At 33.3% G+C, this 115,343-nt stretch carries 118 protein-coding genes (2 of these 118 only partly in view); 41 read left to right on the top strand and 77 right to left on the bottom strand.

The window, feature by feature from the left end:
• Positions 1-1,066, top strand: the 3' portion of a protein-coding gene (locus LQ675_RS04680; protein WP_048541570.1) for a hypothetical protein. Its footprint begins 104 nt before the window's first position; 1,066 of the gene's 1,170 nt are visible here — the last part of the coding sequence; its start codon lies off the left edge, out of view; it ends in the stop codon at positions 1,064-1,066.
• Positions 1,067-1,083: 17 nt separating this feature from the next.
• Positions 1,084-2,301: a metal-dependent hydrolase family protein gene (locus LQ675_RS04685; protein WP_152291865.1), complete on the top strand. Its 1,218-nt coding sequence runs from the start codon at positions 1,084-1,086 to the stop codon at positions 2,299-2,301.
• 82 nt (positions 2,302-2,383) lie between these two features.
• Here LQ675_RS04685 and LQ675_RS04690 read toward each other — a convergent pair whose 3' ends face one another.
• Genes LQ675_RS04690 through gabT form a run of 3 tightly spaced genes read right to left on the bottom strand, consistent with a single transcriptional unit; the run spans position 2,384 to position 6,435 of the window.
• Positions 2,384-3,763, bottom strand: a complete 1,380-nt coding sequence (locus LQ675_RS04690) for an NAD-dependent succinate-semialdehyde dehydrogenase (protein ID WP_152291866.1) — start codon at positions 3,761-3,763, stop codon at positions 2,384-2,386.
• Entirely contained in the window at positions 3,726-5,117 is a 1,392-nt protein-coding gene (locus LQ675_RS04695; RefSeq protein ID WP_152291867.1) for an APC family permease, read from the bottom strand. Before LQ675_RS04695 ends, LQ675_RS04690 begins: the two co-directional genes overlap by 38 nt.
• Positions 5,118-5,148: 31 nt before the next feature.
• Positions 5,149-6,435, bottom strand: coding sequence for a 4-aminobutyrate--2-oxoglutarate transaminase (gene gabT, locus LQ675_RS04700; protein WP_048541564.1), 1,287 nt, complete (start codon positions 6,433-6,435; stop codon positions 5,149-5,151).
• Positions 6,436-6,536: 101 nt separating this feature from the next.
• Here gabT and gabR point away from each other — a divergent pair, with 101 nt between their 5' ends.
• Positions 6,537-7,919: a MocR-like transcriptional regulator GabR gene (gene gabR / locus LQ675_RS04705; RefSeq protein ID WP_239726565.1), complete on the top strand. Its 1,383-nt coding sequence runs from the start codon at positions 6,537-6,539 to the stop codon at positions 7,917-7,919.
• Positions 7,920-8,004: 85 nt separating this feature from the next.
• On the opposite strand, the gene LQ675_RS04710 is transcribed toward gabR, so the two are convergent.
• The 3 genes from LQ675_RS04710 to LQ675_RS04720 all read right to left on the bottom strand — a co-directional run bounded on the left by LQ675_RS04710 (position 8,005) and on the right by LQ675_RS04720 (position 10,563).
• Positions 8,005-9,015: an aldose epimerase family protein gene (locus LQ675_RS04710; RefSeq protein WP_239726564.1), complete on the bottom strand. Its 1,011-nt coding sequence runs from the start codon at positions 9,013-9,015 to the stop codon at positions 8,005-8,007.
• Positions 9,016-9,077: 62 nt separating this feature from the next.
• Positions 9,078-9,665, bottom strand: coding sequence for a signal peptidase I (gene lepB / locus LQ675_RS04715; RefSeq protein WP_048541558.1), 588 nt, complete (start codon positions 9,663-9,665; stop codon positions 9,078-9,080).
• A 22-nt stretch (positions 9,666-9,687) separates the two neighbouring features.
• Positions 9,688-10,563, bottom strand: coding sequence for a helix-turn-helix transcriptional regulator (locus LQ675_RS04720; RefSeq protein WP_239726563.1), 876 nt, complete (start codon positions 10,561-10,563; stop codon positions 9,688-9,690).
• 134 nt (positions 10,564-10,697) lie between these two features.
• Between LQ675_RS04720 and LQ675_RS04725 the strand changes: the two genes are divergently transcribed.
• Complete coding sequence (locus tag LQ675_RS04725) at positions 10,698-10,946, top strand: DUF3923 family protein (RefSeq protein ID WP_048541555.1); 249 nt, start codon at positions 10,698-10,700, stop codon at positions 10,944-10,946.
• 90 nt (positions 10,947-11,036) lie between these two features.
• On the opposite strand, the gene LQ675_RS04730 is transcribed toward LQ675_RS04725, so the two are convergent.
• Together LQ675_RS04730 and LQ675_RS04735 are read right to left on the bottom strand one after the other, a co-directional pair.
• Positions 11,037-11,198 carry a hypothetical protein gene (locus LQ675_RS04730; RefSeq protein ID WP_158259706.1) on the bottom strand — a complete coding sequence of 54 codons (162 nt, stop codon included), beginning with the start codon at positions 11,196-11,198 and terminating at the stop codon, positions 11,037-11,039.
• Between the two features lie 28 nt (positions 11,199-11,226).
• Positions 11,227-11,382, bottom strand: coding sequence for a hypothetical protein (locus LQ675_RS04735; RefSeq protein WP_037590088.1), 156 nt, complete (start codon positions 11,380-11,382; stop codon positions 11,227-11,229).
• Between the two features lie 231 nt (positions 11,383-11,613).
• On the opposite strand from LQ675_RS04735, the gene LQ675_RS04740 reads away from it, so the two are divergent.
• On the top strand, positions 11,614-11,793 hold the full coding sequence (locus LQ675_RS04740; protein WP_048541552.1) for a VraH family peptide resistance protein: 180 nt from the start codon (positions 11,614-11,616) through the stop codon (positions 11,791-11,793).
• Positions 11,794-11,839: 46 nt separating this feature from the next.
• Here the strand turns inward: LQ675_RS04740 and LQ675_RS04745 are convergent, their stop codons facing one another.
• On the bottom strand, positions 11,840-12,448 hold the full coding sequence (locus LQ675_RS04745; protein WP_172965084.1) for a YIP1 family protein: 609 nt from the start codon (positions 12,446-12,448) through the stop codon (positions 11,840-11,842).
• Between the two features lie 902 nt (positions 12,449-13,350).
• Between LQ675_RS04745 and LQ675_RS04750 the strand changes: the two genes are divergently transcribed.
• From LQ675_RS04750 to LQ675_RS04760, 3 genes are read left to right on the top strand one after another with little or no spacing between them, the layout of a single operon-like run.
• Positions 13,351-14,442 carry an efflux RND transporter periplasmic adaptor subunit gene (locus LQ675_RS04750; RefSeq protein WP_239726562.1) on the top strand — a complete coding sequence of 364 codons (1,092 nt, stop codon included), beginning with the start codon at positions 13,351-13,353 and terminating at the stop codon, positions 14,440-14,442.
• Positions 14,439-15,119, top strand: coding sequence for an ABC transporter ATP-binding protein (locus LQ675_RS04755; RefSeq protein ID WP_049319519.1), 681 nt, complete (start codon positions 14,439-14,441; stop codon positions 15,117-15,119). The genes LQ675_RS04750 and LQ675_RS04755 overlap by 4 nt, the downstream gene beginning before the upstream one ends.
• Complete coding sequence (locus tag LQ675_RS04760; protein ID WP_239726561.1) at positions 15,116-16,291, top strand: ABC transporter permease; 1,176 nt, start codon at positions 15,116-15,118, stop codon at positions 16,289-16,291. The genes LQ675_RS04755 and LQ675_RS04760 overlap by 4 nt, the downstream gene beginning before the upstream one ends.
• Before the next feature lie 60 nt (positions 16,292-16,351).
• On the opposite strand, the gene alsE is transcribed toward LQ675_RS04760, so the two are convergent.
• The 10 genes from alsE to LQ675_RS04810 all read right to left on the bottom strand — a co-directional run bounded on the left by alsE (position 16,352) and on the right by LQ675_RS04810 (position 24,585).
• Complete coding sequence (gene alsE / locus LQ675_RS04765; RefSeq protein WP_239726560.1) at positions 16,352-17,035, bottom strand: D-allulose 6-phosphate 3-epimerase; 684 nt, start codon at positions 17,033-17,035, stop codon at positions 16,352-16,354.
• Positions 17,036-17,049: 14 nt separating this feature from the next.
• Positions 17,050-18,150, bottom strand: coding sequence for a PTS fructose transporter subunit IIC (locus tag LQ675_RS04770; RefSeq protein ID WP_152291871.1), 1,101 nt, complete (start codon positions 18,148-18,150; stop codon positions 17,050-17,052).
• A 16-nt stretch (positions 18,151-18,166) separates the two neighbouring features.
• Entirely contained in the window at positions 18,167-18,619 is a 453-nt protein-coding gene (locus tag LQ675_RS04775; protein ID WP_048541537.1) for a PTS sugar transporter subunit IIA, read from the bottom strand.
• A gap of 12 nt (positions 18,620-18,631) precedes the next feature.
• Entirely contained in the window at positions 18,632-18,943 is a 312-nt protein-coding gene (locus LQ675_RS04780; protein WP_239726559.1) for a PTS fructose transporter subunit IIB, read from the bottom strand.
• 15 nt (positions 18,944-18,958) lie between these two features.
• Positions 18,959-19,342, bottom strand: coding sequence for a PTS sugar transporter subunit IIA (locus tag LQ675_RS04785; protein ID WP_239726558.1), 384 nt, complete (start codon positions 19,340-19,342; stop codon positions 18,959-18,961).
• Complete coding sequence (locus tag LQ675_RS04790; RefSeq protein WP_107602315.1) at positions 19,335-20,819, bottom strand: BglG family transcription antiterminator; 1,485 nt, start codon at positions 20,817-20,819, stop codon at positions 19,335-19,337. Before LQ675_RS04790 ends, LQ675_RS04785 begins: the two co-directional genes overlap by 8 nt.
• 241 nt (positions 20,820-21,060) lie before the next feature.
• Complete coding sequence (locus LQ675_RS04795) at positions 21,061-21,894, bottom strand: SDR family oxidoreductase (RefSeq protein ID WP_048541524.1); 834 nt, start codon at positions 21,892-21,894, stop codon at positions 21,061-21,063.
• Positions 21,887-22,969, bottom strand: coding sequence for a mannonate dehydratase (gene uxuA, locus LQ675_RS04800; RefSeq protein ID WP_048541522.1), 1,083 nt, complete (start codon positions 22,967-22,969; stop codon positions 21,887-21,889). Before uxuA ends, LQ675_RS04795 begins: the two co-directional genes overlap by 8 nt.
• 23 nt (positions 22,970-22,992) lie before the next feature.
• Positions 22,993-23,937, bottom strand: coding sequence for a sugar kinase (locus LQ675_RS04805; protein ID WP_239739067.1), 945 nt, complete (start codon positions 23,935-23,937; stop codon positions 22,993-22,995).
• 15 nt (positions 23,938-23,952) lie between these two features.
• Positions 23,953-24,585: a bifunctional 2-keto-4-hydroxyglutarate aldolase/2-keto-3-deoxy-6-phosphogluconate aldolase gene (locus LQ675_RS04810; RefSeq protein ID WP_048541516.1), complete on the bottom strand. Its 633-nt coding sequence runs from the start codon at positions 24,583-24,585 to the stop codon at positions 23,953-23,955.
• A 157-nt stretch (positions 24,586-24,742) separates the two neighbouring features.
• On the opposite strand from LQ675_RS04810, the gene LQ675_RS04815 reads away from it, so the two are divergent.
• Positions 24,743-25,495, top strand: coding sequence for an IclR family transcriptional regulator (locus tag LQ675_RS04815; RefSeq protein ID WP_239726556.1), 753 nt, complete (start codon positions 24,743-24,745; stop codon positions 25,493-25,495).
• A gap of 215 nt (positions 25,496-25,710) precedes the next feature.
• On the opposite strand, the gene LQ675_RS04820 is transcribed toward LQ675_RS04815, so the two are convergent.
• Positions 25,711-26,553: a LysR family transcriptional regulator gene (locus tag LQ675_RS04820; RefSeq protein ID WP_075577640.1), complete on the bottom strand. Its 843-nt coding sequence runs from the start codon at positions 26,551-26,553 to the stop codon at positions 25,711-25,713.
• Positions 26,554-26,650: 97 nt separating this feature from the next.
• Between LQ675_RS04820 and LQ675_RS04825 the strand changes: the two genes are divergently transcribed.
• The 3 genes from LQ675_RS04825 to LQ675_RS04835 all read left to right on the top strand — a co-directional run bounded on the left by LQ675_RS04825 (position 26,651) and on the right by LQ675_RS04835 (position 29,021).
• Positions 26,651-27,637 carry a YeiH family protein gene (locus LQ675_RS04825; RefSeq protein WP_152291873.1) on the top strand — a complete coding sequence of 329 codons (987 nt, stop codon included), beginning with the start codon at positions 26,651-26,653 and terminating at the stop codon, positions 27,635-27,637.
• A gap of 57 nt (positions 27,638-27,694) precedes the next feature.
• A complete protein-coding gene (locus LQ675_RS04830) occupies positions 27,695-28,519 on the top strand; it encodes a trypsin-like serine peptidase (protein ID WP_239726555.1) in 825 nt (274 codons plus the stop codon).
• Positions 28,520-28,604: 85 nt separating this feature from the next.
• The gene (locus LQ675_RS04835) at positions 28,605-29,021 is read left to right on the top strand and encodes a DUF2188 domain-containing protein (protein WP_048541510.1); all 417 of its coding nucleotides are present in this window, start codon (positions 28,605-28,607) and stop codon (positions 29,019-29,021) included.
• A gap of 362 nt (positions 29,022-29,383) precedes the next feature.
• Here LQ675_RS04835 and LQ675_RS04840 read toward each other — a convergent pair whose 3' ends face one another.
• Positions 29,384-31,072 carry a CocE/NonD family hydrolase gene (locus LQ675_RS04840; RefSeq protein WP_239726554.1) on the bottom strand — a complete coding sequence of 563 codons (1,689 nt, stop codon included), beginning with the start codon at positions 31,070-31,072 and terminating at the stop codon, positions 29,384-29,386.
• A 219-nt stretch (positions 31,073-31,291) separates the two neighbouring features.
• On the opposite strand from LQ675_RS04840, the gene LQ675_RS04845 reads away from it, so the two are divergent.
• The gene (locus LQ675_RS04845; protein ID WP_075577637.1) at positions 31,292-31,888 is read left to right on the top strand and encodes a TetR/AcrR family transcriptional regulator; all 597 of its coding nucleotides are present in this window, start codon (positions 31,292-31,294) and stop codon (positions 31,886-31,888) included.
• Positions 31,889-31,910: 22 nt separating this feature from the next.
• Here LQ675_RS04845 and LQ675_RS04850 read toward each other — a convergent pair whose 3' ends face one another.
• The 3 genes from LQ675_RS04850 to LQ675_RS04860 all read right to left on the bottom strand — a co-directional run bounded on the left by LQ675_RS04850 (position 31,911) and on the right by LQ675_RS04860 (position 33,372).
• Entirely contained in the window at positions 31,911-32,288 is a 378-nt protein-coding gene (locus LQ675_RS04850) for a nuclear transport factor 2-like protein (protein ID WP_048541504.1), read from the bottom strand.
• Positions 32,289-32,355: 67 nt separating this feature from the next.
• Entirely contained in the window at positions 32,356-33,135 is a 780-nt protein-coding gene (locus LQ675_RS04855) for a GH25 family lysozyme (RefSeq protein ID WP_049319499.1), read from the bottom strand.
• 33 nt (positions 33,136-33,168) lie between these two features.
• Positions 33,169-33,372, bottom strand: a complete 204-nt coding sequence (locus LQ675_RS04860) for a DUF6440 family protein (RefSeq protein ID WP_048541500.1) — start codon at positions 33,370-33,372, stop codon at positions 33,169-33,171.
• 71 nt (positions 33,373-33,443) lie between these two features.
• On the opposite strand from LQ675_RS04860, the gene LQ675_RS04865 reads away from it, so the two are divergent.
• The gene (locus LQ675_RS04865; protein WP_048541498.1) at positions 33,444-33,758 is read left to right on the top strand and encodes a thioredoxin family protein; all 315 of its coding nucleotides are present in this window, start codon (positions 33,444-33,446) and stop codon (positions 33,756-33,758) included.
• Between the two features lie 2 nt (positions 33,759-33,760).
• Here LQ675_RS04865 and isaB read toward each other — a convergent pair whose 3' ends face one another.
• The 3 genes from isaB to LQ675_RS04880 form a co-directional block, all read right to left on the bottom strand.
• Positions 33,761-34,312 carry an immunodominant staphylococcal antigen IsaB family protein gene (isaB, locus tag LQ675_RS04870; protein WP_048541494.1) on the bottom strand — a complete coding sequence of 184 codons (552 nt, stop codon included), beginning with the start codon at positions 34,310-34,312 and terminating at the stop codon, positions 33,761-33,763.
• Positions 34,313-34,540: 228 nt separating this feature from the next.
• The gene (locus tag LQ675_RS04875; protein WP_141768474.1) at positions 34,541-35,776 is read right to left on the bottom strand and encodes an MFS transporter; all 1,236 of its coding nucleotides are present in this window, start codon (positions 35,774-35,776) and stop codon (positions 34,541-34,543) included.
• A gap of 113 nt (positions 35,777-35,889) precedes the next feature.
• The gene (locus LQ675_RS04880) at positions 35,890-36,222 is read right to left on the bottom strand and encodes a YflT domain-containing protein (RefSeq protein ID WP_048541491.1); all 333 of its coding nucleotides are present in this window, start codon (positions 36,220-36,222) and stop codon (positions 35,890-35,892) included.
• Between the two features lie 148 nt (positions 36,223-36,370).
• Here LQ675_RS04880 and LQ675_RS04885 point away from each other — a divergent pair, with 148 nt between their 5' ends.
• Positions 36,371-37,360: a siderophore ABC transporter substrate-binding protein gene (locus LQ675_RS04885; protein ID WP_239726553.1), complete on the top strand. Its 990-nt coding sequence runs from the start codon at positions 36,371-36,373 to the stop codon at positions 37,358-37,360.
• Between the two features lie 26 nt (positions 37,361-37,386).
• On the opposite strand, the gene LQ675_RS04890 is transcribed toward LQ675_RS04885, so the two are convergent.
• Positions 37,387-38,259, bottom strand: coding sequence for an AraC family transcriptional regulator (locus LQ675_RS04890; RefSeq protein ID WP_239726552.1), 873 nt, complete (start codon positions 38,257-38,259; stop codon positions 37,387-37,389).
• 205 nt (positions 38,260-38,464) lie between these two features.
• Here LQ675_RS04890 and LQ675_RS04895 point away from each other — a divergent pair, with 205 nt between their 5' ends.
• The 12 genes from LQ675_RS04895 to sarA all read left to right on the top strand — a co-directional run bounded on the left by LQ675_RS04895 (position 38,465) and on the right by sarA (position 51,263).
• The gene (locus LQ675_RS04895; protein WP_088592545.1) at positions 38,465-39,040 is read left to right on the top strand and encodes a GNAT family N-acetyltransferase; all 576 of its coding nucleotides are present in this window, start codon (positions 38,465-38,467) and stop codon (positions 39,038-39,040) included.
• 403 nt (positions 39,041-39,443) lie between these two features.
• Positions 39,444-40,751 (top strand): LLM class flavin-dependent oxidoreductase, encoded by a 1,308-nt coding sequence (locus LQ675_RS04900; RefSeq protein ID WP_232157369.1) that lies wholly within the window; start codon positions 39,444-39,446, stop codon positions 40,749-40,751.
• A 9-nt stretch (positions 40,752-40,760) separates the two neighbouring features.
• Positions 40,761-41,330, top strand: coding sequence for a GNAT family N-acetyltransferase (locus LQ675_RS04905; RefSeq protein WP_239726551.1), 570 nt, complete (start codon positions 40,761-40,763; stop codon positions 41,328-41,330).
• Between the two features lie 34 nt (positions 41,331-41,364).
• On the top strand, positions 41,365-41,991 hold the full coding sequence (locus LQ675_RS04910; protein ID WP_048541896.1) for an amino acid ABC transporter permease: 627 nt from the start codon (positions 41,365-41,367) through the stop codon (positions 41,989-41,991).
• A gap of 9 nt (positions 41,992-42,000) precedes the next feature.
• Complete coding sequence (locus LQ675_RS04915; protein ID WP_048541478.1) at positions 42,001-42,759, top strand: amino acid ABC transporter ATP-binding protein; 759 nt, start codon at positions 42,001-42,003, stop codon at positions 42,757-42,759.
• Positions 42,756-44,093, top strand: a complete 1,338-nt coding sequence (locus tag LQ675_RS04920; protein ID WP_048541476.1) for an MmgE/PrpD family protein — start codon at positions 42,756-42,758, stop codon at positions 44,091-44,093. The genes LQ675_RS04915 and LQ675_RS04920 overlap by 4 nt, the downstream gene beginning before the upstream one ends.
• Positions 44,094-44,096: 3 nt before the next feature.
• Positions 44,097-44,870, top strand: a complete 774-nt coding sequence (locus LQ675_RS04925) for a transporter substrate-binding domain-containing protein (protein WP_048541474.1) — start codon at positions 44,097-44,099, stop codon at positions 44,868-44,870.
• Positions 44,871-45,375: 505 nt separating this feature from the next.
• The gene (locus tag LQ675_RS04930) at positions 45,376-46,887 is read left to right on the top strand and encodes a PTS mannitol transporter subunit IIBC (RefSeq protein WP_048541469.1); all 1,512 of its coding nucleotides are present in this window, start codon (positions 45,376-45,378) and stop codon (positions 46,885-46,887) included.
• Positions 46,888-46,911: 24 nt separating this feature from the next.
• A complete protein-coding gene (locus LQ675_RS04935) occupies positions 46,912-48,954 on the top strand; it encodes a BglG family transcription antiterminator (protein ID WP_075577629.1) in 2,043 nt (680 codons plus the stop codon).
• A gap of 6 nt (positions 48,955-48,960) precedes the next feature.
• Positions 48,961-49,395: a PTS mannitol transporter subunit IIA gene (locus LQ675_RS04940; protein WP_025905499.1), complete on the top strand. Its 435-nt coding sequence runs from the start codon at positions 48,961-48,963 to the stop codon at positions 49,393-49,395.
• Positions 49,395-50,513, top strand: a complete 1,119-nt coding sequence (locus LQ675_RS04945) for a mannitol-1-phosphate 5-dehydrogenase (RefSeq protein ID WP_048541464.1) — start codon at positions 49,395-49,397, stop codon at positions 50,511-50,513. The genes LQ675_RS04940 and LQ675_RS04945 overlap by 1 nt, the downstream gene beginning before the upstream one ends.
• 381 nt (positions 50,514-50,894) lie before the next feature.
• On the top strand, positions 50,895-51,263 hold the full coding sequence (gene sarA, locus LQ675_RS04950) for a global transcriptional regulator SarA (protein ID WP_058610929.1): 369 nt from the start codon (positions 50,895-50,897) through the stop codon (positions 51,261-51,263).
• Positions 51,264-51,917: 654 nt separating this feature from the next.
• Here the strand turns inward: sarA and LQ675_RS04955 are convergent.
• The 13 genes from LQ675_RS04955 to LQ675_RS05015 form a co-directional block, all read right to left on the bottom strand.
• Complete coding sequence (locus tag LQ675_RS04955; protein WP_048541461.1) at positions 51,918-52,700, bottom strand: alpha/beta fold hydrolase; 783 nt, start codon at positions 52,698-52,700, stop codon at positions 51,918-51,920.
• Between the two features lie 132 nt (positions 52,701-52,832).
• Positions 52,833-53,549, bottom strand: coding sequence for a hypothetical protein (locus LQ675_RS04960; protein ID WP_119493619.1), 717 nt, complete (start codon positions 53,547-53,549; stop codon positions 52,833-52,835).
• Between the two features lie 94 nt (positions 53,550-53,643).
• Positions 53,644-54,171 (bottom strand): SA0570 family protein, encoded by a 528-nt coding sequence (locus tag LQ675_RS04965; protein WP_048541457.1) that lies wholly within the window; start codon positions 54,169-54,171, stop codon positions 53,644-53,646.
• Positions 54,172-54,295: 124 nt separating this feature from the next.
• The gene (locus tag LQ675_RS04970; protein WP_239726550.1) at positions 54,296-55,075 is read right to left on the bottom strand and encodes an alpha/beta fold hydrolase; all 780 of its coding nucleotides are present in this window, start codon (positions 55,073-55,075) and stop codon (positions 54,296-54,298) included.
• Positions 55,072-55,836 (bottom strand): HAD family hydrolase, encoded by a 765-nt coding sequence (locus tag LQ675_RS04975; RefSeq protein WP_228065162.1) that lies wholly within the window; start codon positions 55,834-55,836, stop codon positions 55,072-55,074. The genes LQ675_RS04970 and LQ675_RS04975 overlap by 4 nt, the downstream gene beginning before the upstream one ends.
• Before the next feature lie 86 nt (positions 55,837-55,922).
• Positions 55,923-56,903 carry a FecCD family ABC transporter permease gene (locus LQ675_RS04980; RefSeq protein WP_239726549.1) on the bottom strand — a complete coding sequence of 327 codons (981 nt, stop codon included), beginning with the start codon at positions 56,901-56,903 and terminating at the stop codon, positions 55,923-55,925.
• Positions 56,896-57,786: an ABC transporter substrate-binding protein gene (locus tag LQ675_RS04985; protein WP_078355028.1), complete on the bottom strand. Its 891-nt coding sequence runs from the start codon at positions 57,784-57,786 to the stop codon at positions 56,896-56,898. Before LQ675_RS04985 ends, LQ675_RS04980 begins: the two co-directional genes overlap by 8 nt.
• Positions 57,787-57,883: 97 nt before the next feature.
• A complete protein-coding gene (gene argS, locus LQ675_RS04990; RefSeq protein WP_058590852.1) occupies positions 57,884-59,542 on the bottom strand; it encodes an arginine--tRNA ligase in 1,659 nt (552 codons plus the stop codon).
• On the bottom strand, positions 59,539-59,955 hold the full coding sequence (locus LQ675_RS04995) for a YwiB family protein (protein WP_058590853.1): 417 nt from the start codon (positions 59,953-59,955) through the stop codon (positions 59,539-59,541). Before LQ675_RS04995 ends, argS begins: the two co-directional genes overlap by 4 nt.
• 205 nt (positions 59,956-60,160) lie before the next feature.
• A complete protein-coding gene (locus LQ675_RS05000; protein WP_239726548.1) occupies positions 60,161-60,673 on the bottom strand; it encodes a YwhD family protein in 513 nt (170 codons plus the stop codon).
• A gap of 68 nt (positions 60,674-60,741) precedes the next feature.
• A complete protein-coding gene (locus LQ675_RS05005) occupies positions 60,742-62,040 on the bottom strand; it encodes an HD domain-containing protein (RefSeq protein WP_119649227.1) in 1,299 nt (432 codons plus the stop codon).
• A 23-nt stretch (positions 62,041-62,063) separates the two neighbouring features.
• Positions 62,064-62,825, bottom strand: coding sequence for a 2-keto-4-pentenoate hydratase (locus tag LQ675_RS05010; RefSeq protein WP_025904912.1), 762 nt, complete (start codon positions 62,823-62,825; stop codon positions 62,064-62,066).
• Between the two features lie 13 nt (positions 62,826-62,838).
• A complete protein-coding gene (locus LQ675_RS05015; RefSeq protein WP_048541439.1) occupies positions 62,839-63,315 on the bottom strand; it encodes a GNAT family N-acetyltransferase in 477 nt (158 codons plus the stop codon).
• 642 nt (positions 63,316-63,957) lie between these two features.
• Here LQ675_RS05015 and LQ675_RS05020 point away from each other — a divergent pair.
• Complete coding sequence (locus LQ675_RS05020) at positions 63,958-64,290, top strand: SDR family NAD(P)-dependent oxidoreductase (protein ID WP_345773157.1); 333 nt, start codon at positions 63,958-63,960, stop codon at positions 64,288-64,290.
• Positions 64,291-64,440: 150 nt separating this feature from the next.
• On the opposite strand, the gene rihB is transcribed toward LQ675_RS05020, so the two are convergent.
• Positions 64,441-65,370: a ribosylpyrimidine nucleosidase gene (gene rihB / locus LQ675_RS05025; RefSeq protein WP_239726546.1), complete on the bottom strand. Its 930-nt coding sequence runs from the start codon at positions 65,368-65,370 to the stop codon at positions 64,441-64,443.
• 102 nt (positions 65,371-65,472) lie between these two features.
• On the opposite strand from rihB, the gene yeiL reads away from it, so the two are divergent.
• Positions 65,473-66,135: a transcriptional regulator YeiL gene (gene yeiL / locus LQ675_RS05030; RefSeq protein WP_239726545.1), complete on the top strand. Its 663-nt coding sequence runs from the start codon at positions 65,473-65,475 to the stop codon at positions 66,133-66,135.
• Positions 66,136-66,195: 60 nt separating this feature from the next.
• Here yeiL and LQ675_RS05035 read toward each other — a convergent pair whose 3' ends face one another.
• The 5 genes from LQ675_RS05035 to LQ675_RS05055 all read right to left on the bottom strand — a co-directional run bounded on the left by LQ675_RS05035 (position 66,196) and on the right by LQ675_RS05055 (position 71,103).
• Entirely contained in the window at positions 66,196-66,531 is a 336-nt protein-coding gene (locus LQ675_RS05035) for a YuzB family protein (protein ID WP_107602151.1), read from the bottom strand.
• A 78-nt stretch (positions 66,532-66,609) separates the two neighbouring features.
• A complete protein-coding gene (locus LQ675_RS05040; protein ID WP_037589955.1) occupies positions 66,610-67,449 on the bottom strand; it encodes a lipoate--protein ligase family protein in 840 nt (279 codons plus the stop codon).
• A 2-nt stretch (positions 67,450-67,451) separates the two neighbouring features.
• Positions 67,452-68,438 (bottom strand): phosphate acetyltransferase, encoded by a 987-nt coding sequence (pta, locus tag LQ675_RS05045; protein WP_048541433.1) that lies wholly within the window; start codon positions 68,436-68,438, stop codon positions 67,452-67,454.
• A gap of 113 nt (positions 68,439-68,551) precedes the next feature.
• Complete coding sequence (locus LQ675_RS05050) at positions 68,552-69,232, bottom strand: hypothetical protein (RefSeq protein ID WP_048541431.1); 681 nt, start codon at positions 69,230-69,232, stop codon at positions 68,552-68,554.
• Between the two features lie 71 nt (positions 69,233-69,303).
• The gene (locus tag LQ675_RS05055; protein ID WP_239726544.1) at positions 69,304-71,103 is read right to left on the bottom strand and encodes a purple acid phosphatase family protein; all 1,800 of its coding nucleotides are present in this window, start codon (positions 71,101-71,103) and stop codon (positions 69,304-69,306) included.
• A gap of 382 nt (positions 71,104-71,485) precedes the next feature.
• On the opposite strand from LQ675_RS05055, the gene LQ675_RS05060 reads away from it, so the two are divergent.
• A complete protein-coding gene (locus tag LQ675_RS05060; protein ID WP_239726543.1) occupies positions 71,486-72,703 on the top strand; it encodes an MFS transporter in 1,218 nt (405 codons plus the stop codon).
• Between the two features lie 52 nt (positions 72,704-72,755).
• Here LQ675_RS05060 and LQ675_RS05065 read toward each other — a convergent pair whose 3' ends face one another.
• The 4 genes from LQ675_RS05065 to LQ675_RS05080 are packed head-to-tail and all read right to left on the bottom strand — an operon-like array spanning position 72,756 to position 75,891.
• Positions 72,756-73,664, bottom strand: a complete 909-nt coding sequence (locus tag LQ675_RS05065) for an ABC transporter substrate-binding protein (RefSeq protein WP_048541420.1) — start codon at positions 73,662-73,664, stop codon at positions 72,756-72,758.
• A 22-nt stretch (positions 73,665-73,686) separates the two neighbouring features.
• On the bottom strand, positions 73,687-74,493 hold the full coding sequence (locus LQ675_RS05070; RefSeq protein WP_025904899.1) for a MetQ/NlpA family ABC transporter substrate-binding protein: 807 nt from the start codon (positions 74,491-74,493) through the stop codon (positions 73,687-73,689).
• 7 nt (positions 74,494-74,500) lie between these two features.
• Positions 74,501-75,172 (bottom strand): metal ABC transporter permease EmtB, encoded by a 672-nt coding sequence (gene emtB / locus LQ675_RS05075; protein ID WP_048541417.1) that lies wholly within the window; start codon positions 75,170-75,172, stop codon positions 74,501-74,503.
• The gene (locus tag LQ675_RS05080) at positions 75,169-75,891 is read right to left on the bottom strand and encodes an ATP-binding cassette domain-containing protein (RefSeq protein ID WP_048541415.1); all 723 of its coding nucleotides are present in this window, start codon (positions 75,889-75,891) and stop codon (positions 75,169-75,171) included. Before LQ675_RS05080 ends, emtB begins: the two co-directional genes overlap by 4 nt.
• Positions 75,892-76,087: 196 nt before the next feature.
• Between LQ675_RS05080 and hemQ the strand changes: the two genes are divergently transcribed.
• The gene (hemQ, locus tag LQ675_RS05085) at positions 76,088-76,837 is read left to right on the top strand and encodes a hydrogen peroxide-dependent heme synthase (protein WP_048541413.1); all 750 of its coding nucleotides are present in this window, start codon (positions 76,088-76,090) and stop codon (positions 76,835-76,837) included.
• Between the two features lie 328 nt (positions 76,838-77,165).
• Here the strand turns inward: hemQ and gltS are convergent, their stop codons facing one another.
• The 5 genes from gltS to LQ675_RS05110 form a co-directional block, all read right to left on the bottom strand.
• Positions 77,166-78,374, bottom strand: a complete 1,209-nt coding sequence (gltS, locus tag LQ675_RS05090) for a sodium/glutamate symporter (RefSeq protein ID WP_025904895.1) — start codon at positions 78,372-78,374, stop codon at positions 77,166-77,168.
• 211 nt (positions 78,375-78,585) lie between these two features.
• Positions 78,586-80,064, bottom strand: coding sequence for an APC family permease (locus tag LQ675_RS05095; RefSeq protein WP_049319463.1), 1,479 nt, complete (start codon positions 80,062-80,064; stop codon positions 78,586-78,588).
• Positions 80,065-80,114: 50 nt separating this feature from the next.
• Complete coding sequence (locus LQ675_RS05100; protein WP_048541408.1) at positions 80,115-80,477, bottom strand: DUF423 domain-containing protein; 363 nt, start codon at positions 80,475-80,477, stop codon at positions 80,115-80,117.
• 20 nt (positions 80,478-80,497) lie between these two features.
• Complete coding sequence (locus LQ675_RS05105; RefSeq protein ID WP_048541406.1) at positions 80,498-80,833, bottom strand: DUF5327 family protein; 336 nt, start codon at positions 80,831-80,833, stop codon at positions 80,498-80,500.
• On the bottom strand, positions 80,833-81,489 hold the full coding sequence (locus tag LQ675_RS05110; protein WP_048541405.1) for a uracil-DNA glycosylase: 657 nt from the start codon (positions 81,487-81,489) through the stop codon (positions 80,833-80,835). The genes LQ675_RS05105 and LQ675_RS05110 overlap by 1 nt, the downstream gene beginning before the upstream one ends.
• Before the next feature lie 114 nt (positions 81,490-81,603).
• Between LQ675_RS05110 and thiD the strand changes: the two genes are divergently transcribed.
• Positions 81,604-82,434: a bifunctional hydroxymethylpyrimidine kinase/phosphomethylpyrimidine kinase gene (gene thiD, locus LQ675_RS05115; protein ID WP_239726542.1), complete on the top strand. Its 831-nt coding sequence runs from the start codon at positions 81,604-81,606 to the stop codon at positions 82,432-82,434.
• Positions 82,435-82,975: 541 nt separating this feature from the next.
• On the opposite strand, the gene LQ675_RS05120 is transcribed toward thiD, so the two are convergent.
• The 4 genes from LQ675_RS05120 to LQ675_RS05135 all read right to left on the bottom strand — a co-directional run bounded on the left by LQ675_RS05120 (position 82,976) and on the right by LQ675_RS05135 (position 86,381).
• Positions 82,976-83,314, bottom strand: coding sequence for a hypothetical protein (locus tag LQ675_RS05120; protein ID WP_229412531.1), 339 nt, complete (start codon positions 83,312-83,314; stop codon positions 82,976-82,978).
• Between the two features lie 104 nt (positions 83,315-83,418).
• The gene (nagB, locus tag LQ675_RS05125; RefSeq protein WP_048541400.1) at positions 83,419-84,159 is read right to left on the bottom strand and encodes a glucosamine-6-phosphate deaminase; all 741 of its coding nucleotides are present in this window, start codon (positions 84,157-84,159) and stop codon (positions 83,419-83,421) included.
• A 2-nt stretch (positions 84,160-84,161) separates the two neighbouring features.
• Entirely contained in the window at positions 84,162-84,830 is a 669-nt protein-coding gene (locus tag LQ675_RS05130; protein WP_048541398.1) for an N-acetylmannosamine-6-phosphate 2-epimerase, read from the bottom strand.
• Between the two features lie 15 nt (positions 84,831-84,845).
• Positions 84,846-86,381 carry a PTS transporter subunit EIIC gene (locus LQ675_RS05135; protein WP_048541395.1) on the bottom strand — a complete coding sequence of 512 codons (1,536 nt, stop codon included), beginning with the start codon at positions 86,379-86,381 and terminating at the stop codon, positions 84,846-84,848.
• 125 nt (positions 86,382-86,506) lie between these two features.
• On the opposite strand from LQ675_RS05135, the gene LQ675_RS05140 reads away from it, so the two are divergent.
• The 4 genes from LQ675_RS05140 to folE2 all read left to right on the top strand — a co-directional run bounded on the left by LQ675_RS05140 (position 86,507) and on the right by folE2 (position 89,328).
• Complete coding sequence (locus LQ675_RS05140) at positions 86,507-87,313, top strand: MurR/RpiR family transcriptional regulator (RefSeq protein ID WP_075577621.1); 807 nt, start codon at positions 86,507-86,509, stop codon at positions 87,311-87,313.
• 77 nt (positions 87,314-87,390) lie between these two features.
• Positions 87,391-87,750, top strand: coding sequence for a YojF family protein (locus tag LQ675_RS05145; protein WP_025904884.1), 360 nt, complete (start codon positions 87,391-87,393; stop codon positions 87,748-87,750).
• A 12-nt stretch (positions 87,751-87,762) separates the two neighbouring features.
• Complete coding sequence (bshB2, locus tag LQ675_RS05150; RefSeq protein WP_037589936.1) at positions 87,763-88,431, top strand: bacillithiol biosynthesis deacetylase BshB2; 669 nt, start codon at positions 87,763-87,765, stop codon at positions 88,429-88,431.
• Positions 88,432-88,449: 18 nt separating this feature from the next.
• Positions 88,450-89,328, top strand: a complete 879-nt coding sequence (folE2, locus tag LQ675_RS05155; RefSeq protein ID WP_048541390.1) for a GTP cyclohydrolase FolE2 — start codon at positions 88,450-88,452, stop codon at positions 89,326-89,328.
• Positions 89,329-89,392: 64 nt separating this feature from the next.
• Here folE2 and LQ675_RS05160 read toward each other — a convergent pair whose 3' ends face one another.
• From LQ675_RS05160 to tadA, 4 genes are all read right to left on the bottom strand, one after another.
• Positions 89,393-89,800 (bottom strand): GNAT family N-acetyltransferase, encoded by a 408-nt coding sequence (locus tag LQ675_RS05160; RefSeq protein ID WP_239726541.1) that lies wholly within the window; start codon positions 89,798-89,800, stop codon positions 89,393-89,395.
• A gap of 472 nt (positions 89,801-90,272) precedes the next feature.
• Positions 90,273-90,851, bottom strand: coding sequence for an NADPH-dependent FMN reductase (locus LQ675_RS05165; RefSeq protein ID WP_048541386.1), 579 nt, complete (start codon positions 90,849-90,851; stop codon positions 90,273-90,275).
• 104 nt (positions 90,852-90,955) lie between these two features.
• A complete protein-coding gene (locus LQ675_RS05170) occupies positions 90,956-91,825 on the bottom strand; it encodes a Cof-type HAD-IIB family hydrolase (RefSeq protein ID WP_048541384.1) in 870 nt (289 codons plus the stop codon).
• A gap of 59 nt (positions 91,826-91,884) precedes the next feature.
• Positions 91,885-92,367: a tRNA adenosine(34) deaminase TadA gene (tadA, locus tag LQ675_RS05175; protein ID WP_255307816.1), complete on the bottom strand. Its 483-nt coding sequence runs from the start codon at positions 92,365-92,367 to the stop codon at positions 91,885-91,887.
• Between the two features lie 68 nt (positions 92,368-92,435).
• Between tadA and LQ675_RS05180 the strand changes: the two genes are divergently transcribed.
• Both LQ675_RS05180 and LQ675_RS05185 read left to right on the top strand, forming a co-directional pair.
• A complete protein-coding gene (locus LQ675_RS05180; RefSeq protein ID WP_239726540.1) occupies positions 92,436-93,050 on the top strand; it encodes a deoxynucleoside kinase in 615 nt (204 codons plus the stop codon).
• A complete protein-coding gene (locus tag LQ675_RS05185) occupies positions 93,040-93,708 on the top strand; it encodes a deoxynucleoside kinase (RefSeq protein ID WP_107610798.1) in 669 nt (222 codons plus the stop codon). Before LQ675_RS05180 ends, LQ675_RS05185 begins: the two co-directional genes overlap by 11 nt.
• 49 nt (positions 93,709-93,757) lie before the next feature.
• Here the strand turns inward: LQ675_RS05185 and LQ675_RS05190 are convergent, their stop codons facing one another.
• From LQ675_RS05190 to LQ675_RS05205, 4 genes are all read right to left on the bottom strand, one after another.
• Positions 93,758-94,468 carry an HAD family hydrolase gene (locus LQ675_RS05190; protein WP_107610799.1) on the bottom strand — a complete coding sequence of 237 codons (711 nt, stop codon included), beginning with the start codon at positions 94,466-94,468 and terminating at the stop codon, positions 93,758-93,760.
• A gap of 70 nt (positions 94,469-94,538) precedes the next feature.
• Positions 94,539-95,633, bottom strand: a complete 1,095-nt coding sequence (locus tag LQ675_RS05195; RefSeq protein WP_048541371.1) for a branched-chain amino acid aminotransferase — start codon at positions 95,631-95,633, stop codon at positions 94,539-94,541.
• 106 nt (positions 95,634-95,739) lie between these two features.
• Positions 95,740-96,702, bottom strand: coding sequence for an L-threonine 3-dehydrogenase (locus LQ675_RS05200; protein ID WP_048541369.1), 963 nt, complete (start codon positions 96,700-96,702; stop codon positions 95,740-95,742).
• A 347-nt stretch (positions 96,703-97,049) separates the two neighbouring features.
• The gene (locus LQ675_RS05205; protein WP_048541367.1) at positions 97,050-98,237 is read right to left on the bottom strand and encodes a glycine C-acetyltransferase; all 1,188 of its coding nucleotides are present in this window, start codon (positions 98,235-98,237) and stop codon (positions 97,050-97,052) included.
• A 153-nt stretch (positions 98,238-98,390) separates the two neighbouring features.
• Here LQ675_RS05205 and LQ675_RS05210 point away from each other — a divergent pair, with 153 nt between their 5' ends.
• From LQ675_RS05210 to LQ675_RS05220, 3 genes are read left to right on the top strand one after another with little or no spacing between them, the layout of a single operon-like run.
• Positions 98,391-99,560 (top strand): amidohydrolase, encoded by a 1,170-nt coding sequence (locus tag LQ675_RS05210; protein WP_058590875.1) that lies wholly within the window; start codon positions 98,391-98,393, stop codon positions 99,558-99,560.
• A gap of 2 nt (positions 99,561-99,562) precedes the next feature.
• The gene (locus LQ675_RS05215; RefSeq protein ID WP_058610903.1) at positions 99,563-100,762 is read left to right on the top strand and encodes an amidohydrolase; all 1,200 of its coding nucleotides are present in this window, start codon (positions 99,563-99,565) and stop codon (positions 100,760-100,762) included.
• The gene (locus LQ675_RS05220; protein WP_048541362.1) at positions 100,746-101,921 is read left to right on the top strand and encodes a M20 metallopeptidase family protein; all 1,176 of its coding nucleotides are present in this window, start codon (positions 100,746-100,748) and stop codon (positions 101,919-101,921) included. The genes LQ675_RS05215 and LQ675_RS05220 overlap by 17 nt, the downstream gene beginning before the upstream one ends.
• A gap of 72 nt (positions 101,922-101,993) precedes the next feature.
• Here the strand turns inward: LQ675_RS05220 and tuf are convergent, their stop codons facing one another.
• From tuf to rplL, 9 genes are all read right to left on the bottom strand, one after another.
• Positions 101,994-103,184, bottom strand: coding sequence for an elongation factor Tu (gene tuf, locus LQ675_RS05225; protein ID WP_048541361.1), 1,191 nt, complete (start codon positions 103,182-103,184; stop codon positions 101,994-101,996).
• Between the two features lie 136 nt (positions 103,185-103,320).
• Positions 103,321-105,402, bottom strand: coding sequence for an elongation factor G (gene fusA / locus LQ675_RS05230; RefSeq protein ID WP_048541359.1), 2,082 nt, complete (start codon positions 105,400-105,402; stop codon positions 103,321-103,323).
• Between the two features lie 142 nt (positions 105,403-105,544).
• The gene (gene rpsG / locus LQ675_RS05235; RefSeq protein WP_025904867.1) at positions 105,545-106,015 is read right to left on the bottom strand and encodes a 30S ribosomal protein S7; all 471 of its coding nucleotides are present in this window, start codon (positions 106,013-106,015) and stop codon (positions 105,545-105,547) included.
• An 85-nt stretch (positions 106,016-106,100) separates the two neighbouring features.
• Positions 106,101-106,523, bottom strand: a complete 423-nt coding sequence (gene rpsL / locus LQ675_RS05240; RefSeq protein WP_025904866.1) for a 30S ribosomal protein S12 — start codon at positions 106,521-106,523, stop codon at positions 106,101-106,103.
• Positions 106,524-106,614: 91 nt separating this feature from the next.
• Positions 106,615-106,869, bottom strand: coding sequence for a ribosomal L7Ae/L30e/S12e/Gadd45 family protein (locus LQ675_RS05245; protein ID WP_048541356.1), 255 nt, complete (start codon positions 106,867-106,869; stop codon positions 106,615-106,617).
• Between the two features lie 135 nt (positions 106,870-107,004).
• Positions 107,005-110,622 carry a DNA-directed RNA polymerase subunit beta' gene (rpoC, locus tag LQ675_RS05250; RefSeq protein ID WP_048541354.1) on the bottom strand — a complete coding sequence of 1,206 codons (3,618 nt, stop codon included), beginning with the start codon at positions 110,620-110,622 and terminating at the stop codon, positions 107,005-107,007.
• 100 nt (positions 110,623-110,722) lie between these two features.
• Complete coding sequence (gene rpoB / locus LQ675_RS05255; RefSeq protein WP_048541353.1) at positions 110,723-114,277, bottom strand: DNA-directed RNA polymerase subunit beta; 3,555 nt, start codon at positions 114,275-114,277, stop codon at positions 110,723-110,725.
• A gap of 206 nt (positions 114,278-114,483) precedes the next feature.
• Positions 114,484-115,092, bottom strand: coding sequence for a class I SAM-dependent methyltransferase (locus LQ675_RS05260; RefSeq protein ID WP_048541351.1), 609 nt, complete (start codon positions 115,090-115,092; stop codon positions 114,484-114,486).
• Positions 115,093-115,174: 82 nt separating this feature from the next.
• A protein-coding gene (gene rplL / locus LQ675_RS05265; RefSeq protein ID WP_153653597.1) for a 50S ribosomal protein L7/L12 crosses the window boundary here: on the bottom strand, positions 115,175-115,343 show its end. It continues 194 nt past the right edge of the window; the window shows 169 of its 363 coding nt (coding positions 195-363); the start codon falls outside the window, past its right edge — the gene reads right to left on this strand; its stop codon occupies positions 115,175-115,177.

Raw genomic sequence — 115,343 nt, forward strand, 5'->3', positions numbered from 1 at the left:
TGCAATGGTAAGTTACTTGCTTTTATCTTGGGCAGGCGTCTTACCTGAAAAGATATTAGATAATGCCATTTTACCTTCACTTGGTGCGCTTATTATTGCACCAGTTATCATGCATATGGGGACAATGATGCCGCTTCATATACTTAAATCACAATGGAAAGCAGTTGTTATATCAATATTAGGTATATTGGGTTCTACAACCTTAATATTAGTCTTCGTTACACTCCTATTTGATTTCCGTACTGCTGCTTCAGGTGTTGGACCTATTGCTGGAGGTATCGTCGCGCTGCTCATCACAGTCGAAAAGCTTCAAGATTTAGGATTAGCCAATCTCATTGTTTTACCCGCTATCGTGCAAGCACTTCAAGGCGTTATTGGTATGCCATTAAGTTCTATCCTTATGAAGCGCTATTCAAAATATTACTTAGCAAATAGACATACAGACAAAAATGTCGCTAATATTTCTAACAAAAATGAACCTAAGAAAGAAACGATATTTAATAAGAATCCGTTACTTCAAAACAATGTTATCAGACTCTTTATTATGTTCTTCTTAGCAAGTATTGCCTTCATGATTGGCGAAGTAACAGGCATTCATTTCACACTCATCAGTTTATTATTTGGTGTTATCGGTTTGAAAATTGGCTTGTTTGAACAAAAAGAACTGGAACGTAATCAATCATTCACAATCATGATGGTTATTATCATTTTAATCGTTATCGGTTCTATGGGCGGCATTAAACCACATGATTTATGGGAATTCTTACCTGCTATTTTATCTATTCTTGTTATAGGTACAATTGGTATTTTAATTGGCGGATTTATCGGTGCTAAATTAATTGGTTGGAAACCAACTAAAGCATTACCTGTTGCTTTAACCGCATTGTATGGTTTTCCAGGTGATTTTATTTTATGTGAAGAAGTCAGTCGATCTGTTACTGATAATGAGGAAGACAGAGAAGATGTATTTAACGAGTTATTAAGCCCGATGATTATTGGTGGGTTTACAACAGTTACAGTTGCATCTGTTATTTTAACATCTATATTAATGAACTTTATTAAGTAATTGAGGAGGACATAGATATGATTATAAAAAACATCAATTTAATAGACGGTACTGGAAAAGGCATTCAACGAGGTGTGGATATAAAAGTTGAAAATCATGTCATTTCTGAAATTGGTAGTAATTTAAATGGCGACAATATAATAGAAGGAAATGGTCAATATCTATTACCAGGTATAATCGATAGTCATGTACATGTTATGTTGGAAATGGAACCTTTAGAAAGAAGATTATCTACACCTTTTTCATATAACTTCTACAAAGCAATTGATCATTTAAAACGAACAGTTGATGCAGGTGTTACAACCGTTCGAGATGCTTTAGGAGCAGATTTAGGTTTAAAAGAAGCTGTGAATGATGGTTTAATACTCGGACCGCGTTTACAAATAAGTGTCAACGCATTAACCATTACAGGTGGTCATGGGGATAGTTATACTAAATCCGGTATACAACTCCCTATTTTGCAAGATGGCTATCCTGGTTTACCGAGTGGTATATGTGATGGTGTGAATGAAGTCCGTAAAAAAGCACGCGAAATGTTAAGAGCTGGTGCTGATGTATTAAAAGTACATGCAACGGGTGGTGTAACAAGTGCAACTGACCATCCAGATTATACGCAATTCTCATTAGAAGAATTAAAAGTCATTGTAGAAGAAGCGCAATTTAGAAATAATCGAAAAGTTATGGCGCATGCTCAAGGGTTGCAAGGTGTTAAACAATGTATAGAAGCAGGCATTCACTCAATTGAACATGGTATATATTTAGATGATGAAGCTGTTCAATTAATGAAAGAAAAAGAAATGTACCTCGTACCTACATTACTCGCACCACTTTCCGTTATAGAGTTCGCTGAAGAATTAGGTATGAGTGAAAATTCTATTAAGAAATCTAAACAAGTCATGCAAGACCATATTGATAGCTTTAAGAAAGCACATCAAGCTGGTGTAAAAATAGCAATGGGTACAGATGCAGGTGTATTCAAACATGGAACTAATTTAAGAGAATTAGAGCTTATGGTTGAACACGGCATGACAGAAATGGAAGCTATTGTTTCGTCTACTAAGACAGCTGCTGAATGTTTAGGTTATGACGACGACTTAGGTACAATTGAAGTCGACAAGAAAGCAGACTTCATTATACTAGATCAAAATCCTTTAGAAGACATCAAAGTATTAAGAGACCCAAATAAAATTAAAGTCGTTTCAATAGATGGCAAAATTGTCAAAGACATTAGATAATATCATAGCATTTAAAGTGTATTCTAGAAATAGATACATATGAGAACCCCCTAAAAGTGGTCACTTTTAGGGGGTTCATTTATTACATATTACCGATTGATAAATATTTAGTTTCTAAATAAGGTTCAATACCTTCGATACCACCTTCACGGCCATATCCACTTTCTTTAAATCCTCCAAATGGCGCATGCGCTGCTGATGGCGCACCATCATTCCAACCTATCACACCGAAATCAAGCTTCTTATAAATATCAAAGCCTGTACGATAGTCATTCGTGAAGAAATAAGCGGCTAAACCATATTCTGTATCATTGGCAACTTTAATAATTTCATCTAAGTCTTCGTATGCCATGACTGCAGCGATTGGTCCGAATGTTTCTTCATGCATCACTTTCATATCAAGATTTGCTTGTCTGATAACGACTGGCTTTAAGAAATTTCCACCTAATTTTAATTGTTCTAATGGTAATGACAATTCTCCACCATGATGTACGGCATCTTCAATTTGGTCAATGACTTTATCTACAGCTTGTTGATTAATGAGTGGACCCATTTCAACACCCTCTTCTAAGCCATTTCCTACATTTAATGCATTTACTTTTTCAGTTAAACGTTCTGTAAAAGCTTGTTCTATATCTTGATGTACATAAATTCTATTTGCACTTATACAAGTTTGTCCTGAATTTCTAAATTTAGTCGCGATTGTTTGATCAACTGCTAGTTCAATATCTGCATCTTTATGAACAATAACTGGTGCTAATCCACCTAATTCCATCGTGACATTTTTAACTGTATTTGCAGAATCTTTTATTAAATGTTTACCTACTGGTGTAGATCCTGTGAATGTTATCTTCTGTATAATTGGACTTTCAGTAAATATTCTACCTGCGTCTTTACCACTTAATACAACATATTGAATGGCATCTTCAGGGATACCCGCTTCATGTGCCAATTCAACCATTCTTATCGTCGTTAGTGGTGTTTCTAAAGCCGGTTTACAAACAATTGTACAACCTGCTGCTAATGCTGGTGCCATTTTTCTCGCAATCATTGCTGCCGGGAAATTCCAAGGAGTAATTGCACCAACAACACCTACTGGGAACGGATCAGTGATAATTTTTTTACCTTTTTGATTAGCAGGTATAGTCTTACCATAAATACGTTTTGCTTCTTCTTGATACCATTGAATGTAACTATTTGCGTAAGCAACTTCGCCTAATGCTTCTTTATAAGGTTTACCGTTCTCTAGAGTAATTAATTCTGCTAATTCTTCTTTATGTTCATCAATTAATTGATACCATTTTAATAAAAGTGATGAACGTTCATGAACGTCTTTTTCACGCCATGATTCATATGCAACTTGTGCTTTATCAATTTGTTGAATTGCTTCTTCTTCAGAAGTATAAGGAATCGTCTTAACGACTTCATTCGTTGCTGGATTGTATACTTTTAGCTGTTTCAAATACTTCATCCCCTTTTGATTTTGTTAAATATAAGACTGCTGCTATGCCATACCATACGAATACGATAATCCATTCATGTGGCCAAATAAGTGATGACGGCATTCCTGGTAAATAGATTGCGATAAACGCAATACTTAAAATTACAGCAATCCAACCAACTACTTTACCACTTTTAATACGATATGGTCTTTCTAAATTAGGTTCACTTTTTCTTAATTTCAAAAATGCACATGCAACTAAGAAGTAACCTAATACAACACCGATCCCACCAGCATCAACAATCCATACTAATGCAGGACGACCTAATAAAGGTGCAATAAATGCTAATACACCAAGGAATATAATACCGTGTGTTGGTGTTTTGTATTTAGGGTGAATGTATGCAAACCACTTAGGAATCATATTATTTTTCGCCATCGCATATAAAATACGACTACCACCGATAATAAATGCATTCCAACTTGTGATAATACCAGCAATTCCACCTAATACGAGTAATATTCCAAATCCACTTGATCCAAATAAATTCACCATTGCATCTGCCGTAGCTAATTCACTTGTACTTAATTGACTTGGTGTTAAACCAGTCGCAACACCAAACACAATTAATAAATAGAAGATAACCGATGCTATAATAGAGATAACTAAAATACCACCTATTTTTTTAGAAGGTGCTTTTACTTCTTCAGCTATTTGTGGAATAACATCGAACCCTACGAATAAGAATGGAATCATGATCAGAACAGACATTGTTCCACCTACACCACCATTAAACAATGGTTTAAGATGTGTAAAGTCACCATTGAACCCTGCACCAAAGAATAATAACAAACCAACGCCTACAATAAATATTGTGAATACAGTCTGCATAACTGCAGCTGGTTTAACGCCAAAGTAGTTTAATGATGTTAATATGACACTACCTAATGAACCGATAAGTACCCAAGTTAAGTAAACATCCCACCCGGCTAAATTCCATAATAAGCCAGAATGTTCAAACGGTATGACATAGTCTATAACAGTTGGTAATGCGACTGCTTCAAATGTAATAACAGATACATAACCAAATAACACTGACCAACCAGATATAAATGCTACACCTGGACTAAATGCTTTCTTAACGAAGACAAATCCGCCACCTGTTTCAGGAATTGCAGAGGCAAGCTCTGCGTATGTTAATCCAATAAAAATTACTAATAATCCACCAATTACAAATGCGATAATACTACCTAGAAATCCTGCTTGTGAAATCCATTCTCCCGAAAGAACAACCCAGCCCCATCCAAGCATGGCGCCAATCGCGAGAAATAATACGTCTGCTATATTCATTGATTTATTAAATTGAGAATTCATAATTATACCCCATTTTTATTAGTCAAATTTCTTAAAGACTAGATTCTAAGATTGATAATCCTTCGTTTAATTCTTGATCTGTAATGACTAACGGTGCTAAAAATCGAATCACATTTCCGTTAATACCAGCTGATAATAATAATAAACCATTTTCATTTGCTGCTTTAACGATTTGTGACGTTTTAACTTTATCAGGTGATTGCGTTTCTGGATCGACAATTTCCATTGCGACCATTGCGCCTAATCTACGAATATCTCCTATAAATGAATGCTCTAATTTAAATGCTTCTAATCTTGATTGAATTGTTGCGCCAAGTTGTTCAGCTTTAGCATTTAAGTTTTCTTCTCCAATAATTTCAATTACTTTTAATGCTGCTTCACATGCAAGTGGATTTCCTGCATATGTACCACCAATTTCGCCTGGATTTGGGCTATCGACAATTTCGCTTCGTCCAACAACACCACTTAATGGGAATCCTGCTGCTAGAGATTTTGATACAGTCATTAAGTCTGGAATAACATCAAAATGCTCAATTGCAAATGTCTTACCAGTACGTGCAAAGCCTGTTTGAATTTCATCTGCAATAAATACGATACCATGTTCTTCACAAATATCTTTTAATGCATGAATAAATTTCTTATCTGGAATGATAAATCCACCTTCACCTTGTACTGGCTCAATCACAACACATGCCACTTCTGAAGGATCCACTGTTGCGATAAAGAAATTCTTCAAATCTTTAATGACTGAATCTATGTATGCCTCATCACTTAATCCTTCAGGTTTATCTGCTAAATAAGGATATGGCGCTTGATATACTTCTGGTGCAAATGGGCCAAACCCCAATTTATAAGGTCTTACTTTACTTGTCATAGACATCGTTAAATTTGTTCTTCCGTGAAAGCCTCTAACAAATGATACAACTTGTTGTCTACCTGTATATTTTCTAGCGATTTTTACAGCGTTTTCTACTGCTTCTGCGCCAGAATTTAGTAATACTGTTTTCTTTTTATGGTCACCTGGTGTAATTTCTGCTAATTTCTCTGCTAATTTAATATAACTTTCATACATAATCACATTGAAACCAGGTAAAATAAATCTTTCAAGCTCGTTTTTTAAATGTTCAGTTATTTTAGGATGTGAATGACCAACGTTTAACGTACCAATTGCTCCTGCAAAGTCAATCCACTCTTTACCGTCTTTATCTGTAACTGTTGCCCCTTTTGCAAAATCAGCAATATGTGTATTACCATTACTGACACCTCTTGCTACATATTCGTTACGTAAAGATTCCAATTGTTCTTGAGTCTTACCCATCAAAATCCCTCCTATTGTTTATTTAGTACATATTAAAAAAAGATTGGTATAATGAAAAGTACCAGTTTTTAATTTTTAATAGTACCAGAGGGGCGAACGATATGACTCAAACTTACAAATATAGAGAAATTTATCTCAAATTAAAACAAGATATACTCTCTCAAAAATATAATAGTCACGAAAAATTACCATCCAAAAGACAACTTTCAATTGATCAAAATGTCAGTATTAACACTGTCAAGAATGCTTATGAACAACTTTTTGCTGAGGGTTATATATACACAAAGGAAAGACAAGGTTACTTTGTTGAGGCATTAAATAAGTTAATCATTCAAGATCAACATATTACGCAACCTTTAAACAATAACCCAACTCAAATTAAATCTTCATATCGTTATTCTTTATCGCATATGACAACAGACATCTCACAATTTCCAATAGACTTATGGTCTAAATATGTGAAAGAAGCTTTTCATCTTTTCAAACATGAAATGTCAGAAATCCCTGTATATAAAGGGCCGCTTGAGCTAAGAAAATCAATCGCTCAATTGATTTCATACAAAAGAGGTGTCGTTTGTTACCCTGAACAAATCATTGTCGGCTCAGGTACAGCGAACTTATTAAGCAGCTTATTCAAAGCATTTTCAAACAATCAAAAAATCGCTATTGAAAATCCTGGATATTCTCGAATGAGAAAGCTATTTATCGGCATGGGACAGGATGTCGTTAATATCCCACTAGACAACAAAGGGTTATCTGTTGAACATGTGAAACAGGCAAAGCCTGATTTTGTCGTGACAACACCTTCACATCAATTTCCAACAGGCACCATTATGCCAATTTCAAGAAGAATTGAATTACTCAACTGGGTAACGGAACATAATAAATATATTATAGAAGACGATTATGATAGTGAATATAAATATGGTACAGATAATATTCCTTCATTATATAGTTTAGATAAGAATGAACGTGTAATATATTTAGGTACATTCGCGAAAACATTAATGCCAAGTTTAAGAATAAGCTATATGGTCTTACCCTATCCACTTTTATATAAATTTGATGCGATAACAGATACATCCATTACAGATTTAAGCTTAATAAATGCTTATGCCCTACATTTATTTATTAAATCCGGAAACTATGAGAAATATATTCGTAAAATGCATCATACTTATACTGAAAAGAGAGAGCTTTTTCTAAAAGTATTAAAAAGATCATTTAAAGAAGACGTCTCGATATACGACATGGAGGCAGGTCTTCATTTTCTAATTAATATTAAGACAGACTTAAGTTATCAAGAGATTGAACAAAAAGCGCATGACCACGGTATAGAATTATATACGATTAGACGTTTCATGGCTGATGAACCTGAAAACACACCATTTAAAACACTTATTATTGGATTTGCGAAAATAAATCGAGATGATATCGAACCTGCTATTTTAAAACTAAAAGACATTATATATGATAGCCATTGATAACTATGACATAAAAAATACTTTCATAACCAACGCTTCTATACAAGGTTGGTTATGAAAGTATGATTGTCTTCTATTATATAAACTATTTTTTATAATTGATTTGATAACTTGTGACACTATTAAATGTGTCGCCATTTCTTAAAATTGATGGTGCTGATTCATTTAATAAATTAATATCATTAGGTAGTGATTGCGTTTCTAATGTAAAGCCACTATGTACATGAATAGAGTCTTTGCGATCATTCCAATTTACATCGTTCAATGTAAATATGACAACTTCATTCTGATTAGTCGTCATTTCAAGTTCCAATTTATCATTCGACACTTTGAAAGTGCCATCTTCTAATTTCACTGGATGATCAATACCATTAAATTGCTTGATTTGTTGTAATCCACTTTCGAATATATCTTTAAAAGTTATACTATCTTTCCCAGTTTCTACATTAATCTTCTCTGTATCGAGAGATTCCACAATTTGATTATCCTTTAGCGGATATAATCGAACGTTATGATGAAGTTGATGGTTTTCAATAGATGCATTTGTTTCATTCAAATTAAAATACACATGATTCATCGGATTCAATAAAGTATCTTCAGTACTCGTTGCTTCATATATAATTGACCACTTCAAATTCGTTAAATCATATTGATGTGTTACAGTCATATTAATATCACCTGGAAAATGATCAACTGAATGTTTCAATTCTACATGATATACAATACGGACAATATCATCTTCATTAACAATGTCATAATCAAACACTTGAGTATGCAACCCATTAGAACCACCATGTAAATTATGCACACCATCATTTTGTTCAATCTGATAGGATTCACCATTTAATACAAACTGACCATTTTCAATTCTGCCACCATATCTTGCAACAGTCGCACCAAAGAAATAAGGATTTTGCTCATAATATTCTATTAAATCATCTCTTTCAGTCGGACCAAGGATAACGGATCTACCATCAATTTTCCAATCGACAATCCGCATACCAAAATTCGTGAATTGAACCTTTGAACGCTCATCATAGATTGTAATCAAATCTATATTCTTCTCTTTATCTAAAGTCTCAATCTCAAATGACATTAGCCTCATCCTATTCTATAAAGTCTACATGCAGTTAATTAAAGTTTAGCATATTGTTCCAATCAATTCTCATTTACATGATCAAACGAATCAGCGTAAAAGTCATATTTCATATTATTCGTTGGTAAAATTCTTATTTTAGCTTTTCCTACAATTTGTTCGTCGGTAATGAGCCCAACATCTTGGCGACTATCGTTACTATTCAAACGATTATCACCGAGGACTAAATATTTACCTTCTGGAATTACTTTTTCACCTTCAGAATTTTTTGTATCTGATACATCAAAGTTTTCCGTTAAATATTCCGTGAATTTATGCTTCTTATTAAAATCTAAATAAGGTTCTGCAACTTTTTCATGATTGATATATAATTGATCATTCTTATAACTGACAGTGTCACCAGGTACACCTATTAACCTCTTAATATAATCCTTTTCTTCATTCGCATGAAAAATAATCACATCACCTCTATCAATCGTACCAAGCGTTTTCGAAATTTTACTAACAATCAAATTGTCTTTATCATTAAACGTAGGATACATAGACTGTCCATGCACCTCATATCTACTAAATAAAAAAGTCGCAATAAGCCACGCCACAACAATAGCAACAACGATAGACGCAACCCATTCCATTAAATTCTTAACCACTATAACCCTCCTCAAACTCATATTAATCTTCAAAACTTAAATTGATTGGTTCATCTAATAAATTTCTCTCCATGGACATATTTGTAGAAGGTATATTTAAATCTACGTTTGTAAATTTAATATTATCAACCCAAACTTTACCAGAGCCATTTAATAAAATGCCCATAGAAATCACTTCACTTTGTTCAGGAATATCTAATACTACAGAGTAAATATTCCAACTATTTGTACCTTTAATTTGTCTATTTGACATATTATCGAATTGCAAAATATCTTCATATTTATCATCTACTCTCATCCACAAGCCAGTAGACTCAATAACTTTATCTGTTTTAATAAATGCTGATAATTTCATTCGTTTATTAAGATACTTCTTAGCATTGAACTGTTGCATCATAGTAGCAAAACCATTATTTCTCTTATTATTTCTTGATTCTAACCTTGCTGAAACTTTACCTTGGTAAACAACTTCATCATCAATACTCATCACATAATCATCTGGATTACTACCACTTAGAAACCAACCTTTAATATCATTTTTCATATTATATTTTCCTCCTTTTATTTTTACATCTTTCATTATTTTTCTGTATTGTCCAGGAGGTAATCCATAATATTTTTTAAATGCTCTAGTAAAAGCTTCTTGAGATTCAAATCGATAATACATAGCTATATCTATAATTTTATGCTTTGAATTTAATAACATTTGAGCTGACTGAGTAATTCTTCTTCTCCTAATATAATTTGTAAATGAAACTCCAGTATATGCTAAGAATATTCTATGGAAATGATATTTTGAAAAGCCAGCAATATTCGTTATATCTTTAGTAGTTATATCTTCTTGTAAATTGTCTTCTATCCAGAATATAGTTTTTTGAATAATATCATCATATTTCAATATGAATCACCGCCTAAATATATGATAACAATTTAAATATATAAAAATTTGATTCATATTGCTAATATACTAAACGAATGATAATGTAATATATAATATTATATTCTATAAATATACTGAAAAGAGGCATTCTCATGAAAGTATCTTGGATATTGTGGTGGATTTTAACAATCATTGAAGTTGGTGCATTTTTAACGTTCTCAATCTTTTTATGGTTTAGAGAAGTCGATGCCACTGGAGCTGTGCAAACAACAGAATTAAAATGGTTCTCTATTGGTATCATGGCAACACTTTTTATCATTCCATTCTTAACACAACTCGTTTGGTTAATCGTCAATATCATCACTTCTAAAAAGTTAAAATCTCAAAATCAAAATGTATAAATATAAAATAACGATACACTCCGTCACATTTCACTTAAATAAGAGATAAAGACATAGCGTGTATCGTCTGTTTTTATTAAAAGAGCCACCCTAATTCATGACCTTTTTTACTACTTTATATGCAGCTATTATAAAGAGAAATATTGAAACTCCCCATAATACAGCAGATAAGTTAGTTAAACTTCCTTCTAAATTTGTTGCGATAATTGGAAGTATACCTGCTATTAATATTAATAAAATAATTTGTTTCATAAAGATTCACCCTTTGGTACATTATTCTTTATTTTGGCCATCCTAAATAAATAGCAAAGATAATAAGAACTGCACCAACAACTATAGATCCTTTATAAATATTATGCTCTTTTCTACGTTTTATACCAACTACTACTATAACTAAACCTAATATAAATGAAAGTAACATTATATAAAAACCCATGTGATATACCTCTTTCGTTGTTAATATTATTTTAAAGACTCAAAAACTTATGATATTCATAATATATTTCTTTATAATATAAATGTAACATTTTATACATAATTATGGTAATCATATATATTAAAGAGATGAAAATGTTATCTGTTTTACCAGTAATTATATGAGATGGTATAATATGAAATGAATAATCTCACATAAATTATAAGAAAGAATATCAATGGAGGGTTAAGCATGAAAGTAAAAGAATTACTTCAGAAAAGTTTCAACGATTTACTTGAGTTAGAATTAACGGGTTATAATATCGCAGTTGTACTAGTTGCGGTTGTTGTCTTAAGCGTTCTCATCACACCTTTATTTGGAATTCCTGTCGGACTTTTAGGTGGCGCGTATTACTTAAAAAATTATAAATAATATTTAAAGCCCGTTTCCTTGAAAACGGGCTTTATTGATCAATTCCTTATATACTTGCTTGAATTAAACCTATTCCAATTACGACAACAAGATAAATCACAGTCCATATTACTGCTGTCTTTCCTTTAAATCTACTTGTTGCATATAATACAACTCCAAATAAATATACTGCTAATAATGTTGATAAATCAAATACATCGAGATAATCATTACTTTGGCTAAATACTGCCAAACTTGAAATAGAGTGTTTAACTGGATCTAAACCTACAATTGCTATAATAGCTATAACGATAAGATTAAAGATTGTTGTAATTAATTTTACAAACGTTGCAGCTGCGAATAAACTTGAAGCTTTTACATCAGATTTCATAATTTTTGAGATAATTAGAAAGATTAGAAACGAAAAAGCAATGCCTATTATTGGTGCTAAAATACCACCTATGTATGCAAATACTGTAGTAAATGTAGACATTTGATTAATTTCAGTTTCACTTAATCCAGCTTCTTTTAAATCAGCTGTAAGATCATTTGTTATTGATGTAATCCATATTGAAGCAACTGATAAAATAATGACCAAAATCATATTTAACAACCACTTAGGTCGTTCTCTATAGTTGTTTAAAGTTGGTGCAAATAATAAATTTGAATGTTTCATCACTATACTCCTTTGCTTTTTGTATAATTTAAGGTTAACATTCATAAAGCATTAATAAAATACTTAATTATATAATTAATATTCTTAAATTTTATAATCGTTATTTAATTTTTGCATAGAATATGATATTCATGTACTTCTTAAGGAACTATGGAAATTAAATATTCATATGATTACTCAACAGAAATAGACAAAATATACCAAATTATGCTATTATGTAAATGAAAAAGGCAACGTGCTGTCACACGTTGCCCATGAGCCCGTTAAAAAGACGGTGGCTTTATTTAATTGGTTAATAATAACCATCGAAACATACCAAAGTTAGCGATGGTTATTTTTTATGGTTATTTTTACTAATTAATACTAAACCAATGATTGAAATAACAATCATCAGTATTTCATAATCAGTCATATTACTCCTTTCTAGGAGTTGAAACCATTATCATAGGCATCACCCCTTTATTTAAGAGATTAGCCACCATCTATCTAACTTGCTCTGTTATATTATACCAAATTCCCATTATTTGTAACATTGTTTCAGTATTATAATAGACAAAATATATGTATTTATTTTATAATATATACATAAAAGGCAACGTGCTGTCACACGTTGCCTATGAGCCCGTTAAAAAGACGGTGGCTAGTTAATTATTTATAAAAAATAACCATTAAACTGTCCAAAGTTAGAGATGGTTATTTTTTTGTACTTTTTTATGGATATTTTTAATTTTACGCTCTATCACTCATGTATGATTCCGCTATTGTTTGTGAATTACATAAAAAACCATGAATAATTAATTACAAATTTAATATTCTTAAATCTCATAAGTATTATTTTTTATTGTTCCTAACTGTGGTAACATTTCCCATGTGAGAATAAAAATATATAGGAGTGGAATAAGTTGAAGCGTAAATTATTTTGGATAATCGGGATTATCGTTATCGTTTTGTTAGTTGTTGTTGCGCTTATTGTAAAACAAACGACAAATGACACAGACGATAAAAATGACGGTTATGATACATATAAAGTTAAAAAGGAATCTCCTTTAAGTATTTCTGGTAAGGCTGCACCTACTAAAATTAAAACTTATAACAATAATGATCAGTTAGGTGAATTTGTGAGTACAGTTGTTGAAGATGGCCAATCTGTTAAACAAGGTGATCAATTGATTAACTATAATGTGAATGATCAAAAGCGCCAAGATTTACAAGATAAAGTAAATGCTGCACAAAACAAAATAGATCAAGACTACCAAAATATTAATCAGCAACCGAACAATAATGATTTACAAAACACTTTATCTAAAGATTTAAATACATTAAATGATGCTAATAAACAGTTATCGCAGTACAATCGTCAAGTAAACGAAAGTATGTATGCTTCATTTGATGGTAAAGTCGAAATGGAAAATGATAATGACGCTAACAGTGGTGAAGCGATTTTAAAATTAGTCGCAAGTGAACCTCAAATCAAAACTTCTGTATCTGAATTTGATATTACTAAAATTAAGGTTGGCGATGCAGTTAATGTAACAGTGAATAGTACTGGCGAAGAAGGTAAAGGGAAAATAACAAAGATTTCTGAATTACCTACAAGTTACGATGATAGTAACCAAAGTGAATCGATGAATACTGCAGATCCAGAAAGTGAAACAACGCAGACATCTAATCCTGTTTCTAATAATCCAAGTGTTGGTAAAGGCAACTCTAAATATCAAGTAACGATTGGTAAATTAGACATTTCTGTACGTAGTGGTTTCTCAACTGAAGGAGAAATCCCTTTAGATACGATTAAATTACCTAAATCTGTATTAACAAAAGGTAATCATGTATTTGTTGTCGATAAAAATCATAAAGTTCATAAACGACATATTAATATTAAACGACAAAACGGTGAAATCTATGTTGAGAAAGGACTTAAATCTGGCGATAAACTGATCATTTCACCTAAGAAAACATTAAATAATGGTGAAAAGGTTGAGATAGCATCATGATTAATTTAGTTAATGTGAATCGACACTTTAAAAACGGAGAAGAAACAAATCATATATTGAAAGATATTAATATATCTATTGATACAGGTGAATTTATCGCGATTATGGGACCTTCAGGTTCTGGGAAAAGTACACTAATTAATATTTTAGGGTTTATAGATAGAGGGTACACAGGTGAATATCTGTTTGATGATGAGAATTATCAACAAGTTTCAGATAATAAGCTTGCCTTTATTAGAAATAAAACAGTCGGTTTTGTCTTTCAAAATTTTAAATTGATACAAAATAATACGATTATGGAGAATGTTAGTATCCCCCTATTATATTCAGGTATGTCTTCAAAAGAACGTAAACAACGTGTTGAATCTGTCTTAAAAGACGTTGGAATAGCAGATAAAAAACATCTTGTACCGAATAAATTATCGGGTGGTCAACAACAACGTGTCGCCATCGCGCGCTCGATTGTCAACAAACCTAAATTCATTATCGCTGATGAACCAACAGGTGCGCTTGATTCTCAAACTTCTAAAGATATTATGGATTTATTTGTACGACTTAATCGCGAACAAAATACAACGATGATTATTGTTACACATGATCGTAAAGTAGCTGAACAAGCTGATCGCGTGATACACATATTAGATGGTCGTGTTCAGCGAGAAGAGGTGATAGAATGAAGAACTTACCGAATATCATATCAGTCTCTCTCAAATCTATCATGAAGAATAAACGCCGTAACATCTTTACGATGATTGGTATTATTATCGGTATAGCTGCCGTCATTACCATTATGTCTTTAGGTAATGGTTTTAAAAAGACGGCATCTGATGAATTTGCTGATACGGGTGCGAGTAAAGGACAAGCTATGATTAGCTTCATGCCTGAAAATATGGAAGGCTCTAAAGAAAATCCATTCGACAAACAAGATATTGAGCTCGTCAAACAAATAGATGGTGTCACAGATGCTAAAATTAAAGAAGATGACAGTCAAAGTTATGGAGCAAAAATGACCAATTCACAAAAGCAATCTGACATCAATATCTTTAAAAAAGACCATGTCGACAATGCATCTGAAGGTAAAGGGTTCACACAATCAGATAATGAATTGAAAGAAAAAGTCGTCACAATCGATCAAACGATCGCTAAAAAAGCGTTCAAAGGTGACGCGATTGGCAAGACGTTATTTATAGATGACCAAGGATTTAAAATTATAGGTATTGTCAATAATCCTATGTATGAAAATACAGTCAATATGCCTAGCGAAACATTCAATCGATATATGGGCGACTTAAGTCAGGAACTTCCACAACTTGAATTAAAAGTAGATAACGATGATAACAAAAAAGAAATCGCTAATAAGGCAGCTAAGCTCTTAAATAAAAGAGGTTCAGGCATGAGCGAAGGTAGTTATCAGTATTCAGATATGGAAGAAATCATGAAAAGTATCACACAAGTATTCGATGCGATTACGTACTTTGTTGCAGCAGTAGCAGGTATTTCATTATTCATTGCGGGTATAGGTGTGATGAATGTTATGTATATTTCAGTCGCTGAACGTACAGAAGAAATTGCGATAAGACGTGCGTTTGGAGCTAAAGGTCGAGACATTGAAATTCAATTCTTAATAGAAAGTATCGTGCTATGTCTAATCGGTGGCATTATAGGATTAATCATAGGTATCTTGATTTCTAAACTTGTAGAAGCCGTTACGCCTGATATGGTTCAAAGTGTTGTGAGCCTAGGATCTATTTTACTAGCTGTCGGCGTTTCAACATTAATTGGTATTGTATTTGGTTGGATACCAGCAAGGTCAGCATCTAAGAAAGAATTAATAGATATAATTAAATAGTTTAAATATAATTTAACCGCCACCTGAGTTGTCGTCCAACTCAGGTGGCGGTATTATTAGTTATACTTCAGTTAATGCATTATTAAAGTCTGCTATCATTTTGTGCCATGCTTCGTCAATACGTTCATCTAAACCGAATAGCCCGCTTCTTCCCAATATATAAATATCTGGATTGGCTTTTTGAATTTTACTAAATGTCTTCTTATTTGAAGAACCATCCATTTCAATTAAATATTTGTATTGATGTTCATCTCTTAACTTTCTTAATTCTACTATTTTATTTAATGTTTCATCGATAAATTTTTCTCCAGCAAACCCTGGGTCAACGGTCATAATTGTGATCTTATCTAAATATTGAATATATGGTTTAATCACTTCAATGGGTGTTTCTGGATTTAATACGATCCCTACTTTTTTACCTTGATCATGAATCTTATGAATCAATCGGTAAGCGACACCATTGACGACTTCTGCATGTATACATATATAATCTGTATCTACTTTTAATAATTCATCCACCCAAAATGAAGGCTCCGTGACCATTAAATGTGCAGAAACGGGTACGTCAGAAATTTTCTTAACTTGTTCAATAAACCAAGGTGAAAGTGTAATATTCGGGACATAATGACCGTCCATAATATCTATATGATAAGATTCTACGTGCTGATTCAAAAATGTAATCTGCTCGCTAAATTTATCTAAGTCCATCGTCATTAATGATGGTGAAAACTTTACATTCTCCATATGTTAAACCTCCATTAGTATACTTTAATATCGCCTAATTCTATGTCATCTTCTTCGATTTCATCGACCATTTCTTCTGATTCATTTACAGGTTTTTTAAGTAGCACAAGTACTAGAGCCGTAACAATAACATTTGCTGCGATAGCGATGACGAAACCTAATGGCTGAGACATTGTTGGAATTGCCAACATGCCACCAAACGGTACTTTCGAGTCAGCGTTCATCACCATTGAAATCGCGCCACCTACTGCACCACCGATTCCTGTAGCAATAACACATCTAATAATGTCATTTAAAACAATCGGTAAGACGCCTTCTACAATTTCAATAATCCCCATTGGGAATGCTGTTTTTAATGTTTCTACTTCTACTTTTTTATAAATATTTTTACGCATTAATCTTCCAATCCAATATGCAAATGCGAATCCAATTGGTGTAGCTGTGTTAACGACAATCAATGCTGTTATAGGTTCATGAATACCTTGTGCTTGTAAAGTTAATACAAATGCAAATACTGTCTTATTAATTGGACCACCATAATCGACACTTGCTAATACTCCGATGATAATGCCATAAATTAATTTAGAAGTACCGCTGAGTGATTGCAAATACTCCGTTAAAATATGCGTAAATTGTGTAATTGGCGCGCCGATTACATAGACCATAATAAGCCCACCTATAAGTGAAGCGATAAATGGAATTACAAGCATGGGCATTAAGCCTTTTGCCCAATTTGGCATTTTGATATATTTAATAATTAATACAACAAGATAACCTGCCAAGAAGCCACCTATTAAACCTCCGATAAAACCTGATCCAACTGCATTAGCTGTTAAACCAATAACGAGTCCAGGTGCTATACCCGGCTTATCAGCAATTGAATAAGCGATACCTGTTGCAATAACGACTGGTAACATACCCAGTCCAGCTCCACCAAGTGTTGCAAGTACATCCCAGAATGAATAGCCAGTCTTCGTTAAATCTGTTGATGAATCTCCGCCTAACGCCATTCCAATTGCAATCATGAATCCTGCTCCACATACAACTGGAATCAAATAAGATATTGCCGTAAGTAAATGACCTTTTAAATTCAACTGATTAAAAAATGTTTTCACGTTATCTCCCCCTTTGTTAGTTAGATAAAATTGCTACAACTTCTGTTTTATTTTTAGAATTTAATAATTGTTCAATCACTTCATCATTACTCAACTTTCTTGCGATTAATGATAAGAGTTTCAAATGTTCTTTAGAATTGTCGTTATCTTCACCAACTGCAAGTAAAATAACGACTTTCGCACCTGTATCATCTAAAGATGGCCACTCTACTTCATCTTTTAAGACGCCAATTGCAATACCAACTTTGTTAACGCTACTACTTTTCCCATGTGGAATCGCCACAAAGTTACCAATACCTGTTACGCCTTCTGACTCTCTTTTATAAACCGCTTCTAAAAATGCTTCTGAATTGTCTATATATTGTTCTTTATCAAATAAATGAACGAGTGTTTCTAAAGTTTCTTCTCTATTATTTGTCTCAAGTTCTGTTAAGATTGTGTTCTCATCTAATACATCTATTAAATTCATATGGCATCTCCTTTATTGTTTTGAAATTTGTTCGATTTTTTCTATTAATTTATTTGGAGATTTTATTGCGACATCTGTCGGTATTTCGATGACTTTTTTACCTTCAAATCTTTCTTTAGCGCTTACCTTTACATCTACAGCAAGCAACACGATATCAGCTTGTTTTATATCTTCAGGTGACAATTCATTTTCTACACCAATTGTGCCTTGTGTTTCGATTTTAATATTATGACCTTTCTTTTCAGCTGCTTTTTCTAACTTTTCAGCTGCGATATATGTGTGTGCAATACCTACTGTACATGCACAAATACTCACGATATTCATATTTCATTCCTCCAATTATAATAATGATTCTACAAAGTCTTCGTCTGCTAAATTTCTCATAAATACTTGAATGTCTTGCAATACTGCTTGATCTTCTTGTGGTTTAAGATTTAGCAAAATAATCAATTTCAATGACTGGTCATGCCAATTGATAATATTTGTCTCACTTTTAATTAAAAATATTTTAGTCTTTAAAATGTTCTCACTTTGAATGTGCGGTAAAATCACTTCTGGGAAAATTTCAATATTCCCATGATGTTCTCGCTCATGTACCTCTTCAATAAAAACACTTTCAGACTGAATGTATTGATTCTTCTTTAACTGACTACCTATTTCTTCTATGACATCTTGATACATTGCGTTAGTTGTATTAATTTCATAAAATAACGATTCATTCATTGTGATCACCTAACATTTCTATCATCTTTCGCAATTTGATTTGGTCATTCTTATTAAACATTGCGCTGATGACTACGATTGGAATTTGCTTTACTTCAGGTATATGAACAGTTGAAATAATCAAATCTATTTTATGCAAGTCATCTTCTTGTAAATCAAAAGAAGATTTAACATCTACAATCTCAATTTCAGGTACATTTCTGTCTATTTTTGTTTTCAATAATTCAGAAGTACCTATGCCTGTAGTACATGTAATCAGTGTTTGTATTTTCTTCGGATTTCTCTCAAGTTCTTTCGCAAAATACAATGTTAAAAAGCCTATCTCATCGTCATTCATTTTTTTAATATGATACGTTTCAGAAATTTGATCTGAAATCTGTCGAATAACTGTAAATACATGTGGATATTCAATTTTAATTTGTTCTATTAAAGCATTTCTAACATTTAACCCATGTTCAATTCGATTTAGCATCGGTTTAATATGTTTAAGAAGTTGTTGCTCTAAATCAATATTTTTAAATGATTGATTTAATTCCTGACTCGCACCATCTATCAATGCATTTGTTATATCGATGACTCCTTGTGAATATTGCATGTCTTCTTGATTATGCTGAACATTTTGCGTTTCAAATCTAGAAGAAATGAGATATTCAAACAAATAAATTCGTTCATTTTCAGGTAATTGAGTATGAAGATATTGTTCAACATTGCCAATAATCATGTCACTCATTCTATAAAATGATTGATACTCATTTTTTAACTTTATCAATTCAGCTGTCTTTCTATCTTTGTCTTGTTTAATCACACCTCTTTTTCTAAAGCGCATGATCAAGATATATAAATGAGAGAAAATGTTCACATTATAAGGATAAGGAATAATCATATCTTTATAATTCTCAATCTTATTAATTTGTTCTTGAACAAAATGTGCATCTTTATCTTCATTTTGATCGATAACATTATATGCAGAGAAATTAGACAGTTGCCCATCTCCAATAAGTTCTAACAATGCATTTCGAATATCACTTTCATCACCGTTTATAGATAAATGACGATTCTTTCTTTCTAAATTTAAATTAAAACGTTTTAACATCTCTTCAATTTTTTTCTCATCTGTGTTCAGAACACTCTCAGAAATATAATAACGTTCGATAATATTAAAGATAGATATCGATTTAGGGGAGATTAATAATAAATCTTTTGTCATCATATTTCGTCTTTCAATAGGAGAAAACAAATCATTTTGATAAAGTTGCCCCGTTTCGAGCTGTTCAATATATTCTTTATCATCAATACGATAGCCCTTACCTTTTTCAGATATAATAAGAGGCTCTTTATAATAATCATTTATACGTTTAACAAGTCGATAAATCGTTTTAGTAGAAACATCTAGATGTTTAGCCAATCGATTTGAATCGACAAATGAATGCGCATTTAATAAGTAATGAATTAACTTCTCTTGATTATCACCTTCCATGACTTTTACAACCTCCCTGTAGCTTTATCATAAAACAAATATATGTAAGCGTTTTACTTTTGTTTGTCCATTACAATAGACATTAAAATATCATTCATTATAAACTATCGCGTTACTAAAGTAATGAATTAACTTCTTTTACACTTCTACATCTGTAAAAAGCCTGCATACCAATTAAAATTGCGCACAAAAAAACTCACTTTAACAAAATTGCTAAAATGAGTTTAAAATTATAGTTCTATTAAACCCCTGAGTATGCCATAAACCCGCCATCAACTGGTACAGTAATGCCATTTACAAATGATGAATATTCTTTATCTAATAACCATAAAATCGTACCGATAAGTGCTTCTGGTTTTCCAAATTCTCCAAGTGGTGTTTGGCTTAATATTTTTTCTGAACGTGCCGTCAGACTTCCGTCTTCATTTAATAATAAGTCTCTATTTTGTTCTGTTAAGAAAAATCCTGGTGCTATCGCATTGACTCTAATATCTTCCTCTGCAAAATAAACAGCCAACCACTGCGTAAAATTATTAATGGCAGCTTTTGCTGCACTGTATGCTGGGACTTTAGTCATTGGTGCATAACTGCTCATAGAAGAAAAATTAATAATACTGGCATGCTCTGACTTCAGTAATTCTTTACCGAATACTTTAGCAGCAACAAATGAACCAATAAAATTATTATTAAATACATGTTCAAATCCACTTTGTTCTAAATCGAAAAAGTTCTTTTTATCTTCAGCATTATATGATTCTGAATCTGTAATAGCGTCAGGGTTATTACCACCTGCACCATTAATTAAATAGTCAATTTTTCCAAATGCTTCTAAAATTTCATCTTTAGCTTTTGTAAGCGATTCTTCATTTGTCACATCAACTGAATAGTTACGAGCCATACCACCTTCAGCTTCTATTTCTTTAACAACTTCTGCACCTTTATCATAAGTACGATTTAAAATGGCGATTTGCATGCCTTGTTTGCCTAATTCTTTCGCAATTGTTCTACAAAGAACTCCGCTGCCACCTGTAATTACAACAACTTTATCTTTTAAACTTTCATGTTTACTAAACATTTTTACCAGACTCCTTTTCAAGTTGATATGCATCCCATAATCCATTTAAGTACATAATACCTAATGCTCTATCATATAATCCGTATCCTGGACGGCATTCTTCGTTCCATAAATGTCTGCCATGATCTGGTCGAATATACCCTTTATAATCTGCATCTGATAAATGTTTCATAATTTGTGAAATATCAATATTACCGTCTTCTGTAAAATGAGAAGTTTCAACAAAACTGCCATTTTCATAGATATGAACATTTCTAATATGCATAAATGGTGCATGCTCATGATATTTCAAAGCAATTTCTGCCATATCATTATCTTTACTAGCACCCATAGAACCTGTACATAACGTAATCGCATTATTTGGGCTATTATTGATTTCAAACATTCTCTCGTAACTATCTGCGCCAGTTATAATTCTTGGTAAGTTAAAAATAGAATACGGTGGATCATCTGGGTGAATTGCCATTTTAATCCCACAACGTTCTGCAGTTGGAATGATTGCATTTATAAAGTAAGCAAAGTTATCCCATAATTTTTCTTCATCTATATCTTTATATGCTTCAAATAGTTCTGAAATTTGATCTAATTTTTCTGGTTCCCAACCTGGCATTGTTAGATTTTTACTCGCATTTGAAACAGTTTCTATTAACTCTTTCGGATCTAAATTTTTCACTTTTTCATAATCAAAATAAAGTGCTGTAGAACCATCTTCTAATGGATGGAACATATCTGTTCTAGTCCAATCAAATATTGGCATGAAGTTATAACAAATAACTTCCACACCATATTCAGCTAAATTCTCAATTGTTTGTTTATAGTTTTCAATTAATTCATCACGTTCACTATTACCTAATTTAATTGATTCATGAACATTTACACTTTCAACAACTTTTGCATTAAATCCATGTGATTCAATATATTCAACTTCATCTTTAATTTCTTCTTTTTCCCAAACAGCACCAACTGGCTTTTCATGAAGTGCCCATACAATCCCAGTTGTATTAGGTATTTGTTTAATATCTTCTAATGTAATTGTGTCATTGTTTCTTCCGTACCAACGAAATGTCATTTCCATTTTATCCATCTCCTAATTGCCGATTATCTTTCTATTATACCTTTACCACTCAAGAAACTTTCTACTTGTTCTAAATATGGCAATCCTTCGTTATCGCCTATTACTTCTGTAACCATTCCACCAACTGCATTTGCGAATCTTACGCGTTCTTTTGCTGTATATCCTTTACTTAAAGCGAACAAGTATCCACTTGAAAAGCCATCTCCAGCGCCTACTGTATCGATTGGACTTACTGGAAAGACTTCTGTTTCAAATTGTTCTTCATTGCTTACATATTGTGTTGGTAAATGTCCACGTTTGATAATAATTTCTTGTAAGTCTTGTTCTTTTAATAAATCTTCAATATTTTCAAATGGTGTCGCTATTTTAAGAATTTCTAGTTCTTCATCGCTTGTTAACAGAATATCTGTATAAGGTAATAATGCGCCTAGACTTTCACTTGCTGTCTCTTTAGTCCAAGTTTTTAGTCTAATATTAGGATCTAAAGTTACAGTTGTATTTGCTTTTTGCGCTTTTTTCATCATCGCTTGAATCAGTTCAATTTTATGATGTAATAATGCGACAAACACACCACTGACGTGGAAATAATCAATATCATCAAAGTTAATATTTGCGACATCTTCTTCTGTTAAGTCTTTAATGGGTGCATTGTCTCGATAATAAAATGAAGCACCGCTTCCATCTGCATTTATTTGTTTAAAATAAACAGACGTGTTTTTTCCTGATACTTGTTCGATATGATCTGTATCAATACCTTCTCCACGTAAATTATTGATAATATGTTGACCAAATTCATCTTTACCAACTTTTGAATAAAAAGTTGTTTCTAACCCTAATCTACTCGCACCAATTGCTACATTTAATTCCGCGCCTCCAATTGTCCTTTGGAATGTATGATTAAATTTCAATGGTCCTTTATTACTCGGATTCATGGCTATCATGGAATCACCAATTGTGAAAAGCCTCATTTCTACCACTCACTTTCATCGATTTCTAACAGCTTCTACATACTTTTGAGCTTTTTCTGAAATAACTTCAAAATTATTTCCTGTAAATTCTTTCGTTAAGTCGCCACCAATACCTACAGCGAATGAACCTTTTTCAATCCAATCTGATACGTTATCTAAATTCACACCTCCAGAAGGCATGAGTTCAACATTGGGTACTGGACCCTTTATATCTTTAATAAATCCAGCGCCTAATTGTCCTCCTGGGAACAGTTTGATTAAATCCGAACCATAGCGTAATGCTTCTATAATTTCTGTTGCACTACTACAACCTGGTAAATATGGAATGGAATATATATTACATAATTTAGATATATTGGTGTCTAAATGTGGACTTACAATATATTGAGCCCCTTTATTAATCGCAATTTGTGCTGTAGCAGCATCTAACACTGTACCTGCACCAAGTACGATATCATCACCATATTGTTTATGTACTTGATTAATCACTTCTTCAGCATTCGGTACAGTAAACGTAATTTCTATATTTTTAAATCCACCTTTAATGATTTCATCAACAATTTTCTTTGTTTCATCCTCGTCATTTCCTCTAACAACTGCAACGAGGTAATTTTCATGTAGCTGGTTTAAAATTTTATATTTTTTCAAAATAGCCCTCCGTTCCATATTGTGATACAATGTATTATATAGTAATATTTAGTATTATTATAACGTTTGTGAAAACGTTGTCAATTATTTATTTTCATCTATGTTACTTAATTCATAGATTAATTTATGCTATATTTTTATCAAAGAGGTGATGATTATGGCTTCTAACGTTCAATCCATTGACCGCGCATTAAGCATTTTAGAAATCATATCCGAAAAAGAACAAATATCATTAAAAGACTTAGTAGATGAAATTCAATTATCTAAAGCAACTGTACATAGACTTGTTAATTCATTGATTAGCAATGGCTACGTTCAACAAAACGCATTGACCAATCAATATGAAATAACTTTTAAAATGTTCCAACTTGGGAATAAACGTGTACAAAATATTGATTTTTTAAATGTAGCTAAAAGTATGATTAGTCAGCTGATGACAACAGTTGGGGAAACATGTCATTTAGTAGTGGAAGACAATAACGAAGTGGTATATATAGATAAATTTATACCAAGCAATAACAATCGATCGATGGCATCTAAAATCGGGAAACGAGCACCTATGTATTGCACAGCAGTAGGTAAATCTATACTTTCGACGTATGAGAATGAAAGAATCCAAGAAATATGGAATCAATCGAATATTGTTAAACTAACCGAAAATACAATCACAGACTATAATCAATTCATCGATGAAATAGCAGTCATCCGGGAACAAGGTTATTCCGTTGATAACGAAGAAAATGAAAAAGGCATATATTGCGTAAGTACCTACTTCGTAAACTATCGAAATGAAGTCCAAGGTGCTATCAGCCTCTCATTCCCTACAACAGAATTAGATAAGAAAGAGTTCTTTTTAGAAGAATTAAAAACATGTGCTAACAAAATTTCTAGATTACTTGGGTATCATTAAGAGATTGGGCCATAATATAGGGGGCGCACGATATCTCTTAGTCTTCGTGCGTTACACCCTGATTTTGCACCTTAGCGCACGATATCTTTCAGTCTTCGTGCGTTATGGTTTTACGTTAAGCTAGTATCCAAATTTGGATGTATTAAAATACTCAAAACAAAAACAAGCCTATCACTTTAAAACTGACATAATCAGTTAAGTGATAGGCTTATTTATTATCTAAACTCATAATTCTTAATTTCATTTACAATCGTATTATATTTATTTGTCTTGTATCTTGATTTGTTAGACACTACAAAGAAATTCCGATTTAAATCTAGGTCGTTTGTGACGATATAATCTTCATCAAATGATTTTATAGAGAAATTGGATAATATCGTATAGCCCATATTTTGTTTAACGAGTTCTAAAATTAATTGGTTATCATTAATGACTACTTTACGAGATGTTAAATTCAATTGCTGTAATAGCATATCTTGATAATACCTTATTCCTGATCCTGTTTCTCTAACGTAACATCTTAATTGATTTAAATTTTGGTTTGTTTGTTTATTTTTCACGAGTAATAATTTATCTCTTGTTAGGACTTCACTATTGATTTTGTCGTCCAGTACTGGCTTTTCGATAATGCCTAGATCAAGTGAGTAATCTTTCAACTTACTTAATATATCAGCTGAGTTATAGACATATATATGAATATTCAGTTTAGGATATTTCGTTTGTAGATAGATTGTTAAGTCTAATAACATCGATTGGCCGAATGTGTGACTCGTCCCTATGACAAACTTCCCCTTCACATCTTCTTTATGCTGATTAATTTTTGTTTGCAGTTGCTCATCTAATATAGCTAATTGGCATGCGTAGTTATATAACTCTCTTCCTTCTTCTGTCAAAATAATATGCTTTCTCGTATTTTCAAAAATTTTGATTTGATATTTCTCTTCTAGTGTCTTGATATCTCTACTTATGGATGGCTGTGATTTATATAACTTTTCTGCAGCATTCGTAAACCCTCCTTCTTCTACAATAACTTTTAAGATTTGTAATTTATCTTCCATTGCAACCACCTCATATCATTTTTGTTATATTATATATTTAAAAATAGCATTTCACAAATATTCATCTTGCGATTAAACTTACGTTGAGGTGAGCATTATGTGGGAAAAATTTAATAAACGTTTTTTACTCGGTATTGGATTTACTTTTTTAGTTGCTATTGTCAGTATACTTTTATCGTATTTACCTGTATTTAACAAAGTCGGGGCGCTCGCAATTGCGATTATTACAGCTATTTTATATAGACATTTCAGGGGATACCCTACGCAAATCGAATCGGGAATTGCATTTTCATCAAAAAAATTATTAAGATTTGCGATTATTCTATATGGGCTTAAGTTAAATTTGTGGACAATTATTAACCAAGGTAGCACATTGTTATTACTAGATGTTGGTGTCGTCGCTTTTGCGATATTGTTTATTTTATTTTTAAATAAAATCGTTAAAGGAGATAACAATTTAGTCTTGTTATTAGGTGTTGGAACTGGCGTTTGTGGTGCAGCTGCGATTGCCGCGATATCACCTATACTTAAATCTAAAGACAGTGATGTTGGAATTAGTGTAGGTTTAGTGGCCATAATGGGTACAATATTCTCTTTAGCTTACACATTATTATTCGCTATTTTTCCAATGAACGCTGAATTTTATGGTATTTGGTCAGGTGCAAGCTTACATGAAATTGCGCACGTTATTTTAGCAGCAGATGTTGGTGGCCAGTCCTCACTAGGCATTGGCTTATTAACAAAATTGGGTAGAGTATTTCTATTAATACCATTAAGTATTATTTTCTTAATCATCGTTAATAGAAAGAGATCACATAAAGTTTCACAAAAAATAGACTTTCCGTACTTTTTAATTGGATTTTTAATCATGAGCGCCGTGAATACATTCATTCCTATTCCTGAAGCAGTATTAAATGTAATCAGTACATTTACAACGCTTATATTAATTATGGCAATGGTCGGTATCGGTTTAAATGTATCTTTCAGTGACTTAAAAACAAAAGCATTCAAACCAATGATAGCAATGCTTATAACGTCAGTTGTGTTGTCAGTAATCACGTTTATTGTTGTTGGATTTTTATAATTGAAATATAAGGGTATAACATAGTTATGATTCAATTTTGAGAAAGATTGTGATTAAATGCTGTTATACCTTAAATTATATTTAATACTCATAATTTCGACGTTCAATTATTTATTTATACCACCTGATGTCCCTGCGTCTTATAAAGATACATTTACAAAAGCCACACATCATGATTATCAAGAAGCTTTTAAATTAGGTTCACAAATTTCAAATGAGAATCTTAAAATTAAACCATTTCATTCAAAAGATAAACGTACCAGTCAAGCAGTTGGTAAAGTCACATCTGATGAAACAGGCAAGTCAGGAAATGGCGCAACAGGGTTTGTCGTCGATGATCATACAGTTATCACCGCGTCACATGTCGCAAGTGATGATGACGGAAATAAAGAAAAGAAACAATTTTATTTCTTTCCTGCTAAATCTAATCAATATACACCGATGAAATTCAAGATTAAGCAATTTTATAAATCAAACGAAAGAGATGTCGCAGTACTCATTACTGAAAAATCATTAACACCCAAAATTAAACCTTTAACTATAGCATCAGAACGTAAAATTCATCATTTGAAACCTAAATCAACACTATCTATGACAGGCTATCCAAATGAAGAACCATTTGATGGTCAATATATGTACCAATCAAAAGGATTCTATCTCAAACCAACTCACGAACATATCGAATATATCGGACACATGCATCGAACAATAGGATTTTCAGGTTCTCCAGTATTTAATCATGATAACCATGTCATCGGTATACATGCACATGGCATTCGTCCTGATATGAGATTAAAAAATCAAGATACCCGTGATATTTACACAGGAGGTCCACTTATAACAGGTGAAACACGAAACTTTATTAATAAATACCGTAAATAATTTATACACTGCACAATTGTACCCGTTTGATAAATCAAAATAGTGGTATTCAATAAGTGTGTATATTATGAAAGGATGATGAAACATGCCATGGACTATGGACGAATATCCTCAAACTTGGAAAAACTTTGATCAACTTGAAAGAAAGAAAGCTATTGATATTGGCAACGCAATGTTAACCAACGGGTACAAAGAAGAAGATGCCATTCCAATTGCAACGAAACAAGCAGAAGACTGGTACAAGAACGCTACTAAAGAAGAATTAAATGAATTGAAAGATAAGAAAATTACACAACATAAACAAGACAGTTCTGCCAATCCTCAGTTAAACGATAAAGATATACATGTCTATTATGAAGACAATCAATGGAAGATAAAAACTGATGGTGCTAAACAAGCTAGCGAAACCTTTGATAAGAAAGAAGATGCTGTGAAGCGCGCTCGAAACATCGCTAGCAATCGTGACACAGAGATTATTGAACATAAGAAAAATGAATCGTAATGACAGAAGGCATAATCAGAAATGTACCATAACGGAACATAATGATTATGCCTTAATTTTTATCTATTTTCCCAATATGTGAACAACGGTCCTGTTTCCCCATATATAGGGTCTTGTTCTCGTAATCCAACCTCTTGAATGCGTTTCTTCTACTCTTCTATATTTGTATCTTCTTCTGTACATACGTCTTAATCTTATCCATTTGGATATGCCCCAATTACTTCAAAATCCGAACAAGATTCTAATAATTTATGGTCTACGCCTGCAGGAACAATCATAACATCTCCAGCTTCTACACTTACTTTTCCACCTTGTTCGCCACCTAAATGTAATAATGCAGTTCCCTTATCTACAACTATAGATTATTTATGACATATTTCTGGTACAAGAATATGAGAATCGTATTTACCGCCTACGTATATATTGTGAATACCTTTATTAACTGTTTCTTCGTGTTCATAACGTGTTTTGAGTCCAGGTGTACTATTACCTTTAACAACTTCACTTGCTTTTATGACTACTTCAAGTTGTTCACCTTTTTTAAATAATGTACTTGAAGGTAAGATTTCAATTTCAACTGGCACGATTTCATCTTTAGCTAATTTAAGTTCTGATTCGTGTTTATGCCATGGTTGTAATGGTGTTGATTTTTCAGTATCTAATTCTCTGTGAGATACACGTAACCAACCTGATGCGACTTGACCATGTTCGATATGGTTGAAGTCTGGGAAGTTTACTTCTTCACCTTGTTTATTGAATTTTTTAATACCTACAAATAAATCCATATCATCCGCTTCTTCTGCAGATACCCATAATTTCAATTTCATATTACCAGTTAGTTCAGTATCTTCATTAAATACTTTATTAAATCTCACTTCATCTTTGCCTTCAACTTCACTATTATAAGAAATTTTAGTTGATGTTTCTGGTTCCAAATCTTTTAAAGTCATGTCTAATCCGTCTAAATATAAAGCAGTTTCTTTAGTGTTAGGTAATGGGAAGTTTGTTGCTGTTTTAGTGTTACCTCTATAGAATTTATCTCTTACTTCATAACTTACTTTAGGTGTATCTTTCCAATCATTTTCAATACCTTTTAAATAATAATCGAAGAATTCTTTTTGTTGTTCAAGAGATTCACGTGCATAATATGATTCCCATTCTTTACGGCCATGTATCTTTAGCCATTTATCTTCTGATGATGCTTGTTTAAATCCTTCAAAAGTACCGCGATTATGCAATCCTTGAGTTGACCAACTTGCACATACAAACATTGGTACTTTAATTGCTGATAAATCTGCTTGTTTACCTTTCCAATATTCGTCAAACATCGTATGCAATTTTTGTTCTTTTTTCAAATCTTCAATTTCTGATTCTGGCCATCTTGCAACAATTCCTTCATACCAGAATCTATAGAAACCAGTATCTGGTATACCACCATGGAAAGCAATTTCTCTGTACATGTCATTTAAACCTTCCCAAGGTATCATCGCTTTTAAGTGTGATGGATTTAATGAAGCTACCCACCATTGTGTTACAGCTAAATATGAAACACCATTTGTACCGACATTGCCGTTACTCCATTCTTGTTGTCCAGCCCATTCAATAACTTCTGCATAATCTTTCGCTTCTGAAAGACCCCAAGGATATAGTGCACCTTTAGATTTCGCACTACCTCTTAAAGCAACTTTTACGACAACATAATCATTTGGTACCCAGAAACCTGGGTCTGGTGATTCTTCCGGTGTAATACTTGATGTTGGAATTGCACCAAGTGTTGGCCATAATGATCCCATATTTGTAATTTTTGGTTTGTTATCTTTACCATATGTGTCAGCTGACATGACAACTGGGAACTTCCCAGGTTTATTAGGGCGAATAACGTTTACATATAATACTGCACCGTCTGACATTGGTACAGCTACATCTTTTTCCATAATCATTTCTTGATTACCATATTGAATGCTATCAACAACAATATGATTGATGCCTTCTTTAATATTTTCAATAGGTGTTACTGTTAATTTTGGATTACCTAGCATTTGTTTAGTCATATATTTCAAACCCTTTCTTTATATAGTGTTATTTTGAATACATATAAAGCTTAATCCTCAAGCACATATTACACAATAATCACGACAACTAAAGGTGTTTGAAAATGAACAAACTGATTAAAATTGTTCATTAACTATGTTTGAAATGACAATTTATGATTTATTTAAGATAATTCTATATACTTAATATACAAATCTTGATAAGAGGAGATGTTGTGAATGGCACAAGACAGAAGGAACCGAAAAACTCAAAATGCTATTAAAGAGATTTTTCTAAATTTACTACAAAAATATTCATTTTATGACATTACGGTTCAACAAATAGCTGATATTGCTGATATTAATAGAGGTACATTCTATTTTCACTATGTAGATAAATATGATTTATTAGAAAAAATGGAGAATGAAAAAATAAATGATATTCAAACATTTATCGCTGAGCAAAATAAAAATGCTTTCTATGATTCTCCTAAAGATATTGTCCATAATATTATGGCGTATTTAATTGAACATATTGATTATCATTTAGAGTTTTATAAGACGATGTTTAATATTGGACAAGTTTCTATGTTACGAGAAAAGCTTTACCAATTGATATTTGATCATTTAAGTTCATATAAAAATATCAACAACACTATTGGAGATATTCCATTACTATATTTCACAAGCTATGTATCAGGTGCAGGTATTTCCTTTATTAAACATTGGATACAAGACGAAAATAGAATCGATAAATCTCATTTAATCAATCATTTCACAACCATCGTCAATAATGGGCCCGTCCCATTAATGGAAAAAGAACAGTTCCCAAAATAATTTTAGGAACTGTTCTAATTTTTTATGATTGATTTGAAAACAATTGATCATCTTTAGGTTGGTTTTCTAAGTAGGTAATTTTACCGTTCTCATCTAATCTTGCGATATCTTTGCCTTCTTGTGTATAAACACCTGTTTCATATCGGTTACCACAAATTGCCCAATCTGTTTCATAGCTACCATCTTCGTTTTGTGTCCAACCGTTATGCATATGTTTTAAATCTTTATTTGTTGTATAAACACTTTTAACAAACTGCTTCCAAGCTTCTTTACCTTTAAAAGTCTTCTTATTTAATACAAATTCTATATCATCATGAAATAGTTCATTTAATTTATGAAAACTTTCTTCACTGTATCTTGCTCCATCAAATAAGATAAAGTATTCATCTAATATGTTCATTATATTCACCTTCTTTTCTTCAAGTGATTATACCGTTCACTTTACAAAAGAGATATCATAATGCTCATTAATTTATAAACCAGCTTGTTTGCACATTTGGTCCTAGTACATTGGCATCGACATTTTGATCAAGTTCTGATGAATAGTAACTATCTGTATATTGCCATAATACATGTTCTCTTTCAGGTTGTGTTTCTTGATATGAAGCTAACCAATAACCATCATAAGAGCCGACAGCATTCGCTGTATGATTAACCATAAAGTCTTCATAAGAGTATAGTAATACTTTCTTATCACCTGAATACTTCCTCATTTCATTCAACCAAGCGAGTGTACTTGCATTTGTATCTCCTGAAGCAACTGATTCTTCCTCATAATCATTGATATAAAAACTTGCATTAGGTGCTCTATTATATAGCGATTTCGCTTCTGTTCTTGCTTCACTTGCATTTTCATACATACTATATGTATAAACACCATACTTCATATTATTGGCAGAAAGTAATTTTGAATTTGTATCAAATGCTGCATCTTTATAGTCTGAACCATATTGTGCTCTTAAAATAATAAAATCATAATTGGCTTTAAGCTTTTTAACTTGTGCTGATGTTAATTCTCCTTGCCATTCTGATAAATCAAGTATTGAATCATCTTTAGCTACTGTCGAAGATTCCTCTATTTCTTGTTTGTTTCTAAAAGTATTTTGATTTTCATTTTCTATGTATTTCTTATAACCATGACCCATCGTACCCTCTTCTTGGGCCGCTTCTACTTTTTCAGATGATACATTAATGATAAGCATCATCGTCACGACTGTTATCATCATTTTTAGAAATCTTCTAGACATTTAAATACTCCTTTGTCATTGATGCATATTTTATTAAACTTTATCTATTACAGGTTTTCCATTCTCGTCTAACAATGGTGTCAAACCACTGCCTGTACCTACCCAAGCATTGATATAATTAACACCTGTTTCACGATCAACAAGAATCGAAATGCGACCTAATCCTTTAACATTATCTACCGATTTAACAAAAAATCGATTATTATCTTTTGAATCATTATCTTTGTTACCAAACATATTTTTTCCTCCTTTTCTCATATAATGGTATAATATTTGCCATTATAATTAAATGATAGGAGCTAAATTTCATGAAAATCATCACAACTTTTGATGAATTAAATAAACAGATTGATGCACATACATTCACACTAATCTACATATCTAGCGAGAATTGTTCGGTATGTAAAGCGGATCATCCCATCGTACAAAAAATGGTGGAAGACTATGACATTCCAGCATACGAAATTGTTGCTAACCAAATGCCAGAAGCAGTCGGACAATTAAATTTATTCACTTCACCTGTCGTATTACTTTATTACAACCAAAAAGAAGTTCACCGACAAGCCCGTATAATAGACTTTGATGAACTTCAATATCGTATAGAACAATTTAATAATCTATAGCATTATTCAACAATCGTATAGAAATCAATTCTCGTTACAGTACCTGTTTCGTCAGAAGTAAAGGCAATTTTATAACCATTTAAACTCCAAGAATATTGACCTTCAACACTTCTCGGACTACCTGATTTACTGAAATCTGTACCGTAAGAATCAACAACATCATCTATCGATAAATTAAATTGATTTGCATTTGTTGGTTGTGCATTAGCATCTAAACCGTAGTTACTATATACATTTAAATTTTGATCATATAAATTTATATTTTTAGCCTCATCTTGATGTTCTTTAGCATAATCTTCATGTGCAGGTGTTTCATATCCATTTAACGTGAAATTACCTGACTCAAATCCTTTTTTGAATGTATCCGTTATGAAAAATCCAGGATCATAACTCACATATCCATTGTAATAAGAAGTATAAGGTTGAGAAGCTTGGCTATCCATATTACTGTTGCTCGCCGCATCAACGGAATGACCGTTACCCGCTGCGCCTACCGTAAATACTGTCGCTACTGCTAAACCGGTTGAAACAAAAACTTTTAAAAATTTGTTCATTCGATTACTCTCCCTTTATATAGATTATGTATCATAAGATGATACACCTTCATCCTACACTTTTAAAATTCAATTACAAGGGATATTAAATAAAATATTTATTTGTTTTTATTACTTTTGTTTAATAGTAATCATTTCAATAAATTCAAAAACCCCAACCCGATATTTTCGAGTTGGGGTTTAATATATACTTTATTCTAATACTTCTTTTGCTTTGTCAATAATGTCTCAAATTACACCGTCATGTTTTTTGATAAATGTGTAAAGATATGCCAAGATAAAGCATAATATTGCTGTAATACTGAACGAAATAATATAGAATACTGAATTAAAGTCAAAGAGTATACCTGCAACTAAAATTCCAAAAGGCATCATTACTTGTGACATTGTTTGTGACAATGCTAAATATTTACCTTTTATTTGCTCTGGTACATTTTTTTGTACATAAATGTTTATCGGTACATTACTCAGTACAACACCGCTTCCGATAATAAATATACTTATAAAATATATTACAAGTATCGATAATTTATAAAAATCTGTTATAAACGGAATACATAAAATGAGTATTCCCACAGCTAAAGTAATCATGGCAACTTGCATATTTGCTACAAGTGTTCCTTTATTCTTCAATTTAGGATAAATCAAACCAAACAATATACCTGCTAAAGGAAATCCTGTTTCAATGATTCCTAACTGTTTAGAATTCATATTAAATATAGTGACAAAACTTCCTGGTATACCTACCGTAACGAAACCAAACATAAAGTTAATGATAGATCCTGATAATAGAATTAAAAATATGTCTTTATTTGATTTCAAAAATTTAAATACGACTTTATAACTGTTAAAGAATGTATCCTTAACTTCTTCATAGACTTTTTTTGCTAGAACTTTATTAAACGCAATATTAAGCACTATTATTAATGAAATGAGCTCAGTCACAAACATAATAATCATAAAGGTCTTAATATCGAAATAAGCGTATACTATTCCACCTAAAATTGGAGCACCTATTTGTAATACATTCTGAATGACGTTTCTATATGAAACTGTTTGATCAATGAAACGTTCACTAACTAAACTTAACAAGCCACTGTTAAAAGTGAGTGAAACAGCCATATCTGTAACTGTCAAAATGATTACAATTATGTATATGTATAGAAGTTGGTTTAAACTATTTGGTATTAAGAAAATACTTATAATTGATAAAATCGAAATGCACTGCATAGATATAATAAATGATTTTTTATTAATCTTATCTATATAATATCCAATAGACGTACTGCCCAATATAAATATGAGCGAATATATAATCATAATATTAGAAAAAGCTTGTACACTCCCTGTTATCTTTAAAACATGAAATGAAAGCGCAAAAGTAAATAATTTACTGCCAATAATGCTAAAAAAGGTAAATAAAATAATAAATATATAGTTTTTCTTCATATTGCATACCACCATATCATGACTTACTTTAATTATATACAAATTATCCTATGGGTGGAATAAGTAATTATATGGACATTAAAAAACCCCAACCCGATATTTTCGAGTTGGGATTTAATATATATACTTTATTCCAATACTTCTTTTGCTTTATCATCTTTGGAAATTAGGAATACTTTTCCTTCGTCCATTTTTTCTTCGTAATCTTCTGCTTGTTCTTTGGACAAACCTATTTCTATTAATTTAGCTCTTAGTTCGTCACCTTGTTTATCAAATGTTCGACCTAAGTCTTTGTTGTTGTAATCTATATTGTCATAGTCTGTATGCTCAACGATTCTTGCTGTTCTGTCATCGTCATGTGATAGTACAAAAATATCTGTTGGGTTAATATTTAGTTCTTTCAGCTTGTTAATGTCATTTTCCAATGTTTCATCATTGATATAACTTTTTACGACTGTCATGAATAAATCCCCCATTTCTATTTTATATTATTAATATTCCCGTCTTATGTTTATTAAAACATCACAAAATTTTAAAAATAGCACTTGTTATTCTTAAATTATTTTGTATAATTGAGAAATGTTATCAATTAGAAAATGGGAGGCAAGCATGAAAAAGTATATTACCGTCATCGTTTGTGTACTTTTATTATTATCTGCATGTAGTAATAGTAAAAGTGAAGTCAGTCATAAAGATACTGTCACAATCAAGAAGACTTTTGAATACAAAGAAAAGAATAAAGATCATAATAGAGGCAAGAAAAAAACTGAAAACGTAACAATACCTAAGAATCCTAAAAAAGTTATTGTCATGGATTATGGTGCTTTAGATATTATGAAAGATTTGAAATTACAAAAACATATAACGGCTATTCCTAAAGGTCCAAATGGTGATTTCTTACCAAGTTATTTATCAGAGTTTAAAAATGATAAATATACCAATTTAGGAAATCCTGGTAGACCTAATTTTGAAAAAATTGCTGAAGAAAATCCGGATTTAATTTTAATATCATTTAGGCAAGCTTATACTAAAAACTTAAAAGAATTTAAAAAAGCTGCGCCAAATGCAAAAGTACTTTACGTAAGTCCTGATGATGATCGTTACATAGAATCTATTAAGGAAAATGCACAAAATATTGGAAAAATATTCGATAAAGAAAATGAAACTCAATCACTCATAAAGAAACTCGATCAAAAAATTAAAACTGTAAAAAGTAAAGTGAATGACGATACCGTTATGTTTGCGAATATTGACCAAAAAGGCATTAAGACATACGGTAAAACTGGTAGATATGGTGGCTTTTTAAGTGGTGATTTAGGTATCAAACATATTGATCCAGACATGCCTGCAAACTCAAGTGGACAGTTAGTGTCATACGAATATATCGCTGAAAAGAATCCAGACAAAATCTTCTATATAAATAGAACAGATGATGATTCTAAAGGATTACCACAAGAATTTAAAAATCCAGTTATTAAAAATATTAGTGCCATCAAAAATAAAGATATACTGAAATTTGATTCCAACACATGGTTCTTCGGTTCTGGTGGCATTAGTTCAACAATTAAACAATTAGATGATATAGAGAAAGCTTATTGATGAGAAAAAGTCTAGGGTATGGCACCCTAGACTTTTTCTATACTTCTAACTGCTATCCAAATTTCACTGTAAGCTGTTTCTTCCTGGCTATTCATTTTTGTAAATGAGAAATTTGGTACATCTTCTAATTCATACCCAGAAGATGGTAGCCATTCTGCATAAATGCTTGCCATAGTATTTTGCATTGTAGTTGGGAAATGTCCTTCATTAGGAAATACAGCCCAAGTATGTGCTTCAACTTCAAAAACATCTAATAACTCACGATTTATTTCTACTTTATCAGTAATTACACCAATCATATGAGTTAAGTATCCTTCTTCTTTTTCAAAATATGCATCAGCATCATAAGAAATATTTAATACTTCTTTTGGTTCAATATTATTAAGTGTATGCATATATGATTTTTGTTCGTTTGAAATACTATTTGCAAGCTCTACAATACTTTGATTTACACCTTCAAATTGCATAGGTATCTTTGTTGAAACCCCGACAAATTTAATAGCAGGTTTATTTTCAATTCTGTATTCCATATCTATACCTCCTCTTATACTTAGCGTAAAAGTAAGTTTAGGGAATGATTTTATACTTGCAAGATGAATCGCATTTGATGGCAAAGAACCTGTCCAATTTTTAAATGCGCGACTAAATCCATCTAATGAATGATAACCATATTTAAAGGCTACTTCAGTAACAGATTCACCATTTTTTAAATCAACATTAGCTGATGACAATTTACGCTTTTTAATATATTCACTCAAGGGCATACCAGATATTGCCTGAAATATTTTCCGAAAGTGATAATCCGATATACCTACATATTTAGCAATATTTTCAATAGATAAGTCATTTGTTAAATTATCTTCAATATAATCTAATGCTTTATTTAAATCATCTATCATTCCATTCCCTCCTTACATGGTTAATCATAATTTATTACTATAATATTTACTCGACGTTATATAACTAAATTATATCGGATAGTATTCATTACCTCTAATAATTCATGAATAGCATGCATCGTTATTGTAAGCTTCCTCTATAAACCTAGGAAATTAAAGTATATAATATGATTAATTACACATATTTTTACAAAGGGGATTTTTAATGTATACAGATAAAGAATTAACTTTCCGTACAAATAGGTTGACGATTCGACCTTTAAACTATGATGACCACAAAGGTTGGATTGAAGGCTTTGAAAATCGCTACCCTTCGCAATATAAACATGACAAAGGGAAAATCAATATGGAAGAATGCGACGAAACATGGTTTATAGAACTTGTTGATAAACAACAAACGCTCATTAAACAAGACGATACGTTTATATTTGGAATATTTTTAGAAAATGGCAAACATGTAGGCATGTTGGATATTAAAGTATTAAGCAGATCAGACTTTCAATGGGGAGAATGTGGCTATTTCTTGCACAACCAATTTTGGAATCAAGGTTATGCATATGAAGCTATGAAAGAAGTCATCAGTCAATGTTATAAAACATTAAATCTTCATCGAATAGAAGCACATATTAATATAGATAACGAACCTTCTAAGAAACTCATTAAAAAATTAGGATTTGAATTTGAAGTATTAAGAAAGAACTTTATTTATGAATTTGATGAATGGACAGATAACGAAGTATATTATATTAATTTACATAACGAAAAATTGATTGAATCTTAAAGATTGAGCGACCCGAAACATTGTTTTCGGGTCGCTATTTTTATTTATCGGACTGCAAACCTCATTTTCGGGCCGCTATTTTATTTTATCGGCCTATAAATCTCATTTTCGGACCGGTAATTTATTTTATCGGTCCAGAAATCTCCGCCAACATAACTCCCTCAATCCCTCCACCCTATTTTAATATATTTTAATAATATTATTAATCAAATCACACTTACAAAAAACCGATTTAACAAGCATGACATTCAATTTTTTATATCATCTTACAAATGTTCACAAATAGTACATTATTTTAATATTAATCCCTAATAAAATAGTCAGATTTTATTGACAATTGTTAAAATTAAGTGGTATTCTTTATATCTTATTAAAACTATCGGATTAAAATGTTTGGGAGGATATTATGACAACACATAAACATATAAAACTGGGTCTCTTTTTAGCGGGATATGGTCATCATGTGGCGAGTTGGCGCCATGAAAATGCTATTGAAAAGGGTCCTATGGATTTAACTCATTTAATAAATACTGCGCAATTAGCAGAGAAAGGTTTATTCGATTTAGTCTTTCTTGCTGATAGCTTATTCGTATCTGAAAGTTCACATCCAAATATATTAAGTAGATTTGAGCCGTTTACACTTTTATCTGTTCTTTCTACAGCAACGACTAATATCGGATTAGCTGCTACTGCCTCTACTACATACAGTGAACCTTTCCATATTGCACGTCAATTTAGTTCTTTAGACCACTTAAGTCATGGAAGAGCTGCTTGGAATATTGTAACTTCTTCAATAACTTCTACTGCTGAAAATTTTAATGGTACTAAGTTAATGGAACATGAATTACGTTATGAACGAGCAAATGAATTTGTTGAAGTAACGAATAAGTTATGGCGCTCATGGGATAAAGGTGCTTTAGTTCGCGACAAAGAAACTGGAGCTTTTATTGATGCTTCAAAATTACATACGATTGATCATGAAGGGAAACATTTCAAAGTTAGAGGTCCTTTAAATATTGAACGTTCTCCACAAGGAAGACCATTATTAATACAAGCTGGTTCTTCCCCTACAGGAACAGATTTAGCTTCAAAAGTAGCTGATGTTATTTTTACAGCACAAACTCAAATTGAAGATGCTCAGAACTTTTATAAACAGTTAAAAGAGAAAGTATCTAAACAAAATCGTAATCCTGAAGAAGTATATATCATGCCAGGTTTATTCCCTATTTTAGGTGACACTGAAGAAGAAGCGCATCAAAATTATCAAGAAATTCAAGACTTAATCTTACCTGAAGTTGGATTAAGTATATTGGCACCTTATGTTGGAAATATCGATTTATCACAGTATGACTTAGATACTAAGTTTGCTGATTTAGATCTATCAACAGGTAACGGTGTTCAAAGTCGATTTGAAATAATTCTTAAAGAAGCGATTAAAAACGATTTAACTTTAGAAGAAGTTTATAAAAAAGTTGCTGGTTCTAGAGGTCACCATATCTTTGTCGGTACACCAGAACAATTAGCAGATAAGATGGAAGAATGGTTTAAATCTTCTGCTGCAGATGGTTTCAACATTATGCCACCTATTCTACCTTCACAATTTGAATTATTTATCAATAACGTTATACCAATTTTACAAGAAAGAAATTTATATAAAGAAACTTATTCAGAAGGCACATTACGACAAAAATTAGGCTTAGAAAATGAATAGAGGTGCGCAATGGAAACAATTGTTAGACGTGCAACTGAAGATGATATATATGACTTAATCAATTTGATGTACGAAGCCTACGGGCCCATTCGAGCACTAGGTATTAACTTTCAGTCTGCTAACCCAACCGAAGCTTCAATACGTAAAAATTTAGAAGAAAATATTTGTTTCATACTTGAATCTGGTGATGAAATTGTCAGTACACTTTCATTAAGGATGCCATGGAGTGACAATCCTGGACCATACTATTTCCCTCATATATGGTGGTTCGCAACATCACCTAAATATAAAAACAAAAAATTCGGGTCAAAACTTTTAAATTATGTAGAAAATGATTACTTACTGAATCATTTAAACGTTCCAGCCGTTTCACTCGGAACTGCTGATCATCATCCATGGTTAATAGATATGTACGTCAAAAAAGGCTACCAAAAATTTGGTAAGCAAGACTTAAAAAAAGGACATATTACGCAATATTTAGTGAAAGTCCTTAACCAAGACAAATTTAAAGGCACTGAAGAACTTAAAGAAAAATTTAATCAAGTCATATTCGAAGAAGGTGAAACAATTGAAATTTGATCCAATATATTTTCTACAAACATTTCCAAAATTAATGCCCTATTTACCTATCACATTGTCACTAGCTGTAATTTCACTAGTCATTTCAATATTAGGTGGATTAGTTATTGCATTGATTTTACGTACTAAATTACCCGTACTTAAAGAACTCGCCCTACTATATATTTCGTTCTTTAGAGCCATTCCGAGTTTAGTACAACTGTTCTTAATTTATTACGGACTACCACAACTTATTCCAGGTATGAGAGTTGTTGATGCTTTAACAGCAGCTGTTATAGGTTTAAGTATTAAAAATGCAGCTTACTTAGCAGAAATTTTTAGAGCGGCTATTACATCAGTAGATAAAGGTCAATTTGAAGCAGCCCATTCTATCGGACTCAACAAATTCCAAACTTATCTTAAAATTATACTGCCACAAGCAACACGTAATGCCATACCAGCATCAGGTAATATTTTTATCGGGTTAATTAAAGAAACATCACTTGTATTTACATTAGGTGTTACTGAAATATTCGCTAAAAGTAAATTATTATCTGCCGCTTCATATAAATATTTAGAAACATTCTTAGCTGTCGCAATTGTATATTGGTTAATTACGATTATATATACATACTTGCAAAGTTTATTAGAGAAAAAACTCAACAAACCTTATGAAAGTTAGGTGACATTCATGATTTCAATACGAGGTATTAAAAAATCTTTCCACAAAACACCTGTATTAAAAGGTATAGATATAGAACTTAATAAAGGTGAAGTCCTTGCGATTATTGGACCGTCTGGATCAGGAAAGTCCACTTTGTTAAGATGCTTGAACTGGTTAGAAGTACCAGATGAAGGCATTATTTCAATAGATGATGTAACAGTAGATGCCGAAAATTATAAAAAGAGACAAGTTCAACAACTTATTCAAAAATCAACAATGGTATTTCAGCATTATAATCTTTTCAAAAATAAATCCGTTATAGAAAATGTAACACAAGGACTTATTACGACTAAAAAGTTACCTAAAGATGAGGCATATTCAATTGGCGAAAAATATTTAGACCAAGTCGGTTTACTAAAATTCAAAGATAAATATCCTGCAACTTTATCTGGAGGTCAACAACAACGTGTTGGTATAGCGAGAGCATTAGCTATGGACCCAGAATTATTACTTTTTGATGAGCCAACATCTGCGCTTGACCCTGAACTTGTTTCAGGTGTTCTAAAAATCATTAAAGACATTGCTTCAATGCAGAAAACAATGATTCTCGTAACGCATGAAATGTCATTTGCAAAAGATGTTGCAGATAAAATCATTTTTATGGAAGATGGAAACATTATTGAAAGTGGAACAACTGACGAAGTGTTTAATCAGTCTCACAATTCTAGAACACAATCATTCATCAATAAAATTGAAACTGAACAAGATGAAGAGGTTCTACAATGACAGATACAGAAGCATTAGTTGAAAGGATTTATCGTCAGTCGAAACATATTTCTACTATTGAAAGAGATAACGCCATCACTGGCATACTTGACTTTATAGCAACAACTTACAGTGCTAACAATCATCATAAAGTCAATGATTTAATAAGTTTCATTCAAGAAGAAGAAGGATCAGGCAATGCATCTATCATAGGATATGAAGCTCAATTGTCACATTCAAATGCTGCTTTAGTGAACGGTTTTATTGCACATATATTAGACTTTGATGATGTTCACTCAAGTATGAGAGGTCATCCTACAGCTGTTATACTACCGAGTTTATTAGCAGTTGCAGAAAACGATACGCAAACTTTCAAACACTTTATTGATAGTTATATTATCGGTGTCGAAATGGCGACTCAAATTGGCGAAACAATTGGTGCTTGTCACTACGAACAAGGTTGGCACTCAACATCAACAATCGGCTTATTAAGTGCAACTGCTGCATGTTGTTACTATTTAAATTTAGATGCTCCTTCATTTGCGAATGCTATTGGAATAGCTGTTACACAAGCAAGTGGTTTACGTAACCAATTCGGTTCTGACGTTAAACCATTCCATGTTGGACTTGCATCTCAAAAAGCCTATTTAGCAGCACGTATCTCACAGAAACGTGTACTTGAAGGTAATAAAAATATGATGCCTACTTTTTATGAATTATTTGGTACATCAAATCGTTCATTTACGCAAATTATTGAAAATTTCGGCGATCAATGGTCAATTACACATCCAGGAATGTGGTACAAACTTTATCCATGTTGCTCAGCAAATTACCATTTAATCGATGCTATTAATACTATTAAACAAACACATCATATTTCCCCGGAAAAAGTAGAATCTGTCAAAATTACTTTTCCTACGAACGGTGATGCAGCATTGAAGTTTAAATCACCAGAAACTGGCTTAGAAGGTGCTTTTAGTGCTGAATATGTATCAGCACTTTTATTACTGAATCAAGAATTAACAGTGGATCAATTTTTAAATAAACCTATTAGTCATGACGTTAATCAACTTATGGAGAAAATCGTTAGACACTATGATGATGACATTCAACCAAGTCCACATGCCCTACCGAAAAATCGATTTACAATCGTTGAAATAACTTTAGTGACGGGTGAACAGTTTAAACAAAGAGTGAATGCACCTAAAGGTAGTCCATATAAACCATTAACGAAAGACGAACATCTTACTAAACTCAAACATGCATCTTATAAACATTGGGAAAATATTCATGATTTCTATGAAATTAAAGATACTAAAATGTTACAAAACTATATATTTAAAGGAGAAATATAAAATATGAAAAAAATATTAACATTTTTACTAATTGGCCTCATCGTGTTGGCAGGCTGTTCAAACGATTCAGGCAAAAAAGATAAAGGTACAATTGTCGCTGGTACTACAGGACAAAGCTATCCAAATTCATATGAAAAAGATGGTAAATTAGTTGGTTACGACATCGAAGCATTTGAAAAAATCGCTCACGAAGCTGGTTATAAAGTTAAATGGGTAAAAGCTGACTTCTCAGGACTTATGGGACAATTAGAATCAGGAAGAATTGATACAATAGCAAATGCTGTGGCAACAACAGATGAGCGTAAAGAGAAATATCTCTTCACAGATGCATACTCATATATCGGTAGCCAAATCATTACATCATCTAAAAATAAAGATATTAATAGCTATAAAGATTTAAAAGGTAAAAAAGTTGCAGGCGTGTTAGGTTCAAATCACACAGAAGCATTAGAGAACTTTAATAAAGAAAATAATTACGGATTCAAAACTAAAACTTACGAAAACCGTGAAGGCGCCCTACTTGATTTAGAAAACCAAAGATTAGACGGCTATGTCAATTCAGACTCAGTATCAGCTGCAGATAAAAACAAGCGCGGAAAAGAAATTAAATTTGTAGGTAAACCATTTAATGTAGTCGGAACAAGTTTCCCATTCACAAAAGAAAATAAAGATCTAAAAGAAGACATCGATAAAGGCGTTAAAAAACTTAAAAAAGACGGCACACTATCTGACCTATCAGATAAATACTTCGGTACAGATACAACGAAAGAAAAATAAAGAATATAGGTGAGGCTGAGACGAATTTTATCGTCCCAGCCGTTTTTCGGGTCGATAATTTATTTTATCGGCCTGTAAATCTCGTTTTCGGGTCGATATTATTATTTATCGGCCTGAAAATCCCGTTTTCGGGTCGATATTTTTATTTATCGGCCTGCAAATTCCGTTTTCGGGTCGATATTTATTTTTATCGGTCCATATTTCTCATTTCTGGACCGGTAATTCCCACGAATCGGTCCAGAAACCTCCTCTTCTTCCTTCCCCTTCTTCTATTTCACCTTTATTTTCTATTTTATATTCCATAACAGTATGAAGCATATCTCCAAAAGTGTATAATTACATTACAAGTGTGTATAGGCTATTTTAATCCCCCAAATAAATGTTTATGACACGCATGTCAAAATGGATGTGACAAAGTTGCATTTACTAATCATTGTATATGTACATACATCTTCGTATGATTAAGTTACAAAATACTTTTTATATAAGGGAAGGTGTGTTCAATATGGCAGAACAATCTGAAAAGAAAAAAGGCATTGGTCCTAAGGTTCAAGCTTTTGGTTCATTTTTAAGTAGTATGATTATGCCAAACATTGGTGCTTTTATTGCTTGGGGGCTAATTACAGCACTGTTTATTAAAGATGGTTGGCTACCTAACGAAGAACTTTCTTCAATGGTTGATCCAATGATTAAATATTTAATTCCATTACTTATTGCATTTAGTGGTGGTCGTTTAGTTCACGGTTTACGTGGTGGTGTCGTTGGTGCGACAGCTACTATGGGTGTTATCGCGGCATTCCCAGATACGCCGATGTTAATCGGTGCAATGATTATGGGTCCATTACTTGGTTGGTTAATGAAAAAGGTTGACCAATTCTTAGTTCCTAGAACTCCACAAGGTTTTGAAATGTTATTCAATAACTTCTCAGCTGGTATTCTAGCTTTCATCATGGCGATTGTTGGTTTCAAAGGATTAGCGCCATTAGTTGAAGGACTTATGAAAGTCTTAGGTATGGGTGTTGACTTCTTAGTTTCTCATCACTTATTACCATTAGTAAGTATTATTATTGAACCAGCTAAAACAGTATTCTTGAACAATGCAATTAACCACGGTGTCTTAACACCACTTGCATCTGAACAAGTAGCTCATGCTGGTAAATCTATTCTTTATACTTTAGAATCAAATCCTGGACCAGGTTTTGGTATTCTATTAGCTTATATGGTATTCGGTAAAGGTACTGCAAAAGCAACTTCATATGGTGCTGGTATCATCCACTTCTTAGGTGGTATTCACGAAATTTACTTCCCATATGTTTTAATGCGTCCTTTATTATTAGTTGCCGTTATTTTAGGTGGTATGACTGGTGTTGCAACATTTAGTATGTTCGACTTCGGTACTACTGGACCAGCATCTCCAGGTTCAATCTTAGCTTATATAGCTATTACACCTAAAGGTAGTTACTTAATTATGTTACTTGGTATCTTCTTAGCAACATTAGTTTCATTTGTAGTTGCATCTATCATCTTAAAATTCACTAAAGACCCTGAAGGCGACATTGAATCAGCTACTGCTGATATGGAAGCTCGTAAAGGTAAAAAATCTTCTGTTAGCGGTGCTTTAACTGGTTCTAAAGAACAAGAAAAAGGTGAAGCTTCTGAAGAAACAGAAGAAAAAGACGAATCTGAAGAACTGTTAGATCAATATGACACAGAAAATATTGATGCACATGATTTCTCTAATGTTAAAAAAGTTATCTTTGCTTGTGATGCTGGTATGGGCTCAAGTGCTATGGGTGCTGGTATGTTAAGAAATAAATTCAAAAAAGCTGAATTAACTGATATTGAAGTTACAAATACAGCTATTAACCAATTACCAGACGATGCTGATGTTGTCATTACGCAAAAAACATTAACAGATAGAGCAATTAAGAAAAATCCTAAAGCAATTCATATTTCAGTAGATAACTTCTTAAATTCACCAAGATATGAAGAATTAATTAACGAACTGAAAAAATAATTTTACACAAAGGAGTGAAGAACGATGATGATCAGTAACCGGGAAAAGAGTATTCTCAAATTACTATCTGAGCGTCTTCACTCTTTTTTAACAATTCATGATATTGCACAAGCACTTGGTATTTCGTCTCGAACTGTTCATAGAGAGATGAAAAGCGTTGAAGATACACTGAATAAATATCACTTATCTCTGACAAGAGTTCCTAAATTAGGATTACGTATTGAAGGAGAACCAGAAGACATTGACAATTTTGTACAATCATTGACTGAACAAAATACAATTGATTTATCTGATGAAGAAAGAAAAGTTATTATTCTATACAACCTTATTCAATCTAAAGATCCAGTGAAATTATATAGTCTTGCGAATGAAATTGGTTCATCTACGCATACACTTAACAAAATCATTGAACAATTGGAACCTGAATTACACACATTTGAACTTTCATTAGAGCGAAGACGTGGTGAAGGTTTGATTCTGAATGGTGAAGAAGTCAACAAAAGACAGTTACTTGCTAGAATCATGTTAGAAAAATTAGATGGTGACAGCGTGTACTCTGTAGTAGAAGATCATTTCGTATATCATACGTTAAACGAAACACATCTTCGAGGAATCGTTGATATAGATAGATTGTTTAATGTTGAACGCTTGTTAATGGATGAACTCGGTACATTACCTTATACATTAACTGAAGCCAGTTACCTTACTTTAACGATTCATATCGTTTTAGCAATTGAACGTATTAAGCAAGATGGACATGTAGAAATTGAGAATGATATTTTAAATGAATTGATTTCGACGGATGAATTTAAAGTATCAGAGAGACTTACCAATGTATTAAGCGATATATATGATGTGACATTTAATCATTCTGAAATTGCTTTTATTACAATGCATTTAAGAGGTGCAAGACGTCGCCATGAAACAACTTATGAAAACAATGATATTCATAAGCAGCGCGTTACCGAACTTATAGAATTTGTAAAAGATCAAGGATTTTCATTTAAAGATGAAGAAGCCCTATTCAAAGGATTAAATTTACATTTAGAACCTGCGATTAATAGACTTGAGGCAAACATTGAAACCTACAATCCGCTTACCGAAATGATAGAAACCTATGATCAAGAGTTATTTGAAGCCGTTTCATCAGGTTTAAAGATTGTATTCATGAATTATCATTTTCCAAAAAGCGAAGTTGCATATATTGCACTTCACTTTGGTGGCATGTTACAAGCAAAACAAAGACGTTCATTACATGTTCTCGTTGTATGTAGCAGTGGAATTGGTACAAGCCGTATTCTATCCAATCGTTTGAAACAGCATTTTTCTGAAATCACGCAAACTACCGAAGTTTCTGTCAGTAGTTTAAAGTCGATTGATTTTTCAAAGTATGATGGCATGATTTCAACTGTAGCTGTAGATACGAAATACCCACACATTACAGTAAATCCTTTATTACCAAAGCAAGACGCTGAAAATGTGAAATACTTTTTGAAATTACAGCAATCTGTTGTCCATGAACCTCAAAATTTGCAGAATCAAGAACAACCACTATCATATGAAGATTATGATCGCACTGTAACTTTTATAGAAGAAAGTTTATCACTGATTCAAGATATGATCGTTGAAAAGAAAAAAGTAACACAGTTAGAACGATATCTCATTCAAACACTGTCGAAGCATCGTGTGATTGACAATACACATACGTTCAGTGAAAAGCTTAACAGCCGTATGAATTTACAAGGCTTTGCATTAACTGGTTATCCAGTTGCTATTCCTCACCTTTCTGATGAATCAATCAAAAAGCCACAATTAATTATTACGGAGTTAACAAAACCATTAAGGCTAAAAACGATTGAAAATGAACATCAAGAAGTAAATTGGCTTGTATGTATGTTTATTCCGAGAAATTCGGAACAAGGACAACTTATGAGCGAAGTGTCATCCTTAATTACAGAACATTTGGATGATATTGATCAGTTGTTAAATGATAGAGTAAAGATAGAGAACACACTCAAATCATTTTTCTTAAATAAATTAAAACAAAAACTAACGAAAACGGAGTGAATTAAAATGACAAAATTATTTAATCCAGAAAACATTTTTATGAATCTTTCAGTAAATTCTCAAGAGGAAGCTATCGAAAAAGCTGGCCAAGCATTAGTTGAAGAAGGTGCTGTAACTGACAAATATATTACTGCAATGAAAGAACGTGAACAAATCGTTACAACATATATGGGTAACTTCTTAGCTATCCCACACGGTACAGATGAAGCTAAAACTGAAGTATTAAAATCAGGTCTTGTATTACTTCACATTCCAGATGGCGTAGATTGGGACGGCAATGAAGCTAAAGTAGTTGTTGGTATTGCTGGTAAAGATGGCGAGCATTTAGATATTCTTTCTCAAATCGCTATTGTATTTAGTGAAGAAGAAAATGTTGAACGTGTTATCAATGCACAATCTAAAGATGAAATTCTTGCAATCTTTGAGGAGGTTGAACTTTAATGAAAGCCATTCACTTTGGTGCTGGTAACATCGGACGTGGCTTCATAGGTAAAGTATTAAATGATAATGGCTATGAAGTAACATTCGTCGATGTTAACGAAACAATTATTAATCAAATTAATGAAGAACAAGCTTATCAAGTTGTTATCGCAAATGAAGAAAATACTAAAGAACCTGTTGCAGGTGTTAAAGGTATCAATAGCATTACTGAAACAGACAAATTAAAAGCAGCGATTTTAGAAGCAGATGTCATTACGACAGCTGTTGGTGTAAACATCTTACCTATTATCGCTAAATCATTTGCATCATTCTTAAAAGAACGTGAAGCTGGTAAACCATTAAATATCGTTGCTTGTGAAAATGCTATTATGGCAACAGATCAACTGAAAAAAGCCATTTTAGATATTACAGGTCCATTATCTGATGACATTAGCTTCCCTAACTCAGCAGTTGATCGTATTGTACCTCAAGGTCAAAAAGAAGGATCATTAGATGTATTAGTTGAACCTTTCTTTGAATGGGTTGTAGAAGCTTCAAAATGGCAAGGTACACAATTACAAGATGTACACTATGTTGATGATTTAACACCTTATATCGAAAGAAAATTATTAACAGTTAATACAGGTCATGCTTATTTAGCTTACTTTGGCCAATACAAAGGTTACCATACAATTCTTGAAGCTATTCAAGATGAAGAAATTAATGCAGGTTTACGTGAAGTATTAAAAGAAACAAGTGAATATCTTGTTTCTAACTTCGATGAATTTACGAAAGAAGACCAATCTTACTATGTTGAAAAAATAATTGGTCGTTTCCAAAACCCATATTTATCTGATGATGTAACAAGAGTTGGACGTGGTGTATTACGTAAAGTTGGACCAAATGATCGTATCGTCAAACCTCTAGTAGCATTATCTAAAACGAATAAGAAACATTCTGGACTCGTAAAAGCACTTTGCTATTTATTAGAATATCAAGATGAAAATGATAAAGAAACAGTAGAGAAAAACGACTATATCAAGGAACATAGCGTTGCTGAGTTCTTAAGTAAATATGCAGAATTAGAATCAGACATTATCGAAGAAGTTATTATTCAATATACTTCAATCAATAAATAATATTCTAGAAGTCGTATGTAAAATACGACTTCTTTATATGGCTAATTTTATAATATTCCCATTTAATATCGGCATATTTCGTAATTTTCAATTTATTTTATTGAAAGAATTAATAATAACCATGCACTTTAATTTTTTGAGATTATATTATACCTACCTTTCGTTTGTGACAGTTATATTATTTATATTATTATTTAATTAAATCCTACTCTTATTAGTTTACATACAGTTATTTTTAGGCTAAAATAAGTAAATAATTGATAAACTATAATTATGAATTAAAAATTTAAAACGCTTCCATGTTGATAATGCGAGGCTTTACCACCTAACTGTATTATTTCAATTACAGAAGCAAAATACTCACTTCTAGGGGGATTCAAAATGGCAATTTCTAAAATAGAAAATTGTTCAGATTTATTAGCACTTGTAACATATGTGGACAAATTAAAATCTATCATTAAAAAGGATTTTTCACTTAGCTTTGAAGAATTCGCAGTATTAACTTACATTAATGAAACAGACGATGAAGAATATCATCTTAAAAAAATCATTAGCAAGTTAAACTACAAACAACCACAAATTGTAAAAGCAGTTAAAAACTTATCACAACAAGACTACTTTACAAAAAGAAGAAATGAATATGACGAGCGTACAGTTTTAATTCTAGTTAATAAAAAACAACGTAAATCAATTTCAGAAGTTCTTGAAAAAATCGATAACGAAATCGCTAAGACTGAAATTAACAATTAATATGAACGAAGCGGAGACATTCTATGATGTCTCCGCTTTTTTGTGTGGTGTAGGGGTGTGTTATGGGGGTGTTCTTGGCTTTACTTGACACTTAAGCCATGACTTAGACAATCTCTTGGCTTTACTTAGGACTTAAGCCACGACTTGGGCGATCTCTTGGCTTTACTCAGGACTTAAGCCATGACTTCGCTCATCTCTTGGCTTTACTTAGGACTTAAGCCATGACTTTAGTAATCTCTTGGCTTTATTCAGGAGTTAAGCTACGACTTGGACCATCTCTTGGCTTTATTTAGGACTTAAGCCACGACTTGGGCGATCTCTTGGCTTTACTCAGGACTTAAGCCATGACTTGGATGATCTCTTGGCTTTATTCACCACTTAAGCCTCGACTTCGACGATCTCTTGGCTTTACTCGACACTTAAGCCATGACTTCGCTCATCTCTTGGCTTTACTCAGGACTTAAGCCATGACTTCAGCTATCTCTTGGCTTTATTCACCACTTAAGCCATGACTTCAGCTATCTCGTGGCTTTACTCACCCTTTAAACCACGACTTCTCAACCACTCATCCTACTCAAAACCACTTCACCACCACCTTCCTCTCCCTACCAATAAAAAAAGCTAAGACATTATCAAATGCCCTAGCTCGCTTTATTATATAACTTGTTTATCTCTTACTGGTTGGTTTAAAAAAGATGATACGACTTGTTTGAATTTTTCACTTTCTTCAATAAATGGTGCGTGCCCTGAATGTTCGAATATTTCTGTTTGGGCATTTTTTATATTTTCCGAATCATTATCAATATCAAAAGGATCATGTTTACCTTTCACTATAAGTGTTGGTATGTCTATATGATCTATTTTGATATTTATACCATTTATAGATCTAACAGAAATTGCATCTTCTTCTGGTGTCATTCGATAATATTTTTTCACTTCTTGATACCATTTAAAAGTCGATTTAACATCATGAAATATTTCATTGAACAATATTAACATTGCTTCTTCTTTACTAAATCCTGCGACTTTATCTCTATGTTTGGCAATTAATTTAATAAGTGGTTGTTTACCTTGATTGGAAATTGAAGATACGAGTACTAACTTTTCTACTTTATCTGGATGTTGGTTTGTAAATTCTTGTGCAATTACGCCACCCATATCATGTCCTAATATATAAGCTGATTCTAAGTCTTCATTATGCATTAAATCTACAATGTCATCTATATGATTTTGGATGGAAATTTCTTGTTGTTTATCTGATTTACCATGTCCCCTAGAATCCATTGTATATATTGTAAATTGATCTTTCAGAAGTTGTACTGTTGAATTAAATGTTGCTAAATTCATATTTAATGCATGTAACATAATTAATGGTTTCCCTTTACCGTGTTTTTCATACACTATATGAGTACCATCCCTTGTTAATAATTCTCCCATAATGAGTACCTCCCTACTTTACAGTAATAATATACCCATTTAACAATTTTTCACACTTATAATATTAAGTTAATGTCATAAAAATAAATGCAAAAAATGATTGTAGCCAATACATCATTTCCTGCATTTATGTTATACATATTTTCTTGTTGAATACATCATTACAAAATAAAGGATAATAACGAGTATAATCGTCCAACTCGCAAATGTAACAATCATAATGACTGTTTCGTTCAACGTTACAGATGCAATTGTTTTTTGAATAACAGCTAATCCCATTGCAGCGACTTCAAGCTTTTTGATAAATATTGCGAGTATGACGAGAATGATCCCGACGCCAAATATGGTTTGAAATACTTGTAAAGGTAATACATACATTCCTAACGTAACATTAAATATTTTAAGCATACATAGAACAATACCTATACTAAATAAGGAAATATTGGTCATCATCAATTTCTGATTAGGATAGAGATAACTATGTTTTTTTATAATTAAATATATAACAAGTGTAATCGATAGTATGATCACAAAATAAAATATATACAATCCCGTTACAGCATTAAACGGAATGAGCTTTTTATCAAATAAATATGCCAATAATAAGAAGTGTAGTGTATAAAAAATGATTGGATTATAATTTACAACCACAATATTTCTCTCTATGATTTGAAGTATTTCAGCGTGAGATTTGTGTCGATATTCTGCATAGTCTATATCTTTCTCATCTGACTTTTTCATATCCTTCTTTAATGAATGTTGAACTTTATCAATTTGTTTAGGTAATACACCGACATGCTGTAAATAGTCATTTACATTTTCCAGCAATACATTATTGTTCGGACGCAAATAAATACACCACCTTCATTATAATATTGTATAAATTAATCCCCTATTATGCAATATGTATATAACATAACAGGGGATTAAATTCGTTATTGATTTAGTATTTACCTATATCAATACGATATACTTTAAATTGTTTACTATCAGGTGTTGCTTTTGAAAGCTGGAAGTGTGCTTGTCCATTATTTACGTAAGCATAACCGCCTGTATACTTATTATTTTGTACACGTTTAGTTGTATTGTCACCTAGAATTGAGACAAGCGGATCTAACTTCACATTTGTTAATTTGTCATAAATCATTGTAACACGTTTAACCGTTTCTTTATTACCGTTAACTTTGGCAGTAATAATCATATGTCCATTTTTAGTATCAAATTCGTAATAATTTTCTCTATCGTTACTATCATCAGAATATGAGAACATTAAATTAGGATACTTTGATTTAATTTTAGAAATCTTATCACCAATTTTAATACCTTCGATTGTTACTGTACCGTCTTTATAGGTCTGCACATTATTTTCGTTAATATTTAATTGATTTTTAGTTGCAGCATTTGCCTCAGCAAAAGTTGAAAATGGCAGAACCATAAGTACCATTGCAATTATTAAGAGACATTTTTTCATATGAGGTTCTCCTTCAGTCTGTGTCTTATATGTTATGCATTGAACTGCGTTAATTATAACATACAGATTACAAAATGACCACTTTTGTTACAATCATGTAACAAAACCGTGAAATATCGCTTGATTAACTTAAAAATTTTTCCAATACTCCAATGAATTTTTCTTTTTCCTCAATAAAAGGCAGTTCTCCTGAACCTTCAAACAGTTTGAATTCAGCATTCGGTAACAGTTCACTTATTCTTTTACCTTCGCTATATAATATTTTGCCATCGTATTGACCAGAAATGACGAGCGTACGTGTTTCAATATCTGGAAGTAACGATATAATATCAAAGTCTTTAAAAGAACGCTTAACAGCAATTTCCTCTTCCATCGTTTGAAGATCATTTGAAGGAATATGTGACTTTACAAACTTTTTAGCTTGTTTAATATTTTTATACCTGAATCTTAATAAATATTTTTCTTTGTCTTCATCAGACATCGTTCTAATTTCATCAGCATGTCTATCATAAATACGATTATCTGGAAACGTTGAATGATTGTCTGTAGGATTAATTAACACCATGCCATTGATTAAGTCAGGATTCTTATATGTGAGACCTGTTGCAATTGTTGCGCCAAGTTCTAGGCCAATCACATATGCTGAATTAATGAATAATGCATTTAATAGTTGTTGAATATCTGAAATATAGTCATCTACTCTACTATCATGTGGTGTATCACTTAAACCATGACCTCTTAAGTCAATAGATATAACCTGATAATTTTTACTTAACTTTTTAATAAGTGGTTCAAAGACATCCATGTCTTGAAAAACACCATGCAACAAGATAATTGGATAGCCGCTACCTTTTGTTTTATAGTGTATGGCAACATTTTCTTTCGTTAAATATAAATTCATCATGCTTCACCTCTTTCGATTTGTTTACAAACTTCTATGAGATCACTTAAGCTTTCGATTGTATAATCTAATTCGTGCTCCTCTGGTGTACCAATGACTGAATTAGCCATCCATGCAGTCTTCATGCCCATAGCATGTGCTGCTGCGATATCATTTAAAGGACAATCTCCAACATATAATGCATGATGCGCCGTTATGCCAAGATGTTTCAATATATCTTCAAATATGATTGGGTCTGGCTTCATAGCGCCCACCTCATCAGAAGTTGAAACATAATGAATGTATGGATAAATACCGATTGCATTCATAACGTGTGTAATTTCTTCACTCTTACCATTCGCTACAACACCTAATTTATAACCCATGCTGCGTAATTTATCCAATGCTACCAATGTATCATAGAAAGGAAAATGGTATCTGTAGTGATGCATTTTATAGTCGTTATAAAATGTCTTCCACGATATCCTTTCTATATTTAATCTCTTAACAAGTTCTTGATATACCCATTCAACATCTTCTATACCATAGGGATTTAACGTTAAATATACTTTTTCAAAATCACGTCTTTGGACTGTTACCATTAACTCATGAAATCTCTCAAATTGTTCTTCCAAAAACTTCATTCGCGATTTCTCACGATCTACAAGCGTATCTTCTAAGTCAAAAATAATCGCTTGAATATCACACGAACACATGTCATCATCCCTTTCATAGAAACATTTTAAACTATTCCATAAAGAAAGCAATACAATTTTTACATACAAAACACCAACCCTCTATCATAATGTTTAAAGGATTGGTGTCCGTATGCTATTGATTGTCATTTAATACTGATTGTTACCTTAAATATTTAGTAAGTTCTTTCTTTTTTTCGTTGTTCTGTAATCATTAAATACATAATAATTGGTATGGCAATAATTGAGAGTATAATGCCAACCGGAATTTGTATCGGACTTATGATAATTCTGCCAACAGTATCTGCAATTAATAAAAGTGCACCGCCGATTAATAAATTCAAAAACATTTGTACGTTAATAGGTACCTTGTACACCCTTCTAACAACTTGAGGTACAATCATACCAATAAATCCAATAATACCCGTGAAACTTATAATAACGGCTGTCATTATAGCAGCTAATAGCAAACATGTCCATGATATCAATCGAACATTCACGCCAAGTGTTGTCGCTTTATCTTCACCTAATTGAATCATTTTAATATAATGACTCATCATAAACAAGATTAAGATACAGATTAAAGAAACAATACCAGTTATTTCTACAGTTATTTTTTCGGCAGATGAAACGCTACCAAACATATACGACACCATGCTATTTACTTTATCCGGTTTCAGCAATAAAAGTATATAGAGTGCCGAACTAAAGAACGCACCAATAAAAATACCTGAAAGTATCATCGTTGCTACATGAAATGTTTTGACCATCGTTTCTGTAATGAGTACAACAACGATAAGTGTTAACAAACTGAAGAATATAGAAAATAATGGCACAAACCAAATGGAAACACCTATAAATACGGCAAGCGCACTTCCGAATGTTGCACCGCTTGCTAAACCTAACGTAAAACTATCTGCAAGTGGATTATTTAATATCGTTTGATAGATTTGACCACTCATGACTAGCCCCATACCAGCAATTAATGCTAAAAGTGTCCGCGGTACTCTTAACTTGTAAAAGATTGTCCATTCAAGTTGATTATCAAATTTCCATGTTATACCCGTAGATCCTACGAATAAAGAAATACCAATTGCAAACAATAGAACGAGAAACCATATCACAACATGGCGATAAACTTTATGATTATTAGTCATAAACTTTTTCAGAAAGTTCTTTTAGCCCTTTCGCTAATCTTGGTCCTGGTCTAGAAATCATATCTGCATTTAGTGCATGAACGTGTTTCTCTTTAACAGCATTAACTTGGTCAAAGCCATCTCTATTGTTATTTAATTTTTGATATTCTGCTTCAGACTGTCCACTAGTTGTAATCATCACATCAGGATTTCTTTTAAGAATGCTTTCTTTATCCGTTTTAATCCATCCTTCTTGATCATGATAAAGGTTCTTAGCTTTGATAGAAGTTAACATATCATCATAAAACGTATTTGATCCTGAAGTGTAAATGTCAGGTTGAGAAGAAATTTCCATAAACACTTTTTTACCTTGTTGGTCTTTTGGTACATCTTTAACAACATCTTCTATTTCTTTCTTCACTTTACTTACTAATTTATCTGCTTCTTTTTCTTTACCTGTTACTTTTCCAACTTGCTTGAATGTATCATACATTTCATTAATTGAATTTGCATCATCTATGTAGACGACTTTCACGCCTGCATCACTTAATTTTTTTAAATCTTTTTCTTGTGTAGATTTGTTCGACTCATGCGCCAAAATTAAATCAGGTTTTGCTTTTAATAATGCTTCTGTATCGAGTTTAAAGGCATCGAATTGTTTTTTATCTTTCACATCTTTAGGATAATCATCAACAGTTGATACCCCAACGACTTTATCTCCAAGTCCTAATGCGTATAATATTTCTGTATTACTTGGAATAAGCGACACAATACGCTTATATTCTTTCTTATCAGTTGTTTCTTGTTTCGTTTCTTTTTTGTTATCCGTCTTATCTCCGCTTTGGCAACCCGTCACTATAATCATAGCAGCAAAGATTAAATAAAATATTTTGTTTATTTTCATACTTAATCTCCTCCATATATTTATTTAAAAAATGGTACACAAAAAGGCGCAACTCAAATAAGATTGAGCTGCACCTCAATTAAAATAATGATTAAAATTACATAGATTCTGGAGCTGACACACCTACTAATGCTAACGCATTGCGAAGTGTAATACGTGCCGCTTCAATTAAAGCTAAATGCGCTTTAGTCTTCTCTGCATCATCTGTTAATACTTTCTCTGCATTATAGAACTTGTGGAACTGTGCAGCCAAATCTTGAATATAATTCGTAATACGATGTGGACTGCGTGATTCTGCAGCAGAAACAATTGTTGGTTCAAATTCAGCAATTTTCTTCAATAAATCAAATGCTTTTTCATGTGTAATTAAAGATAAATCGACGTTTTGATCAATCGTGATACCTTTTTCTTCTGCTTGGCGAATAATAGATGATATACGCGCATGTGCATACTGTGCATAATACACTGGGTTATCTTGTGATTCTTTCTTAGCTAATTCCATATCAAAGTCAAAGTGTGTATCAGGACTACGCATCGTTAAGAAGTAACGAGCAGCATCAATGCCTACTTCATCCATAATGTCACGTAATGTAATAGCATTACCTGTACGTTTACTCATTTTTACTTCAACGCCGTCTTGTAATAATCGTACCATTTGCATAATTTGTATTTCAAGACGTTTTGAATCTACGCCAAATGTTTCTAGAGATGCTTTTAATCGATTAATATAACCGTGGTGATCAGCACCAAATAAATTAATTAATTTGTCAAAACCACGTTCTACTTTATCGTAATGATAAGCAATATCTGGTAAGAAATACGTATACGTACCGTCTTGTTTAATTAACACACGGTCTTTATCGTCACCAAATTCTGTTGTTTTTAACCATGTTGCGCCATCTTGTTCATAAGTATAGCCTAATTCTGTCATTTTATCTAAGACAGCTGAAATTTTGTTTGTTTCATATAATGATGTTTCACTGAACCAATTATCAAAATGAATATTAAAATCTGCTAAGTCTTGTTTTAATTTTTCCATTTCATAATCTAAACCAAGTTTACGGAATGTTTTAATACGTTCTTCTTCAGCTTCATCTTTAATTTCAGGATGTTTTTCAGCTAAGTCTTTACCGATTGCGATAATATCTTTACCATAATAACCATCTTCAGGTAATTCAGCATCTAAACCTAACGCTTGATTATAACGCGCTTCAATAGAGTGCGCTAAATTTTCAATTTGTTTACCTGCATCGTTAATATAATATTCACGTGTTACATCATAACCAGCTGAGCTTAACACGTTTGATAACGTATCACCTACTGCTGCATTACGTGCATGTCCAATATGCAAATCTCCTGTTGGGTTTGCAGATACATACTCAACGATGATACTTTCGTTTTTACGTTCTTCTGTTTGACCAAATGTTTCACCTTTTGTTAAAGCTGTCTTAATAATTTCAGTTAAATATTGTTGATCTAGGTAGAAATTAATAAATCCAGGACCTGCAATATCTACTTTCTTAACATTTGCTTTATTTGTGTCTAAATTTTCTACGATTTGATTCGCAATTTCACGAGGATTTTTACGCGCTAATTTTGTTAATACCATCGCAATATTTGAAGAATAATCTCCATTTGCAGGGTCTTTAGGTGTTTCAATTTTAATTTCTGGAACTGTTTCTACAAGTTCAGATTTAATGATACTTGCTTTAATTTCTTCAATTAACGTTTCTTTAACTTGGTTAATAATGTTCATTCATTTATCTCCTTATAATTAATTTGAAATTGGTATGTTCCAAGTAACCCAGTTTGATCACTTAGCTGATAATGTATCCTGAGTTTACCTTGTTGATCGTCTATAAAGTGTTTGATTGATAATGTATTAACGTGCATGGTCATGCGTCCTGCTTCTGTATCATAATAACTAATCGTTTCTTGTCCTTCAACAAAATGAAAGACTGTTTTGACCGCGCCAGTACGGTGGATTTTTACGCCATCATCTTCTATTTTAAGCATATTTTTTACGATTTGTTCATCAATCGTTTCTTCATATCTAATTATATCGCTATTTCTTCTATGAAATGTACCTGATGTTTTTGTTTGAAATGTTTCTTTCTCGCCATTTTGTTTCACGACTTGTTTAATATTTATATTAATATTTTCTTTCATAATTGGCCACCTCACCGTTTAAGAACGTATATCATTATAGCATATTTGACTATTAAAATTAAAAAAAGCAGGGCGAAAAGCGCCTGCTTTTTTTAGTGTCCTAGCTATAGTAGCTATCAACTATTTTACTTATGATATTGTGAAAAGACAATAGCTATTTAGTTGAATTGTGATAATTCACAATTAAGTCACAAAATAGACATATTTAATTTATCTCTAAAGATGATTTTAGTTCATCACTACTGTTATGCCACATTTCAGAATTATGTTCTTGAAGGAATTTCTTAAGAACAGCTCTATTTCCATCACCAATTTGGTCAATTTTTACTTGATGTTTCATAGATTTATCCATCATATTCACGTGCTCCGGCATACTTTTATATCCACGCTTCTTAGGTTTATTGACCATTAAATAGCAACCTGTTAGCCCTGCATAATATGGTCCTTGTTCGCCACGTTCAGTTGTAACCCAGCAAAGCCAATATTCTTTTGCTTCTTCACCTTTGACTTCTTCTATATCTTTAACCCATTTCACACGCTTTTCTACTTCAGCTCTAGCATGCATGGCACCAATATCGATAAATGCAGTTTGTTCTGATACATCGATAAATACAGGCGCAACGTTGTCTAAACTTATAGAGCCTATATTTGTACCTTTATGCCCATCTAATGGATCATTTTTAATGATATTAAATTGAAATCCTTTCTTTTCAGCCACTTGTTTCACCTCATTTAATTCATGATTACATCATACTAGAGTATCAGACTGACATTCAAGTTTGTAATCTACACGAGTTCATTTAATATATTGATAATATCGCCTTTAATCGTTTCATCTTCCATTTCTATAATTAATTCTTTAGGATAATACAATTTATAGTCTAAACGTTTAATCCCTGTAATACTATGGATGATGACTGATTGGCTACTAATTTCTTTAATACGACCTGTCTTCTGTAATAGATGAATCGGCTGTCTATTTGATCCTGGTCGGTCATAATCATACGGTAAGTCTGAGAACGAGTCACAAACGAAATAATATTCTGGATCAATGCCACCTTTTTCAAATAGATCTGTCAGTTCACCAATCGTAATTATAGATCCATCAAATGGTAAGTATTTAAACAAATCACGATTAACAAATCTTTTACTCAAATCACTCAAGATCGGGTCATCTTCTTCAGTCCACTCTTCTAAATAATACATCACGACCGCTTCATCTAGACGAATATAATCAGCGATTGAAACATCTTCTTCAAAAAATGGAATTAAATATTTTGGTTGCTCTTTAAATGAATATCCTTGATCATAAAGTACTTTCGCACGCTTAAAGCAGCGATTAAGCAATACTTCTCCACCTCGACTCACCGGGTGAAAATAAATTTGCCAATACATTTGATAACGACTCATTAAGAAGTTTTCTACTGCATGCATACCACTTTCTTTAATCAACACTTCATCTTTAGACGGACGCATCAATCTAAGTACGCGTTCCATATCAAATTGACCATAACTAACACCTGTAAAATAAGCATCTCGCTGTAAATAATCCATGCGATCTGCATCTATTTGAGATGAAATCATCGATATGACTAATTTATTTTCATGTGTCTTATTAATCACTTCTGCTACTTCAACTGGAAAATCAGGCGACACTCTACTCAACACTTCATTAACTTCTGTATCACCTTTAATGATCAGCTGTGTGAATTTTTCATGATCCGTTAGAAAGATTTTTTCAAAACAATGTGAAAACGGACCGTGCCCTAAATCATGTAAAAGTGCTGCACATAATGCGAGTGGTCTATCCTTATTATCCCAATGTGCACGCCCTTCAAATACTTCATCTATCATACGTCGTACAATTTCATATACACCTAGAGAATGTCCAAAGCGACTATGCTCAGCTGTATGGAAAGATAAATAGAGTGTTCCAAGTTGTTTAATTCTTCTTAAGCGTTGAAATTCTTTCGTTTTGATAAGATCCCAAATTAATTGGTCTCTTACATGTATATAACGATGAACAGGGTCTTTAAAAACTTTCTCTTCAGGTAATTTTTTTGTTCCATAAGCTTCCTGTGTCACTTTGTTCCCTCCATTTCATCCAATTATTCTACAATAAACTCTATTTCGCCGACATTTTCATATACGGCTTTATACTCTCCTTGTGTTAAAGGTTTTGGCAAAATAAATGTTCCGCTTGAAATAAACATGCCAGGTGTTAATGAACGATTATATTCTTTAATTTCATTAATCAACCACTTAACAGCTTTAGCAGGATGTCCCTCAACTTCTGTACTAAATCCAGAAGCTAATTCTTTACCATCTAAATATAATGTCCCTTTAATGTTATCTATATCTTCATAACTTAATTTCTTAGGTTCACCGTATACAACGCCACCACTTACTGCGCTATCAGCAATAATTTCCGTTACAGATAAATTAGGGAACCAATTACTAAAACGTGAATCTGGAATCTCTACTCCTGGTGCAATCAAGCATTTATTCATAATATCTTCAAGGCTATCTTCTTCTGTTAATTCTTCTTGTACAATAAAGACTAATTCTAACTCTGCTAAAGGTTCATTTAAGTCATTTAAATAAATATGTTTGTCCAAAATAGTTGTTTCTCCCATCGCACCATATAATGGCGTTGTTGAAGAAAAGATATCTCTCGTTTCTTGACTCGTTAAACTAATTTTATAACCTTTATGAATTTCAGTTTCTTCCTTACGCTGCAACACACCTTCTTGAATATCATATGCAGCATGTTCAGTTATATTCGATGGTAAAACACCATTTGGAATAATTGATTGATTCTCATAAGCTTCATAAAATTGTGAAATCCATTTATTTAGTGATTGTTCCATTACAATCAACCTCCTAAAAAGTTTTTTTCATTAACGTCGTGCGCATTGTGTCACCAAAAAGTAATTCCTCATATTCACGTATCACTTCAAAACCTTCCTTTTTATAAAAGGCTATACCGATATCATTCTTTCCATCCACTTCTAAATAAACTTCATGATATGAATCTTTGTATTGATCTAAACCTGCCTGTAATAAAGCTTTACCATACCCTTCACGTTGCGCTTCAGGTAGAACATAATGAGAAGATAAATACAATTCAGTACCTTTGATAAAATTAGCAAAACCTACAATCTTATCTTCATCTTCTGCAACAAAGAAATCAGAATCATTAATGCGCTTTTGAAGCATCTCTTTAGAATAAGACGCATTTAAAAATGCCGTCACAGTGCTCGCAGTATAAATATTGGTATACGTATCATACCAAGCCTTAGACGCTACATTTTTAATACCTGAATAATCTTCAATTGTTGCTTTTCTTACATTTGCCATAAATATCTCTCCTCTATCTACCTTACACATCAATCGTCAATTCATGATGTCTATTAATCTAAGTTTGTAAATCCCCGTTTAATAATGTTCTAATGTACACATTTTAAATAACTTTATATCTCACGTTATAAATAATTATATCATTTATATATTAAAAACTATAATATTCAGAATACTTAATTATACCCGAAAACCCTACAGAAATGTAATATTTGTTAAGTATGTTAACACAAATTTAAAATACAGAACGTCAAAATATAAAAAATGAAAAACTAACAATCATTTTTACCATATAATAATCCCCTCACTATAAAAAGAGTAAACCACCAAACTCTTTAATATGTAATTACAGAATAATTTATAATGTCACTAAGTGATTTATTATCTGTAGAGATTGATGCCCCACTCTTCTACTTCCATAGTGTGGGTTATATAGAGGATCATGTACCAATAGAATATTCTGTTTCTAAATACAGAGGCGATTTAAACTCATTTATCTTTAATATTTCTTCATAATTTAGCCATGTTCAAACAATTTATAAGCTCGACGATAGCAATAATGCAGTCCAATCATGAATAAAAAGGTGATATGCTATCACAGATATATTAGAGCACTTCAAATTACAAGGTAAAGTTGCAATCATTAGCGGTGGCACAATAGGAATAGGTCAATCAATGGCATTAGCATTAACACAAGCAGGCGTTCAGATTATCATTGCAGATCATAACGCCTCATCAATTAAAGAAACACTCTCAGGAATTAAACAGAGTGAAGACTTTGAAACAGTTGCATTAAAAGTAGACATAACCGATCCAACATCGGTAAATCAAATGCTCAATAACGTCATAGAACAATTTGGCAAAATTGATATGTTAGTCAATAAAGTTGGGATGACATACAACGTAACAGAAGAAGAACTCACATTTGAAGATTGGAATAAAGTTATGAATCTAAACTTGAATGGAATATTTTGAGTGAGCTGATGTTTGAATAGTGAATTCGCGGAGCTGATCGCACGAAGACTAGCGGTGAAAAGCTTTTTCAAATTAAATATTTAATTTAAAGGCCACACTTATAAAAGCGCAGCCTTTTTTCTATTTATATTTTACACATATATTCTTTCTTTAATACATACGTATACATTCATATAAAAGATCGAAGAATTCGTCGACTTTGACGTTTTTTGCTACTTTAACGTTATGTTCTTTTTTGAGTACGTCCGATTCGTCACATACTGTTCGTCCATAACTTGGTCCGCGATTAATGTCGATTTCTACGTACATATCTTGAACTTCAAATAAGTCTTTATTTACGAGATATCCTATTGTTGTTGCATCGTGTAATGGACCTGCTTCTAATCCAAATTCTTGGTATTGTGTTTTTAAAGTAAAATTCATTAAATCACTAAACAATTGGCCAGCTTTATTATTTGTTGATTCCATACGTTTTATAATTTCAGGTGTACATAGTGTCTTGTTTGTTACATCTAGACCCATCATGATGATTGGTACACCTGATTTAAAAACAATATGTGCCGCTTCTGGATCAGCAAAAACATTAAATTCTGCTGATGGCGTGAAATTACCATTACCATATGCACCGCCCATTAATACGATCTCTTTAATTTTAGATGAGATGGATGGTTCTAATTTCATCGCTAAAGCAATATTTGTTAATGGGCCAGTTGGTACTAGCGTAATATCTCCTTCACTATTTAATAACGTTTCAATGATAAATTGTACCGCTCTTTTATCTTCCGGTTCTCTATTTAAGGCATCAAATACAGGACCATCCATACCTGTTTCTCCATGGACATTGTCAGCTACTACACGTTCTCTCACTATAGGTTCAGACGCCCCACTATATATTTTAACGTCCATATTCAAGTGTTGTGCAACACTCAAGCCATTCTTAACCGTTTTCTCAAGCGTTTGATTCCCTGAAACAATTGTTATACCAAGTAAATCAATATTAGGATGAATGTATGCCATTAACATCGTTATTGCATCATCATGACCAGGGTCGCAATCTAAAATTATTTTTTGTTTTTCCATTATAATTCCTCTCCTCTTTGTAAGCCTTTTCTTTATTCTTGTATTATACTTCTGCAAAGATTAAAGTAAGTATGAGAAATATCATATAAGAGGTGTGAAATATTGAGAGAAATTTATAATAACAAACTTAAACAAGATATGATAGACCAATTCAATTATCTCGATCTCTTTGGATTTGATGTGCAACAACACGTAAAACTCTTTTTCATTTCTCAAAAAGATCATATCATCCAAGACACTCAAAAACCCGAATATTTATTTTATCTTGTTAAAGGAAAGACAAAATTATACGAATACATGGAAAATGGCCAAGTTTCTTTAATCGATTTTTTTGATCCTTCTTCTTTTATAGGAGAAATGGAACTGATAGATGAACACGCCGCACCTCTTAATGTCCAAGCAATAGAAGATTGTTGGTGTTTAGCAGTACCACTTTATGAACTTAAAGACAGTTTATTAACTGATCCAGTATTATTAAAGAATTTACTATCTTATATCGCACATAAGAACATGAAAAATATTCGAACTTCAACACGAAATCAATCATATCCATTGTCTAAAAGACTTGCTTCTTTTATTTTAGTTACAGAACAAAATGGTAAATATGAAGAAAAACATACACAAGTCGCACAATACTTAGGTGTATCTTATCGACATTTATTATTTGTTATCGCAGAATTTGTACAAAAAGGATATTTAGCAAAAGAGAACAATAACTATAGCATATTAAAAAAAGATGAATTAAAAAAGTTAGCAAATATATAATATGGTATAAAAAACCCCCCACTTCATGTTGTAGTGAGGGGATTATAGCTAATATTTATATTATGACTGTATCTTTTTCAACTTCTTATTTAACTTCTCGTCTAATTCTTTTTGTCGACGTTTTCGTTCTTCATTTCTAAGTCGCAATCTTTCTTCTTCTTCTGGATCGCGTTTCTTTTGAAGTTGTTTTTGGATTTTTTCCATTAATTCGTCTTCTGTTAAAGCGGCACATGGGCGGTTATTTACGAATGCGAATGTCTTTCTTCTACCTGGTCCACAATATGATTGGCATGCCACTTCTATTTCAGCTTCTGGGTCTAATTTTTTAATTTTTTTCAAAAGTGATGGCAAGTTAACAGCTTGGCAATCATCGCAGACTTGAAATTTATTTCGCATTTGTTCCCCCACCTTTCTTAATTGTTAATTTTGCAATAAATTATTATACCACCTTAACAGTTGTTTGAGAATGTCATTTTATCGTTTTTCCATATTTCGAATCATTTTATCATTGCGTTCAATCATTCGTTCGAAATATTTATCGTACAATGTCCATTCTTCCGTTGTGACAGGATCCATATTCAAAGTTGCACCTAAATTTTTCAAACTTCCTAACAATTTAAATAATATGTCGTTAGTTGTATATTCAGTGCCTAATAATTCGTTCAAGGAAGCCATGCTTTCAGGTATGATAGTCGGATAAATGAATTTTGTCTTTTCGTTTTTCAGTGCATGTTCATAGAATGCTTTCATCATTTCGGCACGTTCAGCGCCTGATCCTTCCACACATAAATAGATTTGAACTGCTATACCGCCTCTTACTCTTCGTTGTGATATACCAGCAAATTTTTGATTATGAATACTTAAGTCATAACTACCAGGGCAGTATGATGCGGTAATTTCTTTATTCTCAATTTCATTAGTATCTTCTTTAAACATTTCACGAATAAGACGTAACATCACTTCATATCCTGTATCAATGGATACATCATGCTTACCTTTAAAAATTAAAGATATATTAAGCACACCTTTATCTAGCACAACACCTAATCCACCAGAATTTCTAACGATTGCACTATAACCTCTAACATCATTTAAATATGCAATACCATCTTTTAAATAAGGTAATCTAGAATCATGTATGCCTAATATCACGACGTGATTGTGTATCCATGTCCTAACAACACTTGGACTTTTATCATTTCCTACTTGATCACAAAATGTATCATCGAAACTAAAGGACTGCATTGGCTGCAGTCCTGAAGTGTGGTCAATGTATCGCCATTCTTGTGTAAAATAATCTTGCAAATTAGCCATGATTATAATGTTTGAGCAGCTGTAATGATTGAAAGACTATATACGTCTTCAGCTGAACAGCCACGAGATAAATCGTTAACAGGTGCGTTTAAGCCTTGTAATACAGGACCAACTGCATCAAATCCACCTAAACGTTGTGCAATTTTGTATCCAATATTACCCGCTTCTAAGCTAGGGAAGATAAATACATTTGCATCACCTTGAATTTCAGAATTTGGTGCTTTCTTAGCAGCAACTTCTGGTACGATTGCTGCATCAAATTGGAATTCACCATCTAATACAACATCTTTTAAATCTGTTTCTTTTAAGTTCTCTTGAGCAATAGAAACTGCTTCAGATACTTTTTCAGTATCAGGTGATTTAGCTGAACCTTTAGTTGAGAAGCTTAACATTGCTACTCTTGGAGACATACCAAATGCTTGAGCAGTCTTAGCACTTTCGATTGCAATCTCAGCTAGGTCTTGTGCATTAAGTTCTGGGTTAATTGCACAATCACCGAATACATATTGTTCTTCACCTTTAGTCATGAAGAATACGCCAGATGTTTTTGTAACGCCTGGTTTAGTTTTGATAATTTGTAATGCTGGACGTACAGTGTCTGCAGTTGAATGTGCTGCACCACTTACTAATCCGTCAGCTTGATTTGTGTAAACTAACATCGTACCGAAGTAGTTAACGTTATTTAACAATTCTTCAGCTTGTTCTTGAGTTGCTTTACCTTTACGACGTTCAACAAATTTTTCTACTAAATCTGCTTTTAGTTCACTAGTTTCTGGGTTGATGATTGTAAGACCATCGATTGATAAGTCTGCACCAGCTGCAGTTTCTTTAATTTTTTCTTCATTACCAAGTACGATTGGTGCAACCAAATCTGTAGATTGTAATTTAACTGCTGCTGTTAATACACGCGCATCTTCACCTTCTGGTAATACGATACGTACATTTTTACCTGATAGTTTGTCGCTTAGAACATTAAGTAAATTAGACATAATTGCCTCCTATATATGATTGCTATTATTTTTCCATTCACAATTATAACATTTTTTCATAAATTTTCACGTATCTAAACTGTGAATTTATATTGGATATTTTTAAAATATTATCATTTATATTCTGAAAGCAACATTTTCCATTTTTTATTTAAAATTTTATCCTTTGAAACTGTAAATTTTTCGTTTGGTTTTAAATTTGGATCTTTGCCGTTGTAATCTTTAGTTGCAAATCCTGTTGATAGGGATGGTTCACTATTTGGCTTGAATTGATATTCGTATACTTTACCGTTATCTGCAAACAAATATTTCGTAATCGGTTTATCCATTTTAGCGACACTACTGTATCCTTGAATATTATTTAAATCTTGTGCCTGTTCATCATAACCACCTTGATTATGCTTGCCTTGATACATCGTTAATCCAACAACGTTATGGATATTAAAATGCTTCCACCCTGGTTTATCATGATCTGTTATTTGTATTTCACCATCGTCACTAATCGCATAGCCATCACCTTCCATTTGTTCATTTCGACTAAAATAACGATTAGTTACTGCTTTATGTTGATCTTGGCCATATTCGTCAGCAATTTTTAGTAACTTTTGTTTCAATTCATCTTTGTCTTGCTCTGAAAGTTGAATATGCTTAGTTTCAGCATGTTTCGTTTCACTATGTTGCTTTGTCTCTTCTTGTGAACTATTTTGACAACCGCTTAATATTAAGATCATCACTACTGCCACACTTAAATAATTGAATACACGTCGCAAAGTAACCGCTCCTTCTATTAACAAATAGGCGCCTCCATATCATCATATTTGAAGGAGACGCCTTATGGATATTTATTTAACTTTAAAATCTATGATTAGTCTTTTTTAATACCGAATTCATCGACTAATTTAACTGTTCTTTGTTCACCTTTACTAATATCGCCATGTAATTGATAAATTTTAACGACTAATTTACCTTCAGATACATCATAAACTGAAAAGTTCTGATCAGATGAATCACGATTATTTTCATGACTATCGTTAAAAGCATCTGTCTTATGAGGTTGCTCACCTATCGCAAATAAACTATTATAATGATCTAATTCTTCTTGAGTTAAATCTTCTAGCTCTGGTCTAACTTTCTTAATATGTTCTAAAGGACGGTCGTATATACTGTCATACGCTTTTGTACCACCTGTATTAGGCAGTACGTAGACTGAACCTTCTGGGTTGTCATAATATGTGATGTTATCTTGACCTCTAATTTGTTTGGCATCTTCTTTCTTAGCATTTACAAAGCTATTTTTAGTCGATGTATGTTCTAGTGGTTTCGTACGAGAAAGCACATGGTCATGACCTTGTAATACTAAATCCACATCTAAATCATCAATTTGTTGAGTCAGTTCGTCACGTATTTTAGCAACATCTTCATCTGATAATGCATGATACGATTTAGAATACATTGGTTTATGCAGGTTTAAGATAACCCATTTAGAGCCATTCTTTCTGGCATCTTTAATATCTTGTTTAATCCATTCCATTTGTTCTTTGCCAATTGCTTTTTCTTCAGGATTATCTTTAGATTTCTTATTATCATTCGTATTAGCGACAACCATGTGTGCACCATTATAATCAAATGAATAATAAGATCCACCATTGACCGCATTGTTTTCTTTAGGTACATTGACATGTTCGTTATACTTTGTCAGTAATTTTTCATCATCTTCACTTAACGCATATTCGTCATGGTTACCAGGTGCAGAAGCTACAGGTAGTGACATAAATGATGGACGTGATTGATCATATAAATCTAACCACTCATCTTCAATTTCTGCAGTTTCTACAAAGTCTCCTGTGTGTAATGCGAAGTTTGGATTACCTGCTGTTTGAATAGCATTGCTTAACGTATCTGCTCCAAATTGTGCTTCATTTCTTACGTGTTCATTCCAATAAGCATTTTGTGTATCTGTATACTGTACAAATTGGAAAGGATCGCCGTTGTTGCCAGAGGTCTTAAATTGTCCAACTTCACTTTGAGGACCACTTGCACTACCTACTCGATAATAATATGTAGTATTCGGCTTTAATCCCGTTGCTTTCGCTTTATAATTATATTCAGGAACTGTCATTAGTTCAGACTTCCCATGTTTATCACCGCGCGTCCATTCAGCACCTTGTGCATGTTCATCTGTATAATATCCATTTATTTTCTCTTTACCTTGAGCATCTTTTACAGGTTCACCTTCATCATCTTTTTCTACATCCGCAAAGATGAAATTGCCGTTCTTATCTCGTTCAACATATTTAGAATCCACTTGCTTAGAAGTTGCATCAAACGCTTGTGCATCATCAAATTGACCCGACTCTGACACCCAAACTTTAGCATCATTAAATTGATCTGTCGTATACCAATTAAAAGCCATTTCTGTTTTCGTATCACCATTAAAATTCGTAATAATACGATTCGGCTGATTTTTCTTAGATACAGGCGCTACTTCCGGTTTCTGTGACATCACCTTAATATCCGAATGAGATTGTTGCTTCACAACAGACGAATCAGATCCCGAACCACCAGCACCACTCGCCTCAACCGTACCAGAAGTAGAAATCCCTAATAATAACATCATACAAGCCGTACCACTAATGAATCTCTTTGCTATTGACTGATTATACATGTACACTTCCTCCTAATTAACCCTATAGTGATTTAAAAAGCAATCTATTAAGAAGTGTATCAATCATATTTTAACCCTATGTAAAGATAGTATGAGTATTGTATGAATGTAATATGAAGAGTGATGAGCGAGTAGAAACTTAAATTATTAAATGCCACTAAATTTATATATTATATTTTCTGAAAATTTAGTATAATTAACATAAGATAAATAGACGACTATAGATATAACAATTTATCCATTTCTATAATTGTATATACATATAAACATACTGAATATAAGTATTATGAATTCATTATAAGAATTGGTATTCATAAGACAAAATACTGACATTTAACCATGAGTATCAGTATTTTAAATTAAGTATGGGGTGAACTTACATATGAATAAAAATATTTTCAAAATATTATCTATTACTTTTTGGGGGAATTTTTTTAGTAGTACTTTAATATTTATTATTGGATTATATATCTTGAAAGAATTTGAAAATATTATTTTGTTTGGATGGAGCCAAGCTATTGGCCCTATTGTAACACTGGCTTTAATGCCTTTTTTAGGTCCAATAATAGATAAACTATCTAAGAAGAAAATATTAATTATTGGTCAATTTATTTCAATAACAGCTCTATCTTTATATTTTTTCACTTTCTCTCATCACAATCTTTATCTATTATTAATGATTATTGTCTTTCTAAAAATTACAGATAATATTGTCACAACCACTATTTCATCTACTATCATATTAATAACTGAAGAAGATGAAGTTCAGCGTATAAAATCATTACAACAGGTATTGTTAGCATTAATCAATATTATGGCTCCATTACTAGGTGCCATATTCTTCACTGTAATTAGCTTAAAATCTTTAGTATTTATTGAATTGATTTGCGAAATGATTTGTCTCTTATTTATTACGAGTTTGCATATTAAAAATAGAAGAATCACAGATAACACAGGTGATGAGAGAATTTTAAGCATGTTTTTAGACGGATTAAAATATTCATTTAAACACAAGAAAATTATGTTCTCACTTTTTTTCGCGGGAATAGTGAATTTCATCCTATGTTCTTATCTAATCGGACTTCCATACATTCAAGTAAATGTATTAGATTTTAAAAATATAGAGTTCGGACTTACTGAAAGTATATTTTCTTTAGGACTGATAGCATCAGGTATATTTTTATCAATTTCTAAAAGTTTAAAATATCCTTTGAAATTCTCATATTTGAGTGTAATTGGAATGAGTTTTTTAACAATTCTTTTAGGTTCATTATTAATGATTGAATTTAATCGCTTTATATATATACTTTTATTTTGTGGATTTAACTTTATTATAGGAATTTTTATATCATTTGCGAGTATTCCAGTAACCAGTTGGTTAACGATCAATATTGAAAACGCATATCAAGGAAGAATATTTAATTTATTGAATGTTCTATCACAAGTTCTTTTACCATTAGGAATACTATTCTATAGTCAAATATTCAATTACTTTAGTTACACTACTATTTTTATTATTAGTGGAATTGTGCTTTTTCTATTTAGTAGCCTGAGTACAAAAATATTTGCAATTGATTTAAATGATAATGAATTAAGTTAATTTATTAGAACAAAAAAGAAGCTCAACTCGAGCTTCTTTTTTGTATATTACTTTATTTTTTTAATAATTCTTTTTTAAATGTTTCTGCTTGTTTCTCTACTGAGATTAAATCTCCGTACAATGCTTCATTACTTGTATAGTAAATGACGTTATTATTTTTCACTGCTTTATTATTTTTCCAAATTGTTGAATTTGTAAATTCATTATTTGGTTTTTTGCCGTCTTGTGTTGGTATAAATAAGTAGTCTCCTGAATAATCGTTAAATTTTTCTTGAGGTACTTTCATGAATTTTTCTTTTGGCATTGCTTTTTTAGCTTCTGGATCTTCTTTTAATTTGAAACCATCGAATAGTGCGTCACTACCTCTACCGAATCTTGCGCCGAACTGATAAATATCTTTTGCTTGTACGTCCATAATTGAAGCTGTTTTATCTGCTCCGATATGCTTTTTAATTTCTTTACCGTCTTTTAGAAGTTTATCTGATAGTTCGTCTGCTTGTTTTTTAGCTTTTTCTTCTTTGTTCACTAATTTACCGTATTCGATATGCGTTTGTTTATAATCTGTGTCTTGTACTTTTAATGATACGGTTGGTGCTATTTTTGAAAGTTTATTATTATTTTTATTTTCTTTATACGTTACGATTAAATCTGGTTTAAGCTTCGCTGCCGCTTCAACATCTTCTGGATCTATTTTCTTAACATCTTTCATATCTAAATATTTAGAATCTGGGAATACACTTGTGATCGCTACTGGTTCTACACCTAATTTTTTCAAGTTACCATAGTTAGCTGTCAGTAATAGAATACGCTTTGGATTTTTAGGGATTTTTACTTTATCTCCACTTTCAGTCGTAAATGTTCGTTCTTTACTGTCACTTTTACTACTTGATGCTTCGTTCTTATTACCACATGCTGCTAACAATAACGCTAAACATAATACAAAACTTAATAATTTTTTCATTTCTACACCTCATATTTTTATTTTAAAACGATGGAATTAACGTATCTTCATGTTTTTCTTTTAGATATTTTTTAACTGCATCACTTTTCATAACTTTATGTAATTCTTTAATCTTTTCTGAGTCTTTATTATCTTCTCTTGCAACGAGTTGAATTGAGAATCGTGAATCAATGTTTTTCTCTAAGAACAGTGCATCAGCAGGTTTTAAGCCAATTTTAGAAATATAAGTTGGATAGTTATAGACAAGTGATACATCTTTTTCACTGTACGTTTCTGCTAAGTTCAGCAAGTCTACTTTCAACCATTTGAAATCTTTAGGATTTTCGACGATATCTTTCGTAGTTCCATTTACACCAACGCCGTCTTTCAATTTAATAAGACCTTGTTCTTCAAGAATCGCTAATGCTCTACCTTCATTTGAAATATCATTTGGTATCGCTACTTTTGTACCTTTTGGAATGTCATTGATGTCTTTATATTTTTTAGAATAAAAACCAACTTTTGCATCATAAATCGGTTGAATCGCTACTAAATTTGCTTTTCGTTCTGAGTTGTATTTTTCCATAAATGGTTTATGCTGTGCAAAGCTTGCATCCGCTTCTTTACTACTTACCATATCGTTATAAGCAACGTTGTCATTCACTTGGACAAGTTTAATTTCCCAGCCGTCCTTTTTAGCTTCTTTTGCTGCTTCTTTAACGACGTCTGTCATTGGTGGTGCTTGAGAAGCTACTTTAATGACTTTGTCTTCGTTATCTTTTTTATTCGCGCCACAGCCTGCGATGATAATGCTTAACATTAATAACATAACAAATAAACTTTTTTTCATTTCTACACTACTTTCTTTTATCTATTTTTCGAGCTATAAAGTTTCCTAACATTTGTATGATAAACACACTGATAATGATGATGATGATTGAGAAATACATGATTTCATTTTCATAACTTTGATAACCGTATCTGATTGCGAAATCACCTATTCCACCACCGCCAACAATACCCATGACTGTTGAATAAGACACCATGCTTACTGTCGTCGTTGTATATGCCAATATAATGCCGCTACGTGATTCAACTAATATGAAATTCCAAATATATTTATATGTTGTCGCACCTAGAGATTCTGCCAAGACTTTAATATCACCAGGAATATCTAATAATACTTGCTCAACCAACCTTGAAAATATCGCGATACCTACAATACTTAAAGGGATAATCGATGGGTATGGACCGAACGCACTCCCTAAAATCATACGTGTAAGCGGGATTAAACTGATTACAAATAGTAAGTACGGGAATGAACGTATAAATGTAATTAAGAAATTAAATGACCAATAATAATTGATATTTAAAGCTTTAATACTCGGGTTTGATAAAAATAATGCGATTCCTAGAGGTAGTCCAACTAGCAAAGTGATGAGCATGGAATAACCTAACATGATGCACGTTTCTTGTAAGGACTGAATCAATTCTGGTAAGTAGTAATTTATCTTTTCTAAAAATGTCATTCTTCTAAACTCTGCCTAACATTCTCTAAATAAGAATTCGTATTTCTTTCTACACTTACTACTTTATTATCCATAACCTCTAACAATTGACCGTCCTCCATAACACATACTTCTTCACATAATTGTTTAACAACGCTCAATTCATGCGTCACAAAAATAATCGTAATATTATATGCTTTATTCACTTTCTTCAACATCTTAATGATGATTTCAGTGTTATGTTCATCTAAACTACTTGTCGCCTCATCACACAATAAAATATCCGGGTTTCTCACGAGCGCTCTTGCTAATGCAACACGTTGTTTCTCTCCACCGGATAATTGTGCTGGATAATAATCCTTTTTATCATTTAACCCAACAAACCCTATTAATTCATCTACTTTTGCTTTATCTTGCTGATTAATAATTTTTAAAGGCAAAGCGATATTTTGCTGAACGTTAAGGTTATTCAACAAATTATAATTTTGAAATACCATGCCTATTTTTTCTTTATACTTCCTTACAACACGCTTTGATAACGCTTCTGTATCTTTCCCGTCAAAAACAATGCGCCCTTCTGTTGGTTGTTCTATTAAATTCAGTAATCTCAGTAACGTCGACTTTCCCGAACCACTTTTTCCGACAATACCTGTAACAGATCCTGGTTCTATCGTTAAAGAAAAATCTTTTAAAGCAAAATTGTCATTATATTTTTTTGAAACATTTTCTAATTTATACAACTTTATACTCCTGTAAAATTATTTTAAAAAGGAAATCTATTTTCATTATCCAATAATTGAAATCGATAATCAATATCAATTAATACATTTAAGTATTCTTTCTTTCACAACAATGTAAAAAGTTGAGTCCTTTCAACCTTATCTAGTATGATAGACTTGTAATGAAGATATCTTTTCTAAAAGGAGCGAAAGTAAAATGAACGAAGCAGCAAAAACATTAGATGGTTGGTACAGCTTACATTTATTTTATGCAATTGATTGGGCAAGCTTAAAAACTGTACCTGAAGAAGATCGAAACACAATGATCAGCGAATTCAAGACTTTCCTTGAAGCGTTGGAAACAGTTCATAATAATAAAGAAGGTTCTCATGCTTTCTATAACATAACAGGACAAAAAGCAGATTTAATGTTATGGTTCTTAAGACCAGACGTTAAACAATTAAACGCCTTAGAAAATGAATTTAACAAGTTAGATATCAGTGACTTCTTAATTCCAACATATTCATACGTATCAATCGTAGAACTTTCAAACTATCTTGCAGGTGACTCTAACGAAGATCCATACGAAAACCCACATGTAAAAGCAAGATTATATCCAGAAGTACCACGTTCAGAATACGTATGTTTCTACCCAATGGATAAAAGACGTGACGGCGAAGACAACTGGTATATGTTAGATATGGATCATCGACGTAGCTTAATGCGCTCACACGGTTTAATCGGACGTAGTTATGCAGGTAAAGTAAAACAATTTATTACAGGTTCAGTAGGACTAGACGATTACGAATGGGGCGTAACATTATTCAGTGATGACATGTTACAATTCAAGAAATTAATCTATGAAATGCGTTTCGACGAAGTATCAGCAAGATATGGTGACTTCGGAGCATTCTATGTAGGTAATATATTAAATATTGATGAATTGGATACATTCTTTAAATTGTAATAATATAGAAAGAGCCTGGAACTGAGTGAAATTCCAGGCTCTTCATATTTTGAGTGCTATTGATGTTCATTTTCAGTCCGATAATTTATTTTATCGGACTGGAAATACCGTTTTCGGGTCGATATTTTTATTTATCGGCCTGGAAATCCCATTTTCGGGTCGATATTTATTTTTATCGGCCTGGAAATCTTGTTTTCGGGTCGATATTTATTTTTATCGGCCTGGAAATCTTGTTTTCGGGTCGATATTTTATTTTATCGGTCCAGAATATTAATTAAGGCTGGGACATAATATAATATCCCAGCCTCAATCTCATTGCCATCTATATTTAACTAAATATATTGATGAATAATGTAACAATTGGTACGCCTAGTAAATCTATTAGGAAGGCGCCAACTACTGGGACTACTAAATATGCTTTTGGTGATGCACCGAATTTTTTAGTTATAACATCTAAGTTAGCCATGGCATTTGGTGTTGCGCCTAGTCCATGTCCGATAAATCCGCCTATCATAACTGCTGCATCATAATTTTTACCTAGTCCTCTAAACACGACAAATACTGAGAATAGTACGATAAATACAATTTGTACTAATACAATAATTGTTAACGGTAGCGCCAATTGATAAATTTCTGTTAATTTAATACTCATTAACGCGATTGATAAGAATAAACTTAATGAAACATCACTTACTTGGTTAGTAATTTTCATATCAATGATGTTTAAGTTTCCGTAATCAGAGATGTTTCTTATGATAACTGCTACAAACATTGCGCCAACATAAACCGGAATATTTATTCCAGTTAAATTCGTAAATCCATCTCCAATATATGTACCAATCGCCATACATACTGCAATAATTGTAAATTGAACAATAAATACTGTTGTAGGGTTCATTCTACTATGTAAGTTCTCGTTATATCCCACTTCGCTAAAATCTATACCTGTATCTTTAGCATCTCCAGGTTTCAAATCAAACTTTTTAATTAAATATCGAACCACAGGACCACCTATTAATCCACCTGCAACAAGTCCTAATGTCGCTGCTGCAAGTGCCGCTGTTACCGCAGAGTCTACACCTAATGATTCTAATGTCTTACCGTATGCCGCTGCATTACCATGACCACCTTCCATGGACATTGATCCAGCAGTTAAGCCAAGTAGTGGTGGAATATTTAATACTTTAGATAATGAAACACCGATTACATTTTGACAAAATGCTAAAATTCCACAAAAAACAAAATATAAAATCAGTACTTTTCCACCAAGTTTCAATAATTTTAATGAAGCACCTAAACCTATTGTTGTAAAGAATGCCAACATAAAGAAGTCCTGTAGAAAATCAGAATCTAATTTAATTGTAATGACATTTAATGATTGTAAAATAGCAACTACAATAGCAAATAACAAGCCACCTATTACTGGCGCAGGAATACATAGACGTCTCAATATAGAAACTTTATTTACAATACCCTCACCTAATAAAAGTAAGACACATGCTATAGCTAAAGTTGTGACAGCATCAAACTGTAACATCATCGTTCCCCCTTATATCCTTGTATTTCTTTTAAGAAATCGTTTTCAAAGCCCGATGAACATTATACCTATCTCAAGTACAGAATGCTACCTTCTATAAAACAAAAATAAAATATTTTTACAAAAAGCTTAGTATAAAAATGTTTTATTACAAAATATCACCAACAAAAAACCAGACTAACGTCTCTCGCTAGGCTGGTTTACTATCTATTTATTTTTTCACTTCTGTTTTGGCTTCTAAGTCTATCATTTCTTCTTTTGTCTTATCTAATACTAAATAGTTTAATTCATCGTTCGTCATTTTCTTAAGTGATGGGTATCTTATCATAAAGAATACAATACCAAGCACTAACCAAATGAACAACGCGATATAAGAAGGTAATGATAAACTTGCTGGTGATCCTGGGATAAGTAATAAACCTAAGAATATACCAGCGATAATTGCACCGATAATCGCAAATGTTTTGTATTTTGGATGATACATCATGCTTCGTTTATCGTATGAAAATAATTTGAATGCTGATAAACATGTTATGAAATAAGCGATTGAAACACCTGTTGATGACATATCTACAATCCAAGTTAATGCTGTTCTACCTAACCATGGTGCAGCGAGTGCCAATACTAAAATAAATATAATACTAATATACGGTGTATTATATTTTGGGTGTAACTTTTTAAAGACGCTTGGCATAACAGATGCTCTACCCATAGAGAATAACAATCTACTTGAACTCATAAAGAATCCGTTCAATCCTGTGAATATCCCCATCAATATTGCGACGATTAATACTGCTAAACCAACAAACGAGAATGCTTCTTGAACGACTGAACCTGTCACCCATAAATCTCCACCTACAGATGATGCATCTTTAAATAACCAACTTGTTAAAAGTATCATCATCACATAAGTAAGTGCTGAAGCAATCAAACTAAATACGATTAACTTGAACGTCTTACTTGGTGAGAAGTTAAATTCTTCTGCCGTTTGCGGAATATTATCAAAGCCTACATATGCCCATGGTGCAACTGCCAGAATTACAACGATTGAGGCAAGCCATCCCATGTCATTATTGACAACAGGCTTAAGATTTGAGAATGAAAAATCATGCGTGAAAAATGATCCTGCAAATAAAAGTATGACAACAACTGCTAATATCACACAGAATATATATTGCAGACTTCCTGAAAAACTAGAACCTTTTATACTTATCCAAGCAAATATTAACAATATAAGTGAAGATAGTATAATTTCAGTTATGTACACATCCCAACCTGCTACTGTATATAATTTACCTTGTTCTAAAAATCCCGGCATAATAAATTTAAAAAGCAAACTAAATGCAGAGGCGTTTAAAGCAACGATACAAATATATCCAAATGTTAAAAACCATGATGAGAAGAATGATACATATTTACCGAATCCTAAGTATCCGAATGCAAAAGCACCACCTGATACTGGGAACTTTTCAACTAATGCACCGTAACTAACGGCAATAACAATCATCAATAATGCCCCGATAAATATACCGATTGAAGCACCTAATGGTCCAGCCTGACTAATCCAGTCACCTGGTAGTATAAATGCACCCCAACCTATACTTGAGCCGTAAGCAATGGCCCATACAAATTTTTCTGATAAGTTCTGATCTAAATTTCCTCTTGATAAATCTTTCTTTTTCCTAGCCATACATGTTCCACCCTTATTTTTAAATTTCGTGAAACGTAATTAACCTTTAATTAAATTTTCCAAACAGCAATTACGAGTAATAACCAACTTGCTATAAACAATACGCCACCTATTGGTGTAATAGCGCCAAGTATTTTAATTTGTGTTACAGCAAGTATATATAATGAACCACTAAAGAATACTATACCAAATGTCATCAACCATCCAGCTACGTTTAAACTAATAGATGTTGTGCCCATAATGATACCAATTAAAATTAAACCGAGTGCATGATACATTTGGTATGTTGTTGCTTTACCCCATATATCTAAGTATTTAGCCGATAATTTATTTTCTAAACCATGTGCGCCAAATGCACCTGCTGCTACAGCGATCATTGCATTAATTGCACCTATTATAATAAATAATTTCATTTGTTATCTCCCTTTCTTATTTAAAAATCAAATATTGAATCTCCGTTACCTATGCCATCATCTGTTGTTAATTGATTTTCTGCTTTATTTACAGATGGTTCGTTACGCACTTTACCACCCATTTTTCTAATTTCTTCATCTGAAATTTGTGGTTTTGCTTTTGGTGTTGGTTTAGGTGTTGAAGAAATATTTTGTTCTACTTTAATATCGTGCGTTAAATCGTCTTCTTTATCTACCAATCCACTTAACGTATGAATGGCGTGCATGTGGCGATTAAAGACTTCATTTGTTGAAGCATTGTCAGCAGCAACGAGTTCTTCTTCTATTGCAGCAATTAATTGTGATCTACTTATCATTAAATGTCACCTCCACACCAATTAATGGACTCTTTACCACTCGCAATAAGATATTCATTCGTCTTACTAAATGGTTTAGACCCAAAGAATCCTCTATAAGCCGATAATGGACTTGGATGTACAGATTGTATAATATGATGGCGTTCTGTATCAATAAGCTTGATCTTAGATTGTGCAGGTTTACCCCAAAGTATAAACACAACATCTTCTAATTCACTGGAAACATGTTTAATAATTTCATCAGTAAATATTTCCCAGCCAATATTTTTATGTGAATGTGCTTGATGTGCTTCTACTGTTAAGACGGTGTTTAAAAGTAATACACCTTCCTTAGCCCAATCTTGCAAGTGAGGTGTCGTTCTCTTACAACCTATATCGTCTTCTAGTTCTTTATAAATATTTCTTAATGAAGGTGGGAATTTTGCGTCTGGTTGTACTGAAAAAGCTAAGCCATGCGCTTGATTCGGACCATGATAAGGATCTTGCCCGAGAATAACCACTTTCACATGATCTAAAGGTGTTAAATCAAATGCTTGATAAATATTTTCTCTATCAGGATAAATCGTCTTACTACTATATGCTTCTTCTAAAAATGACTCCATTTCAGAAAAATCATGTTCGGATTTTATTTTATGAAATATTTGTTGCCAATCCATATTATTCACCTCAATAAAAATGATAACATAGCACTCAAGAAAAGGTCATAACTATTTTTTACAATTAAAAAACGTGATATGATAAAATATATGAATTATTGGGAGGAATCATCAATGGCATTAAAAAAAGTCTTAACAATAGCAGGATCAGACACAAGTGCTGGAGCTGGAATGCAAGCAGATTTAAAGACATTCCAAGAGCATGACACATATGGAATGGTTGCATTAACAGCAGTCGTTACAATGGACCCACAAACATGGTCACACGACGTAACACCATTACCTCTTGATTTACTAGATAAACAATTAAACACAGCTATTTCAATCGGACCAGATGCAATTAAAACAGGTATGCTTGGTTCTGAAGATATTATTAAACGTGCACGTCAAACATATGACGAAGCAGACGCTGAAATTTTCGTAGTTGACCCTGTAATGGTATGTAAAGGTGAAGACGAAGTACTTAACCCGGGAAATACTGATGCAATGATTAAAGAACTATTACCAAAAGCAACAGTCGTTACACCAAATTTATTTGAAGCAGGTCAACTTTCAGGTTTAGGTAAACTAAGCTCAATTGATGATATGAAAAAAGCAGCAGAAAAAATCCACGAACTTGGTGCACAATATGTTGTCATTAAAGGTGGAAAAGCTTTAGAATCAGATAAAGCTTATGACTTATATTATGACGGACAAAAGCACGTCCTATTATCAACAGATAAATTCCAATCAAGTTATAACCACGGTGCAGGTTGTACATTCGCAGCTGCAACAACAGCTAACTTAGCAAACGGCGAATCACCAGAAGATGCAATCATACATGCAAAAGCATTCGTAGCATCAGCTATTAAAAACGGTTGGAAAATGAACGACTTCGTAGGTCCAGTAGATCACGGCGCTTCAAACCGTATCGAAAAAATAGAAGTATATACTGAAGAAGTATAATAAAAAGCTGTACGCGTGTGCGTACAGCTTCATAATGTCGACAAGGTCTTAGACTTTGTTGGCATTTTTTTGTGGGAATGATAGGGAAGTGGTACTATTTTGGTGGCTCTTATAAACACTTCTGGCTAAACTTGTTCATAACGAGGGCGTTAATTACAAAAGTCAGCTAAAATGTTACTAACGGTCGCCTTAGTTACAAAACTCAGCTGAAGTGTTACTAACGGTCGCCTTAGTTACAAAACTCTGCTGAAGTGTTACTAAGGATAGCCATAGTTACAAAACTCGGTCGAAGTGTCACTATGGACCTCCTTAATTACAAAACGCGTCAGAACTGTAAATATGACACACAGTATTTGCACTTTCAACCAAAACTGCTTTTAACAGCCCCAGTATTTGCACTTCTCGCCAAAACTGCTAATAACGACAAGAGTCCACCACATGGGCTTCTCAAACCCAACACCCAAATATAAGCAAAAGCCGAGACAACTTTTCGTGTCTCGGCTCCATTCAATACGATACGCACATGCGTACAGCTTTTCTATTATGATTTCATGATACTAAATTCTGCTGTGACTTTTGCCACTTCTTTACGGTTCTTAAATAATGTCATTTGATATTGATAAAATGCATTATCTCCCTCTTTAGTTTCATTTAAACATTCTAATTCTGCGATGTAATTTTCTAATGTCATAATACGTTCTGTCTGTTCAAACTGACTTTTAATTTGTTTAAGTTTTGTATCATTTCTCATAAATGGCTTAAAACTATTAAACTCTCGAAGTACGCTTAACAAATATTGAACTGGTACTTCTTCATAGTACTGATATCCCATTATATTACAATAATCTAAAACCGCTTCATCGTTAAATGAAATGCGCATTGTTTCCAATAATTCCACCCGCCATTTCTTGAGGCTAATCTCAGTTGTAATTGTACTTTAAAGAGTATCATCATTCAAGTGAATTTTTACTACGACTTATTACTCTATATGTCGTCTTCTTCACTTAAATACGCATTATTATCTAGTATAACTTCCACATTAGGATGATTATACAAAACAGAAGCAGGTAAGTCCGTTGTAATGTCACCAGTTAGTAATCGTTTAATTGCTTCTGCTTTCTTCGGTCCATAAGCTAATAGAATAATACGTTTAGCTTTCATAATAGATTGAATACCCATAGAAATGGCTTGCTCTGGGACTTCTTCAATCGTTTCAAAGTATCTACTATTCGCTTCTATTGTAGACTCTGTTAAATCAACAATACTTGTCAAACTATCAAATGAAGTTCCTGGTTCATTGAAACCAATATGACCATTTTCTCCAATACCAAGAATTTGAACATCTATTGGTCCTTCTTGATCTAATAATGCTTCATAACGTTTTGTTTCTGCTTCTAAATCTTCTGCCGAACCGTTTGGTAAATGTATACGTGATTCGTTCCAAGATGGTAAATGATTAAAGAGCACGTCATGCATATATGTGTAGTAACTTTCTGGATGATCATAATCGATACCAATATATTCATCTAAATTAAATGTCGTGATTTCACTCAAATCAATTTCATTAATTCTAATCAGATTCACAAGTTGTTCGTATACACGAACCATCGTTCCACCAGTTGCTAATCCAAGTACACTTTTTTTATTTGAAATAATTTGCTTTAATAACTCATTCGCAACATAGTGACATGCTTCCTCTTTAGATCCTAAATTTATGATTTGCATAATTATCCCTCTATTTCTTTTATAAATCTTTTCGCTATTTCTAAAGGTCTCGTAATAGCTCCACCTACGACTGTACAATGTACACCTAATTCTGTTACACGTTTAAACATTTCAGGAGTAATAACGTTTCCTTCTGCGATTACTTTTGCGTTAACATTGTCTAATACATCTTTTAAAAATTGAAAATCATTTTCGTATAATACATGACCTTTTGTATATTCTGTGTAGCCTCTTAAAGTTGTACCAACATAGTCGAAACCTAATTTATCTGCCTGAATGGCTTCTTCTAAATCAGAGACATCTGCCATAATTTCAACATTTGGCGCTTTCTCTCTAATATATGATACAAGTTCTTCAAGTGATTCTTTTGGTCTTTCTTGTTTAGTCGCATCTAACGCAATGACTTCACAACCACTTTCAATTAATTCATCGACTTCTTTTGAAGTTGCTGTGATAAATACCTTTGAACCTTCATAATCACGTTTTACAATTCCGATTACAGGTAAATCAATTTCTTCTTTAATAGCGATAATATCTTCTTTAGTATTCGCTCTAATACCTTTAGCACCTGCTTGAGATGCAGCTAATGCCATCTTACTCATGATAAAAGATGAATGTAATGGTTCATCCGGTAAAGCCTGACATGACACGATTAATCCTTGTGGTAACATTTATAAAAACACTCCTTATTGATTTTCTAATGCTTCTTCTACTTCATTTTTTATAGTCGTAACATGCGGACCATAAATGATTTGAATACCCGTTCCTTTTTTAACGATCCCTCTAGATTCTGTCGTCTTAATGAGATCTTCGTTGAACAAATGTTCATCATTAATCGTTACACGTAATCTTGTTGCGCAACAATCAACTGTATCTATGTTTTCTTTTCCACCTAAACCTTTAATAATTGTTTCGGCACGTTCACTTGCTTCAACAGTTTGCACAGCTTCACTATCTTCACGTCCTGGTGTTTTAAAGTTAAATTTCGTAATTAAAAATCTAAATGTTACATAGTATAAGAAGAACCAAACTATACCGATAGGAATGACTAATAAATAGTTCGTCTTACTATTCCCTTGTAACACACCGAAGAGGATATAATCAATGAATCCGCCACTAAAGGTTTGACCGACAGTGATGTTAAATATGTCAGCCATCATAAATGCTAAACCATCAAATATTGCATGGATAACATATAATACTGGTGCTATGAATAAGAAACTAAATTCAAGTGGTTCTGTAATACCTGTTAAGAATGATGTTAATGCTGCAGAAAGCATTAAGCCCCCTACTACTTTTTTCTTCTCTGGTTTAGCTGTGTGGTAAATTGCTAAAGCTGCACCAAGCAACCCGAACATCATTGTAATAAAACGACCAGACATGTATCTAGAAATACCTGAATAATAATGTGTTAAATCTGCATCTCCTAATTGTGCAAAGAAGATATTTTGAGTCCCTTGAATGATTTTCCCGTTAATTTCCATCGTACCACCAAGTGCAGTTTGCCAGAATGGTAAGTAGAATATATGGTGTAAGCCAAATGGCCCAAGCATACGTAATATAAATCCATAAATAAACGTCCCGATAACACCCGTTTTATTAACAAGACCACCCGCATTGAATATCCAACCTTGAATCGTTGGCCAAACAAAGAACAAAATAACACCTAGTACGATTGACGCAATTGACGTTACAATCGGTACGAATCTCGATCCACCAAAGAATCCTAAGAACGGTGGCAATGTGATTTTGTTATATTTATTGTGTAGCATGGCAGTCATAATACCGACGATAATCCCACCGAACACACCTGTTTCGACAGTTTGAATACCTAGTACCATACCTTGTCCTGCTTTAGCTAACTCTTCTGGTGCTGCAACATTATCCGTAATCGTTAATAATGCGTTCATCGTCGCATTCATAATTAAGAATCCTAACATTGCTGCTAAACCTGCTGTACCTTTATCACTTCTTGCTAAGCCTATCGCAACCCCGATTGCGAATAATACTGGTAAATTCGCAAAAACGATATTCCCCGCTGATGACATTAAAATAAATATGTACTGTAATAAATCTACGTCTAAAATCGGATATGCTTTAATTGTGTTTGGATTACTTAAAGCACCCCCGATACCTAATAACAACCCTGCTGCAGGTAAAATTGCTATGGGTAACATAAATGATTTCCCGAATTGCTGTGCTTTATCAAAAATTTTACTCATTCGAACACCTACCTCCCTATTTACCCTAAATATAACACCGTGAAAATTATAGTCAACTTTATTATTTGTTTTGAAAAATATTTTCAATTATAATGTTATTTATTCTATAAATTGAGGTGTCCTTCATGAATTTTGAAAATCGTATTCAACAATTTTCATACCTTTTCACAAAGTCTGATGAAAAGATTGCTAGATTCATACTCGATCATCCAGTTGGCGATCATTTTTCAACAATTACTTCTTTAGCTTATGCAATTGGTGTATCAACTTCTAGCATTACAAGATTTAGTCATAAATTGAACTATCAACATTTTCAAGATATGAAGTTCAATATTCAACAAACTTATGAGAAGACGGATATTCAAAACGTTCCACTCATTAAAAGAATCCACGAATATCATCAAACGCTTATACAACAAACTGGTGAATTTATATCTAACGATAAAATTAATCAACTGATTGATATTTTAACTAATAGTCGTCAAACGCTTTTTGCAGGTTTAGGGAGTTCTGGTTTAACAGCAACTGAATTCTATTATCGAACGATGAGAATGGGCATAGCTGGAAGTTCTGTAACTGATGCGCATCAAATGAAAATTGGTGCTTCGCTATTAAATCGAAATGATGCGTTAATTGCTTTTTCTAATAGTGGCAAGACAGAAGAACTCATTAATGCTGCTAAAATTGCTAAATCTCAAGGGGCAACTGTTATTGCGATTACAAACTATGCTGGCAGTGAACTGACTGCTTATTCTGACATTGTCATCATGACGATTGATCAAACGAGAGTGAACGATAAACAATTCATTAACACACAAATTTCAGCACATTTCTTGATTGATGTTGTCAGTTATATATTGTTAGAGCGACAAGATAATATGAATCTTTATCAGCATACGAGAGACGTCATACTTCAAGACAATAAATCATAACTTGTGAGCAGAATGTATATAAATTTACTCAAGAATTTAGTAGAATAGTAAAGTATATACTATGAGGAGTGAAAGGCATGGAATTAATTCAAGTAGATCAAGTACAATCACTAATATCGGAATATGAAAATAAGCCAGTTTATCTCCATGTAGAAACAACAAATGGTGCTTATGCAAACCATTTTGATAGCAAAGTATTTAATGCTGGTACATTTTTAAGAAATATTCAAGTTACTTTTACACACGCACATTTAACGGGCGGTAATAAAGAACCTTATCGTGTTGGTTTAAAATTAGACAACAACGGTTGGGTTTATGTTCAAGGATTAACACATTATGAAGTAACTGAAAATAACGAACTATTAATAGCGGGACTAAATTATGAAGGACAACTTGCTGCAACTTTAGAAATTAGTAGCAATCCTTTCAAGGATTAAGAGGTGAATACAATGAATGACGAAAGACAAGTATTAGTTATTTTTCCACATCCAGACGACGAAGCATTTGGAACATCTGGTACATTAAGTAAGTTCGTGGACAATGGTACACCTGTAACTTACGCGTGTTTAACGTTAGGACAAATGGGCCGTAACCTAGGTAACCCACCTTTTGCTACACGTGAATCTTTACCATTTATAAGAGAACGTGAATTAGATGCAGCAGCTGAAGCGATCGGTATCACGGATTTAAGAAAAATGGGCTATAGAGATAAAACAATCGAATTTGAACCTAAAGATGAATTAGATAATATGGTAAAATCATTAATAGATGAACTTAACCCATCATTGATTATTTCATTCTATCCTGGTTATTCCGTTCACCCCGACCATGAAGCAACTGCAGAATCAGTTGTAAGAACAGTCAGTCGTATGGAAGCATCAGCAAGACCTAAATTACACCTTGTGGCATTTAGTAATGACACATACAGCGATTTAGGAGAACCGGATATTAATATAGATATTACTGGATACGAAGAACGCAAGATGAAAGTCCTTAAAGCTCATGCGTCTCAAACAGGTCCAATGTTACAAAACCTTGCTTCAAATACTCAAGAAGGTGAAGCGGCTAAAGATATGTGGATGAAGACAGAACATTTCTGGACATATCATATTGAATAGATAGTGGAGGCAATGTGAATGACACAATTAGATTTATCAACACGTGAAGCGCGCTGGAAATATTTCGGTTCAGTTGACCCTATTAAAGGTACGAAACCAACTGAAAAAGAAAAGATGCCTGATTTACAAAGCTCTAAGAAAGATTTCCTGTTCGAAATTGAACATGTTGGTATCAAGAACTTAATTTACCCTGTAAGAATTGATGATTTTCAAACAGTTGGAAACTTCGAATTTTCAACTAGTTTAAATCAAGACGAAAAAGGTATTAATATGAGCCGTATTATCGAAAGTGTTGAAAAACATTATGATAACGGTGTAAAACTAGATTTCGATCATCTAACAACATTATTAAATACACTACAAACTGCAATGATTCAAAATACTGCATCAGTAGATGTAACAGCAAAATGGTTCTTTAACCGCTTTAGCCCAGTTACAAACCAAAAGGCAGTCGGTCATGCAGATATTAGATATATCTTATCCGTTTCAGAAGATAAAATAACAAAGAAATCTTTAGGTATAGAAGTACCTGTAACAACGTTATGCCCATGTTCTAAAGAAATTAGTGAATACTCCGCTCATAATCAGCGTGGTATTATCACAGTCCTAATTGATTTAGATCCAGAAGTAAGCCTACCAGATAACTATAAAGATATTGTATTAGACGGTATGGAGGCTAACGCAAGTTCAATGTTATATCCAATCTTGAAACGAACTGACGAAAAAGCCGTAACAGAAAGAGCATATGAGAATCCAAGATTTGTAGAAGATTTAATTAGATTGGTAGCAGCTGATTTAGTAGAATTAGAATGGATTCAAGGATTTGAAATCGAATGCCGAAACGAAGAATCTATACATCAACACGACGCATTCGCAAGATTAAAATATACTAAGTAATTTAAATAGAGAACGGACCGACGTAGAAAAGTCGGTCCGTTTTTTGGTTGTGGATGCGGGAGGGCTATTGGTTGATCTTCATGAAAGCAGTACAGCCATATTTATCTAATGACAGTAACTCATTCTTTTCATAAAAATTGATAGTTTTTTCTGATGTGTCCGTCATTAATACAACTTGTCTGACATGATTAAATCGTTCTTTAATCATATTTAAAAGTTTGCTACCTATTCCGTTACCTTGATAATCAGGATCTATAAGAATATCTTGTACATATGCAATTGAATGATCATCGCTTATAATTCTAGTCAATCCAACTAATTGATCATTATCCCATACAGTTACAAAGTAACAAGTATTTTTTAATAGCACCGTCATATCTTCATTATTCTTTACATATACATCCCAACCGACACTTAAATATAACTTTTGTAAATCCTCATTGTTAGGTATTCTCTTTATTGAATATTCCATGGTGATACCCCCTATTATTGCTTAATCATCAAGTTATCAAAAGTCCATATTATTATAATAAGGTAATTATACATTATTATGGTCGTTTGTGATGTTGTATAAGTTGGTATTCCGTTTTCGGGTCGATATTTTTATTTATCGGCCTGGAAATCTCGTTTTCGGGTCGATAATTTATTTTATCGGCCTGGAAATCCCGTTTTCGGGTCGATAAATTTTTTTTATTGGCCTGGAAATCCTGTTTTCGGGTCGATATTTTTATTTATCGGCCTGTAAATCCTGTTTTCGGGTCGATAATTTATTTTATCGGTCCATATTTCCCGTTTTTGGATCGTTAATTTTTCTTATCGGTCCATATTTCTCGTTTCTGGACCGATAATTTTCCATATCGGTCTATATTCCTCACCCCAGCCCGATATTCCCACCATTCTCTATAAAGAAAAGAGCAACAGCCTAAGCTGTTGCTCTCCTCTTATTATGAATTTACTTCTTCTGTTTCAATCCACGGGTTATTTTGTATTAATTTTGTGATTTGTTCTGTAAATAATTTAACGCGTAATTTAATATCATCTACATCTACATAATATGTGCCGTCTTCTGTTTTACCATAGTCTGCATCTTGTGTTGAGATTTGGACTGGCACTGCAATACCTAATAAGTTTCTCATAATAATACGTAAATGTGATAATGGTTCTGTACTGCGCATACCACCACTATTACATATTAAGCCTACAGGTTTCATTTTAAATTGATCCATCGTTAAATGATCTAATGCATTTTTCAGTATCCCTGAATATGAACCGTGATAATTTGGTGTACCGATAATAATTGCATCGGCGTCTTCAGCTTTCTCACGTAATTCATTTACATTATCTTTAACGCGTTCGTCATTTAAATGCTTGCCTGATACATCTAAAAACGGTATTTGTTTATCATATAAATCAAACAATGTTACTTCCGCACCTTGTTCTTCTAAATTACCTCGAACAAATTGTGCTAGTGCATGTGTATGTGAATATTGTTTTGCGCTACCTACAATAAGTAATACTTTCAATGTTGTCACCTCAAAATTTTAATGATTATCATTACCGACCATTATAACATACAAAAAAACTATGAATTCAAATTTATAGAAAAATCATTCTTTTGGACGATGTTTTAGCGGTCATAATCTTTGAGTGCATGTATAATCGCTTTACCTACACCACTATGTTCATTAGTGTCTGTAACATAATCTGCTATCTCTTTAACTTCGGGTGCACCATTTTCCATGGCAACTGCATATCCTGCTTTTTCTAACATAGAAACGTCATTTAAATTATCACCAATTGCCATTACATCTGACATTGGAATGTTTAATTGATTTGCTATTTCTTCTAAAGCAATACCTTTTTGAGCATCTGAATGCGTAATTTCGATATTCCCTCTTGATGAAGAAGATACAGCTAAACTTTTTGATTCTGAAATTTCAGCTTTAGCTCTATCAATTTTAGTTAAGTCACTCGCGAAGGCCAATATTTTCAAAATGATTTCGCCTGGTCTATTTTCGATTTCATCGTAACTATCGACAGTTTTTAAAGTACCGTTGTCAATTCTACTTTGAATGTTGGCACGAATTTTTTTAACATCTGCTTTTTGACCTGCTTTTTCAGCGATATCAACGTATATTTCTAAATCTTTTTCTGGGTCTTCTGTATATATACCGAAGTTTGTATATACTTGATAATAAATATCTTCTTTATTTAAGACGCCTGTAATTTTATTGATTAATGGACGCGTTAATTTAGATGTATGAACGATGTTGAATTCTTCATCTCTTACTTCTGCACCATTTAAACAAATATATGGTAATGTTAAATCTGTTTTTTCAATTGGACTGTTTGCTTCATAAAATGCTCTACCCGTAGCTATAACGACAGTTATCCCTTTAGATTGTGCATACTTTATTGCTTCATAATTTTCATTAGAAACTTCATGTGCAGCGTTTAATAAAGTACCATCCATATCTGTTGCGATTAACTTAATCATGAAAGTAACCTCTTTTCTTTATATTCAACATAAATTTTAACAAATAACAGTAATAATCTCTATGAATCTGTATTATTCTGCTTAATTTGTTTTTTTAAAATCCTTTTTTCCTTAAAAAATGTTCGTAACATGTCACCACATTCTTGTTCGAGTATCCCTCTTTCAACTGTAGCTCGATGATTGAAGCGTGTATCTTCTATTAAATTCATTAAGCTACCACTACAACCGCCTTTTAAATCTGTCGCGCCGTATACGACATGAGGAATTCTACTCATAACAATAGCGCCTGAACACATAACACAAGGCTCTAACGTAGCATATAATGTTGTCTCTTCGAGACGCCATGAATTAAGGTACTTGGCCGCTTCTTGTATCGCAATCATTTCAGCGTGCGCTACAGGGCTTTGATCATGTTCTCTTAAATTATGTCCTCTGCCAATTACTTCATCTTTATAAACAATTATTGCGCCAATCGGTACTTCATCCATTGCCCAAGCTTTTTTTGCTTCTTCAATTGCAAGTTTCATATATTTTTCATGCACGCTACATTTCACTCCGTTTAATTTGTGATAGAATAAGTATGTCTATTTTAACATCTGGAGAGATATATATGAAAAAAACCTTTATCGCAATTGAAGGACCAATCGGCGTCGGGAAAAGCTCTTTAACGAAAAAGCTTGCTGAAGCGCTCTATTACACTGAAGAATTTGAAATTGTTGATGAGAATCCATATTTAAGTGATTTTTATGACGATATTTCTAAATGGAGCTTTCAAACCGAAATGTTCTTCTTGTGTCATCGTTACAAACAGTTAACCGATTTAGAAAATATTAACGGTATTGTGAGCGACTATCATATCTTTAAAAATAAGATTTTCGCTAAAAACACATTAAATGAAACTGAATTTGATAAATTTAGTAGAATTTATGATATCTTAACTGAAGATATTCGCATGCCTGACCAAATTATCTTTCTCGATGCATCCCTCGAAGTACTTCAACAACGAATTGCCCATCGAAATAGATCATACGAAACTCAAATTGAAAATGATTATTTAGCTCAACTTAAACGTGACTATAATCAATTTTATGAAGAAGTAAAAAATGAAATTGATGCGATTCAAATCGATACTTCTCATTTAGATTTCGTGAATAACACCGCAGATTATCAACAAGTCTTAAACTTATTACAACCTTTGATTGGAGAGATTATACATGACAAATAAAGTCATACCAAATGATGCTATCATCACAATTGCTGGTACTGTTGGTGTTGGAAAATCATCTTTAACACAAGCACTTAGCGAACGACTAAACTTCAAGACTTCTTTTGAGAAAGTCGATAACAACCCTTATTTAGAAAAATTTTATCACGACTTTGAACGTTGGAGCTTTCATCTACAAATTTACTTTTTAGCAGAACGCTTTAAAGAACAAAAAAGAATGTTCGAATATGGTGGCGGATTTATTCAAGACCGTTCAATATATGAAGACGTTGATATATTTGCTAAAATGCACGAAGAACAAGGCACAATGACTGAAGAAGATTATGCGACGTATAGAGAATTATTTGAAGCAATGGTTATGACGCCTTACTTTCCTAAACCAGACGCATTAATCTATTTAGAATGTGACTATAATGACGTCATTCAACGTATCCAAAGACGTGGACGTCAAATGGAAATCGAAACAGATGAAGCATACTGGAAAAAATTATTCTCACGTTATGATAATTGGATTAATAATTTTACAGAATGTCCAGTTGTACGTGTAAATATTAACGACTATGACTTATACGAAGATCCAGATTCCATTATCCATATTATAGATAAAATTGCGCATGTCATTGAGACACACCGTTCAATCGATACACGCGTAAAATAATAAAAAGGCCATAAACATGCTGTTATAAGCATATTTATGGCCTTTTATTTTATTTACTCCATTCCGCTTCTTGTGCGTAAAATTCATTAATATCTTGATAAATAAAGTCTGCATCTGATAAATCTTCTTTATTACCCGTACCACTCAGAACGCCAATAACTTTCTTGAAGTGAGCGTTCTTACCCATTTGTATGTCAGTTGGTGTATCACCTATAATCACAATTTCATCTGGTGATACGTTCCATTTTTCATAAAATTCTTCTACCATTTTAGGATTTGGCTTTTGATAACCGTTAATAGATGCTGTTATTTTTTCATCTATTATATGACCTACACCTGCATCTTGAATAAATCGATTTGTCCCGTCGATATCATCACTTGTTATAATTGCGATTTGGTATGATTTCTCTTTAAATGCTGTTAATGTTTCTACCATTCCTTCTATAACGATGGTTTCTGGCTCGTACTCTTCGATTAAATCTTTGCTTAGTTGTACTGTCCAGTCTTCAATTTCTTTTGGATCAGCATTTTCTGCAAATTTTGCAAACACACGTACGATATCAGCTAATGTTCCTGATGCTAATATACCACTTGATAGAAATTGTCCATCTACATATCCTAACGCTTCTTGTAATGCTTGTTGTTGCTCTATATGATATTTCTCAACAAAGCGATCAATCATCACAAGTGATATCTCAGACCATGTTTCATCAAACTTAAGCAATGTCCCATCTTTATCAAATAATAACCATTTAATCATCACTTTACTCCTTTAAAAAAGAGTCTGCTACAGATACTGTCTCAGACTCTCTTCTTATTATTGAATTTATTTAAACAATTTCAATGTGGCTTTCTTGTCCTACGACAACTCTCCAACCGTGTTTATCTTCTTTCTTACCTGTTTGGATTGCTGTATATTCATCAAATAACGTTTGAGTAACCGGACCGATTTCATTATTATTAATTGTTATTTCAGCTTCTTCGTATTTTAGGAATCCTACTGGAGAAATAACTGCTGCAGTTCCTGTCCCGAAAATTTCTGTTAAACGACCGTCATGATGGGCATTTATAATATCATCAATAGATAATCGTTTCTCTTCAGTTTCATAACCTAACTCTCGAGCAAGTTCGAGAACTGTTTTACGCGTAATACCTGGTAAAATACTACCATTCAACTCAGGTGTTACAACTTTGCCATCGATGACGAAGAATATATTCATACTTCCGACTTCTTCGATGTATTTTTGTTCAACGCCGTCTAACCATAATACTTGATCAAATCCAAGTTCATTAGCACGTGTTTGCGCGATTAAACTTGCTGCGTAGTTACCACCACATTTAGCAAATCCAACGCCACCTCTTACAGCACGTACATATTCATCTTCAACATATATACTTGTTGGTTTCATTTGATCATCACCGTAATAAGCGCCTACTGGAGAAAGTATTACTAAAAATTCGTAGTCCGTAGAAGAACGCACACCTAAGTATGGTTCAGTTGCATATACAAATGGTCTAACATATAAGGATTGTCCTTCTCCACTTGGGATCCAATCGCGCTCTAAATCAATAAGTTGTAATAAGCCGTTCAACACTTTTTCTTCATCGATTTGAGGCATTTCAAGTCTTTTTAAAGATAAATTAATTCGCTTGAAATTTTGGTCAGGTCTGAATAACGTAACTTCATCACCATCTTTATATGCTTTCATTCCTTCGAACACTGTTTGTCCATAATGAAGACCTTGTGCACTTGGTGACAACGTAATCGGCCCATATGGAATTATTTTAGGCTCTGACCAGCCTTCACCCTGTTTATATGACATAGATAGCATATAATCAGTAAAGATTTCGCCAAAGACCAAATTTGAAAAATCCGGTTTCTCTTTAAGCTGTTCACGCTTTTCTACGTAAAATGTTTCTGTCATAATGATTCCTCCTAGGCTAATTAATAATTAATGTTATCAAGTATATCAGTCATAGAGGCGTTATTCAATGAATTTTTGGAAAATTTAAAAAATATACACAATAAAATTACTGTTTAGCTAAATTATCTTTTTCTTCAATGGCTTTAAGCATTAATGATGTCATTTTTTCTAAATCATAAGCTGGTGAGAAATCCCACTCTTCTTTAGCACAAGTTGAATCAATTGAATTTGGCCAGCTATCAGCAATTGCTTGTCTTTCTGGATCCACATCATAACCTAATTCGAAATCAGGCATATGTTTTTGGATAGCAGCTTTAATCGTCTCAGGATCAACACTCATTGCGCTCACATTGTATGCATTACGGTTAATTAATCGTGAACTATCCGCTTCCATCAATTTAATAATTGCATCAATAGCATCATCCATGAACATCATATCCATAAATGTACCTTTATCTATATAGCTATCGTATCTTCCTTCTCTGATAGCTTTGAAATAAATTTCCACTGCATAATCAGTTGTACCGCCACCTGGTTCTTTAACGTAAGAGATTAACCCAGGAAATCTCATACTTCTAGTATCTACGCCAAATTTCGTGTAGTAATAGTCACATAATAATTCCCCAGCTACTTTATTTACACCATACATTGAAGTTGGTCTTTGAATTGTAACTTGAGGTGTCATATCTTTAGGTGTATTTGGTCCAAACGCACCGATTGAACTTGGTGTGAAGAATTGCATATCGAATTCACGTGCTATTTCAAGTGCATTTACTAATCCACCCATATTTAAATTCCAAGCGAATAGTGGATTCTTTTCAGCAGTTGCTGAAAGTAATGCCGCCATATGCATTAAAGTATCTGCATTGAAGTTTTTAACTAATTCATGAAATCTTTCTTGATCTGTAACATCTAAAATTTCAAATGGTCCATTATTAATTTCGCTGTCACTTTCTGGTTCTCTAATATCAGTCGCTAATACATTTTCATTACCATATTTATTTCTTAGCTTTATAACTAATTCTGTCCCTATTTGTCCTAACGCCCCAGTGATTATTATCTTTTTCATTTTAAATCCTCCTGTATTGTTGAAATGTTCATTTGTACGCTCAAGAAATACAAAAACGCTTTCTTCAATGATATTTTACTATATTTTTAGCGTTTTGTATACTTCAGAAGTACATACTATTGATAAATAAAGTTACCTTATACAAAAAACAATCGTATTGTAATACATAAGTCGAGAATAAAATGTTAGTTTCGGTACATTTCGTTACAAAAGTATGGAGATTTGTTACTAACGGCACCTTTAATTACAAAACACGCAAGTTCTGTTACAAACTGTCGCCTCAATCGTTATAAATTAAAAGCGCATGGGACGTATTCATTTGTCCCATGCGCTTGATGAAATATTAATTATAGTAATCCTAATTCTTTACCGATTTTTTCATAAATATCAATTGCTTGATCTAGTTGCTCTTTAGTATGAGCGGCTGTTGGCATATTTCTTACACGGCCAGTGCCTCTTGGAACTGTTGGGAATACGATTGCTTTCGCATACACACCTTCGTCCATTAATCTCTTACTAAATGTTTGAGCTTTTTTCTCTTCACCGATAATTACAGGTGTAATTGGTGTTTCTGAATGACCGATATCAAAGCCTTTTGCTTTTAAGCCTTCTTTTAAGTAATTAGCATTATCCCATAATTTATCATGTAATTCTGTAGAAGCCATTAATTTTTTCACTGATTCTGTAATAGCTTTAGTATCTCCAGGTGCTAATGAAGTTGAGAATAAGAATGGTCTTGAAGCAACTTTTAACCAGTCTATTAAATCTTTAGTACCAGCTACATAACCACCTACAACACCAATTGCTTTTGAAAGTGTTCCGATTTGGAAATCAATTTTGTCTTGAAGTCCGAAATGTTTAACTGTTCCTGCACCTTTACCCATTACACCAGAACCATGCGCGTCATCAACATATGTGATTAAACCAAATTCTTCAGCAATTTCTACAATTTCAGGTAATTTCGCTACGTCTCCATCCATTGAGAATACGCCATCTGTAATGTACATAACTTTATTATATTGACCTGATTCAACCGCTTCTTTAGCTTTCGCTCTTAAATCATCCATATCTGAATGATTAACACGAATAATTTTCGCTTTAGATAAACGACAACCATCAATAATTGAAGCATGGTTTAATTCATCAGATAAGATTGCATCATTTTTATTCATAACAGCTGAGATGGCAGCCATGTTACAGTTAAAGCCTGATTGATATGCGATTGCACTTTCAGTACCTTTGAACTGAGCTAAAGTTTCTTCAAGTTCTCTATGCAAGTCTAACGTACCATTAATTGTACGTACTGCCCCCGCACCTACACCGTGAGAATCAATTGCATCTTTAGCAGCTTTCTTTAAATCTTCATCTGTTGCTAATCCAAGATAGTTATTTGAAGATAAGTTAATGTAACTTTTACCTCCAATTGTGATTTCAGCACCATTTGCACCTTCAACGACATCAATCTCGTTATATAGGCCATTGTCTTTTAATTCATTTAGATTTGTTTGTAAGAATGAATCTAATGTTTGTACCATTTAAACCTTCTCCTTTAGCACTTTTTCTCAATCATAACACATCAAAATCAAAGAATTAAGCGTTATCATCTCAAATTGAATTGTTTAAATTTTCTATAAATTTTGCTACAATTATCATATTATATTTTTAAAGAACTGAAAGAAGGTTTATTAATGGTTAATTGGAAAGAAGAAGTAGATAAAAAATTCGATCGACTTGTAGACATCAGAAGACATATGCACAAAAATCCTGAACTATCCTATCATGAGGAGAAAACTCATGATTTTATTTTATCTGAATTAAAGAAATTAGATAAATTAGAGATTAAAGCGCCAGTCGGGGAACGTGGCATTGTCGCTAAATTAAAAGGGAACGAACCTGGTCAAACGATTGCATTTCGCGCAGATTTTGATGCTTTACCTATTCAAGATGAAAAAGACGTACCTTATAAATCGACTGTGGATGGTGTTATGCATGCATGTGGTCATGACGGTCATACCGCTACACTCTTAACATTCTGTGAAATACTGCATGAACATCAACATTTGCTTAAAGGGAATGTTGTTTTTATTTTTCAATATGCAGAAGAATTAAGTCCTGGCGGTGCTAGCCCAATGGTTGATGATGGTGCATTAGAAGGTGTCGATAAAGTTTATGGAAACCATTTTTGGAGCGGTCATGAAACATCTTCAATTAAGACACGTCCTAATGAAATGATGGCATCACCTGACTACTTTGAAGTAACCATTCAAGGTAAAGGTGGTCACGGCGCTAAACCTCATACATCAATCGATCCAATTGTAATCGTTGCAGAATATATTTCTAGCATCCAAAAAATTATTTCTCGAAATATAGATCCAATTGACAGAGGAGTTATTACAGTTGGGAAAGTAGATGCGGGTACTGCTTTTAATGTTATAAGTGATACAGCTACTTTAGCGGGTACAGTTAGAACGTTTAAACCAGAAGTTAAAGACACAATAGAAGCTGAGCTTGAACGTATTTTAAAAGGGATTTGTTTAGCAAATAACGCGACTTATGACTTTGAATACCGTAGAGGTTATCCTACAGTCGTCAACCACAAAGAACAATATGAAGTGGTTAAAGAAGCTGCTGAGCGCTTAGATTTAACTTATGAAGACATCCCTCCTATGATGATTGGTGAAGATTTCTCATACTACTTACTTAATCGTCCAGGTTGTTTCTTCCTAACAGGTAGCGGTAATGAAGATAAAGGCTCAACTGCCCCTCATCATCATCCTATGTTTGATTTAGACGAAGAAGCGATGAAGACGACGACACAAATGTTTATTCAAGTACTTGAGATAGAAGGTGTTCTATAAGAATGAAAAATATTTTATTACAAAAAGTTGAAGACTATTATGATGAAATGATTGAAATCAGAAGATATTTACATATGAATCCGGAATTATCTTTTGAAGAAGTGAAGACACCTGCTTATATTGCACATTACTTAAGAGAATTAGGTATTGACGTTCGTGAAGGAGTCGGTGGACGTGGTGTTGTAGGTACATTAAATAAAGATAAAGAAGGTCCTACATTAGCGATTAGAGCTGATTTTGATGCATTACCTATCCAAGATGAAAAGGAAGTACCTTACAAGTCAACTGTTGATGGCGTCATGCATGCTTGTGGTCACGATGCCCATACGGCTGTATTGCTAATGACTGCGAAAATTTTATCCGAACATAAAGATGAAATTAATGGCCGTGTCGTCTTTATTCATCAACATGCTGAAGAAGTCGATCCTGGTGGTGCCATTCAAATGATTGCTGATGGGTGTTTAACAGGTGTTGATGCGATTATCGGACAACATGTATCTAGTCATTTAGATGTTGGTAAAATCGGCTATAAATACGGTACAACGACAGGTATCCCAGATGATTTTTGGATTACTTTGAAAGGTAGAGGTGGACATGCTGCACATCCTGATCAATTGATTGATCCACTCGCTGCAGGTATACAATTATGTAACGATTTACAATACATTGTTTCACGTAAAACAAGTGCACTCTCTCCTGCCGTTCTATCCATTACAATGTTTAATGCTGGAGAAACGAATAACGTCATACCAGATACATGTAAAATTGGTGGGACGATTAGGACTTTCGACTCGGACACACAGACAAGTGTCATAGAAGGCTTTAAGAAAGTATTAGAAGGCATTGCGACTTCTACTGATGTTACTTACGACTTGAAATATAGTAAAGGGTATCCACCCGTAATTAACACGGAACGGGAAACTGATCTTATATTAGAAGCGACCAAAGAGATTGATAGCGTTGAAGAACTCGTAGAATTAGAAGCAAGTTTGGGTGGAGAAGATTTTTCTTATTATCAACAGCGTGTTCCTGGTGCATTTTTCTATACAGGCACGAGAAACGAACATTTCAAAGCTGACTTCCCTCATCATCATCCTAAGTTTGATATTGATGAGCAAGGCTTAATAAACGCTGTACGTATCTTCTTACTCACAACATTTAAGTTTATGGAAAGGAATGATATTCATGACATTAACGACTGAAGTTAATCAATATATGGATGAATTAATAGAAATTAGAAGACATTTACATCAACATCCCGAACTTTCTTTTCAAGAAGAAAATACAAAGAAATACATAGCTGATTATCTTGAAAACCTTGGAATCGAAGTTAAAAGAGATGTCGGTGGTAACGGCTTATTAGGTTATATAAACGGTGGACATGAAGGACCAACGATTGCATTAAGAGCTGATTTTGATGCATTACCTATTCAAGACGAAAAAGATGTACCTTATAAATCTAAGGTCGATGGTGTGATGCATGCTTGTGGTCATGATGCGCATACGGCAAGTTTACTCATCACTGCAAAAATACTTAAAAAGCACGAGCAAGATATTCATGGGAATGTCGTATTAATCCATCAACATGCTGAAGAGTCACTTCCTGGTGGCGCTAAAGCGATGGTAGAAGCCGGTGCACTTGATGGTGTGGATTATGTCTTCGGAACACATACAGCAAGTCATATTGACGCAAATAAAGTTGGATTTTGTTCTGGACCAGCGTATGCTGCAGCTGATTCATTTGAAATTGATATACAAGGATTAGGTGGACATGGTGCTATGCCACAACTAGCTAAAGATCCTATCGTTGCTGCATCTTCATTGATTGTCCAAGCACAAAGTATCGTTTCAAGAACAGTTGATCCTTTAGAATCGGCTGTCGTAACGTTCGGCACATTTAAAGGTGGTAATGCGTTCAATGTTATCGCGGATAAAGTTCAATTATCTGGAACAATTAGAACATATTTACCATACGTTAAAGATCAAATTAAAGAACGTTTGAACGGCATATTAAACGGTATCGAATCAAGCTATGGTGTTAAATGCCATTTGAAATATCACGACGGTTATCCGCCTGTAGTAAATCATGAGAAAGAAACAGAATGGGCTAAAAAACTTGCATCAGAAATTGATTCAGTTGATGAAGCATTCGATTTCCCTCCTTCTTTAGGTGGCGAAGATGTTGGTTATTTCTTACAACATGTTCCAGGAACATATTTCTTTACTGGTGTAGGTAATGAAGCACTTAAAGCGACTTATCCGCATCACCATCCAAAATTCGATTTAGATGAACAAGCATTACAAAATAGCGTCAAATTATTCTTATCTATTATTGAACATAGTGATGAATTAGAAAAATAAACCATAAAAAAAGCCGAGACAACTTAATGTCTCGGCTTTAAATTTGTTTAATCAAGTTTGTTCAATATCGAATTAAGCTTCGATGATTGTAACAACGCCTGATCCAACTGTACGTCCACCTTCACGGATTGAGAAACGAGTACCGTCTTCAATAGCGATTGGTGAAATTAATTCAACGTCCATTTCAACGTTGTCGCCAGGCATAACCATTTCAGTACCTTCTGGTAAGTTAACTACACCAGTTACGTCAGTAGTACGGAAATAGAATTGTGGGCGGTAGTTTGTGAAGAATGGAGTATGACGTCCACCTTCGTCTTTAGATAATACATAAACTTCAGCTTTGAATTTAGTGTGAGGTGTGATTGAACCTGGTTTAGCTAATACTTGACCACGGTTAACGTCTTCACGAGCAACACCACGTAATAATGCACCGATGTTATCTCCAGCTTCAGCGAAGTCTAATAATTTACGGAACATTTCAACACCAGTTACAGTTGTTTTAGAAGATTCTTCAGTTAAACCGATGATTTCAACTTCTTCACCAACAGTGATTTGACCACGTTCAACACGGCCTGTAGCAACAGTACCACGACCAGTGATTGAGAATACGTCCTCAACTGGCATCATGAATGGTTTGTCAGAGTCACGTTCTGGAGTTGGGATGAATGTATCAACAGCATCCATTAATTCCATGATTTTGTCTTCGTAAGCTTCGTCGCCTTCTAATGCTTTTAATGCTGAACCAGCAATTACAGGAACGTCGTCGCCTGGGAAGTCATATTCAGATAATAAGTCACGAACTTCCATTTCAACTAATTCTAATAATTCTTCATCGTCAACCATGTCAACTTTGTTTAAGAATACTACTAATGCAGGAACACCTACGTTACGTGATAAAAGAATGTGCTCACGAGTTTGAGGCATTGGACCGTCAGCAGCAGATACTACTAAGATACCGCCGTCCATTTGAGCAGCACCAGTGATCATGTTTTTAACATAGTCAGCGTGTCCTGGGCAGTCAACGTGCGCATAGTGACGTTTTTCAGTTTCGTATTCGATATGTGAAGTATTGATTGTAATACCACGTTCTTTTTCTTCTGGAGCGTTATCGATTTGGTCGTAAGAACGAGCTTCTCCGTCACCAGAACGTTTTGCTAATACAGTTGCGATAGCAGCTGTTAAAGTAGTTTTACCATGGTCAACGTGACCGATAGTACCAATATTGGCATGTGTTTTTGAGCGATCAAATTTTTCTTTAGCCATTATGAAATCTCTCCTATTCATATTAAAAATTATTTTTTATTTAAGCCTCATGATGGTTACTCACCATCATGAGGATAACCTATAGTTAATTTATAAATCATTTTGATGAAAAAATCAATTTATTAAAGCGAATGTATTATTCACCTTTGTTTTTCTTGATAATTTCTTCAGAAATTGATTTAGGAACTTCTTCGTAGTGGTCAAATACCATAGTATAAGTACCACGACCTTGAGTGTTAGAACGTAAGTTTGTAGCGTAACCGAACATTTCTGAAAGTGGAACAAATGCACGAACAACTTGAGCGTTACCGCGTGCTTCCATACCTTCAACACGTCCACGACGACTTGTTACGTCACCCATGATGTCTCCCATGTATTCTTCAGGCATAACGATTTCAACTTTCATCATTGGCTCTAAGATTACAGGGTTACATTTTTTAGCTGCTTCTTTAAGTGCTAATGATGCAGCAACTTTGAAGGCCATTTCAGATGAATCGACATCATGATATGAACCATCATATAGTTTAGCTTTAACATCAACTAATGGATATCCAGCTAATACACCGTTTTCCATAGCATCTTTAAGACCAGCTTCAACTGATGGAATGTATTCACGAGGAACTACACCACCGACGATAGCGTTTTCGAATTCGAAGCCGCCACCTTGTTCGTTAGGTGTGAATTCAATATGAACATCACCATATTGTCCACGTCCACCTGATTGACGAGAGAATTTACCTTGAACTTGTGCAGATTCTTTGAACGTTTCACGGTAAGATACCATTGGAGCACCAACAGTACATTCTACTTTGAATTCACGTTTCATACGGTCTACTAAAATATCAAGATGTAATTCACCCATACCACCGATGATAACTTGTCCAGTTTCATGGTCAGTGTGTGCATGGAATGTTGGATCTTCTTCTTGTAATTTAACTAATGCGTTAGTCATTTTATCTTGGTCAGCTTTTGATTTAGGCTCAACAGATAAGTGAATAACTGGCTCTGGGAATTCCATTGATTCTAAGATAATGTTATCTTTTTCATCACATAAAGTATCACCAGTAGCAGTGTCTTTAAGACCAACAGCACCTGCAATGTCACCAGAATATACAGTTGAAATCTCTTCACGAGAGTTAGCGTGCATTTGTAGGATACGACCTACACGTTCACGTTTACCTTTAGTAGAGTTTTTAACGTATGAACCAGATTCCATTGTACCAGAATAAACACGGAAGAATGTTAATTTACCTACGAATGGGTCAGTCATAACTTTAAACGCTAATGCAGCGAATGGCGCTGAGTCATCAGGTCTAGCAATTACTTCTTCATCTTCGTTATCAACTCTATGTCCGATAATAGGTTTAACATCTAATGGTGATGGTAAGTAGTCAATAACAGCGTTCAACATTAATTGAACACCTTTGTTTTTGAATGCTGTACCACATAATACTGGGTAGAATTCAACGTCACAAGTAGCTTGACGGATAGCCGCTTTAAGCTCATCAATTGTGATTTCTTCTCCACCTAAGTATTTTTCCATTAAATCGTCGTTTGATTCAGCAACAGCTTCAATTAAAGCTTCACGAGCATCTTCAGCTTGTTGCTTATGAGATTCTGGAATCTCAATTTCATCAATTTCAGTACCTAAGTCATTAGTGTATTGGAAACATTTCATTTCTACTAAATCAATAATAGCGTTGAAATCGTCTTCCGCACCAATTGGTAACTGAATTGGGTGAGCATTTGCTTGTAAACGCTCATGTAGTGTACCAACTGAATATTCAAAGTTAGCACCCATTTTGTCCATTTTATTAATGAATACAATACGAGGTACTCCGTAAGTTGTAGCTTGACGCCAAACTGTTTCAGTTTGAGGTTCAACACCTGATTGCGCATCAAGAACAGTTACAGCACCATCAAGTACACGTAATGAACGTTCAACTTCAACTGTGAAGTCTACGTGTCCTGGTGTATCGATGATGTTTACACGGTGACCATCCCATTGTGCAGTAGTCGCAGCAGAAGTGATTGTAATACCACGCTCTTGCTCTTGTTCCATCCAGTCCATTTGTGAAGCACCTTCATGTGTTTCACCAATTTTATGGATACGGCCTGTGTAATAAAGAATACGTTCAGTAGTAGTAGTTTTACCAGCATCGATGTGAGCCATGATACCGATATTACGAGTGTTTTTCAAAGAAAAATCTCTTGCCATAGTATTCTTACTCCTTCCAAAACATTGGATATTTGGTTGTTGTTTATATAGATACTTTGATACCCTAAGTGTTTAAAAAACTATAGATGACCTATAAATAAGCCTCTTTATAATTTTAACGCTTAGGGTTCTAAGTTCTATCTTACCAACGGTAATGAGCAAACGCTTTGTTAGCTTCTGCCATTTTGTGAGTGTCTTCACGTTTCTTAACAGCACCACCAGTGTTATTGGCAGCATCTAAGATTTCATTAGCTAAACGCTCTTCCATAGTTTTTTCACCACGAAGACGCGCGTAGTTAACTAACCAACGTAAACCTAAAGTAGTACGACGTTCTGGACGTACTTCTACAGGTACTTGATAGTTTGAACCACCTACACGGCGAGCTTTAACTTCAAGTACAGGCATGATGTTGTTGATAGCTTCATCGAATACTTCCATAGCATCTTTACCTGAACGTTCTTGAACAAGTTCGAATGCAGAATAAAGAATTCTTTGAGCAGTACCACGTTTACCATCAAGCATGATTTTGTTGATTAATTTTGTTACTAATTTAGAGTTGTGAATTGGATCTGGTAAAACATCTCTTTTTGCAACTGGACCTTTACGAGGCATAATCGTAATCCTCCTTCCTCATTATAAAGTTTAATTGATTTATCGTCATTTAAAAAACTGTTATTTACAGAAATTTAATGTCAAATTATTTTTTAGCAGCTTTAGGTTTTTTAGCACCATAAAGTGAACGGCTTTGCATACGACCGTCAACACCAGAAGTGTCTAAAGCACCACGTACGATATGGTAACGCACACCAGGTAAGTCTTTTACACGTCCACCACGAATAAGTACAACACTGTGTTCTTGTAAGTTGTGGCCAATACCAGGGATATACGCGTTTACTTCGATGTTGTTTGATAAACGAACACGAGCATATTTACGTAACGCTGAGTTAGGTTTTTTAGGTGTCATAGTTCCTACACGAGTACATACACCACGTTTTTGAGGAGAGTATACAGTAGTCATTTTTTTCTTCATGCTATTGTAACCTCTGTTTAATGCTGGTGCAGTTGATTTTTGTGATTTACTAGTACGAGGTTTACGTACTAATTGGTTAATAGTAGGCATCTTTAATGTCCTCCTCTCTTCATTTCTTAATTCCACACATCCAGGTGGTTCATTTTAAGTCAAATAAAAATAGTAAGCACAGCTTACACATTTATTTAAGCAATGCAACAACTGTCGCATTAACTTCTATTCCATAGCGTGATCCAAGTTCTTGTCGACTAGGACTATAACTTATCGGAACGCCTGTCTCAAATGCTATTGTTAACACTTTCGACAAAATATGAATATTGACATCTTGAGCAATGATTACTTGACGTACATCATGCTTCAATAATGCTTTAGTGGTCTGTTTTAAACCAATGACATAACTGTCTTGATTTAAGCTTAAGGCTTTTTCATTAGACATTTCATATCCTCCAAAGCGTCTGCTTTCATCAACCTTAACAATAATAACATTGCACAGTTATAAAGTCAATCATTTTTAAGGTGTTTTTATAATAAAATACAAGCTGTTCTAGGAACCTAGAACAGCCCATATATATTAGTCAGTCACAACTTGTTCTTCAGGTACTACTTCTTTTTCAACTTTTTCAAAGTCAACACCAGTATATCTTCTCATGCCTGTTCCGGCAGGGATCAATTTACCGATGATAACATTTTCTTTAAGTCCAAGTAAGTCATCACGCTTACCTTTAATGGCAGCATCTGTAAGTACTCTTGTTGTTTCTTGGAATGAAGCAGCTGATAAGAAACTTTCAGTCTCAAGAGATGCTTTCGTAATACCAAGTAATACAGGTTTAGCAGTTGCTGGACGTTTACGCGTCGCAAATACTTCTCTGTTTGCATCAGTAAATGTATGAATATCAACTAATGCACCTGGTAATAATTTAGTATCTCCTGCTTCAATAATTCTTACTTTACGAAGCATTTGTCTAACCATAACTTCAACGTGTTTATCTGAAATTTCAACACCTTGCATACGGTAAACTTTTTGTACTTCTTTAAGTAAGTATTTTTGAGTAGCATTTAAGCCTGCAACAGCTAGTAATCCTTTAGGTTCGATTGAGCCTTCAGTCATAACTTCACCACGTTCTACGTATTGACCTTCTTCAACTTTAAGTCGAGCAGTACCTGGCGCGTTATAAGTACGGATTTCATTTTCGCCTTTAACTTTAATTTCTTGTTGACGATCTTTAACGATCGTAATTTCAGTTACTTCACCATTAATTTCAGAAATAACAGCTTGCCCTTTAGGGTTACGTGCTTCAAATAGCTCTTGAATACGAGGTAAACCTTGAGTGATATCGGCACCTGCTACACCACCTGTATGGAATGTACGCATTGTAAGCTGAGTACCTGGTTCACCGATTGATTGTGCAGCAATTGTACCAACTGCTTCACCAACTTCAACTTGTTCACCAGTTGCTAAGTTCTTACCATAACATTTTTCACATACACCGTGACGAGTGTTACATGTAAATGCAGAGCGAATATGCATTTCAGTAATACCTGCATCAACTATTTGTTTAGCAATATCAGCAGTTATTAATTCATTAACTTTAATAATTACTTCATCTGTTTCAGGATGACGTAATGTTTCTTTAGAGTAACGACCTTCAATACGTTCAATGAATGGTTCGATTAACTCTGATCCTTCTCTAATATCTGAAACAAGTAATCCACGGTCAGTTCCACAGTCTTCTTCTCTAACGATAACATCTTGTGCTACGTCAACTAGACGACGTGTTAAGTAACCTGAATCGGCAGTTTTCAGTGCTGTATCGGCAAGACCTTTACGCGCACCGTGAGTAGAGATGAAGTATTCAAGTACTGTTAAACCTTCACGGAATGAAGATTTAATAGGTAACTCGATAATTCGACCAGATGGGTTAGCCATCAGACCACGCATACCAGCTAATTGAGTGAAGTTTGATGCGTTACCACGGGCACCAGAGTCACTCATCATGAAGATTGGGTTTAAGCTATCTAATGACATCATTAATTTAGCTTGAATATCATCTTTAGCTTTTGTCCAAATTTCAATTACAGCAGCATAACGTTCGCTTTCAGTAATTAAACCACGGGTAAATTGTTTTTGTACTTTATCTACTTTGATTTCTGCTTCTCCAATAATTTCTTGTTTATCAGGAAGTACCACGATGTCAGAAACCCCAACTGTAATACCAGCTTTAGATGAGTATTTAAATCCTAAATCTTTCATCTTATCAAGCATTACTGATGTATCTGTAATGTGGAATTTATTAAAGATTTCCGCAATGATTTGACCTAAGAATTTCTTGTTAAATGGTTTAACAAGTTCAACATCTTGTAAGTACTCGATTAATCCACCTTCTGGAATATCAGTAGGTGCAATAAAGTATTTGTCAGGTGTTGATTTTTCTAAGTTGAAATTCGTTGGTTCATTAATGTACGGGAATGAATCCGGCATAATTTCATTGAATATAATCTTACCAACAGATGTGATAAGTAATTTATTGTTTTGTTCTTCTGTAAATGTTGGGTTCTTTAATGATCTTGCATGAACAGCTATACGTGAGTGTAAATGAACATAGCCATTTACATACGCTTTAATAACTTCATCTGTTTCACTAAAGATTTCACCAGCTCCTGTAGCGCCTTTACGTTCAAGTGTTAAGTAATAGTTACCTAATACCATATCTTGAGAAGGTGTTACGACTGGTTTACCATCTTTAGGGTTCAAGATGTTTTGAGCTGCAAGCATTAACATACGTGCTTCTGCTTGTGCTTCTTTTGATAATGGAACATGGACAGCCATTTGGTCACCATCAAAGTCAGCGTTATAAGCAGTTGTTACAAGTGGATGAAGTCTGATTGCACGACCTTCAACTAGTGTAGGTTCAAATGCTTGAATACCTAAACGGTGAAGCGTTGGTGCACGGTTTAATAGTACTGGATGTTCTTTAATAACATCTTCTAGTACATCCCAAACTTCTTCTTCCATTCTTTCTATTTTACCTTTTGCATTCTTGATGTTCGTTGCAATTTCGCGTTCAACAAGTTCTTTCATAATGAAAGGTTTGAACAATTCTAACGCCATTTCTTTCGGTAAACCACATTGATACATTTTAAGGTTTGGTCCAACTACGATAACTGAACGACCTGAATAGTCAACACGTTTACCAAGTAAGTTTTGACGGAAACGACCTTGTTTACCTTTTAACATATGTGACAATGATTTTAATGGACGGTTACCTGGTCCAGTAACTGGACGACCACGACGACCATTATCAATTAAAGCATCTACAGCTTCTTGTAACATACGTTTTTCATTTTGAACGATAATACCAGGTGCACCTAAATCTAATAAACGTTTCAAACGATTATTACGGTTGATAACACGACGGTATAAATCATTTAAATCACTTGTTGCGAAACGTCCACCGTCTAATTGAACCATTGGACGAATTTCAGGTGGAATAATTGGTAATACATCTAAGATCATCCAAGATGGGTCATTACCTGAGTGACGGAATGACTCAACAACTTCTAGACGTTTAATTGCTCTTGTCAATCTTTGTCCTGTTGCTGATTCTAATTCTTCACGTAATTCTTTTAATTCTTTATCTAAATCGATATCGCTTAATAAGTCACGGATTGCTTCTGCACCCATTTTTGCTGTGAATTTACCTGGATATTTATCATAATACTCACGGAATTCACCTTCAGTTAATAATTGTTTCTTCTCTAATCCAGTTGGACCCGGATCAATTACAGTGTAAGAAGCAAAGTATATAACTTCTTCAAGTGAACGTGGTGACATATCAAGTAAAAGTCCCATACGACTTGGGATACCTTTGAAGTACCAAATGTGTGAAACTGGTGCTGCTAATTCAATATGCCCCATTCTTTCACGACGCACTTTTGACTTAGTAACCTCTACACCACAACGGTCACAGACCATGCCTTTATAGCGTACTCTTTTATATTTACCACAACTACATTCCCAGTCCTTAGTTGGACCAAAAATTTTCTCACAGAATAAACCATCTCTTTCAGGTTTTAACGTACGGTAGTTAATTGTTTCTGGTTTTTTCACTTCACCAAATGACCAAGAACGGATCTTTTCAGGTGAAGCAAGTCCTATTTTCATGTAATGGAAATTATTTACATCAATCAAGGAGCCTACCTCCTTCAATTTAAATTAGTTGTGCCGGTTGATTGATAATGTATAACAAATGTAAAGCGCAAATGTTTAATCAAATGCGCTTTATTAACTTTTAGTCAGTTACTTGTTGCCCTTCTATTGATGCATCTTGTGAAACACCTAAATCAACTTTCTTGTCCATCATATCTTCATCTTCTAAATCACGCATTTCGATTTCGTTATCGTGTTCGTCCATAACTTTAACGTCTAGACCTAAACTTTGTAACTCTTTCATTAATACGCGGAATGATTCAGGAACTCCCGGTTTAGGGATGTTTTCTCCTTTTACGATAGATTCGTAAGTTTTAACACGACCTACTGTGTCATCAGATTTATAAGTTAAAATCTCTTGTAAAGTATATGCTGCACCGTAAGCTTCAAGTGCCCATACTTCCATCTCACCGAAACGTTGTCCACCAAACTGAGCTTTACCGCCAAGTGGTTGTTGTGTAACAAGTGAGTATGGTCCAGTAGAACGCGCATGTAATTTATCGTCTACCATGTGTGCAAGTTTAAGCATGTACATCACACCTACAGATACACGGTTATCAAACGGTTCACCAGTACGACCATCGTATAGTACAGTTTTACCATCACGAGCCATACCTGCTTCTTCAATAGTTGACCAAACATCATCATCGTTTGCACCATCAAATACTGGTGAAGCAACATGAATACCTAAATTCTTAGCTGCCATTCCAAGATGAAGTTCTAATACTTGTCCGATATTCATACGAGAAGGTACACCTAATGGGTTTAACATGATGTCAATTGGTGTTCCATCTGGTAAGTAAGGCATATCTTCTTCAGGTAAGATACGTGAGATAACACCTTTGTTACCGTGACGACCACACATTTTATCTCCGACATGTATTTTACGTTTTTGAACGATGTATACACGTACTAATTGGTTTACACCTGGAGATAATGAATCATCGCCTTCTTCTCTGTTAAATACTTTAACATCTAATACAATACCACCTGCACCATGAGGTACACGTAATGATGTATCACGAACTTCACGAGCTTTTTCACCAAAGATTGCATGTAATAATCTTTCTTCAGCTGTTAATTCAGTTACACCTTTAGGCGTTACTTTACCAACTAGGATATCTCCGTCTTTAACTTCAGCACCAACATAAACGATACCACGATCATCTAAGTTCTTAAGTGCATTGTCAGAAACGTTAGGAATATCACGTGTGATTTCTTCAGGTCCTAATTTAGTGTCACGAGCTTCTGATTCATATTCTTCAACGTGAATTGAAGTATAAACATCATCTTTAACAAGACGTTCACTCATGATTACAGCATCCTCATAGTTATAACCGTCCCAAGTCATGAAACCAACTACTACGTTACGTCCAAGTGCCATTTCACCAAGTTCCATTGAAGGACCATCGGCTAAAATTTCACCTTTAGTAACAATATCTCCACTCGCAATGATTGGACGTTGATTGTAACAAGTACCTGAGTTACTACGTTTAAATTTTGATAATGGGTAACGATCTAATTCAGTTTCGATCTCTTTACCATTCTCTTCAACAATACGTCTAACAAGGATTTCTTTTGCTTCTACGTGCTCAACTCTACCTTTGTACTTAGCAACAACAGCTGCACCTGAATCACGTGCAGTTACGTGTTCCATACCAGTACCAACAAATGGTGCTTCTGGGTTCATTAAAGGTACCGCTTGACGTTGCATGTTTGCACCCATAAGCGCACGGTTAGAGTCATCGTTTTCTAAGAATGGAATACATGCTGTCGCTGCAGAAACAACTTGTTTAGGAGATACATCCATGTAGTCCATGCGTTCTTTAGGTTTCGTAGTGTTGTCCCCACGGAAACGACAAAGAACTTCATCATCAACGAATTTACCTGTTTCATCAAGTACAGAGTTTGCTTGTGCAACTACATAGCTGTCTTCTTCGTCAGCTGTTAAGTAGTCGATTCTGTCAGTAACTTGGTTTGTCTCGATGTTTACCTTACGATAAGGTGTTTCAATGAAACCAAATTCATTAACTCTTGCATAACTTGATAATGAGTTGATTAAACCAATGTTTGGTCCCTCAGGCGTTTCAATTGGACACATACGACCATAGTGAGAGTAGTGAACGTCACGTACTTCCATACCAGCACGCTCACGAGTCAAACCACCCGGTCCTAATGCTGATAGACGACGTTTATGCGTCAACTCTGCTAATGGGTTTGCTTGGTCCATGAATTGAGATAATTGAGAGCTACCAAAGAATTCTTTAATAGATGCAATTACTGGACGAATATTAATTAATTGTTGAGGTGTGATTGAATCAGTGTCTTGAATTGACATACGTTCACGCACAACACGTTCCATACGTGATAAACCAATTCTAAATTGGTTCTGTAGTAATTCTCCTACTGAACGTAGACGACGATTACCTAAATGGTCGATATCATCTGTGTAACCTACACCATGTAACAAGTTAAAGAAATATGATAGTGAAGAAATAATATCTGCTGGTGTAATACATTTCACTGCTTCATCAGGGAATGCATTACCAATCACTGTTGTCGTACGTTTTTCTTCATCACCAGGAATATAAATTTTAACTGTTTGAACTTCTACTGGCTCATCTAAGACACCACTATTAAGTTCATAAACATGAATATTAGCGTTTGATTCTAAAACATCGATGATTTTATCTAAATTACGACGGTCTAAAACAGTACCTTCTTCAGCCGCAATTTCACCTGTTTCAACGTCAACGATAGGCTCAGCTAAAGTTTGGTTGAACAAACGATGTTTAAGATGTAATTTTTTATTCATTTTGTAACGACCTACTGCCGCTAAATCATAACGTTTTGGGTCAAAGAAACGTGAATATAATAGACTTTTAGCGTTCTCTACTGTTGGTGGTTCTCCCGGACGTAAACGCTCATAAATTTCAAGCAATGCTTGGTCTGTTGTTTCAGTATTATCTTTGTCTAACGCATTTCTTAAATACTCATTGTCACCAAGTAAATCAATGATTTCTTGATCTGATGAGAATCCTAAAGCACGGATTAATACTGTAATTGGTAATTTACGTGTTCTGTCTATTCTTACGTAAGGAACATCTTTAGCATCTGTTTCATACTCTAACCATGCACCACGGTTAGGGATTACAGTAGTTCCAAAACTCACTTTACCGTTTTTATCAACTTTTTCGTTGAAGTAAACGGATGGTGAACGTACAAGTTGAGATACAATAACACGTTCTGCACCGTTTATTACAAAAGTACCAGTGTCAGTCATTAATGGGAAATCACCCATGAATACTTCTTGATCTTTCACTTCGCCTGTTTCTTTGTTAATTAAACGGACTTTAACGCGTAATGGTGCTGCATATGTTGCATCACGGTTTTTAGATTCTTCTAAATCATACTTTGGTTCACCTAGACGGTAATCTACGAACTCTAAAGAAAGGTTACCTGTAAAATCATCAATTGGAGAAATGTCGCGGAACATTTCTAGTAAACCTTCTTTTAGAAACCATTCATATGATTTCGTTTGAATCTCTATTAAGTTAGGTAGTTCTAAAATCTCGGAAATTCTCGCATAACTTCTACGAACACGATGTCTTCCATACTGGATAAGTTGACCTGTCAACAGATTCACCCCTCAAATATTGTGAATATAACTTTGCGCCTTACAAAATAAATATAATAAGACAAAAAGAAAACGGAAAGTCAATGATTCCATTTTCTATTTCGTACGACTTATTCCTAACATTCAATTAAGGGCGACGCAAAAGTACACACTTATTGAATATAATTTTTAACATTCTATTACTATATCAGAACAAAACACCAAAATCAAGCTTTTACACTTTTTAAAATGTAATAACCCTTGCTTTTTTCGATTATTTCTGCATTACCAAAAATATCTTGCATTTTTTTCTTTGCAGAAGGCATACCTTGCTTCTTCTGAATAACAACTAAAAGCTGTCCGCCACTCGATAATACTTCGATGCTTTGCTCAAGAATTTTATGAACAATTTCCTTCCCTGCTCTTATCGGAGGGTTTGTTAATACAAAATCAAACTCTAAATCTAATACATCATCTAAACAGTCACTTGCTTTCAACTGAGCATTTTGAATGTTGTTAGATTGTTGATTATCTTTTGCCAAATCCAATGCGCGTTCATTCACATCTACCATAGTTACTTCACTATGTGGAAGTACTTTCGCACACATTAAACCTATCGGGCCATAACCACAGCCCACATCCAATATTTTCTTTTTAGGACCAGGGGGATTTGCATTTAAGAAAGTTGTTACGAGTAAATCAGACCCAAAGTCTATTTTCCCTTTTGAGAAAACACCATGATCTGTCTGAAGAGAGAGTTTGTTATCGCGATAAAAATAATCGAAACTTTCTCGTTCCGACTTCACGTTTGGATCGTTATCAAAATAATGACTCATTACGCCACCTCTTTATTGATTAAATGAGTAAATAAAAACCCGTTATCATGATAATAACGGGTTTTTTGATTTAATACAGAGATTATTTTAATTCTACAGATGCGCCAACTTCTTCTAATTTTTCTTTTAAAGCTTCAGCGTCTTCTTTAGATAAACCTTCTTTAACAACTTTAGGAGCGTTGTCTACGATTTCTTTAGCTTCTTTTAAGCCTAAGCCAGTTGCTTCTTTAACCGCTTTAACAACTTTAATT

Origin of the sequence: Mammaliicoccus sp. D-M19 (assembly GCF_022386695.1) — a bacterium.
GTDB classification, from domain to species: Bacteria; Bacillota; Bacilli; order Staphylococcales; family Staphylococcaceae; genus Mammaliicoccus; species Mammaliicoccus sciuri.

Excerpts from the sequence above, each read along its gene's own strand:
- LQ675_RS05260 (WP_048541351.1), bottom strand. The coding sequence starts at position 115,092 with ATGAGTCATTATTTTGATAACGATCCAAACGTGAAGTCGGAACGAGAA.
- LQ675_RS05070 (WP_025904899.1), bottom strand. The coding sequence starts at position 74,493 with ATGAAAAAAAGTTTATTTGTTATGTTATTAATGTTAAGCATTATCATC.
- LQ675_RS04970 (WP_239726550.1), bottom strand. The coding sequence starts at position 55,075 with ATGATGAATTTATATTTAACGAAAGAAAATGTTGCCATACACTATAAA.
- LQ675_RS04895 (WP_088592545.1), top strand. The coding sequence starts at position 38,465 with ATGTATACAGATAAAGAATTAACTTTCCGTACAAATAGGTTGACGATT.
- LQ675_RS04865 (WP_048541498.1), top strand. The coding sequence starts at position 33,444 with ATGAAAATCATCACAACTTTTGATGAATTAAATAAACAGATTGATGCA.
- LQ675_RS04905 (WP_239726551.1), top strand. The coding sequence starts at position 40,761 with ATGGAAACAATTGTTAGACGTGCAACTGAAGATGATATATATGACTTA.
- LQ675_RS04925 (WP_048541474.1), top strand. The coding sequence starts at position 44,097 with ATGAAAAAAATATTAACATTTTTACTAATTGGCCTCATCGTGTTGGCA.
- LQ675_RS05060 (WP_239726543.1), top strand. The coding sequence starts at position 71,486 with ATGAATAAAAATATTTTCAAAATATTATCTATTACTTTTTGGGGGAAT.
- LQ675_RS05210 (WP_058590875.1), top strand. The coding sequence starts at position 98,391 with ATGGTTAATTGGAAAGAAGAAGTAGATAAAAAATTCGATCGACTTGTA.
- gabR (WP_239726565.1), top strand. The coding sequence starts at position 6,537 with ATGACTCAAACTTACAAATATAGAGAAATTTATCTCAAATTAAAACAA.
- LQ675_RS05065 (WP_048541420.1), bottom strand. The coding sequence starts at position 73,664 with ATGAAAAAATTATTAAGTTTTGTATTATGTTTAGCGTTATTGTTAGCA.
- pta (WP_048541433.1), bottom strand. The coding sequence starts at position 68,438 with ATGTCTAATTTACTTAATGTTCTAAGCGACAAACTATCAGGTAAAAAT.
- LQ675_RS04805 (WP_239739067.1), bottom strand. The coding sequence starts at position 23,937 with ATGAGGCTTTTCACAATTGGTGATTCCATGATAGCCATGAATCCGAGT.
- LQ675_RS05215 (WP_058610903.1), top strand. The coding sequence starts at position 99,563 with ATGAAAAATATTTTATTACAAAAAGTTGAAGACTATTATGATGAAATG.
- LQ675_RS04790 (WP_107602315.1), bottom strand. The coding sequence starts at position 20,819 with ATGGAAGGTGATAATCAAGAGAAGTTAATTCATTACTTATTAAATGCG.
- LQ675_RS05195 (WP_048541371.1), bottom strand. The coding sequence starts at position 95,633 with ATGACAGAAACATTTTACGTAGAAAAGCGTGAACAGCTTAAAGAGAAA.
- thiD (WP_239726542.1), top strand. The coding sequence starts at position 81,604 with ATGGCATTAAAAAAAGTCTTAACAATAGCAGGATCAGACACAAGTGCT.
- LQ675_RS05185 (WP_107610798.1), top strand. The coding sequence starts at position 93,040 with ATGACAAATAAAGTCATACCAAATGATGCTATCATCACAATTGCTGGT.
- LQ675_RS04940 (WP_025905499.1), top strand. The coding sequence starts at position 48,961 with ATGACAAAATTATTTAATCCAGAAAACATTTTTATGAATCTTTCAGTA.
- LQ675_RS04830 (WP_239726555.1), top strand. The coding sequence starts at position 27,695 with ATGCTGTTATACCTTAAATTATATTTAATACTCATAATTTCGACGTTC.
- LQ675_RS05095 (WP_049319463.1), bottom strand. The coding sequence starts at position 80,064 with ATGGCTAGGAAAAAGAAAGATTTATCAAGAGGAAATTTAGATCAGAAC.
- LQ675_RS04825 (WP_152291873.1), top strand. The coding sequence starts at position 26,651 with ATGTGGGAAAAATTTAATAAACGTTTTTTACTCGGTATTGGATTTACT.
- LQ675_RS05220 (WP_048541362.1), top strand. The coding sequence starts at position 100,746 with ATGACATTAACGACTGAAGTTAATCAATATATGGATGAATTAATAGAA.
- LQ675_RS05145 (WP_025904884.1), top strand. The coding sequence starts at position 87,391 with ATGGAATTAATTCAAGTAGATCAAGTACAATCACTAATATCGGAATAT.
- isaB (WP_048541494.1), bottom strand. The coding sequence starts at position 34,312 with ATGAACAAATTTTTAAAAGTTTTTGTTTCAACCGGTTTAGCAGTAGCG.
- LQ675_RS05010 (WP_025904912.1), bottom strand. The coding sequence starts at position 62,825 with ATGGAACAATCACTAAATAAATGGATTTCACAATTTTATGAAGCTTAT.
- tuf (WP_048541361.1), bottom strand. The coding sequence starts at position 103,184 with ATGGCTAAAGAAAAATTTGATCGCTCAAAAACACATGCCAATATTGGT.
- LQ675_RS05170 (WP_048541384.1), bottom strand. The coding sequence starts at position 91,825 with ATGATTAAGTTAATCGCAACAGATATGGATGGTACTTTATTAAACGCT.
- LQ675_RS04915 (WP_048541478.1), top strand. The coding sequence starts at position 42,001 with ATGATTTCAATACGAGGTATTAAAAAATCTTTCCACAAAACACCTGTA.
- LQ675_RS04880 (WP_048541491.1), bottom strand. The coding sequence starts at position 36,222 with ATGACAGTCGTAAAAAGTTATATCAATGATGAAACATTGGAAAATGAC.
- LQ675_RS04780 (WP_239726559.1), bottom strand. The coding sequence starts at position 18,943 with ATGAATATCGTGAGTATTTGTGCATGTACAGTAGGTATTGCACACACA.
- LQ675_RS04855 (WP_049319499.1), bottom strand. The coding sequence starts at position 33,135 with ATGTCTAGAAGATTTCTAAAAATGATGATAACAGTCGTGACGATGATG.
- LQ675_RS04955 (WP_048541461.1), bottom strand. The coding sequence starts at position 52,700 with ATGGGAGAATTATTAACAAGGGATGGTACTCATATAGTGTATGAAAAA.
- LQ675_RS04845 (WP_075577637.1), top strand. The coding sequence starts at position 31,292 with ATGGCACAAGACAGAAGGAACCGAAAAACTCAAAATGCTATTAAAGAG.
- LQ675_RS05105 (WP_048541406.1), bottom strand. The coding sequence starts at position 80,833 with ATGATAAGTAGATCACAATTAATTGCTGCAATAGAAGAAGAACTCGTT.
- LQ675_RS05015 (WP_048541439.1), bottom strand. The coding sequence starts at position 63,315 with ATGGCAAATGTAAGAAAAGCAACAATTGAAGATTATTCAGGTATTAAA.
- emtB (WP_048541417.1), bottom strand. The coding sequence starts at position 75,172 with ATGACATTTTTAGAAAAGATAAATTACTACTTACCAGAATTGATTCAG.
- LQ675_RS04850 (WP_048541504.1), bottom strand. The coding sequence starts at position 32,288 with ATGAACATATTAGATGAATACTTTATCTTATTTGATGGAGCAAGATAC.
- LQ675_RS04795 (WP_048541524.1), bottom strand. The coding sequence starts at position 21,894 with ATGTTTAGTAAACATGAAAGTTTAAAAGATAAAGTTGTTGTAATTACA.
- LQ675_RS04935 (WP_075577629.1), top strand. The coding sequence starts at position 46,912 with ATGATGATCAGTAACCGGGAAAAGAGTATTCTCAAATTACTATCTGAG.
- LQ675_RS04890 (WP_239726552.1), bottom strand. The coding sequence starts at position 38,259 with ATGATAGATGATTTAAATAAAGCATTAGATTATATTGAAGATAATTTA.
- sarA (WP_058610929.1), top strand. The coding sequence starts at position 50,895 with ATGGCAATTTCTAAAATAGAAAATTGTTCAGATTTATTAGCACTTGTA.
- LQ675_RS04995 (WP_058590853.1), bottom strand. The coding sequence starts at position 59,955 with ATGAAAGAAAATATTAATATAAATATTAAACAAGTCGTGAAACAAAAT.
- LQ675_RS04980 (WP_239726549.1), bottom strand. The coding sequence starts at position 56,903 with ATGACTAATAATCATAAAGTTTATCGCCATGTTGTGATATGGTTTCTC.
- fusA (WP_048541359.1), bottom strand. The coding sequence starts at position 105,402 with ATGGCAAGAGATTTTTCTTTGAAAAACACTCGTAATATCGGTATCATG.
- LQ675_RS04885 (WP_239726553.1), top strand. The coding sequence starts at position 36,371 with ATGAAAAAGTATATTACCGTCATCGTTTGTGTACTTTTATTATTATCT.
- rpsG (WP_025904867.1), bottom strand. The coding sequence starts at position 106,015 with ATGCCTCGTAAAGGTCCAGTTGCAAAAAGAGATGTTTTACCAGATCCA.
- bshB2 (WP_037589936.1), top strand. The coding sequence starts at position 87,763 with ATGAATGACGAAAGACAAGTATTAGTTATTTTTCCACATCCAGACGAC.
- LQ675_RS04710 (WP_239726564.1), bottom strand. The coding sequence starts at position 9,015 with ATGTCATTTGAGATTGAGACTTTAGATAAAGAGAAGAATATAGATTTG.
- LQ675_RS05100 (WP_048541408.1), bottom strand. The coding sequence starts at position 80,477 with ATGAAATTATTTATTATAATAGGTGCAATTAATGCAATGATCGCTGTA.
- rpsL (WP_025904866.1), bottom strand. The coding sequence starts at position 106,523 with ATGCCTACTATTAACCAATTAGTACGTAAACCTCGTACTAGTAAATCA.
- LQ675_RS05160 (WP_239726541.1), bottom strand. The coding sequence starts at position 89,800 with ATGGAATATTCAATAAAGAGAATACCTAACAATGAGGATTTACAAAAG.
- LQ675_RS04860 (WP_048541500.1), bottom strand. The coding sequence starts at position 33,372 with ATGTTTGGTAACAAAGATAATGATTCAAAAGATAATAATCGATTTTTT.
- LQ675_RS05200 (WP_048541369.1), bottom strand. The coding sequence starts at position 96,702 with ATGAAAAAGATAATAATCACTGGGGCGTTAGGACAAATAGGGACAGAA.
- LQ675_RS04920 (WP_048541476.1), top strand. The coding sequence starts at position 42,756 with ATGACAGATACAGAAGCATTAGTTGAAAGGATTTATCGTCAGTCGAAA.
- LQ675_RS04910 (WP_048541896.1), top strand. The coding sequence starts at position 41,365 with ATGCCCTATTTACCTATCACATTGTCACTAGCTGTAATTTCACTAGTC.
- LQ675_RS04875 (WP_141768474.1), bottom strand. The coding sequence starts at position 35,776 with ATGGTGGTATGCAATATGAAGAAAAACTATATATTTATTATTTTATTT.
- LQ675_RS04735 (WP_037590088.1), bottom strand. The coding sequence starts at position 11,382 with ATGGGTTTTTATATAATGTTACTTTCATTTATATTAGGTTTAGTTATA.
- LQ675_RS04730 (WP_158259706.1), bottom strand. The coding sequence starts at position 11,198 with ATGAAACAAATTATTTTATTAATATTAATAGCAGGTATACTTCCAATT.
- LQ675_RS04815 (WP_239726556.1), top strand. The coding sequence starts at position 24,743 with ATGGCTTCTAACGTTCAATCCATTGACCGCGCATTAAGCATTTTAGAA.
- LQ675_RS04945 (WP_048541464.1), top strand. The coding sequence starts at position 49,395 with ATGAAAGCCATTCACTTTGGTGCTGGTAACATCGGACGTGGCTTCATA.
- LQ675_RS05140 (WP_075577621.1), top strand. The coding sequence starts at position 86,507 with ATGAATTTTGAAAATCGTATTCAACAATTTTCATACCTTTTCACAAAG.
- rihB (WP_239726546.1), bottom strand. The coding sequence starts at position 65,370 with ATGGAAAAACAAAAAATAATTTTAGATTGCGACCCTGGTCATGATGAT.
- LQ675_RS04930 (WP_048541469.1), top strand. The coding sequence starts at position 45,376 with ATGGCAGAACAATCTGAAAAGAAAAAAGGCATTGGTCCTAAGGTTCAA.
- LQ675_RS04835 (WP_048541510.1), top strand. The coding sequence starts at position 28,605 with ATGCCATGGACTATGGACGAATATCCTCAAACTTGGAAAAACTTTGAT.
- LQ675_RS04785 (WP_239726558.1), bottom strand. The coding sequence starts at position 19,342 with ATGAATGAATCGTTATTTTATGAAATTAATACAACTAACGCAATGTAT.
- LQ675_RS05035 (WP_107602151.1), bottom strand. The coding sequence starts at position 66,531 with ATGCGAAATAAATTTCAAGTCTGCGATGATTGCCAAGCTGTTAACTTG.
- LQ675_RS05110 (WP_048541405.1), bottom strand. The coding sequence starts at position 81,489 with ATGGATTGGCAACAAATATTTCATAAAATAAAATCCGAACATGATTTT.
- LQ675_RS04820 (WP_075577640.1), bottom strand. The coding sequence starts at position 26,553 with ATGGAAGATAAATTACAAATCTTAAAAGTTATTGTAGAAGAAGGAGGG.
- gltS (WP_025904895.1), bottom strand. The coding sequence starts at position 78,374 with ATGTTACAGTTTGATGCTGTCACAACTTTAGCTATAGCATGTGTCTTA.
- hemQ (WP_048541413.1), top strand. The coding sequence starts at position 76,088 with ATGAACGAAGCAGCAAAAACATTAGATGGTTGGTACAGCTTACATTTA.
- nagB (WP_048541400.1), bottom strand. The coding sequence starts at position 84,159 with ATGCAAATCATAAATTTAGGATCTAAAGAGGAAGCATGTCACTATGTT.
- LQ675_RS05205 (WP_048541367.1), bottom strand. The coding sequence starts at position 98,237 with ATGGTACAAACATTAGATTCATTCTTACAAACAAATCTAAATGAATTA.
- LQ675_RS04695 (WP_152291867.1), bottom strand. The coding sequence starts at position 5,117 with ATGAATTCTCAATTTAATAAATCAATGAATATAGCAGACGTATTATTT.
- LQ675_RS04740 (WP_048541552.1), top strand. The coding sequence starts at position 11,614 with ATGAAAGTAAAAGAATTACTTCAGAAAAGTTTCAACGATTTACTTGAG.
- uxuA (WP_048541522.1), bottom strand. The coding sequence starts at position 22,969 with ATGGAAATGACATTTCGTTGGTACGGAAGAAACAATGACACAATTACA.
- LQ675_RS05135 (WP_048541395.1), bottom strand. The coding sequence starts at position 86,381 with ATGAGTAAAATTTTTGATAAAGCACAGCAATTCGGGAAATCATTTATG.
- LQ675_RS05040 (WP_037589955.1), bottom strand. The coding sequence starts at position 67,449 with ATGGCTAATTTGCAAGATTATTTTACACAAGAATGGCGATACATTGAC.
- LQ675_RS05180 (WP_239726540.1), top strand. The coding sequence starts at position 92,436 with ATGAAAAAAACCTTTATCGCAATTGAAGGACCAATCGGCGTCGGGAAA.
- LQ675_RS05245 (WP_048541356.1), bottom strand. The coding sequence starts at position 106,869 with ATGTCTAATGAAAAAGCCTTAAGCTTAAATCAAGACAGTTATGTCATT.
- argS (WP_058590852.1), bottom strand. The coding sequence starts at position 59,542 with ATGAACATTATTAACCAAGTTAAAGAAACGTTAATTGAAGAAATTAAA.
- LQ675_RS04745 (WP_172965084.1), bottom strand. The coding sequence starts at position 12,448 with ATGAAACATTCAAATTTATTATTTGCACCAACTTTAAACAACTATAGA.
- alsE (WP_239726560.1), bottom strand. The coding sequence starts at position 17,035 with ATGGAGAATGTAAAGTTTTCACCATCATTAATGACGATGGACTTAGAT.
- LQ675_RS05130 (WP_048541398.1), bottom strand. The coding sequence starts at position 84,830 with ATGTTACCACAAGGATTAATCGTGTCATGTCAGGCTTTACCGGATGAA.
- LQ675_RS04775 (WP_048541537.1), bottom strand. The coding sequence starts at position 18,619 with ATGAATTTAATAGATGTATTAGATGAGAACACAATCTTAACAGAACTT.
- LQ675_RS04685 (WP_152291865.1), top strand. The coding sequence starts at position 1,084 with ATGATTATAAAAAACATCAATTTAATAGACGGTACTGGAAAAGGCATT.
- gabT (WP_048541564.1), bottom strand. The coding sequence starts at position 6,435 with ATGGGTAAGACTCAAGAACAATTGGAATCTTTACGTAACGAATATGTA.
- LQ675_RS05190 (WP_107610799.1), bottom strand. The coding sequence starts at position 94,468 with ATGATTAAATGGTTATTATTTGATAAAGATGGGACATTGCTTAAGTTT.
- LQ675_RS05120 (WP_229412531.1), bottom strand. The coding sequence starts at position 83,314 with ATGCGCATTTCATTTAACGATGAAGCGGTTTTAGATTATTGTAATATA.
- LQ675_RS04840 (WP_239726554.1), bottom strand. The coding sequence starts at position 31,072 with ATGACTAAACAAATGCTAGGTAATCCAAAATTAACAGTAACACCTATT.
- LQ675_RS05055 (WP_239726544.1), bottom strand. The coding sequence starts at position 71,103 with ATGTATAATCAGTCAATAGCAAAGAGATTCATTAGTGGTACGGCTTGT.
- folE2 (WP_048541390.1), top strand. The coding sequence starts at position 88,450 with ATGACACAATTAGATTTATCAACACGTGAAGCGCGCTGGAAATATTTC.
- LQ675_RS04985 (WP_078355028.1), bottom strand. The coding sequence starts at position 57,786 with ATGAAAATAAACAAAATATTTTATTTAATCTTTGCTGCTATGATTATA.
- LQ675_RS04760 (WP_239726561.1), top strand. The coding sequence starts at position 15,116 with ATGAAGAACTTACCGAATATCATATCAGTCTCTCTCAAATCTATCATG.
- LQ675_RS04725 (WP_048541555.1), top strand. The coding sequence starts at position 10,698 with ATGAAAGTATCTTGGATATTGTGGTGGATTTTAACAATCATTGAAGTT.
- LQ675_RS04965 (WP_048541457.1), bottom strand. The coding sequence starts at position 54,171 with ATGAAAAAATGTCTCTTAATAATTGCAATGGTACTTATGGTTCTGCCA.
- LQ675_RS04755 (WP_049319519.1), top strand. The coding sequence starts at position 14,439 with ATGATTAATTTAGTTAATGTGAATCGACACTTTAAAAACGGAGAAGAA.